Annotated in this window: 99 protein-coding genes, 1 pseudogene and 2 riboswitches; of the genes and pseudogenes, 46 read left to right on the forward strand and 54 right to left on the reverse strand. The window is 67.4% G+C overall.

The genetic code is table 11. The features are described from left to right. Positions 1-119: 119 nt before the first annotated feature. Positions 120-1,286, reverse strand: a complete 1,167-nt coding sequence (locus BLW02_RS05970) for a DUF3108 domain-containing protein (RefSeq protein ID WP_092697463.1) — start codon at positions 1,284-1,286, stop codon at positions 120-122. Between the two features lie 240 nt (positions 1,287-1,526). Here BLW02_RS05970 and BLW02_RS05975 point away from each other — a divergent pair, with 240 nt between their 5' ends. From BLW02_RS05975 to BLW02_RS05985, 3 genes are all read left to right on the forward strand, one after another. After that, positions 1,527-2,540 (forward strand): fumarylacetoacetate hydrolase family protein, encoded by a 1,014-nt coding sequence (locus BLW02_RS05975; protein ID WP_026436260.1) that lies wholly within the window; start codon positions 1,527-1,529, stop codon positions 2,538-2,540. Between the two features lie 283 nt (positions 2,541-2,823). Beyond that, entirely contained in the window at positions 2,824-3,984 is a 1,161-nt protein-coding gene (locus BLW02_RS05980) for an iron-containing alcohol dehydrogenase (protein ID WP_092697464.1), read from the forward strand. A gap of 108 nt (positions 3,985-4,092) precedes the next feature. Beyond that, positions 4,093-4,183, forward strand: a riboswitch (glycine riboswitch). A 7-nt stretch (positions 4,184-4,190) separates the two neighbouring features. Then, positions 4,191-4,283: riboswitch (glycine riboswitch) on the forward strand. Between the two features lie 24 nt (positions 4,284-4,307). After that, positions 4,308-6,683, forward strand: coding sequence for a penicillin-binding protein 1A (locus tag BLW02_RS05985; RefSeq protein ID WP_244273631.1), 2,376 nt, complete (start codon positions 4,308-4,310; stop codon positions 6,681-6,683). Positions 6,684-6,765: 82 nt separating this feature from the next. Here the strand turns inward: BLW02_RS05985 and BLW02_RS05990 are convergent, their stop codons facing one another. Further along, positions 6,766-8,850, reverse strand: coding sequence for a molybdopterin-containing oxidoreductase family protein (locus tag BLW02_RS05990; RefSeq protein WP_092697466.1), 2,085 nt, complete (start codon positions 8,848-8,850; stop codon positions 6,766-6,768). Positions 8,851-8,980: 130 nt separating this feature from the next. Here BLW02_RS05990 and BLW02_RS05995 point away from each other — a divergent pair, with 130 nt between their 5' ends. Next, positions 8,981-10,129 carry an ABC transporter substrate-binding protein gene (locus BLW02_RS05995; protein ID WP_092697467.1) on the forward strand — a complete coding sequence of 383 codons (1,149 nt, stop codon included), beginning with the start codon at positions 8,981-8,983 and terminating at the stop codon, positions 10,127-10,129. Positions 10,130-10,179: 50 nt separating this feature from the next. Here BLW02_RS05995 and argE read toward each other — a convergent pair whose 3' ends face one another. After that, positions 10,180-11,352 (reverse strand): acetylornithine deacetylase, encoded by a 1,173-nt coding sequence (gene argE, locus BLW02_RS06000; RefSeq protein WP_092697468.1) that lies wholly within the window; start codon positions 11,350-11,352, stop codon positions 10,180-10,182. A 77-nt stretch (positions 11,353-11,429) separates the two neighbouring features. Here argE and BLW02_RS06005 point away from each other — a divergent pair, with 77 nt between their 5' ends. From BLW02_RS06005 to BLW02_RS06015, 3 genes are all read left to right on the forward strand, one after another. Then, positions 11,430-12,635 carry a M20 aminoacylase family protein gene (locus BLW02_RS06005; protein ID WP_092697469.1) on the forward strand — a complete coding sequence of 402 codons (1,206 nt, stop codon included), beginning with the start codon at positions 11,430-11,432 and terminating at the stop codon, positions 12,633-12,635. A 108-nt stretch (positions 12,636-12,743) separates the two neighbouring features. Further along, entirely contained in the window at positions 12,744-13,844 is a 1,101-nt protein-coding gene (locus BLW02_RS06010; protein ID WP_092697470.1) for a M14 family metallopeptidase, read from the forward strand. Between the two features lie 65 nt (positions 13,845-13,909). Beyond that, a complete protein-coding gene (locus BLW02_RS06015) occupies positions 13,910-14,164 on the forward strand; it encodes an acyl-CoA-binding protein (protein WP_092697471.1) in 255 nt (84 codons plus the stop codon). A gap of 75 nt (positions 14,165-14,239) precedes the next feature. Here the strand turns inward: BLW02_RS06015 and BLW02_RS06020 are convergent, their stop codons facing one another. The 3 genes from BLW02_RS06020 to BLW02_RS06030 are packed head-to-tail and all read right to left on the reverse strand — an operon-like array spanning position 14,240 to position 16,467. Next, positions 14,240-14,959, reverse strand: a complete 720-nt coding sequence (locus tag BLW02_RS06020; RefSeq protein ID WP_092697472.1) for a nitroreductase — start codon at positions 14,957-14,959, stop codon at positions 14,240-14,242. Between the two features lies 1 nt (position 14,960). Beyond that, positions 14,961-15,323, reverse strand: a complete 363-nt coding sequence (locus BLW02_RS06025) for a polyhydroxyalkanoic acid system family protein (protein ID WP_092697473.1) — start codon at positions 15,321-15,323, stop codon at positions 14,961-14,963. Continuing rightward, positions 15,316-16,467: an aminopeptidase gene (locus BLW02_RS06030; protein ID WP_092697474.1), complete on the reverse strand. Its 1,152-nt coding sequence runs from the start codon at positions 16,465-16,467 to the stop codon at positions 15,316-15,318. Before BLW02_RS06030 ends, BLW02_RS06025 begins: the two co-directional genes overlap by 8 nt. Positions 16,468-16,616: 149 nt before the next feature. Here BLW02_RS06030 and BLW02_RS06035 point away from each other — a divergent pair. Continuing rightward, a pseudogene (locus tag BLW02_RS06035) lies at positions 16,617-17,249 on the forward strand (DNA-3-methyladenine glycosylase I). Between the two features lie 27 nt (positions 17,250-17,276). On the opposite strand, the gene arsC reads toward BLW02_RS06035, so the two are convergent. The 4 genes from arsC to phnF all read right to left on the reverse strand — a co-directional run bounded on the left by arsC (position 17,277) and on the right by phnF (position 19,802). Beyond that, positions 17,277-17,699 (reverse strand): arsenate reductase (glutaredoxin), encoded by a 423-nt coding sequence (gene arsC / locus BLW02_RS06040; RefSeq protein WP_092697475.1) that lies wholly within the window; start codon positions 17,697-17,699, stop codon positions 17,277-17,279. 66 nt (positions 17,700-17,765) lie between these two features. Further along, positions 17,766-18,329, reverse strand: a complete 564-nt coding sequence (gene phnN, locus BLW02_RS06045) for a phosphonate metabolism protein/1,5-bisphosphokinase (PRPP-forming) PhnN (protein ID WP_092697476.1) — start codon at positions 18,327-18,329, stop codon at positions 17,766-17,768. Then, positions 18,326-19,048 (reverse strand): DUF1045 domain-containing protein, encoded by a 723-nt coding sequence (locus BLW02_RS06050; protein WP_092697477.1) that lies wholly within the window; start codon positions 19,046-19,048, stop codon positions 18,326-18,328. The genes phnN and BLW02_RS06050 overlap by 4 nt, the downstream gene beginning before the upstream one ends. Continuing rightward, positions 19,038-19,802: a phosphonate metabolism transcriptional regulator PhnF gene (phnF, locus tag BLW02_RS06055; protein WP_092697478.1), complete on the reverse strand. Its 765-nt coding sequence runs from the start codon at positions 19,800-19,802 to the stop codon at positions 19,038-19,040. The genes BLW02_RS06050 and phnF overlap by 11 nt, the downstream gene beginning before the upstream one ends. Positions 19,803-19,877: 75 nt before the next feature. Here phnF and phnG point away from each other — a divergent pair, with 75 nt between their 5' ends. From phnG to BLW02_RS06125, 14 genes are all read left to right on the forward strand, one after another. Beyond that, entirely contained in the window at positions 19,878-20,384 is a 507-nt protein-coding gene (gene phnG, locus BLW02_RS06060) for a phosphonate C-P lyase system protein PhnG (RefSeq protein ID WP_026436242.1), read from the forward strand. After that, positions 20,381-21,007, forward strand: a complete 627-nt coding sequence (gene phnH, locus BLW02_RS06065; RefSeq protein WP_092697479.1) for a phosphonate C-P lyase system protein PhnH — start codon at positions 20,381-20,383, stop codon at positions 21,005-21,007. The genes phnG and phnH overlap by 4 nt, the downstream gene beginning before the upstream one ends. A gap of 2 nt (positions 21,008-21,009) precedes the next feature. Beyond that, on the forward strand, positions 21,010-22,122 hold the full coding sequence (locus tag BLW02_RS06070) for a carbon-phosphorus lyase complex subunit (RefSeq protein ID WP_092697480.1): 1,113 nt from the start codon (positions 21,010-21,012) through the stop codon (positions 22,120-22,122). Beyond that, the gene (locus BLW02_RS06075; RefSeq protein ID WP_425285647.1) at positions 22,119-23,051 is read left to right on the forward strand and encodes an alpha-D-ribose 1-methylphosphonate 5-phosphate C-P-lyase PhnJ; all 933 of its coding nucleotides are present in this window, start codon (positions 22,119-22,121) and stop codon (positions 23,049-23,051) included. The genes BLW02_RS06070 and BLW02_RS06075 overlap by 4 nt, the downstream gene beginning before the upstream one ends. Continuing rightward, positions 23,048-23,509, forward strand: coding sequence for a GNAT family N-acetyltransferase (locus tag BLW02_RS06080; RefSeq protein WP_092697482.1), 462 nt, complete (start codon positions 23,048-23,050; stop codon positions 23,507-23,509). Before BLW02_RS06075 ends, BLW02_RS06080 begins: the two co-directional genes overlap by 4 nt. Beyond that, complete coding sequence (gene phnK, locus BLW02_RS06085) at positions 23,506-24,294, forward strand: phosphonate C-P lyase system protein PhnK (RefSeq protein WP_026436237.1); 789 nt, start codon at positions 23,506-23,508, stop codon at positions 24,292-24,294. Before BLW02_RS06080 ends, phnK begins: the two co-directional genes overlap by 4 nt. Then, a complete protein-coding gene (gene phnL / locus BLW02_RS06090; RefSeq protein ID WP_092697483.1) occupies positions 24,291-25,010 on the forward strand; it encodes a phosphonate C-P lyase system protein PhnL in 720 nt (239 codons plus the stop codon). The genes phnK and phnL overlap by 4 nt, the downstream gene beginning before the upstream one ends. Continuing rightward, the gene (locus BLW02_RS06095) at positions 25,007-26,161 is read left to right on the forward strand and encodes an alpha-D-ribose 1-methylphosphonate 5-triphosphate diphosphatase (RefSeq protein WP_092697484.1); all 1,155 of its coding nucleotides are present in this window, start codon (positions 25,007-25,009) and stop codon (positions 26,159-26,161) included. The genes phnL and BLW02_RS06095 overlap by 4 nt, the downstream gene beginning before the upstream one ends. A gap of 95 nt (positions 26,162-26,256) precedes the next feature. Continuing rightward, the gene (phnC, locus tag BLW02_RS06100; protein ID WP_092697485.1) at positions 26,257-27,117 is read left to right on the forward strand and encodes a phosphonate ABC transporter ATP-binding protein; all 861 of its coding nucleotides are present in this window, start codon (positions 26,257-26,259) and stop codon (positions 27,115-27,117) included. A gap of 37 nt (positions 27,118-27,154) precedes the next feature. Further along, entirely contained in the window at positions 27,155-28,099 is a 945-nt protein-coding gene (phnD, locus tag BLW02_RS06105; RefSeq protein WP_092697486.1) for a phosphonate ABC transporter substrate-binding protein, read from the forward strand. Positions 28,100-28,176: 77 nt separating this feature from the next. Then, the gene (gene phnE / locus BLW02_RS06110; RefSeq protein ID WP_092697487.1) at positions 28,177-28,983 is read left to right on the forward strand and encodes a phosphonate ABC transporter, permease protein PhnE; all 807 of its coding nucleotides are present in this window, start codon (positions 28,177-28,179) and stop codon (positions 28,981-28,983) included. Positions 28,984-29,002: 19 nt separating this feature from the next. Next, entirely contained in the window at positions 29,003-29,590 is a 588-nt protein-coding gene (locus BLW02_RS06115; protein WP_092697488.1) for a phosphonate degradation HD-domain oxygenase, read from the forward strand. 279 nt (positions 29,591-29,869) lie between these two features. After that, positions 29,870-31,186 carry a class I SAM-dependent methyltransferase gene (locus tag BLW02_RS06120; RefSeq protein WP_092697489.1) on the forward strand — a complete coding sequence of 439 codons (1,317 nt, stop codon included), beginning with the start codon at positions 29,870-29,872 and terminating at the stop codon, positions 31,184-31,186. Next, positions 31,147-31,464 (forward strand): DUF1840 domain-containing protein, encoded by a 318-nt coding sequence (locus tag BLW02_RS06125; RefSeq protein WP_092697490.1) that lies wholly within the window; start codon positions 31,147-31,149, stop codon positions 31,462-31,464. Before BLW02_RS06120 ends, BLW02_RS06125 begins: the two co-directional genes overlap by 40 nt. 34 nt (positions 31,465-31,498) lie before the next feature. On the opposite strand, the gene BLW02_RS06130 is transcribed toward BLW02_RS06125, so the two are convergent. The 9 genes from BLW02_RS06130 to BLW02_RS06170 all read right to left on the reverse strand — a co-directional run bounded on the left by BLW02_RS06130 (position 31,499) and on the right by BLW02_RS06170 (position 42,675). Further along, positions 31,499-32,524, reverse strand: coding sequence for a Bug family tripartite tricarboxylate transporter substrate binding protein (locus BLW02_RS06130; RefSeq protein ID WP_092697491.1), 1,026 nt, complete (start codon positions 32,522-32,524; stop codon positions 31,499-31,501). A gap of 178 nt (positions 32,525-32,702) precedes the next feature. Then, entirely contained in the window at positions 32,703-33,689 is a 987-nt protein-coding gene (locus tag BLW02_RS06135; protein ID WP_092697492.1) for a tripartite tricarboxylate transporter substrate-binding protein, read from the reverse strand. A 232-nt stretch (positions 33,690-33,921) separates the two neighbouring features. After that, complete coding sequence (locus BLW02_RS06140) at positions 33,922-35,169, reverse strand: phenylacetate--CoA ligase family protein (protein ID WP_092697493.1); 1,248 nt, start codon at positions 35,167-35,169, stop codon at positions 33,922-33,924. A 225-nt stretch (positions 35,170-35,394) separates the two neighbouring features. Next, complete coding sequence (locus BLW02_RS06145; RefSeq protein WP_092697551.1) at positions 35,395-36,204, reverse strand: ABC transporter ATP-binding protein; 810 nt, start codon at positions 36,202-36,204, stop codon at positions 35,395-35,397. Positions 36,205-36,429: 225 nt separating this feature from the next. Beyond that, positions 36,430-37,758, reverse strand: coding sequence for an ABC transporter substrate-binding protein (locus BLW02_RS06150; RefSeq protein WP_026436225.1), 1,329 nt, complete (start codon positions 37,756-37,758; stop codon positions 36,430-36,432). Positions 37,759-37,884: 126 nt separating this feature from the next. Further along, positions 37,885-38,961: a branched-chain amino acid ABC transporter permease gene (locus BLW02_RS06155; RefSeq protein WP_092697494.1), complete on the reverse strand. Its 1,077-nt coding sequence runs from the start codon at positions 38,959-38,961 to the stop codon at positions 37,885-37,887. A gap of 29 nt (positions 38,962-38,990) precedes the next feature. After that, entirely contained in the window at positions 38,991-39,920 is a 930-nt protein-coding gene (locus tag BLW02_RS06160; RefSeq protein WP_092697495.1) for a branched-chain amino acid ABC transporter permease, read from the reverse strand. A gap of 16 nt (positions 39,921-39,936) precedes the next feature. Further along, positions 39,937-40,722, reverse strand: a complete 786-nt coding sequence (locus BLW02_RS06165; RefSeq protein ID WP_092697496.1) for an ABC transporter ATP-binding protein — start codon at positions 40,720-40,722, stop codon at positions 39,937-39,939. Positions 40,723-40,740: 18 nt separating this feature from the next. Further along, positions 40,741-42,675: an AMP-dependent synthetase/ligase gene (locus BLW02_RS06170; RefSeq protein ID WP_092697497.1), complete on the reverse strand. Its 1,935-nt coding sequence runs from the start codon at positions 42,673-42,675 to the stop codon at positions 40,741-40,743. Between the two features lie 206 nt (positions 42,676-42,881). On the opposite strand from BLW02_RS06170, the gene BLW02_RS06175 reads away from it, so the two are divergent. Continuing rightward, positions 42,882-43,607, forward strand: coding sequence for a Crp/Fnr family transcriptional regulator (locus tag BLW02_RS06175; RefSeq protein ID WP_092697498.1), 726 nt, complete (start codon positions 42,882-42,884; stop codon positions 43,605-43,607). A 416-nt stretch (positions 43,608-44,023) separates the two neighbouring features. Then, complete coding sequence (locus tag BLW02_RS06180; RefSeq protein ID WP_425285648.1) at positions 44,024-44,824, forward strand: pseudouridine synthase; 801 nt, start codon at positions 44,024-44,026, stop codon at positions 44,822-44,824. A gap of 84 nt (positions 44,825-44,908) precedes the next feature. Here the strand turns inward: BLW02_RS06180 and BLW02_RS06185 are convergent, their stop codons facing one another. From BLW02_RS06185 to aqpZ, 3 genes are read right to left on the reverse strand one after another with little or no spacing between them, the layout of a single operon-like run. Beyond that, complete coding sequence (locus tag BLW02_RS06185) at positions 44,909-45,412, reverse strand: SRPBCC family protein (protein ID WP_092697499.1); 504 nt, start codon at positions 45,410-45,412, stop codon at positions 44,909-44,911. 13 nt (positions 45,413-45,425) lie between these two features. Then, positions 45,426-46,010 carry a hypothetical protein gene (locus BLW02_RS06190; RefSeq protein ID WP_092697500.1) on the reverse strand — a complete coding sequence of 195 codons (585 nt, stop codon included), beginning with the start codon at positions 46,008-46,010 and terminating at the stop codon, positions 45,426-45,428. A gap of 42 nt (positions 46,011-46,052) precedes the next feature. Continuing rightward, entirely contained in the window at positions 46,053-46,757 is a 705-nt protein-coding gene (gene aqpZ / locus BLW02_RS06195) for an aquaporin Z (RefSeq protein WP_092697501.1), read from the reverse strand. Between the two features lie 278 nt (positions 46,758-47,035). On the opposite strand from aqpZ, the gene htpG reads away from it, so the two are divergent. The 3 genes from htpG to BLW02_RS06210 all read left to right on the forward strand — a co-directional run bounded on the left by htpG (position 47,036) and on the right by BLW02_RS06210 (position 50,549). Beyond that, on the forward strand, positions 47,036-49,009 hold the full coding sequence (gene htpG / locus BLW02_RS06200; protein WP_092697553.1) for a molecular chaperone HtpG: 1,974 nt from the start codon (positions 47,036-47,038) through the stop codon (positions 49,007-49,009). A gap of 23 nt (positions 49,010-49,032) precedes the next feature. Beyond that, positions 49,033-49,467: a hypothetical protein gene (locus tag BLW02_RS06205; protein WP_092697502.1), complete on the forward strand. Its 435-nt coding sequence runs from the start codon at positions 49,033-49,035 to the stop codon at positions 49,465-49,467. A gap of 89 nt (positions 49,468-49,556) precedes the next feature. Then, positions 49,557-50,549, forward strand: a complete 993-nt coding sequence (locus tag BLW02_RS06210) for a Bug family tripartite tricarboxylate transporter substrate binding protein (RefSeq protein ID WP_092697503.1) — start codon at positions 49,557-49,559, stop codon at positions 50,547-50,549. An 80-nt stretch (positions 50,550-50,629) separates the two neighbouring features. On the opposite strand, the gene BLW02_RS06215 is transcribed toward BLW02_RS06210, so the two are convergent. The 6 genes from BLW02_RS06215 to BLW02_RS06240 all read right to left on the reverse strand — a co-directional run bounded on the left by BLW02_RS06215 (position 50,630) and on the right by BLW02_RS06240 (position 56,077). Then, positions 50,630-51,670 (reverse strand): serine/threonine protein kinase, encoded by a 1,041-nt coding sequence (locus tag BLW02_RS06215; RefSeq protein ID WP_092697554.1) that lies wholly within the window; start codon positions 51,668-51,670, stop codon positions 50,630-50,632. A 162-nt stretch (positions 51,671-51,832) separates the two neighbouring features. After that, positions 51,833-53,269 carry a bifunctional serine/threonine-protein kinase/universal stress protein gene (locus BLW02_RS06220; RefSeq protein WP_092697504.1) on the reverse strand — a complete coding sequence of 479 codons (1,437 nt, stop codon included), beginning with the start codon at positions 53,267-53,269 and terminating at the stop codon, positions 51,833-51,835. Next, positions 53,266-54,033 (reverse strand): metallophosphoesterase family protein, encoded by a 768-nt coding sequence (locus BLW02_RS06225; protein ID WP_092697505.1) that lies wholly within the window; start codon positions 54,031-54,033, stop codon positions 53,266-53,268. The genes BLW02_RS06220 and BLW02_RS06225 overlap by 4 nt, the downstream gene beginning before the upstream one ends. 107 nt (positions 54,034-54,140) lie before the next feature. Then, positions 54,141-54,557, reverse strand: coding sequence for an organic hydroperoxide resistance protein (locus BLW02_RS06230; protein WP_092697506.1), 417 nt, complete (start codon positions 54,555-54,557; stop codon positions 54,141-54,143). A gap of 67 nt (positions 54,558-54,624) precedes the next feature. Beyond that, the gene (locus BLW02_RS06235) at positions 54,625-55,086 is read right to left on the reverse strand and encodes a MarR family winged helix-turn-helix transcriptional regulator (protein WP_092697507.1); all 462 of its coding nucleotides are present in this window, start codon (positions 55,084-55,086) and stop codon (positions 54,625-54,627) included. Between the two features lie 142 nt (positions 55,087-55,228). After that, positions 55,229-56,077: a 3-hydroxybutyryl-CoA dehydrogenase gene (locus BLW02_RS06240; RefSeq protein ID WP_092697508.1), complete on the reverse strand. Its 849-nt coding sequence runs from the start codon at positions 56,075-56,077 to the stop codon at positions 55,229-55,231. Positions 56,078-56,192: 115 nt separating this feature from the next. On the opposite strand from BLW02_RS06240, the gene BLW02_RS06245 reads away from it, so the two are divergent. Continuing rightward, positions 56,193-57,782, forward strand: coding sequence for a GMC family oxidoreductase (locus BLW02_RS06245; protein ID WP_092697509.1), 1,590 nt, complete (start codon positions 56,193-56,195; stop codon positions 57,780-57,782). Between the two features lie 73 nt (positions 57,783-57,855). On the opposite strand, the gene BLW02_RS06250 is transcribed toward BLW02_RS06245, so the two are convergent. The 4 genes from BLW02_RS06250 to BLW02_RS06265 form a co-directional block, all read right to left on the reverse strand. Then, on the reverse strand, positions 57,856-58,692 hold the full coding sequence (locus BLW02_RS06250; RefSeq protein WP_092697510.1) for an ABC transporter permease: 837 nt from the start codon (positions 58,690-58,692) through the stop codon (positions 57,856-57,858). 279 nt (positions 58,693-58,971) lie between these two features. Continuing rightward, positions 58,972-60,009 (reverse strand): PDDEXK nuclease domain-containing protein, encoded by a 1,038-nt coding sequence (locus BLW02_RS06255; protein WP_092697511.1) that lies wholly within the window; start codon positions 60,007-60,009, stop codon positions 58,972-58,974. 274 nt (positions 60,010-60,283) lie between these two features. Further along, positions 60,284-61,225, reverse strand: coding sequence for an ATP-binding cassette domain-containing protein (locus BLW02_RS06260; RefSeq protein WP_092697512.1), 942 nt, complete (start codon positions 61,223-61,225; stop codon positions 60,284-60,286). Positions 61,226-61,383: 158 nt separating this feature from the next. Next, positions 61,384-62,865 carry an AMP nucleosidase gene (locus tag BLW02_RS06265; RefSeq protein WP_092697513.1) on the reverse strand — a complete coding sequence of 494 codons (1,482 nt, stop codon included), beginning with the start codon at positions 62,863-62,865 and terminating at the stop codon, positions 61,384-61,386. Between the two features lie 213 nt (positions 62,866-63,078). Here BLW02_RS06265 and BLW02_RS06270 point away from each other — a divergent pair, with 213 nt between their 5' ends. From BLW02_RS06270 to mgtA, 5 genes are all read left to right on the forward strand, one after another. After that, positions 63,079-64,356, forward strand: coding sequence for an MgtC/SapB family protein (locus BLW02_RS06270; RefSeq protein WP_092697514.1), 1,278 nt, complete (start codon positions 63,079-63,081; stop codon positions 64,354-64,356). 56 nt (positions 64,357-64,412) lie between these two features. After that, positions 64,413-65,822, forward strand: coding sequence for an ATP-dependent RNA helicase DbpA (gene dbpA / locus BLW02_RS06275; RefSeq protein WP_092697515.1), 1,410 nt, complete (start codon positions 64,413-64,415; stop codon positions 65,820-65,822). Further along, the gene (gene dtd, locus BLW02_RS06280; RefSeq protein ID WP_092697516.1) at positions 65,819-66,286 is read left to right on the forward strand and encodes a D-aminoacyl-tRNA deacylase; all 468 of its coding nucleotides are present in this window, start codon (positions 65,819-65,821) and stop codon (positions 66,284-66,286) included. The genes dbpA and dtd overlap by 4 nt, the downstream gene beginning before the upstream one ends. A gap of 77 nt (positions 66,287-66,363) precedes the next feature. Further along, positions 66,364-66,810, forward strand: a complete 447-nt coding sequence (locus BLW02_RS06285) for a universal stress protein (RefSeq protein WP_092697517.1) — start codon at positions 66,364-66,366, stop codon at positions 66,808-66,810. 29 nt (positions 66,811-66,839) lie between these two features. Further along, complete coding sequence (gene mgtA, locus BLW02_RS06290) at positions 66,840-69,401, forward strand: magnesium-translocating P-type ATPase (RefSeq protein ID WP_092697518.1); 2,562 nt, start codon at positions 66,840-66,842, stop codon at positions 69,399-69,401. A 10-nt stretch (positions 69,402-69,411) separates the two neighbouring features. Here mgtA and BLW02_RS06295 read toward each other — a convergent pair whose 3' ends face one another. The 3 genes from BLW02_RS06295 to BLW02_RS06305 form a co-directional block, all read right to left on the reverse strand. Further along, positions 69,412-70,152 (reverse strand): sulfite exporter TauE/SafE family protein, encoded by a 741-nt coding sequence (locus BLW02_RS06295; protein ID WP_092697519.1) that lies wholly within the window; start codon positions 70,150-70,152, stop codon positions 69,412-69,414. Between the two features lie 123 nt (positions 70,153-70,275). Continuing rightward, the gene (gene ybeY, locus BLW02_RS06300; RefSeq protein WP_092697520.1) at positions 70,276-70,734 is read right to left on the reverse strand and encodes an rRNA maturation RNase YbeY; all 459 of its coding nucleotides are present in this window, start codon (positions 70,732-70,734) and stop codon (positions 70,276-70,278) included. A 64-nt stretch (positions 70,735-70,798) separates the two neighbouring features. After that, positions 70,799-71,758 carry a PhoH family protein gene (locus BLW02_RS06305; RefSeq protein ID WP_092697521.1) on the reverse strand — a complete coding sequence of 320 codons (960 nt, stop codon included), beginning with the start codon at positions 71,756-71,758 and terminating at the stop codon, positions 70,799-70,801. Between the two features lie 82 nt (positions 71,759-71,840). Here BLW02_RS06305 and ruvA point away from each other — a divergent pair, with 82 nt between their 5' ends. The 6 genes from ruvA to BLW02_RS06340 all read left to right on the forward strand — a co-directional run bounded on the left by ruvA (position 71,841) and on the right by BLW02_RS06340 (position 78,457). Beyond that, positions 71,841-72,416 (forward strand): Holliday junction branch migration protein RuvA, encoded by a 576-nt coding sequence (gene ruvA / locus BLW02_RS06310; RefSeq protein ID WP_092697522.1) that lies wholly within the window; start codon positions 71,841-71,843, stop codon positions 72,414-72,416. Between the two features lie 32 nt (positions 72,417-72,448). Continuing rightward, entirely contained in the window at positions 72,449-73,909 is a 1,461-nt protein-coding gene (locus BLW02_RS06315) for a trypsin-like serine peptidase (protein WP_244273632.1), read from the forward strand. Positions 73,910-73,946: 37 nt separating this feature from the next. Continuing rightward, positions 73,947-75,005 carry a Holliday junction branch migration DNA helicase RuvB gene (gene ruvB, locus BLW02_RS06320; protein WP_092697523.1) on the forward strand — a complete coding sequence of 353 codons (1,059 nt, stop codon included), beginning with the start codon at positions 73,947-73,949 and terminating at the stop codon, positions 75,003-75,005. A gap of 33 nt (positions 75,006-75,038) precedes the next feature. After that, positions 75,039-76,337: an efflux RND transporter periplasmic adaptor subunit gene (locus BLW02_RS06325; protein ID WP_092697556.1), complete on the forward strand. Its 1,299-nt coding sequence runs from the start codon at positions 75,039-75,041 to the stop codon at positions 76,335-76,337. A gap of 10 nt (positions 76,338-76,347) precedes the next feature. Then, positions 76,348-77,574 carry an ABC transporter permease gene (locus BLW02_RS06330; protein WP_092697524.1) on the forward strand — a complete coding sequence of 409 codons (1,227 nt, stop codon included), beginning with the start codon at positions 76,348-76,350 and terminating at the stop codon, positions 77,572-77,574. A 175-nt stretch (positions 77,575-77,749) separates the two neighbouring features. Further along, entirely contained in the window at positions 77,750-78,457 is a 708-nt protein-coding gene (locus tag BLW02_RS06340) for an ABC transporter ATP-binding protein (protein ID WP_092697526.1), read from the forward strand. A 218-nt stretch (positions 78,458-78,675) separates the two neighbouring features. Here the strand turns inward: BLW02_RS06340 and BLW02_RS06345 are convergent, their stop codons facing one another. The 7 genes from BLW02_RS06345 to BLW02_RS06380 all read right to left on the reverse strand — a co-directional run bounded on the left by BLW02_RS06345 (position 78,676) and on the right by BLW02_RS06380 (position 85,345). Further along, entirely contained in the window at positions 78,676-80,346 is a 1,671-nt protein-coding gene (locus BLW02_RS06345) for a nitrite reductase (protein ID WP_092697527.1), read from the reverse strand. After that, positions 80,339-81,598, reverse strand: coding sequence for a heme d1 biosynthesis radical SAM protein NirJ (nirJ, locus tag BLW02_RS06350; RefSeq protein ID WP_092697528.1), 1,260 nt, complete (start codon positions 81,596-81,598; stop codon positions 80,339-80,341). The genes BLW02_RS06345 and nirJ overlap by 8 nt, the downstream gene beginning before the upstream one ends. A 2-nt stretch (positions 81,599-81,600) precedes the next feature. Next, on the reverse strand, positions 81,601-82,083 hold the full coding sequence (ahbB, locus tag BLW02_RS06355) for a siroheme decarboxylase subunit beta (RefSeq protein WP_092697529.1): 483 nt from the start codon (positions 82,081-82,083) through the stop codon (positions 81,601-81,603). Further along, a complete protein-coding gene (locus BLW02_RS06360; protein ID WP_026436182.1) occupies positions 82,070-82,543 on the reverse strand; it encodes an Lrp/AsnC family transcriptional regulator in 474 nt (157 codons plus the stop codon). The genes ahbB (BLW02_RS06355) and BLW02_RS06360 overlap by 14 nt, the downstream gene beginning before the upstream one ends. Next, the gene (ahbB, locus tag BLW02_RS06365) at positions 82,527-83,543 is read right to left on the reverse strand and encodes a siroheme decarboxylase subunit beta (RefSeq protein ID WP_092697557.1); all 1,017 of its coding nucleotides are present in this window, start codon (positions 83,541-83,543) and stop codon (positions 82,527-82,529) included. The genes BLW02_RS06360 and ahbB (BLW02_RS06365) overlap by 17 nt, the downstream gene beginning before the upstream one ends. Positions 83,544-83,717: 174 nt before the next feature. Then, positions 83,718-84,926: a cytochrome D1 domain-containing protein gene (locus tag BLW02_RS06375; protein WP_092697531.1), complete on the reverse strand. Its 1,209-nt coding sequence runs from the start codon at positions 84,924-84,926 to the stop codon at positions 83,718-83,720. Beyond that, positions 84,923-85,345 (reverse strand): c-type cytochrome, encoded by a 423-nt coding sequence (locus tag BLW02_RS06380; protein ID WP_092697532.1) that lies wholly within the window; start codon positions 85,343-85,345, stop codon positions 84,923-84,925. Before BLW02_RS06380 ends, BLW02_RS06375 begins: the two co-directional genes overlap by 4 nt. A gap of 109 nt (positions 85,346-85,454) precedes the next feature. On the opposite strand from BLW02_RS06380, the gene cobA reads away from it, so the two are divergent. Beyond that, on the forward strand, positions 85,455-86,372 hold the full coding sequence (gene cobA / locus BLW02_RS06385) for a uroporphyrinogen-III C-methyltransferase (protein WP_244273633.1): 918 nt from the start codon (positions 85,455-85,457) through the stop codon (positions 86,370-86,372). Here the strand turns inward: cobA and BLW02_RS06390 are convergent, their stop codons facing one another. The 7 genes from BLW02_RS06390 to BLW02_RS06420 are packed head-to-tail and all read right to left on the reverse strand — an operon-like array spanning position 86,373 to position 92,795. Continuing rightward, a complete protein-coding gene (locus tag BLW02_RS06390; RefSeq protein WP_092697533.1) occupies positions 86,373-88,205 on the reverse strand; it encodes a lysoplasmalogenase family protein in 1,833 nt (610 codons plus the stop codon). Between the two features lie 21 nt (positions 88,206-88,226). Then, the gene (locus BLW02_RS06395) at positions 88,227-89,396 is read right to left on the reverse strand and encodes a DSD1 family PLP-dependent enzyme (protein ID WP_092697534.1); all 1,170 of its coding nucleotides are present in this window, start codon (positions 89,394-89,396) and stop codon (positions 88,227-88,229) included. Continuing rightward, complete coding sequence (locus BLW02_RS06400; protein ID WP_026436176.1) at positions 89,380-90,018, reverse strand: histidine phosphatase family protein; 639 nt, start codon at positions 90,016-90,018, stop codon at positions 89,380-89,382. Before BLW02_RS06400 ends, BLW02_RS06395 begins: the two co-directional genes overlap by 17 nt. A 14-nt stretch (positions 90,019-90,032) precedes the next feature. Continuing rightward, positions 90,033-90,611 (reverse strand): DUF4136 domain-containing protein, encoded by a 579-nt coding sequence (locus BLW02_RS06405; RefSeq protein WP_026436175.1) that lies wholly within the window; start codon positions 90,609-90,611, stop codon positions 90,033-90,035. A gap of 42 nt (positions 90,612-90,653) precedes the next feature. After that, positions 90,654-91,610, reverse strand: a complete 957-nt coding sequence (ttcA, locus tag BLW02_RS06410; protein ID WP_244273634.1) for a tRNA 2-thiocytidine(32) synthetase TtcA — start codon at positions 91,608-91,610, stop codon at positions 90,654-90,656. A gap of 5 nt (positions 91,611-91,615) precedes the next feature. Then, positions 91,616-91,987 carry a dihydroneopterin aldolase gene (locus BLW02_RS06415; RefSeq protein WP_026436173.1) on the reverse strand — a complete coding sequence of 124 codons (372 nt, stop codon included), beginning with the start codon at positions 91,985-91,987 and terminating at the stop codon, positions 91,616-91,618. A 22-nt stretch (positions 91,988-92,009) separates the two neighbouring features. After that, the gene (locus tag BLW02_RS06420; protein WP_092697535.1) at positions 92,010-92,795 is read right to left on the reverse strand and encodes an SDR family oxidoreductase; all 786 of its coding nucleotides are present in this window, start codon (positions 92,793-92,795) and stop codon (positions 92,010-92,012) included. 10 nt (positions 92,796-92,805) lie between these two features. Between BLW02_RS06420 and BLW02_RS06425 the strand changes: the two genes are divergently transcribed. From BLW02_RS06425 to trxC, 3 genes are all read left to right on the forward strand, one after another. After that, positions 92,806-93,924 (forward strand): class I SAM-dependent methyltransferase, encoded by a 1,119-nt coding sequence (locus BLW02_RS06425; protein ID WP_092697536.1) that lies wholly within the window; start codon positions 92,806-92,808, stop codon positions 93,922-93,924. 13 nt (positions 93,925-93,937) lie between these two features. After that, on the forward strand, positions 93,938-94,132 hold the full coding sequence (locus tag BLW02_RS06430; RefSeq protein WP_092697537.1) for a DUF2905 domain-containing protein: 195 nt from the start codon (positions 93,938-93,940) through the stop codon (positions 94,130-94,132). 76 nt (positions 94,133-94,208) lie between these two features. Then, positions 94,209-94,646 (forward strand): thioredoxin TrxC, encoded by a 438-nt coding sequence (trxC, locus tag BLW02_RS06435; RefSeq protein ID WP_092697538.1) that lies wholly within the window; start codon positions 94,209-94,211, stop codon positions 94,644-94,646. Here trxC and BLW02_RS06440 read toward each other — a convergent pair whose 3' ends face one another. After that, complete coding sequence (locus BLW02_RS06440; RefSeq protein ID WP_092697539.1) at positions 94,647-95,903, reverse strand: multifunctional CCA addition/repair protein; 1,257 nt, start codon at positions 95,901-95,903, stop codon at positions 94,647-94,649. A gap of 45 nt (positions 95,904-95,948) precedes the next feature. Between BLW02_RS06440 and BLW02_RS06445 the strand changes: the two genes are divergently transcribed. After that, entirely contained in the window at positions 95,949-96,404 is a 456-nt protein-coding gene (locus BLW02_RS06445; RefSeq protein ID WP_092697540.1) for a hypothetical protein, read from the forward strand. Positions 96,405-96,412: 8 nt separating this feature from the next. On the opposite strand, the gene BLW02_RS06450 is transcribed toward BLW02_RS06445, so the two are convergent. Both BLW02_RS06450 and BLW02_RS06455 read right to left on the reverse strand, forming a co-directional pair. After that, positions 96,413-97,096, reverse strand: coding sequence for a glutathione S-transferase family protein (locus BLW02_RS06450; protein WP_092697541.1), 684 nt, complete (start codon positions 97,094-97,096; stop codon positions 96,413-96,415). Between the two features lie 78 nt (positions 97,097-97,174). Then, a complete protein-coding gene (locus BLW02_RS06455) occupies positions 97,175-97,747 on the reverse strand; it encodes a 5-formyltetrahydrofolate cyclo-ligase (protein WP_026436165.1) in 573 nt (190 codons plus the stop codon). A gap of 14 nt (positions 97,748-97,761) precedes the next feature. On the opposite strand from BLW02_RS06455, the gene BLW02_RS06460 reads away from it, so the two are divergent. Then, positions 97,762-99,747 carry a lytic transglycosylase domain-containing protein gene (locus BLW02_RS06460; RefSeq protein WP_092697542.1) on the forward strand — a complete coding sequence of 662 codons (1,986 nt, stop codon included), beginning with the start codon at positions 97,762-97,764 and terminating at the stop codon, positions 99,745-99,747. Between the two features lie 807 nt (positions 99,748-100,554). Here BLW02_RS06460 and BLW02_RS06470 read toward each other — a convergent pair. Further along, positions 100,555-101,481, reverse strand: a complete 927-nt coding sequence (locus tag BLW02_RS06470; protein WP_092697543.1) for an MBL fold metallo-hydrolase — start codon at positions 101,479-101,481, stop codon at positions 100,555-100,557. 59 nt (positions 101,482-101,540) lie between these two features. Further along, the gene (locus BLW02_RS06475) at positions 101,541-103,226 is read right to left on the reverse strand and encodes an AMP-binding protein (protein WP_092697544.1); all 1,686 of its coding nucleotides are present in this window, start codon (positions 103,224-103,226) and stop codon (positions 101,541-101,543) included. Positions 103,227-103,619: 393 nt separating this feature from the next. Here BLW02_RS06475 and BLW02_RS06480 point away from each other — a divergent pair, with 393 nt between their 5' ends. Further along, the gene (locus BLW02_RS06480) at positions 103,620-104,546 is read left to right on the forward strand and encodes an esterase/lipase family protein (protein ID WP_092697545.1); all 927 of its coding nucleotides are present in this window, start codon (positions 103,620-103,622) and stop codon (positions 104,544-104,546) included. Positions 104,547-104,778 lie beyond the last annotated feature (232 nt).

Raw genomic sequence — 104,778 nt, forward strand, 5'->3', positions numbered from 1 at the left:
GAGTTCAAGTCCCAAGGTTCCCAGTACCTGATGCTTTGCAGTATTTCACGAAAAACGGCCTGCGCCGGGTTGGCGGGGATTCATCGCCACCGTGGCACCAGCCAGCAACACCCGGGCGATCAGGGTGGGCTGCTGTTGCGCAGGCGCAGGTCGGCAAAGTCGCCGTTGGCCTGGGTCAGGCGGATGCGCGCGGGCATGTAGCCCAGGTCGGGGGCCAGCCACAGTTCGGCCTTCTGGTCGTAGTCGCGGCGCGGCAGGCGCTGCAGCTTCCAGGCCAGCAGGGGGCCGGCGGGCAGGTCCAGCGTTTCCTGCCCCTCGATCGAGAAGGTCCAGCGGTCGGCGCTGCGGGCGCTGGCGGTGGTCAGGGTGACCTGGGTGCCCGGCACAAACCGCCCCGGCTCGGCTGCCAGCATGGCGCCAAGCTGGATGAAGACACTCAGGCGGTCCTGCGCGCCGGGCCCCACGGCCGCCGGCGGGGTGTTGGCGCTGAAGGTGATGCGGCCTTGGGCATGGTCAAAATGGGCGGCCTGCTCGCTGCGCGAACGGTCGGCAAAGCGCTCGGGCTGCAGCCCCTGGGCGGTGATCTGGCCCACGCTGCCCTGGGAGCGGGTGCCCAGCAGAAAGGCGCTGATCTCCTGGCGGGCTTCGTAGCGGTTGCCGTCGTGCCGCCACAACAGCTCGGCGCTGGCGCTGTAGTTGAATTTTTTGGCCTGCCCGCTGACATCAAAGGCCAGGCGCACCGGCACGGGCAGGCGCACGGCGAAACTGGCGGCGTCGGCCGCCGGGCCTGTGGCGCCGCCGGGAGGGCGGATGTCCACGCCAGCGCCCAGGGGGTTGTCCGGGTCCGTGGGCGATGGAGTGGCCGGCGCACTGGCGTCGGGCGCAGGGGCGATGGCCACGGCATCGGCATCGGGCTTCCCGGGCATTTCGGCGGCCGGCGTGCCCGCGGTGTCCACCGCCGCGTCGGGCGGTGGGGCTTCGCCCGGGTTATCGGGCGGCGCTGACGGCATGGGGGGTGGTGCGGTGGCTGCCTTCGCTGCATGCTGCGTCGCCGGTGGTGCAGCGGGTTTCTTGCGTGCCGTCGCAGGGCGGGCAGGCGCGGGAGGCGCAGGCGGTGCGGGGGGCACCGCTGCCGGTGGCGTGGGGGCAATGCTGCGCGTGCTGAAGACCTGTGCAGCGGGGGGCGTGGACGGGCTGCTGTCCCAGGCCATGGGCATGCCCTGCAGCACCAGCCAGTGCAGTGCCAGCACCAGGGCGGTCAATACAAAGAGTGGCCGGCGTGGCATGGCGGGGCTCCGGCAGGCGTCAGGCGCGGACCGCACCCAGGTGCTGCGGCAGCTGGGCGGTCTGGGGCCGCGCTTCCTGCCGCGGGAAACGGACCTCTGCGGGCCGGGTGCCTGCACGTTCTTTGTTCATTCACGCCAAAAAATTGCGAATTTTGTTCAGTCGAATCCATTGAACCCGGCGTAATCTCGTGGTTTGCGCGTCATTGACGCCATTTTGATTGAGATGAAGGTGCTTTCCCCATGAAACTCGCTACCTACAAAGACGGGTCACGCGACGGCCAATTGGTTGTCGTCTCCCGTGACCTGGGCACGGCCCATTATGCGACCGGCATTGCCAGCAAGCTGCAGCAGGTGCTGGACGACTGGGGCTTCCTGTCGCCCCAGTTGCAGGACCTGTACGACCAGCTCAACGCAGGCCGCGCGCGCCACGCTTTTCCCTTCGACCCGGCCCAGTGCATGGCTCCGCTGCCGCGCGCCTACCAGTGGGCGGATGGCTCGGCCTACATCAACCACGTCGAACTGGTTCGAAAAGCCCGCAACTCCGAGGTTCCCGAGAGCTTCTACACCGATCCGCTGATGTACCAGGGCGGCAGCGATGATTTCATGGGGCCCTGCGACGACGTGGTGGTGCCCAGCGAGGCCATGGGCATCGATTTCGAGGCCGAGATCGCCGTCATCACGGGCGACGTGAAGATGGGCAGCAACGCCGACCAGGCGCTGGACGGTATCCGCCTGGTGATGATTGCCAACGACGTAAGCCTGCGCAACCTGATCCCGGCCGAGCTGGCCAAGGGTTTTGGCTTTTTCCAGGCGAAGCCCGCCACCGCCTTCGGCCCCGTGGCCGTGACGCTGGACGAGCTGGGCGACGCCTGGGACCACGGCCGCGTGCACCTCACCGTGCAATCCACCTGGAACGGTCGCAAGGTCGGCATGTGCGACGCCGGCCCCGAGATGACCTTCCACTTCGGCCAGCTCATCGCGCACATCGCCAAGACGCGCAATGTGCGCGCGGGCTCCATCGTGGGCAGTGGCACCGTCAGCAACAAGGGCGTGGAGCAGAACGGCCGCACCGAATGGCCCAAGGGCTACAGCTGCATCGCCGAAAAGCGCTGCATCGAGACCATCCAGGACGGCAAGCCCAGCACCGAATTCATGAAGTTCGGCGACACCATCCGCATCGAGGCCAAGGGCAAGGACGGTGCGAGCATCTTCGGCGCCATCGACCAGACCATTGCATCGCCTGCGGGTGGATGAGTGGTGGCGCCATTTTGAGGGAAAATGGCTGTGGCGCTTGTTTGAAAAGCGCTTGCAGCTATTTTTCCAGGCGCCCACTGTCGGGCCACGCCGCAGGGCAGGCCGGCGGACGCAAGGGTTTTGTCCTGGGCGACAGGGGTGCAGGCGGCTTCGCGCGGACAATGACCAGTCCGTCCACCGGGCTTGCTTGCCTGGTGGTTTTTTCCCTCACTGCCCTGCGTTCCTGCCGCTTGCCGGGCCATCCGGCGCGGCAAGGGGCGCGGTGCGCCAACATTCCATTGCCATGCTGAATTTCGACTTCCACAACCCCACCCACATCGTTTTCGGCCAGGGCCGCATCGCCGACCTGGCCAAGCTGGTGCCCGCAGCGGCCAAGGTGCTGATCCTGGTGGGCGGCGCCAGTGCCGAAAAGACCGGCACGCTGGCCGAAGTGCGCACCGCGCTGGGCGAGCGCCCGCACGCCACCTTCAGCGGCATCGAACCCAACCCGAGCTTCGAAACCTCGATGAAGGCCGTCGAGCAGATCCGTGCCGGCGGCTTCGACTTTCTGCTGGCCGTGGGCGGTGGCTCGGTGATCGATGCCACCAAGTTCATCGCCGCCGCCGTGCACTTTGAGGGCGATGCCTGGTCCATCCTGGAAAAGCGCGGCCGCAACATCACCCAGGCCGTGCCCTTTGGCGCCGTGCTCACGCTGCCTGCCACGGGCTCGGAGATGAACAACGGCGGCGTCATCACGCACCGCGCCAAGGGTGCCAAGCTGGCCTTCAGCAGCGTGCACAGCTACCCGAAGTTCTCGGTGCTCGATCCCACCAAGACCTACACGCTGCCGCCGCAGCAACTGGCCAATGGCGTGGTCGATGCGTTCGTGCACACGGTCGAGCAGTACCTGACCTACCCGGTCAACGCGCCCGTGCAGGACCGCTTTGCCGAAGGCCTCTTGCAGACGCTGATCGAGGTGGGCCCGCGCCTGCTGACGGCGCAGGAGCCCGTGTACGACGACCGCGCCAACCTGATGTGGGCCGCCACCATGGCGCTCAACGGCCTGATCGGCGCCGGCGTGCCGCAGGACTGGGCCACGCACATGATCGGCCACGAGCTCACCGCGCTGCACGGCATCGACCATGCGCGCACCTTGGCCATCGTGCTGCCCGCGCTGCTGAATGAGCGCCGGGGCCCGAAGCGCGCCAAGCTGCTGCAGTACGGCGAGCGCGTGTGGGGCATCACCACCGGCACGGAGGATGAGCGCATCACCGCCGCCATCGAGCGCACGCGCGCCTTCTTTGAAAGCATGGGTATCGCCACGCGCCTGTCGGGCCATGGCCTGGGCGCGGAGGTGGTGGACACCGTGGTGGCCCAGCTCGAAGCGCATGGCATGATGCAGCTGGGCGAGCAGCGCGAGATCACGCCCGCCGTGAGCCGCCGTATCCTGGAAGCCGCGCTGTAAGAGCCTGTTTGCGATCCCCTGGGAGATCGTAAACAGGCTCTAACCGGCCGGGGGCGGGATATTGACCTTTTGAGCAGGGCAGGTTTTGGCGGGTGATTTAAAGTGAGCGCCTATCTTGCGGGAGAGAGGGGCGCAACCCGCCTCCGCCGAAGGCGCAAACTCCCATCATCGCTCAGGCAAGCCGGACCGCAGGAGACCATCGCCGACTGGAGAGAGGCCGCAGCCCTGCGCAATGCAGGCGGGGGTCCACCGAAGGGGCAGGCTGCCCAGGCAGCCGAAACTCTCAGGTAAAAGGACAGGGGGAGCGGCGCCGCAGGCCCGTCATGGCACGGGCCCTGCTCTCGCCAGAGTTCCCCCTGATGCCCCCATCGTCGTCTGTTGCCGCGCCTGCCCCTTCGCACCAAAAGCACCCGATCCTGAAATTTCTCGCGGGTTTTTTCCTGGGGCTGGCCGTGGCGGGCAGTGCGGGCGGGGCCTATGTGCTGCACATGGTGTGGCAGCAGCTGCCGGAGGTGGACCACCTGGCCGACTACGATCCCATGCTGCCGATGCGCATCTATGCCAGGGACGGCACGCTGCTGGCGGAATATGGCGAGGAGCGCCGGGAATTCGTGCCGATAGGGCAGATCCCGCTGCAGATGCGCCAGGCGCTGCTGGCCATCGAAGATGCCCGCTTTTATGAGCATGGCGCGGTGGACTTCACCGGGCTGGCACGCGCTGCGCTGCGCAATGTGGTATCGGGGGAGCATGCCCAGGGGGCCAGCACCATCACGATGCAGGTGGCGCGGGTGTTCTTTCTGAGCCGCGTCAAAACCTACAGCCGCAAGCTCATGGAAGTCTTGCTGGCCTACAAACTCGAAGCCACCTACAGCAAGGACAAGATCCTGGAGCTGTACATGAACCAGATCTATCTGGGCGAGCGTGCCTACGGCTTTGCTGCCGCGGCGTCGGTGTACTTCGACAAGACACTGGGCGAGCTGACGGTGGCCGAAGCCGCCGTGCTGGCCGGGCTGCCCAAGGCGCCGTCGGCCTACAACCCCGTTGTGAACCGCGAGCGCGCCATCATCCGCCAGCAGTACATTCTGCAGCGCATGCACGAACTGGGCTATCTGGATGCGCCCGCCTACCAGGAGGCGCGGACACAGGCGCTGACGCTGCGAACGCAATACCGTTCCATCGAGCCGGCAGCCGCCTTTGCCGTGGAACAGGCCCGCAAGATGGTGCTGGAGCAGTACGGTGAAGAGGCGTATGCGCTGGGCCTGGATGTCGTCACCACCCTCAGCGTTCCCGCGCAGCGCGCGGCCACGCGTGCGCTGCGCGCGGGCATTCTGGGCGCGCAGGATGCCCGCGGCTATGCCGGCCCCGAGGGGCGCATCCAGGGCGCTGTGCCGTCCGACGAACCCAAAGCCCTGCGCGCCGCGCTGGCGCCCTACCGCGACAGCGGGGAACTGCGTGCCGCCCTGGTGCACGCGGCGTCCGAGGCCGAGGGCATTGCCGCGTGGCTGCGCGATGGCACGCAGGTGCGGATACCGCGCAGCCGGCTCAGCGCCAGCGCGCGTGCCGCCCTCAAGCCCGATGCGCCAGCGCGGCGGCGCATTGCGCCGGGCGCGGTGATTCGCGTCGTGGCCGACGTCCGCGAACGATGGAATTTAGGCCAGTTGCCGGGCATGGAGGGCGCGCTGGTCTCCATGGACACGGAAACCGGCGACATCCTGGCGCTCACGGGGGGCTTCGACTACGCCTTCAACCAGTTCGACCATGCCGTGCAGGCCTATCGCCAGCCGGGCTCGACCTTCAAGCCGTTCATCTTTTCGGCGGCGCTGGAAAAGGGCTATGCCCCGGGCACCTTGATCGACGATACGCAGCGTGTCGTAACCCCTGCCGCCCGCGGCCGCCCCGCCTGGAGCCCGCGCAACTACGGCGGCAACTACGAGGGTTTCATCACCGCGCGGCGCGGCCTGGTGCGCTCCAAGAACCTGGTGGCCGTCAACCTGATGGACGCGGCCGGGGTTCAGTACGTGCAGGAGTTCGCCACCCGCTTCGGCTTCTTGCCGGAACGCAATCCACCCCGGCTGCCGCTGGCCCTGGGGGCGGGCGCCATCACGCCGCTGCAGCTGACGCAGGCCTATGCCGTGTTTGCCAACGGCGGTACCCTGGTGCAGCCCCGGCTGATCCACCAGGTGAGCGAGCGCGGCGGCGCGGTGCTGTACGCAGCGAACGCGCCATCGCCCCGCGCTACCGTGGTGTCCGAGCGCAATGCCTTCGTGCTGGACAGCATGCTGCGCGACGTGGTGCAGCATGGCACGGGCCGGCGCGCGAAGGCGCTGGGCCGCCCCGATGTGGCCGGCAAGACCGGCACCTCCAACGATGCGCGCGATGTGTGGTTCGCCGGCTATTCGTCGGGCGTGGCCTCTGTCGTGTGGATGGGCTACGACCAGCCGCGCAGCCTGGGCCGGCACACTGGCGGAACCCTGGCCCTGCCCGTGTGGACCGAGTACATGGCCGAGGCGGTGCAGGGGCGCACGCCGGTATCGCGCACCCTGCCGCTGGACCTGATGCGCTTTGGCGAGGACTACGTGTACCCGGAATATGTCTTCGGGACTTGCGTGGATGACCGCAAGGCCTTTGTCCAAAGCCCCTTCGAGTGCGGCCCGGACGGGCGCCGACCAAGGGCAGGAAATTCTGCCGACATGGGGTAAGAATGGCCGATGGCGCTTGATATGTAAGCACCAAGAGCTATAAATACAGGAGTCATTTTAAGGCAAAAAAGCCACCACACCGTCAGGCCGGCACAGCGCAGGCCTCCACCTCCACCAGGCAGTCATAAAACGTCGGCGCCCGCCCCAGGTCGGTCAGGGCCTGGCTGGTGACCTCGTTCACATTCGTCCCATCCAGCCCCAGCTTGCGCCACCACACGCCCAGGCCATTGACCACGCCGGGCCGCGCGCGGCGTGAGACGGTGGCGTGGCACTGGTAGCTGCCGCGGTCGTTGAACACGCGCACCACGGCGCCATCGGCAATGCCGCGTGCGGCGGCGTCGTCGGGGTGCATTTCCAGCACGGGGCGGCCTTCGATGGCCCGCAGGCTTTGCACGTTGACGAAGGTGGAGTTCAAAAAATTGCGCGCCGGCGGCGAGATCATGGCCAGCGGGTAGCGGGCGTCGGTGCCCTGCAGCTCGTGGTTGGGCAGGTGGTCGGGTAGGCCGTCCAGGCCCTGCGCGGCCAGGCGGGCGCTGAAGAATTCGCACTTTCCGCTGGGCGTGGGAAAGCCGCCTTCGGAAAACGGCGCATCGGGCAGCGCCAGCGTGGCAAAGCCCTGGGTTTCGAGCAGCGCGTAGTCCACGGCGTCGCCAAAGGCCTGGCGGCACAGGGCCTCGTCGCTGTCGGCAAAGCAGGGCTCGGTGAAGCCCATGCGCGCGGCCAGGTCCCGGAAGATCTGCGCGTTGCTGCGCGCCTGGCCCACGGGTGCAATGGCCGGGCGGTTGAGCAGCACATCGGTGTGCCCGTAGGCCAGATGCACGTCCCGGTGCTCCAGCTGCGTGGTGGCGGGCAGGATGTAGTCCGCGTAGTCGGCCGTGTCGGTGCGAAAGTGCTCCAGCACCACGGTGAACAGGTCTTCGCGGGCAAAGCCGCGCACCACCTTGCCGGATTCGGGCGCCACGGCCACGGGGTTGCTGTTGTAGACCACCAGGGCCTCGACGCGGGGGCCAAAGCCGGGCGCGGTGTCGCGCAGCAGATCGTCGCCAATCTGCACCATGTTGAGCGTGCGCGGTGTGCGCTCCGGCATCAGGTCGGGGCGCTGCAGCACGCCGCGCTGCACTGGAAACTGGCCCGAGCTCGACAGCAGCATGCCGCCCGCACGGTGGCGCCAGGCACCCGTCAGCGCGGGCAGGCAGGCCACGGCGCGCACCGCGTTGCCGCCGCCGCGCACGCGCTGCATGCCGTAGTTCAGGCGGATGGCAGCGGGCTGGGTGGTGCCGTAGTCCTTGGCGAGCTGGCGGATCTGCTCCACGGGCACCCCGCAAATTTCGGCCGCGCGCTCGGGCGGCCATTGCAGGGCGCGCTCGCGCAGCTGCTCCCAGCCCAGGGTGTATTGGGTGATGTAGTCGGGGTCCAGCCAGTCGTTCTGGATCAGCTCGTGCATCAGCGCCAGGGCCAGCGCGGCGTCGGTGCCGGGGCGGAGCTGGATGTGCTCATGGCATTTGTCGGCGGTCTCGGTCTTGCGCGGGTCGATGCACACCAGCCGGGCGCCATTGCGCTTGGCCTGCTGGGCGTAGCGCCAGAAATGCAGGTTGCTGCCAATCGAGTTGCTGCCCCAGATGAGGATGAGCCTGGATTCTGCGAAAAACTCCACCTTCATGCCCAGCTTGCCGCCCAGGGTCTGCACCAGCGCTTCGGCACCGGCCGAGGCGCAGATGGTGCGGTCGAGCTGCGAGGCGCCCAGGCGGTGAAAGAAGCGCCGATCCATGCTCTCGCCCTGCACCAGGCCCATGGTGCCGGCGTAGCTGTAGGGCAGGATGGCTTCGGGGGCGCGTGCCGCAATGCTTTGCAGGCGCTGCGCGATGTCGGCCAGTGCCTCGTCCCAGCCCACCGGGGCAAACTGCCCGCTGCCCTTGGGGCCGGTGCGCTTGAGCGGGGTGAGGATGCGCTCGGGGTGGTAGCTGCGCTCGGTGTATTTCGACACCTTGGCGCACAGCACGCCGTCGGTATGCGGGTGCTCGGGGTTGCCCTGCACGCGGGTGGCCACGCCGTTTTCCACGGTGGTGATCAGGGCGCAGGTATCGGGGCAGTCGTGTGGGCAGGCCCCGCGCACCTGCGCCTGTATCGGCGCAGGCTGTGGGGTATTTGCGATAGAAGACGGGGGCATACGGTGGGTGGTCGTTAAACTGGCAGAAGAGGGTGATCGAAGCGTGCATATCTTGCGCCAGATCCAGGGAGACTGCGTGCCGGCAGCGCAGGGGGGATCGCCCTCGATTCACAAGAAAAGAGATTTCACCATGAACCAATCCGTCATCGGGCGCAGACAATTTTCGGTGGGCCTGGGCGCAGCAGCGCTGGGTGGTTTCAATCTGGCCCGGGCGCAGGGCGAGGGCCGCATCGTGCTGGGGCAATCGGCCGCCTTCACGGGCCCCGCGGCACAGCTGGGTATCCAGTTCAACCTGGGCGCAAAGCTCTTTTTCGACCGGCTCAACGCCCAGGGCGGCGTGGGCCGGCGCATGGTGGAAATTCGCACCATGGACGACGGCTATGAGCCCGACCGCTGCGCCGAAAACACCCGAAAGCTCATTGCCGACGATGTGTTCGCGCTGTTTGGCTACATCGGCACGCCCACCAGCCTAGCGGCGCTGCCGATTTTCACCCAGGCCAAGGTGCCGTTTTTTGGCCCCTTCACGGGCGCTGAGGCCCTGCGCCAGCCCTTCAATCGCCTGATTTTTCATGTGCGCGCGTCGTACTACGACGAAACCGCGCTCATCGTGCGCCAGCTCACCAACCTGGGGCTCAAGAAGATCGCGGTGTTCTACCAGAACGACGCCTACGGCAAGGCCGGGCTCGATGGCGTGGCCCGGGCCCTGGCCGACCTCAAGCTGGCCCCGGTGGCCACGGCCACGGTGGAGCGCAATTCCTCCGATGTGAGGGCTGCGGTGGACAAACTGGTGCCCGCCATGCCCGACGCAGTGGTGCAGATTTCGGCCTATGGTGCCAGCGCGGCTTTTGTGCGCGCTGCGCGCAAGGCGGGCTTTGGCGGCACCTTCTACAACGTGTCGTTTGTGGGCACTCAGGCGCTGGCCGATGAGCTGGGCAAGGATGGCGCGGGCGTGGTGGTGTCGCAGGTCGTGCCATCGCCCTACCAGCCCTCGCGTCCGATCACGCGCGAGTTTCTGGACGCCATCAAGAAGGGCGGCGACAAGGTGCAGGCCAACTACTCCAGCCTTGAAGGGTATCTGGCGGCCCGCATTTTCACCGAGGGCCTGCGCCATGGACTGGCCGGCGGCAAGCTCAGCCAGGACAGCTTCATCGCAGGCCTCGAATCCCTGGGTTCGCAGGTGATTTCCGGGTTTCCGGTCTCCTTCAGCGCATCGGACCACACGGCATCGCATTTTGTGGAAATGTCGATGCTGACCGGCGACGGGCGCGTGCGGACCTGACACGACGTCGCGGTCCGTCGCGCCGTGCGCGCTTGCGGGCTGCGGTGTCTCTAGGCCAGCGTGCTGGTGCGCGCGAGGCCTTGCATGAACGCCTCGCAGCGCGCCAGTTGCGCGAGGCTCACGTATTCATCCGGCTGGTGCGCCTGCTGGATGCTGCCGGGCCCGCACACCACGGTAGAGATGCCGGCGTTCTTGAACAGCCCGGCCTCGGTGCCAAAGGCCACGAGCGCCGTGCCTTTCTCGCCGGTCAGTTCCTGCGCCAGGCGTGTCACCGGGTCGTCCTGGCTGCCCAGAAAGCTGGGGATCTCGCAGATGGTCTCGAACGCGATGCCTGCCGTGGGCGCCACTTTCTTCATGGCCGGCTCCAGCGACCTGGCATAGGCCACCACCTCGGCCTGCATCTGCGCGGCATTGGCGGTGGGCAGGTCGCGAAACTCGTAGCGGAACTCGGCATCGCGCGGTACCACGTTGTCGGCGATGCCGCCGTGAAACTGGCCCACGCTGGCCGTGGAGAAGGGCACGTCAAAGCCTTCGAAGCGGGGCTCGTTGCGCTCGAACCCCTCGGCCATGTCGCGCACGCGACCCACCACGCGCGCTGCCATCTCGATGGCGTTGACCGAATGCGGCGTGAGCGATGAATGCGCCTCCTTGCCGCGCACGCAGCACCGGTAGCGGTACACGCCCTTGTGGGCGATGGCGGGGACCATGCGGGTGGGTTCGCCCACGATGCAGGCCAGCGGGCGGATGCCGGCGTCGCGCAGGTCGGCAATCAGCTCTTTGACGCCAAAGCAGCCGATCTCTTCCTCGTAGCTGAACGCCAGATGGATGGCAAACGGCGCATTGCTGTTCAGAAAATGTTCGGCCTGCGACAGGGCAATGCCGATGAAGGACTTCATGTCGGCACTGCCGCGGCCGTAGAGGCTGGCGCCCTCGGGGCCGTCTTGCACCACGGCGCCCAGCGGGTCCACGCTCCAGTCCTGGCCGTCCCAGGGCACGGTGTCGGTGTGGCCCGACAGGATCACCCCGGCAGGCTTGCCTTCGCCCAGCGTGGCAAACAGGTTGGCCTTGGTCTTGTCGGCGTTGAAGGTGAGGCGGCTTGTGACGCCCAGCCGGGCCAGATGGTCACGGATGAAGTGGATCAGCTCCAGGTTGGAGTGGTGGCTGACGGTGTTCATGCGCACCAGGGTCTGCGCAAGTTCGAGGGCGTGGGCGGATGGCGTCATGTGGCGGTGCAGATAAACCCCCTGTGGCGAAGACCGTGGAGCGGGGCTAGACTGTCTTGATCGCAAGGATACACATCATGAACGTTATCGATTCCATCGTCACCCAGGCCGCCAGCATTGCCGCCGTGCGCCGGGACATCCACGCCCATCCCGAGCTGTGTTTTGAAGAGGTGCGCACCGCCGATGTGGTGGCGCAAAAGCTCACCGAATGGGGCATTCCCATCCACCGCGGGCTGGGCAAGACCGGCGTGGTCGGCATCGTGAAGGGGCGCGATGGCGGCGCCAGCGGCCAGGCCATCGGCCTGCGCGCCGACATGGACGCCTTGCCCATGCAGGAGTTCAACACCTTCGCACATGCCAGCCAGCACCCCGGCAAGATGCACGCCTGCGGCCACGATGGCCACACGGCCATGCTGCTGGCGGCGGCGCAGCACTTTGCCACGCACCGCAACTTTGACGGCACCGTGTACCTGATCTTTCAGCCGGCCGAGGAGGGCGGTGGCGGCGCGCGCGTGATGATCGAAGACGGCCTGTTCGCGCAGTTTCCCATGCAGGCCGTGTTCGGCATGCACAACTGGCCCGGCATGCCTGCCGGCACCATGGCCGTAAGTTCCGGGCCGGTGATGGCGTCCAGCAACGAGTTCAAGATCACCATCCGTGGCAAGGGCGGCCATGCGGCGCTGCCGCACACCGGCATCGATCCCGTGCCCATTGCCTGCCAGATGGTGCAGGGCTTCCAGACCATCATCAGCCGCAACAAGAAGCCCGTGGATGCCGGCGTGATCTCGGTCACCATGATCCATGCAGGCGAGGCCACCAATGTGGTGCCCGACCACTGCGAACTGCAGGGCACGGTGCGCACCTTCCGGCACGAGGTGCTGGACCTGATCGAGGCGCGCATGCAGCAGGTGGCCGAGCACACCTGCGCCGCGCACGAGGCCACCTGTGAGTTCGAGTTTGTGCGCAACTACCCGGCCACCGTGAACTCGCCTGCCGAGGCCGAATTCGCCCGCAAGGTCATGGTTGGCATCGTGGGTGAAGAACGTGTGGTCGCCCAGGAGCCCACCATGGGCGCCGAGGACTTTGCCTACATGCTGCAGGCAAAGCCCGGGGCGTATTGCTTCATCGCCAACGGCGATGGCGCGCACCGCGAGATGGGCCATGGCGGCGGGCCCTGCACGCTGCACAACCCGAGCTACGACTTCAATGACGACCTGATCCCGCTGGGCGCCACCTACTGGGTACGGCTGGCCGAGGAGTGGCTGGCAGCGGCCCGCAGCTGATGGTCGCGAGGCAGCCGGTGCTCCCGGGTTCTGCCGCGGAAAGTGCGCGCGTGTTCTCCCGGCGACCGCACCGTCACCCTTCCTGTTGTCACCTGTTCAGGACATCCCATGATCGGTATCGCCCAGGCATTTGCGCCCACCTACGCGCGTGCACGCACGCAGTTCCTGGAGGCCGCCGCCGCGGCCAGCCTGCCCATCGAATCGCACCGCCATCCGCTGCCGGGACGCGAGGGCGAAGACCTGGCGATGGATGTGGTGCGCGACGGCCCGCCAGACGCCGACAAGCTGCTCATTGTCAGCAGCGGCTGCCACGGCGTGGAGGGTTATTGCGGCAGCGGCGTGCAGGTGTTTGCGCTGCACGACCAGGAGTGGCGCGACCTGGCGCGTGCGCAGGGCGTGGCCGTGCTCTACATCCACGCGCTCAACCCCCATGGGTTCTCGCATATCCGCCGCGCCACGCACGAAAACGTCGACCTGAACCGCAATTTCCACGACTTCAGCCAGCCCCTGCCGGTCAATACGGCCTACCGCGAAGTGGCGCCGCTGCTGCTGCCCGATGCGTGGCCGCCCCAGGCGAACAACGTGAGGGACGTGCAGGCCTGGATTGCCGGGCATGGCGCGGCCGCCTGGCAGGCCGCCATCACGCGTGGGCAGCATGAGTTTGCCGGCGGCCTGTTTTATGGCGGCACCGCGCCGACCTGGAGCAACCGCACGCTGCGCGCGGTGCTGCGCCAGCATGGCAGCCGGGCCGCGCGCGTGGGCTGGATCGATCTGCACACGGGCCTGGGGCCCAGCGGCCTGGGTGAGCGCATCCACTGCGGTCCCGACGATGCCGCCGCCGTGCAGCGGGCGCGGCAGTGGTGGGCGGGCGGTGGCGCCACGCCTGTCACATCGCTGCATGACGGTTCCTCCAGCTCGGCCTTCCTCACGGGGCTGATGTGGACCGCCATCGAGGACGAATGCCCCCAGGCAGAATTCACCGGCATGACCCTGGAATACGGCACACAGCCCCTGGAGGACGTGCTGCAGGCCCTGCGCGCCGAGCATTGGCTCCACCTCCACCCCGAGGCGCCCGCCGCCCAGGCCGCGCAGATCAAGGCCCAGATGCTGGCCGCGTTCTACACCGATACAGACGCCTGGAAAGGCCAGGTCATCAGCCAGGCGCGGCAGTCGATGTTCCAGGCGGTGCAGGGGCTGAACAAGTCCTAAGATACGCGCCTGCACATCGTTGCCCACCCTTTACTCTTCCCACTTTTCCTTCAAGGACAAACGACATGGCTGACCTGAACGCCACTTTCGAGGCCGCAGTGGCCAACTCCAAGAACCTCAGTGAGCGCCCCGACAACGTCACGCTGCTGAAGATCTATGCGCTGTACAAGCAGGCCACGGCGGGTGACAACTCCGAAAAGAAGCCCGGCTTTTCCGATGTGGTGGCCCGCGCCAAGTGGGATGCCTGGGAAAAGCTCAAGGGCACCGGTCTCGATACCGCCAAGCAGCAGTACATCGACCTGATTGAGTCGCTGAGCTGAAGCGGTGTCTGCCCATGAAAAAACGGCTTCGGGCCGTTTTTTCATGGGCGCCACAGGGTGGCGGCGGGCGGTGCCTCAGTCGCGCCAGGTCACGCTGTCGCCCACAGCAGCGCGCTGTGTGCGGAAAAGGTTCGCCGGATGCGCAGGATCGGCCAGTCCGAACGAGATGCCGCAGACGATGCTGCGGTCTGGGGCAATGCCCAGCACCTCGCGCAGCACGCCGGGGTAGGCGGCCAGCGCGGCCTGCGCAATGGATGCCACGCCCAGGCTGTGGGCGGCCAGCAGAAAATTTCCCACATAGGCGCCGCAATCCACCGCACCATACAAACCCAGGGCCTCGTCGCTGCTGACGATGGCCACATGCGGGGCGCCAAACATGGTGAAGTTTTCCGCCGCCTGCCGGGCAGAGGCCTCGCGGTCACCCTTGGCGATGCCCAGGGCCTCGTACAGACCCCAGCCGCATTGGCGCCGGCGCTCCTGGTAGACGCCCCGGTATTCGCGTGGCCAGGGCAGGTCGGGCGCCGGGGCCTGGGCCGCCACATGGGCCTGCAGGGCGCTGCGCAGGCGGGCCAGGGTCGCGCCGCTGGCGATGGTGAGCTGCCAGGGCTGCGCGTTGCACCACGAGGCCGTGCGCTGCGCGGTTGCCAGGATGCGTTCGATGGTGGCGCGCTCCAGCGCCTGCGGCAGGAAGGCGCGGCAGCTGTAGCGGGTGTGCAGCAGGGTGGACAGTGTTTCGTAGGCGGGCGTTGTTCCGGCAGGCGCTGCTGTGGGCCGCGGTGTGTTCGGTGTGGCCATCTCAGGCTTTCGGGGCCGCCGCCGTGGCGGGGGCCTGCTTTTTGGCCGACGCTGCCTTGCCTGCGCCGGGGCGGGGGGCGTTGAGCAGCGCATCGAGCTGCTCGCCGATCTCGGCTTCGATGCGCGCCTTGAAGGCGCCCAACAGGAAGCCGAGCTCGGCCTTCATTTCAAACTGGATGGCATCCACCAGCAGCGTGCCGTTGATGCCGGCACGGCTGAAGTGCAGGGTGTCCTGCGTGTCGCCTTCTTCGTAGGTGCAGTCCATGGCAAACTTTTCTTCCGCCTTTTCGGCCCAGGCGCAACCGATTTTTCGGGCTTCCTCGAAGCCCAGGTGGTGTTCGCGGTGGATGTGGATGTCAGGCACCGGGGGTCTCCTTGTGGTGGGGTTGTAGTGCGCGCAGGCTCTGGTGGCGTTGCGCCGGGGGCTGCTGCGCCAGTTGTCTGACGGCATCATAAAACCGGGGCCACTGGCGGCCCTCGCGCTCGAACAGGGCTTCGAACGCGGGCACCAGTTCGTCATAGGCGGCCTGGGCGGCAAAGCTGGCGTTGTTGGCCTGGGCCACCCAGCGGTCGTAACCTGCCAGCTGAGCGGTATTCAGGGCGGCGGGCCGTCCGTGCGGGGCCGCCAGCCAGCCGGTGCGCAGCGCAGCGTAGCCGGTGCGAAAGTCCTGCATTGCTTCTGTTTTCATGGTTGCCAGCGCTTTCTCATCCAGCGCCAGAGCCTCTTTTTGTTCATAAATGGCCGCCAGCCGCGCCCTGGTGGCGCGCGTCAGGGCGCGGAAGGCGCTGCGCCGCCCGTTGCTTTCGGCAAAGGCCGCGCGGGCCTGCGGGCTGGCCTGCGTGGCCAGCCACTGCGCGCTGCCCAGCCGCTCCACCGACGTGGCAAACGATTCGTTGAACAGCGTGTCGTCCGGCACATAGACCACCTGGTGCGCCAGTTCGTGGAACAGCAGGCGCACGAATTCGCCCTCGGGCCAGGCGACGAAGGTGGAGAGCAGCGGGTCGCCGCCGGCCCAGTTCATGTAACCCAGGGTGGAGTAGGCGGGCACGCCATACACCTCGACCTCCAGGCCTTGCTGCGCCAGCTGGGCGGCTTCGGCCTGGGCGTCGGCTTCGGTGAAATAACCGCGGTAGCCGATGCAGCCTGCGACCGGAAAGCACCAGCGGTGCAGCGTGAGTGCAAAGGGCGGCGCGGCCACCACGTTCCACACGGCATAGGGGCGCTTCAGGTCGGCATAGCGGCGGTAGCTGGCGTTGTCGGGCAGGGCCAGTTCCGTCACCGCAAAGGCGCGGGCGCGCTGGGCCAGCTGCAGGCGTTCGCGCAGTGCGGGGGCCGTGTCGGTTCGTGCCACCCAGCGGTCGATGGGCTCGGCGGCCTGCATGATCTGCAGATGCCCCCGCACCGACTGCCAGTAGTAGCCCAGCGTGCTGCCCTGGCTGGCGCAGCCCGGCAGTGCCAGGAGCAGAAGGCTGAACAGTGCGCCGCGTGGCAGAAACGAAAAGGGCATGCCGGCAAGGAGAGCAGGGGATGGCACGCAGTGTAGACACAAGGGGCGCAAGGCCGGCCGCTTGCGGTCTGCAGGGCCTGCCAGGAGCCTGGCGCGCGCCGTTTCTAGAATGCGCCATGACCCTTGCTGCCCCGGAACCTGCCACGCCCATGTCTGCGGGCCTGTTTGCCGACGAGGCTGGCTGCCCGCGCTGCAGCTGGTGCCAGGCCACACCGCTGTACCGCCACTACCACGACCATGAATGGGGATTCCCGGTGGTGGATGACCGGCGGCTGTTCGAAAAGCTCTGCCTGGAAGGCTTCCAGGCGGGCCTGAGCTGGCTCACCATCCTGAACCGGCGCGAGGGCTTCCGGGCTGCGTTCGCCCGGTTCGACGCCGAAGCCATTGCCGCATTCGATGCGCAGGACGTGGAACGCCTGGTGCAGGACGCCGCCATCGTGCGCCACCGCGGCAAGATCGAATCGACCATCCACAATGCCCGGCGGGTGCTGGCGCTGCGGCGCGAGTTTGGCTCGCTGGCGCACTATGTGTAGCGCTTCGAGCCGGCTGCCGCGGATCGCCCGCAGCGCATCACCCGTGAAGTGGCGCGCACCCTGGTCACCTCGCCCGCATCCGTGGCCCTGTCGAAAGACCTCAAACAACGCGGCTGGAGCTTTGTGGGCCCCACCACCATGTACGCCTTCATGCAGGCCATGGGGCTGGTGAACGACCACCTGGAGGGGTGCCACGTCCGCGCCGCCGCGCTGGATGCGCGGCAGGCGCTGGGCATGCCGCGCGCCTGAAAACCGGGTGCTGCGGGGGCTGGTGCGTCAGGCGCGCTGGCCTTTGGCATCGATGACCACTTCGCCGTCTTCCTTGGTGAAGGCGCCCTGCTGTGGCTGGGGCAGGATGTCCAGCACAGCCTCTGATGGGCGGCACAGGCGTGTGCCCCGCGGCGTGACCACGATGGGACGGTTGATGAGGATGGGGTGGGCCAGCATGGCATCGATGAGCTGGTCGTCCGTTACGCCGGGGGCGCCCAGGTTCAGTTCAGTGAACAGCGTCTCCTTGGAGCGCACTGCGTTGATCACCGGCTGGCCGGTGGCCGCAATCAGGGATACCAGGGTTTCGCGGCTGGGCGGTGTCTTGAGGTATTCAATGACCTCTGGCTCCACACCGCTGTTGCGGATCATGGCCAGGGTGTTGCGGGAAGTGCCGCATTTCGGGTTGTGATAGATGGTGACGGTGGACATGGGTGGGAAGTGTCTCAGATCGTGAACAAGTTCCCAGGACGCCATGGCCGTTGCAATGGGCAGGGTTCAGGCGGGCCAGCCAGGCAGTTGCCGCAGCGCGTGCAGCAGGGTGCTGCCTGCGCGGTCCAGGGTGGTGTCGTTGTGCACCTGCACGGCGGCGGCAAGGGGCGTGGGCTGGAAGGCCGTAGCCCGCCGGACCCGTGCTTCGATCTGCTCTGCGCTTTCGCGGCCACGGGCGGTCAGGCGCTGGCGCAGCACGTCGGGGCTGGCGGTGATGTGCACGGCAACCAGCTGCGGGTAGTGCTGCAGTGCCTGGGGCAGATAGGCGCGTGAGCCGTTGACCAGCACCCATGTGTGCCAGGCCAGCGGTGCGAGCTCTGCATGCCGCACCCCATAGTGCAGGCCGTTGGCCTCCCAGTGCAGGGCAAAGGCCTGGGCGTCGCGCAGCTGTCTGAAGGTGCTTTCATCCACGCTTTCGTGTGCTTCGCCGCCGGCGGGCGTGGCGCGGCTGATGGTGCGCCGCGCCCAGCGCACGCGGCTGGATTCGGGCAGGTGCTGGCGCAGCCAGTCGAACAGCGAATCCTTGCCCGCGCCCGAGGGGCCCATGCAATAGACCAGCCGCCCGGTCATGCCCCCATCTCCAGGTGGTCCAGCAACACGAAATCGGCGCCCGGGGTGGGTTCGGCGAACAGGGCCAGGCTGTTGAAGCTCAGGGGGGGCAGATCGGCGAAGAACTGTTCCGCCGCATCCTGCACCAGGGCCTGGGTGCTGGCGGCCACGGTGTCGAGCGGGCCGGTCAGCGACAGGTGAAAGCGAAACTCTTCCAGCACGAACGGATAGCCCCAGCGCAGCAGCAGCGCGTCCTGCCGGGGCGTCAGCCCGCCCGCCCGTCGGCGTGCCAGCTCGAATGGCGGCAAGGGCGCCGCCAGCGGCTGCAGCTGCGTCACGCAGGCGGCGGCGGCTTCGTGGAGGGCGGCTTGTGTGGCGGGCGCTGCCATCGGCACCAGCGCCAGAAAATCGTCGAGGCGTTCGACCTGCAGGGGCGGCAGGGTGAAGGGCTGCAGTTGGCGGGCTACGGCTTGTGTGGCCTGGTGCAGCGTCAGCCAGTCCACGCCGGGCGCCAGCATGAAGGGCGCTTTCAGCGTGGCGTGCCAGCCGTAACGCCGGGGCGCTGCCGTCAGGCGGTACAGGTCTTCCCGGGCTACGCCCACGATGTCCAGCTGGGGCAGGGGTTGCAGCTGCGCTGCGCAGCGGCCCAGCCAGTGGCTGCCGGCCAGCCAGCCCAGGGTGCCGGGGGCCGGGGCGAAATACACCGCGTAGCGGTGCGCGGGGGCGGTTTCAGTGCTCATCGTGTGCAATGGTCAGTTTGACGCGGTCGCCCGCGAACCAGGCGCGGGCCCATTCGATGGGGACGCCGGCGGGGTCCACGTTCAGGCTCTCCACCTGCAGCACGGGGCGGCTGGCGGGCTGGCGCAGTGCGGTGGCCACCTGCGTCTCCGGCAGCTCGGCGGTGATGCGGCTTTCGCGGCGGGTGTAGTCGGCCACGCCATGGGCGGCGAAGCCTGCCGTGATGGAGCCGGTCTCCCGCACCACGGCGGCCAGCCCGTCGAAGCGGGGCAGCGGGAAATAGCGCTCGCTCACATGCAGCGGCTGGCCTTCGGCGTTGCCCATCACGCGCAGCACCAGCACCTTGCTGCGCACCGGCACCTGCAGGGCCCTGGCCAGTGCCGCCGTGGCCGGCGCCACCTGTTCGTGCAGCACCTCCAGGCTGCCGCGCAGGCCGGCCTGCGCCAGGCCTTGCTGGTGCCGCGTGCGCTTGCCCAGCACCAGGTCCACCGCAAAGTCTTCCACGTAAGTGCCGCTGCCTTGCGTGATGCGCACCAGCCCCTGGCTGCACAGGCTGGCGAGCGAGCGGCGGATGGTATGCCGGTTCACGCCGAACTGCTCGGCCAGCGCGTGCTCCGAGGGGAGGCGCTGGCCTGGTGGGTAAATGCCGTTGCCGATGGCCTCGGCCAGTTCGGCGGCGATGCGTGTCCAGAAGCTGTCGCGGGCCGGGCGTGGGGTCGGGGGGGATGAAACCGTGGAGGGGGTGCTGGCTGTCATGAAAACTACATGAGCGCTCTTTAAGCTGGCGCGAGTTGTTCAATTTGTCTATACAACTTTCAGGGTATCACTTTCATGTTTCAAGCCTTTGACAACCCCGGCGCCGGCAGGCCGCCCGAGCGGGCGCAATGGATGGCCTTGCTGGCCCGCGCGCCGATCGAGCTGCTGGAGCCCGCGTTGCGCGAACACGTGGGCCGGCCCGCACGCTGGCTGCGTGCCCCCGAAACCGGGCTGATGATGGTGCAGGGCCGCGCCGGTGGCACGGGCGAGCGCTTCAACCTGGGGGAGATCACGGTCACCCGCTGCGCATTGCGCGTGGAGGCCGGCGCTGGCGAAGCCGCCGTGGGCGTGGCCTATGTGCTGGGGCGTTCGCGGCGCCAGGTGCACCTGGCCGCGCTGGCCGATGCCTTGCTGCAGGACCCCGCACAGCACGCCGCCCTCGATGTCGCCCTGCTTGCGCCGGTGCGCAAGCACCTGGCGGATGCGCAGGTGCGCCGCAGTGCGCGCGCTGCCAGCACCAAGGTGGATTTCTTCACCGTGGCCCGCGAAAGCGCAAGCGCTGACGAGGAGGATTCGGAATGACCGCCCGCGTTCTGTCCGCACTGGGTGCGGGATTTTCCAGCGAAGCGCTGGGCAGCCAGAAGGTGTTCCGTGCGGTCTTGCAGGCGCTGTCGCAGCCCGGCCAGCCGGTACATCTGGACCACGACGCGGAGGTGCCTGCGGCAGGCAACGGCGCTTCGGCGGCCGCCTTGCTGGCCCTGCTCGACAGCGATTGCACGCTGTGGCTGTCGCCACGCCTGGCGGCCAGCGATGCCGGTCCTTGGCTGCGCTTTCACACGGGCTGCCAACTGGTGCTGAACCCGGGCCAGGCCCGGTTTGCCTGGGTGGCGCAGGGTGACGCACTGCCGCTCCTGTCCACTTTTGCACAGGGCAGCGACGCCTATCCCGACCAGTCGGCCACCTGCTTCGTGGATGTGGACCGGCTGGCCGTTGGCGGTGGGGGCCATGGTCTTTGGCGCCTGAGTGGACCGGGCATCCGGACTGCGCAGCATCTGCAGGTCAGTGGCTTGCCTGCCGACTTCGAACGCCAGTGGGCTGACAACCACGCCGCGTTTCCGCGCGGTGTGGACGCGCTGCTGGCCACGGCGACCCACGTTGCCGGGCTGTCCCGCACCACCCGCATCGCATCTGCCATGGAGGCCTGAGCATGTATGTAGCCGTCAAGGGCGGAGAGTCCGCCATTCTCAACAGCTACCGTTTGCTGGCCGAGCAGCGCCGGGGCGACTCGGCACTGCCTGAGCTGTCGGTGGCGCAGATCCGCCAGCAGCTCAAGCTGGCCGTGGACCGGGTGATGACCGAAGGTTCGGTATACGACCCCGAACTGGCGGCCCTGGCCATCAAGCAGGCGTCGGGTGATCTGGTCGAGGCCATCTTCCTGCTGCGGGCCTACCGTGCCACGCTGCCGCGCCTGGGCACCACCTGTCCGCTGGACACCGCCGCCATGGCGCTCGACCGCCGCATTTCCGCCACCTTCAAGGACCTGCCGGGCGGGCAAGTGCTGGGCCCGACCTATGACTACACCCAGCGGCTGCTCGATTTCACCTTGTTGGCCCAGGGGCCGGCGGCCGATGGCCATGCACTGTCGGCGCCGACGGCGGTGCAAGCCGAGCCCAGCCCCCGCGTGGTGGACCTGCTCAACCAGGAGGGCCTCATCGAAACCCGCACCGCCCCTCCAGGGGATCCGACGCCCGGCGATCTCACACGCGAGCCCCTGCGTTTTCCGGCCGACCGCGCCACGCGGCTGCAGAACCTGGCGCGTGGTGACGAAGGCTTTCTGCTGGCCATGGCCTATTCCACCCAGCGCGGCTATGCGCACTCCCACCCCTTTGTGGGCGAGGTGCGCCTGGGCACGGTGGCCGTGGAGGTCGAACCCGAGGAGCTGGGCTTTGCCATCGACATTGGCGACATCGAGCTCACCGAGTGCGAAATGGTGAACCAGTTCGCCGGCAGCAAGAGCCAGCCGCCGCAGTTCACGCGCGGCTACGGGCTGGCATTCGGCCACAGCGAACGCAAGGCCATGGCGATGAGCCTGGTGGACCGCGCGCTGCGGGCCGACGAGCTGGGCGAGGCCATCAACTCGCCCGCGCAGATGCAGGAATTCGTGCTCTCGCACAGCGACAGCCTGGAGGCCTCGGGCTTCGTGCAGCACCTGAAGCTGCCGCACTACGTGGATTTCCAGGCAGAGCTGGAGCTGGTGCGCAAGATGCGCGCCGCCGCCAGCGCGGCCACTGCCGATCCCTTGCCAGGAGACCATGCATGAATGCACCCCATCACCCCGACTGTATGCCCGCCGTGATGGGCCTGCCCGCGGACGCTGCGCCGGTGGACGGCCACTTCAACTTCGCCTACCTGGACGAGCGCACCAAGCGCATGATCCGCCGCGCCATCCTGAAGGCGGTCGCCATCCCGGGCTACCAGGTGCCGTTTGGTTCGCGCGAAATGCCGCTGCCCTATGGCTGGGGCACGGGCGGCATCCAGGTCACCGCATCCATCATCGGCCCGCAGGATCGCCTCAAGGTCATCGACCAGGGCTCGGACGACACGGTGAACGCCGTCAACATCCGTCGGTTCTTCGAGCGCACCACGGGGGTGGCCACCACCACGCGCACCGCCGAGGCCACGCTGATCCAGACGCGCCACCGCATTCCGGAGACTCCGCTGACCCAAGGCCAGGTGCTCGTCTACCAGGTGCCCGTGCCCGAGCCCATGCAGCGGCTGGAACCGCGCGAAACCGAAACCCGTACCCTGCATGGCCTGGCCGAGTACGGCCTGATGCACGTGAAGCTCTACGAGGACATCGCGCGCCACGGGCATATCGCGACCACCTACGACTACCCGGTGCTGGTGAATGGCCGCTACGTGATGTCGCCCTCGCCGATCCCGAAGTTCGACAACCCCAAGCTGCACATGAGCCCGGCCCTGCAGCTGTTCGGGGCCGGCCGCGAAAAGCGCATCTACGCCGTGCCGCCCTACACGCCGGTGGAAAGCCTGGGCTTTGACGACCACCCCTTCGAGGTGCAGCGCTGGGATGCGGCCTGCGCGCTGTGCGGTGCCACCGACAGCTTTCTGGACGAGGTGATCACCGACGATCGGGGCACCCGCATGCATGTGTGTTCCGACTCGGACTACTGCCAGGAGCGCCAGGCACAGCCGACCGATTCCGCGCAGGCGCAAGGCGGTGCAGCATGAGCAGCGTGCACCTTCGCGAAGCCCAGCGTGCCGACCTGGAGAACGTGCTGGCCCTGTATGCCGCCATTGAAGACAGCCCCGCTGACGTGCTGACCCTGGAAGAAGCCCAGGCCGTATGGGCCCAGTTTGCCCGCTACCCCAGCTATCGCCTGTGGGTGGCCTGCGATGCGGCGGCGCACGGCGCGGTGGTGGGCACGTATGCGCTGCTCATCATGCACAACCTTGCGCACCGGGGGGCGCCCTCGGCCATCGTCGAGGACGTGGTCGTGGCACAGGACCAGCAGGGCCGTGGCATTGGCCGCCAGATGATGGCCCACGCCATGCAGCAGGCGCGCGATGCGGGCTGCTACAAGCTCGCGCTCTCGTCCAACGCCCGCCGCGCGGGCGCCCATGCCTTTTATGAATCCCTGGGCTTTGCGCAGCACGGCCTGAGCTTTGTTGTCGAGACCCTCCCATGAACCATCCCGAACCTGCTGCGCCGCTGCTGAGCGTGCGCAACGTCAGCAAGCGCTATGGCGACCGTGTGGCGCTGCAGGGCGCGTCCTTTGACCTGTGGCCTGGCGAGGTGCTCGCCGTGGTGGGCGAGTCCGGATCCGGCAAGTCCACGCTGCTCAACGCCATTGCGGCACGCAGCGCCCCGGACGAAGGCACGGTGCAGTTCCGCCAGCGCAGTGGCGAGCTGCAGGACATCTATGCCATGACCGAAGCCCAGCAGCGCCTGCTGGCCCGCACCGATTGGGGCTTCGTGCACCAGAACGCAGCGGACGGCCTGCGCATGGATGTGTCGGCCGGCGCCAACGTGGGCGAACGCCTGATGGGCCTGGGCGAGCGCCACTACGGCCGCCTGCGCAGCACCGCTGCCGACTGGCTGCAGCGCGTGGAGATCGACGCGGCGCGCATCGACGACGCGCCGCGCACCTTCTCGGGTGGCATGCGCCAGCGCCTGCAGATTGCCCGCAACCTGGTCACGCAGCCCCGCCTGGTGTTCATGGACGAGCCCACCTCGGGCCTGGATGTGTCGGTGCAGGCGCGCCTGCTGGACCTGCTGCGCCAGCTCACACGGCAGATGCAGCTGGCCGCCATCATCGTCACGCACGACCTGGCGGTGGCGCGGCTGCTGGCCCACCGCATGGTGGTGATGCAGCGCGGCCGCGTGGTCGAGTCGGGCCTCACCGACCAGGTGCTCGACGACCCGCAGCACCCCTATACCCAGCTTCTCGTCTCTTCGGTACTGCAGCCATGAACCCTCCCATTCTCCAGATGAAAGGGGTGGCCAAGCGCTTCACCCTGCACCACCGCAACGGCATTGAACTGTCCGTGCTGGACCATGTGAACCTGGCCGTCAGCCCGGGCGAGTGCGTGGTGCTCGACGGTCCCTCGGGCATGGGCAAGAGCACGCTGCTCAAGATGATCTACGCGAACTACCGCGCCAATGCTGGCAGCATCACGGTGCAGCCGCCCGGCGGCGCGGCGGTGGATGTGACGCAGGCCACGCCCCGCGCGCTGGTGCAGCTGCGCCGCGACACCATCGGGTATGTCAGCCAGTTCCTGCGCGTGATTCCCCGGGTGTCGGCGCTGGACGTGGTGGCCGAGCCGCTGGCCGAGGATGCCCACGATGACATTGCCGCGCTGGAGGCGGCGCGCGACCAGGCACGCCAGTGGCTGGAGCGCCTGCGCATTCCCGAGCGCCTGTGGCACCTGCCGCCCGCCACCTTTTCGGGCGGCGAGCAGCAGCGCGTCAACATCGCGCGCAACATGATCAAGCCCAAGCCGCTGCTGCTGCTCGATGAGCCCACGGCATCGCTGGACGCGGCCAACACCGAAACCGTGATTGCCCTGATGGGCGAGGCGGTGGCGCGCGGAGCCGCCTTGGTGGGCATCTTCCACGACGCCCATGTGGGTGCCGCCGTGGCCACGCGCCGCGTGAATGTGGGCGATTTCCGGGGGGCGGCAGCATGAGCACCATGGTCTTCAAGAACGCCCGCCTGGTGCTGCCGGGCGAGGTGGTGCACGGCGCTTTGCGGGCAGACGCGGGGCGCATCGCGTCGATGGACGCCGGAGCAAGCTCGGCATTGGAAGGTCTTGACCTGGGTGGCGACTACCTGATGCCGGGCCTGGTGGAGGTGCACACCGACAACTTCGAGCGCCACCTCATGCCCCGGCCCAAGGTGCAATGGGCCGAGATGCCTGCGCTGCTCGCGCACGACGCCGAGATCGCCGCCGCCGGCATCACCACGGTGCTGGATGCCCTGGGCGTGGGCGAGGCGGATGCGGACAGCCTGCGCGGCAGTGCCTGGAACCGCGTGCTCGACACCATAGCCACCTGCACCGAGCGCAACCTGCTGCGCGCCGACCACCACCTGCATGTGCGCTGCGAACTGCCCGCACCCAACACCATCGAGCTGTTCGAGCCCTTCCACGGGCACCCGCGCCTGTCGCTGATCTCGCTGATGGACCATACGCCAGGCCAGCGCCAGTGGGAAGACATCGAACAGGCGCGCACCTACTACACCGGCAAGAAGGGCTGGAGCGCCGAGAAGTTCGAGCGCCAGGTAGAGCATGCCGCTACGCTGCAGGCGCAATATGCCGAGCCGCACCGCGCCTACTTCGTGGATTACTGCCGCACGCACGGCATCTCGCTGGCAAGCCACGACGACACCACGGTGGCGCATGTGGCGCAGGCCCATGCCGAGGGGGCTGCGATGTCGGAGTTCCCGACCACGCTGGCCGCTGCACGCGCTGCGCATGAGCGTGGCCTGCTCACCGTGATGGGCGGCCCCAACGTGGTGCGCGGTGGCTCGCACTCGGGCAATGTGGCAGCGGCCGACCTGGCGCGCCAGGGGCTGCTGGACATTCTTTCGTCCGACTACGTGCCCGGCAGCCTGCTGAGTGCGGTGATGCGCCTGGTGCATGACGGCATCCTCACCCTGCCGCAGGCGGTGGCCACCGTCACGCGCAACCCCGCCCGCTCGGCCGGCATGACCGACCGGGGCGAACTGGCGCCGGGGCTGCGCGCGGACCTGGTCCAGGTGCACATGGCCGAACTGTCGGATGGATCGCTGCAGGCCGTGGTGCGCGGGGTGTGGCGCGAGGGCATGCGGGTGCTCTGAGGCCCTTTTCTGACACCCAAATTTCTTGCAACTGTCAAAACCATGTCATGAGGCAGCCGCACACTGGGTTGTCTAGACGACTTGAGGGCCATGTGATGTCTACAGCACTTCGCATACAGCAACTGAACAAGCATTTTGCCAATGGCAAGCACGCCTTGCGCGACATCAACCTGACCGTGCAGCGTGGCGAGATGGTGGCCTTGATCGGTGCATCCGGTTCTGGCAAATCGACCCTGCTGCGCCACGTGGCCGGGCTGGTGGTGGCCGACGGCGCCAGCGATTCGCTGATCGAGGTGGACGGCCGCTGCGTGCAGCAGGGTGGTCGCATCCACCGTGACATTCGCCAGGTGCGGGCGCAGGTGGGTTTCGTGTTCCAGCAGTTCAACCTGGTGGACCGTTTGCCGGTACTGATGAATGTGCTGGTGGGCCTGTTGCACCGCACGCCGCGCTGGCGCGGCTGGCTGCGGCTGTTCAGGCCGCACGAACGCGCGTTGGCGCTGGAGGCGCTGGCCCGTGTCGGCATTGCCGACTGCCACGCCCAGCGCGCCTCCACCCTGTCGGGCGGGCAGCAGCAGCGGGCCGCCATTGCCCGCACCCTGGTGCAGGGCGCCAAGGTGGTGCTGGCCGACGAGCCCATCGCCTCGCTCGACCCCGAGTCTTCGCGCAAGGTCATGGACATCCTGGCGCGCATCAACCGCGAAGACGGCAGCACGGTCATCGTGTCGCTGCACCAGGTGGATGTGGCCATCAAATACTGCCCCCGCGTGGTGGCACTGCACCAGGGCCGCGTGGTGTACGACGGCCCATCCGCTGCACTCACCCCCGGGCTGCTGCGTGAGCTCTATGGCGTGCAGGCCGACGAGATCCTGACGGGTGCGAATCCTTTGCCTTCGGCTGCCGCGCCTGCGGTTTCGCCGGTGGCCGGCTGGATGCCGCCCCTGGCCCAGGCGGCCTGATTCCTTTCTTTCGCTCTTTCCATTCACGGGAGTTTTCATGATCAAGAAACTGTGCGCAGCCATGGCCCTGGGCCTGGGCATGACGGGGGCCTTTGCCCAGGACATCAACTTCGGCATCATCTCCACCGAGGCCACGCAGAACCTCAAGGCCGACTGGCAGCCTCTGCTCGACGACATGGCCCAGCAGACCGGCTTCAAGATCAAGGCGTTCTTTGCGCCCGACTACGCCGGCATCATCGAAGGCATGCGTTTCAACAAGGTGCAGGTGGCCTGGCTGGGCAACAAATCGGCCATGGAAGCCGTGGACCGCGCCAACGGCGAAGTGTTTGCCCAAATGGTCAACGCCGATGGCACGCAGGGCTATTACTCGCACCTCATCGTGCACAAGGACAGCCCCCTGGCCACGCTGGATGACGTGCTCAAGAACAGCAAGTCGCTGAGCTTCGGCAACGGTGACCCCAACTCCACCTCGGGTTTCCTGGTGCCTGGCTACTACGCCTTTGCACAGAACAAGGTCGACGTGAAGACGCATTTCAAGATCGTGCGCAGCGCCAACCATGAGACCAATGCCCTGGCAGTGGCCAACAAGCAGGTCGATGTGGCCACCAACAACAGCGAAAACCTCGGCAAGATCCAGGAACGGCAGCCCGAGAAGTTCAAGGACATCAAGATCGTCTGGACCTCGCCCCTCATCGCGCTCGACCCGCTGGTGATGCACAAGGAGCTGCCCGAGGCCACCAAGACGAAGATCAAGAATTTCTTCTACAACTACGCCAAGACCGATCCCCGCGAGAAGGAGATCGTGATGAAGATCTCCAAGCTGTCGGGCTTCAAGCCGTCGAGCAATGCGCAGCTCACCCCGATCCGCCAGCTCGACCTGTTCGGCAAGCGCAACAAGATCGAAGCCGACAGCACACTGGCCGAGACCGAGAAGAAGACCCGCCTGGCCGAGATCGATCAGCAGCTGGCGTCCCTGAAGTAAAGCGTTCCACTCTTGTGCCGGCGGTGGGCTGACAACAGCAGTTGCTGCCCGCCGCCCCGGTGATTGCAGGTATATCCATGTCTTCTGCCCTGACCCCTTCGCTCACCCACCTGGCCCAGGCCACCGCACCCAAGCGCAGCCTGGGCTGGTACCTGTCCTGGGGCATTCTGCTGGTGCTGCTGGCCGCTTCATGGAAGGGTGCCGACATGCGCCCTCTGGACCTGCTGCAGGACTCGGGCAACATGGCACGGTATGCGGCAGAGTTCTTTCCTCCCAATTTTGCGCAGTGGCAGCTGTATGTGCAGGAGATGCTCGTCACCTTGCAGATCGCGCTGTGGGGCACGGCCCTGGCAGTGCTGACCGCCGTGCCTCTGGCGTTGCTGGCCTCGTCCAACATCGTGCCGTGGTGGGTGTACCAGCCGATGCGCCGCGTGCTCGATACCTTCCGTGCCATCAACGAAATGGTCTTTGCCATGCTGTTCGTGGTGGCCGTGGGCCTGGGGCCTTTCGCGGGCGTGCTGGCGCTGTGGATCCATACCTCGGGCACGCTGGCCAAGCTGTTTTCCGAGGCGGTGGAGGCCATCGATCCCCAGCCCGTGGAAGGCATCCGCTCGACCGGGGCGAGTGCCTTGCATGAAATCATCTATGGCGTGATTCCGCAGGTGATGCCGCTGTGGATTTCATTCACGCTCTACCGTTTCGAGGCCAACGTGCGTTCCGCGTCGGTGGTGGGCATGGTGGGTGCCGGGGGGATCGGCGTGGTGCTGTGGGAAATCATCCGTGGCTTTCAATATGCCGAAACCTGTGCGGTGATGCTCATCATCGTGGTGACCGTGAGTGCCATCGACCTGGTGTCTGCACGCGTTCGAAAGGCCCTGGTGTAACGCCGCCACTGGAGCCCCCATGGCGTTGACCCTGATCGATATTTCGCATGTGCTGGTGACCCGCGGCAAGGAGCAGTATGGCCGCGAAGCCGTCAGCCAGCTCGAGCACGCGTTGCAGTGCGCCCACCTGGCCGAACTGGCCGGTGAAACGCCGGAAACCGTGGCCGCGGCGCTGCTGCATGACATTGGACACCTGTTGGCGCCAGACGGTGGGGCGGCAGACCGTGCGGGCCACGATGATCTGCACCAGTATGTGGCGCTGCCTTTCCTGCGGGCCCTGCTGCCACGTGCCGTGCTGGAGCCCGTGCGGCTGCATGTCGATGCCAAGCGCTACCTCTGCACCATGGAACAAGGGTACTGGGAAGCACTGTCGCCTGCTTCCCGGCAAAGCCTGGAGTTGCAAGGGGGTGCGTACTCGGTAGAGGAGGCGGTGCAATTTGCCTCCCAGCCATTCGCCAGCGAAGCCATCCGGCTGCGCCGCTACGACGATGCCGCCAAGGTGCCCGGCCGCGCGACGCCCGCGTTCGGGCATTTCATGGGTGTGATGGCAACGGTCACCGCGCGGCATGCGCTGGCCAGTCAGGTGCCTGGCGCCGTATCTGCCTGACGAACCCGCTGCTCCGGGCGGCAGCGAGCTTCGCGCGGCGTGGGCCGATGGCGTCGGCCCACCATGGGCCATGCATCGGGGCCTGCCGTATCCCAACGGCGAAGGCCCGACGCGCGCATCGGCATCTTGGAGGGGCCTGGCGTGGAAGCAAGCCAAGGTAAAAGCATCGAACCCATGCTGCTGCCCTGGCGCGTGATCGGCCCGTGTCGGCGGCCGGCGAGCGCCGCCGGCCAGGCAAGGTGTTGACGTGCCGGCCGCCAGCTTCAAGAATGCACAACCATGAAACACTTGCTGCGCATCCTGGAGGGGCGGCTGGAGGCGCTGCCGGTCCGCATGGCGGTTCAGTTGCCGGCAGGGCAGCGGCTGGGGGCGCGCAACGCGGCCGTCACGCTCTGGTTTCGGGACCGCATGGCGCTGGTGGCGCTGGCCACGGGTGAGATCGGGAACGTCGGCGCAGCGATTGTCGAGGGCAAGGTGGCGCTGGAAGGCAGCATGCGCGAATTGATGGCAGCTGCCGCCGGGTTGCTGGCAACCAGCCCGGTGCAGGACCCGCACCAGCATTGGTGGCACCGTGTGCTGGCGCGCGCCAGATCGATGGCGGTGCACACGCTCCAGCACGATGCCCGCCATGTGCGGTTCCACTATGACCTGTCGGATGATTTCTATGCCCTGTGGCTGGATCCACGCAGGGTGTATTCGTGTGCCTATTTTTGCCACCCCGGCATGACGCTGGCGCGCGCGCAGGAGGCCAAGCTGGACCTGATCTGCCGCAAGCTGCGCCTGCAGCCGGGTGAGCGCTTTCTGGACATTGGCGCTGGCTGGGGGGCGCTGCTGCTGTGGGCGGCAGAGCACTATGGCGTGGACGCGACCGGCATCACCCTGTCGCGCAACCAGCATGTGCATGTGCAGCAACTCATCACGGCGCGCGGGCTCCAGGGGCGCGTGCGCGTGCAGTTGTGCGACTACCGTGAACTGCAGGCCGGGCAGCCCTTTGACAAGGTGGCCTCTGTCGGCATGTTTGAGCATGTGGGGCGGGCGAAGATGCACGCCTACTTTGTCGCCGTGCGCAAGCTCCTGCGCCCGGGCGGCTTGCTGCTCAACCACGGCATCACCGCCGGTGGCGTGGACAACGTCCAGCTGGGCGCCGGCATGGGCGATTTCATCGAGCAGTACATTTTCCCGGGCGGCGAGCTGCTCCATGCCAGCGCCGTGCTGCACGACCTGGCGCAGGCCGGGCTGGAGATGGTGGACACCGAGAATCTGCGGCCCCATTACGCCCGCACGCTGTGGGCCTGGTCCGATGCGCTGGAAGCCGTGCTGGAGCCCGCCCGCGAGGTGTTGCAGCAGCAGGCCACAGCCGAGCAAGCGGACAAGACGCTGCGCGCCTATCGCCTGTATCTGGCGGGTAGTGCGCTGGGGTTTGAGCGCGGCTGGATGGCATTGCACCAGATACTGGCAGTGCGCCCCGATGGCGACATGCGCTCTGGCACCATGACCGGCGCACAATCGGCGTATCCGTTCACGCGCGATTACATGTACACCAAGGACTCCGCTGTATGCTCTATAAATTCAAGTCCCGATCAGCCCCCGATCTGATCATGCTCGAACCCCAAGGGCGCCAGATCCTTCAGATCATTGGCAAGACCCCAGGCACCAGCGGCATCATCACGGCCGCACAGATCCCTGGTGCCATGGCTGCGCTGGAAGCTGCCGTTGCAGCCGACGAGGCCCTTGCCGCCGTTGCCCAGGAACAGGCCGACGAGGATGGCGCGGAGCGCCCGGACACCGTGCGCCTTCGCCAGCGTGCGGCGCCGTTTCTCGAAATGCTGCGCCGCTCGGTCGCCGAGGAGCGCGACGTGGTGTGGGGCGCCTGACGCGGTGCACGCAGGGACCCCTGCCGCGTGCAAGTCAGTCGACCTTTGCGCCAGAGGCTTTCACCACGCCCGCCCATTTGCGGTGCTCATTGTCGATATGCCGGGCAAACTCGGTGGGCGTGTTGCCGCCGGGAATGGCCCCCTGTGCCATCAAGCGCTCTTTCATGCCCGGTGATGCCAGGGCCTTGGCGACTTCCTGCTGGACACGGTTGACGATGTCGGGCGGCGTGCCTGCCGGCGCCAGCAGCCCAAACCACGAACTGGCTTCATAGCCCTTGAGCGCCGGGCCGCCGGCCTGCTCCACCGTGGGCACATCGGGAAGGGCCGCAGAGCGCTGGCTGCTGGTCACCGCCAGCGCAACCAGCTTGCCGGCCTTGATCTGCGCCATCGACGAGGGCAGGTTGTCAAACATGACATCGGCATTGCCGGCCACCATGTCCATCAGTGCCGGCCCCGAGCCGCGGTACGGCAGATGCAGCATGTAGGTGCCCGTCATGCTCTTGAAGAGCTCGCCAGCCAGATGGATGGAGGTGCCGTTGCCGCTCGATGCCATGTTCATCTTTCCCGGGCTGGCCTTGGCCGCCCGGATGAAATCCTGCACATTGTTCACCCCCAGGGCCTTGGCCTTGTCGGTGTTCATCACCATCACGTTGGGCACGGCGGCCACCAGCGTCACCGGCACAAAATCCTTGATGGGATCGTAAGGCAGCTTGGCGTAGAGCGCGCGGTTGATGCCGTGCGTACCGACGGTGCCCATCAGCAGCGTGTAGCCGTCTGCCGGGGACTTGGCCACGATTTCCGCGCCGACGTTGCCGCCCGCGCCTGCCCGGTTGTCCACGATGAACTGCTGGCCGAACGCACGGCTCAGGTCCGGTACCAGCGCGCGCGCCAGGATGTCCGTGGTGCCGCCCGGTGCGAAGGGTACGACGATGCGCACCGGCTTGGTGGGCCAGGTGCCCTGGGCATGGGCGGCCGGCAGCGCAGCGAGGGCGCAACCCAGGGAGAGCGCCACCATGGCTGCAAGGCTTTGACGGCGGGGCGGGTGGATGAACAAGGCCATGAACTTCCTTTCAGTGGGAGACCCCTGGGTTCTACGCGTCCCGGGCGCAGCCGTGCAGGTGGATAACCCCAACCATGCGGCGCGTGCAGCCGTGTACGCGTGGGTCCGCGCCAGAAAAAAGCCGCCTGGCCCCAAGGGGCAGGCGGCTGGCTGTGTCCAAGCTGAAAGCGGGACGGGCTCAGTCGGCGTAGGTACCGGCGGCCTTGATGACGGCGCCCCACTTGTCGATCTCGGCCTGCACGAATTTCTTGTGCTCAGCGGGTTCGACGCGCTTGTCGGTCACCACCACGGCGCCCAGGCCTTCCTGCTTCTTGATGAAGTCGGGGTCCTTCAAGGCCACCTTCAGGGCGTCGTTGATTTTGGTCACAACGGCGGCTGGCGTGCCCTTGGGCGCGTACAGGCCGTGCCAGATGGTCACTTCAAAATTCTTCAGCCCCGACTCAGCCAGCGTGGGCAGGTCCTTGAGTGCCGGTGTCTTCAGGCGTTTGGCGGTTGTCACGGCAAAGGCCTTGACCTTCTTGCCTTCGATCTGCGACGTGGTGTTGGTGGTCTGGTCGCACAGCAGGTCGATCTGGCCACCGATCAGGTCGGTGATGGCCGGCGCCGTGCCCTTGTAGGGCACCGTGGTCATTTCGACATGCATGGCGTTCTGGAACATCAGGCCGCACAGGTGAGAGGCCGCGCCCAGACCCGCGTTGCCCAGATTGATCTTGCCCTTGTTCTGGTCAATCCAGGCAGTGAGTTCCTTCATGTTGTTCGCCGGGATGTTGGGCCGGGCGATCAGCGTCATGGGCACATCATTGACCATGCCCAGGTACTCGAAATCGTTGGGCACGCTGAACGACAGCTTGCGGTACAGCGCAGGCATGGTGGACATGCCAATGTGGTTGAGCAGCAGCGTGTAGCCATCGGGGGTTGCGCGGGCCACGCGGGCTGCGCCGATCGAGCTGCCGGCGCCTGCCGTGTTGTCCACGACCACGTTGGCGCCCAGCGGCTTGCGCAGGGCTTCTGCGAGGTCACGGGCTACGCGGTCTGTGGGGCCGCCCGCGGTAAAGGGCACCACCAGGGTGACGGTCTTGTCCTTGGCGGGATAATCCTGGGCTTGTGCGCCCAGTGTGGCGGCTGCTGCGGTGGCGAGCAGTGCGAGTTTCAGCATCGTTTTCATGGAACGCTCCGGTAATTTGACGCGCCATGATAACGAGGCCGCCTCAAAGGGGTATTGAGGAAATCACTTAAAGCTTGTCGGATATGAATTAAATTAATAAACCTCGAAAACTAATATGTATGGAGTTTTATAGCTATGTAATTGATAGCTTTATAAGGGTAAACGCTGATGCGTTCTGTGTCCTGCGCTCGCCTGCGCAACCCGCATTCGGGGGGGGGCGCGGGCATGTTTTTCAGCGATAGCTGCGCGCGTCTTCAATGACGCGGCCATCGTTGGGCAGGGAGCCCGGGGCCACCATCTGCACCTCGCTGCGCAGCTTGGTCACCTCGCGTACAACGTCGGCGAGCTGGCGTGCAAAGCCCTCGGCGGTTTCGTGCGTTTCGACCTGCAGCACCATCTGGTCGCTGGCCATCTCGCCGCTCACCACCAGCCGGGCCCGCAGCACCTGCGGAAACCGGCGCGCGATGGCGGCGACCTGCGCTGGGTGCACGAACATGCCGCGCACCTTGGTGGTCTGATCGGCGCGCCCCATCCAGCCCTTGATGCGGGTGCTGGTGCGGCCGGTGGGGCAAAAGCCGGGCAACACGGCGGAGAGATCGCCGGTGCCAAAACGGACCAGCGGATAGTCGGGGTTCAGGGTGGTCACCACGATTTCGCCCACCTCGCCCTCGGGCACCGGGTCTCCCGTGCCGGGGCGCACGATCTCGACGATCACGCCTTCGTCCAGCACCAGGCCTTCGCGCGCCGCGGTTTCGTAGGCAATCAGGCCCAGGTCGGCCGTGCCGTAGCACTGGTAACCAGCGATGCCGCGTTCGGCGAACCAGTCGCGCAGCGACGGCGGAAAGGCTTCTGCCGACAGCAGGGCCTTGGTCACGCTGGGCAGGGGCTGCTGGAGTTCGGCGGCTTTTTCAAGGATCAGCTTGAGAAAGCTCGGTGTGCCGATGTAGCCCGCCGGGCGCAGCTCGGCCATGGCCTGCACCTGCTGCTCGGTCTGGCCGGTACCGCCCGGAAACACCGTGCAGCCCAGTGCATGGGCGCCGTTTTCCATCATCGAGCCGGCTGGCACGAAGTGGTAGCTGAAGCAGTTGTGGGCCAGCTCGCCGGCGCGAAAACCGGCGGCGTACAGCGCGCGCGCCATGCGCCAGTAGTCGCGGCGAGTGCTCTCGGGCTCGTAGAGCGGGCCGGGGCTGGAGAAAACGCGCGGCATGGCAGCGCCGAAACCAATGGTGGCAAATCCGCCAAAAACGTTGTCGGCGCGCCCGGCCTGCTGGCGCTCCTGAAGCTCGTGCTTGCGCGTGACCGGCAGCAGCGCCAGTGCAGCGCGGCTGGTGACGCTGGCCGCATCCACGCCTTGCAGGATCTGGCCCAAGGCGGCCGAATGGCGCTGCGCATGGGCGATCTGCGCAGGCAGGGTCGCCATCAGTTGGGCTTCGCGTTGTGCCGGGTCGCGGGTTTCCAGGGCGTCGTAGAACGTGTTCATGCAAAGGGTTCCAGTGCAATAGATTTGAATGAAATTGACCGCTAGCGCTCATCTATAAAACGCAATTAGCTATGAATTTAGGAGTTTTCGGTATGGCGTTGATTGCGGACTCGGCGTCTCAAACTGGCGCTGCGCTCATCCCAGCGCACCCGTGGAACTGGCTTTGCCAGGCCACCGGGTGCGTCCCCCTGAGGGGGAAGGCGCGACAGCGCCTCAGGGGGCACGTCAAGCAAGCCAGCGCTTGCGGCGCTTGTAGCTCTTGACGTCCTTGAAGCTCTTGCGCTCGCCGCCGCCCACGCCCAGGTAGAACTCCTTGACGTCCTCGTTGTTGGCCAGATCGGTGGCAGCGCCGTCCATCACCACGCGGCCGCTTTCCATGATGTAGCCGTAGTCGGCATATTGGAGTGCCATGTTGGTGTTCTGCTCGGCCAGCAGGAAGGTCACCTTCTCCTTGGCATTGAGGTCTTTCACGATGTTGAACACCTCCTCCACGATCTGCGGCGCCAGCCCCATCGAGGGTTCGTCGAGCAGCACCACGCTGGGGTTGGCCATGAGCGCGCGGCCGATGGCGCACATCTGCTGCTCGCCGCCCGAGGTGTAGGCGGCCTGCGAGGTGCGGCGCGTCTTCAGGCGCGGAAAGTAGTTGTAGACCTTCTCCAGGTTGGCCGCGACCTCGGCCTTGCTGGTGCGGGTGTACGAGCCCGTCATCAGGTTCTCTTCGATGGTCAGGTGGGCGAAACAGTGGCGGCCTTCCATGACCTGCACCACACCGCGTTTGACCAGATCCGCGGGCGAGAGGTTTTCAATGCGCTCACCGCGCAGCTCGATCGTGCCCTTGGTGACCTCGCCGCGCTCGCCCTTGAGCAGGTTGGAGATGGCGCGCAGCGTGGTGGTCTTGCCGGCGCCGTTGCCCCCCAGAATCGCCACAATGGCGCCCTCGGGCACCTGCAGCGAGACGCCCTTGAGTACCAGGATCACGTGGTTGTAGATGACCTCGATGCCGTTGACGTTGAGAACGATTTTTTGAGAGTCCATGGTGTTGCCTTCGCTGTGCCAATCGGGAGGGCTGTGCTTGCAACCCTTTCGATTGGCGGCTGCCCGCAGGAGCAACCGCTGATCACTGGCCGTAAAAACTGTCGCTGCCCAGGCCAGGAACGCCGCGCAAGGGCCGCCCCGCCGCGCTGGCGTTGTCCCCCTTCCCGCAGCGCGAAGCGCTAAGAGAGAAGGGGGAAGGCGCGTCAGCGCCTCAGGGGGATGTCCTCAAGATTGGCAATCCCCCGCATCCCGGCGCGTCATCTTCTTGTCCGCCAGGTACTTGTCGGCACCCGCCTTGACCATGGGCTTCAGGATCTGCTCGTCGGCCTGGTACCAGTCGGACGAGAAGTTGAACTTCTTGCCATCCCAGGTGTGCACCCGTGCCCAGGTGGAACCCATGTGGTCGGCGCAGCTGGTGGACAGCGGACGCATCAGGTCCTTGAAGCCCAGCGCATCCAGCTTCTTCTGGTCGAGGGACAGGTTCTCCATGCCCCAGCGCACTTGTTCGCCGGTCATGACCTTGCCCTTGCCGAAGCGCTCCTGCGCGCGGCGCACGGCCTCGACGGCCAGCATCTGGATGATCACGCCGCGGGTGTACAGCACCGAGCCCACTTCATCCTTGGGTCCCGTGCCCTGGCCCTTGTCGTGCACGTTCTTGAGGATGTCCTGGATGACCTTGGACTGCGTGCCATAGCCGTTGAGCGCCAGCGCGTTGTAGCCCTTGGCGCCTTCGCCCACATCGCGCACGTCGGGTTCGGCACCGGCCCACCACACGCCGTACATCTTGTCGCGCGGGTAGCCCGTGGCCTGGGCTTCCTTCAGTGCGGTGGAGTTCATGACGCCCCAGCCCCACAGCAGCACGTAGTCGGGACGGCTCTGGCGCACCTGCAGCCAGGTGGCTTTCTGTTCCACGCCGGGTGCGGTCACGGGCAGCATCTGCAGCTCGAAGCCATGCATCTTGGCGCGTTCCTGCAGCAGCGGGATCGGTTCTTTGCCGAACGGGCTGTCGTGGTACACGAGGGCGATCTTCTTGCCCTTGAGCTTGTCCAGCCCGCCGTTGGCCTTGCCCAGGTGCTGGATCAGGATGTCGGCACCCGTCCAGTAACTGCCCATGTAGGGGAAGTTCCATTTGAACGCCTGGCCGTCCTGCGCCACCGACAGGCCGTAGCCCAGCGTCATCAGCGGGATCTTGTCCACGGGGGCTTTTTCGGTCAGTGCAAACGTGATGCCGGTGGCCTGGGGGTCGAACAGCGAGACGCCGGGCTTGCTCTTGAGGCGTTCGTAGCATTCCACGCCGCGGTCGGTGGCATAGCCGGTTTCACACTCTTCAAAGGTGAGCTTGACGCCGTTGATGCCGCCGTCGCGCGCGTTGATCATCTTGATGTAGTCCTGCTTGCCGTTGGCCCATGGCACGCCGTTGGGTGCATAGGGGCCGGTACGGTAGGACAGCAGCGGGAAGAACTGCTCCTTGGCTTGCGCGAAGGCACTGGTCGTGACGGACGACGCGCCTGCGGCGACCACTGCGGCAGCGATCACGAGTTTCGAAAGCTTCATGGATGTCTCCTTTGGATGAATGTGTTGAAGCACGGGGGAAAACCAGATGGACAGACAGTTAACGCGGCAATGCAGGCAGTCCGTATCGGGAATTGCGTGTAAGGGGTTTCCTCATGGGCTGCACGCTCAGTGGGGGAACGGCCACAGGCGCAGCTTCTGCTTGGCGGTGGACCACAGCTTGGCCAGGCCGTGCGGCTCCACGATGAGGAACCAGACGATGAGGGCGCCAAAAATCATCAGTTCAGCGTGCGAGACCCCGGCGGTGGAGATTTCGATGCCAAAAACACCGAGGAGTGCGGGCAGGAACTGGTTGAGCACGATGGGCAACACCACGATGAAGGCCGCGCCGAAAAAGCCACCCATGATGGAACCCAGGCCGCCAATGATCACCATGAACAGCAGCCGGAACGAAATTTCCACCGAGAACGCGGCCGGCTCCCAGGCACCCAGGTGCACAAAGGCCCACAGCGCGCCGGCCATGCCGATGATGAAAGAGCTCACGGCAAACGCGCTGAGCTTGGCGTACATGGGGCGGATGCCGATCACGGCAGCGGCCACGTCCATGTCGCGGATGGCCATCCATTCGCGTCCGATCGCGCCGCGCACGAGGTTCTTGGCCAGCAGGGCCACGATCACCAGCAGGGCCAGGCAGAACAGGTATTTGCTGGTGGCGCTCTCGATGGGCAGGCCCAGCACCTGCAGGCTGCTCACCGACACCGAGCCCGAGTCGGAGTTGTTGGTGAACCACTTGATGCGCAGGAACATCCAGTCGCTGAAGAACTGCGCGGCCAGCGTGGCCACGGCCAGGTACAGCCCCTTCACGCGCAGGCTGGGCAGGCCGAACAGGATGCCGAAGAACGTGGCGCACAGCCCGCCCAGGATCAGCGCCGGAATCAGCGGCATGCCCGGGAAGCGCACGAAGAAGTTGTAGGCGCCATAGGCGCCAACGGCCATGAAGGCGCCCGAGCCCAGCGAGATCTGGCCGCAGTAGCCGACCAGGATGTTTACCCCCAAAGCCGCCAGCGACATGATCACGAAGGGGATCAGGATGGCGCGGAAGATGTAGTCGCTGGCCAGCATGGGCACGGCGATGAAGGCAATGGCCAGAAGGATGCCGATGGCAAGGCGGTCCTGCGCGATCGGGAAGATCTGCTGGTCGGCGCGGTAGCTGGTCTTGAACTGGCCGTTTTCGCGGTAGAGCATGGTGTGTCTCCTGTTGTTCTTGTGATGGCTTACACGCGATCAATAATTTTTTCTCCAAAGAGCCCTTGAGGCCTGAAGAGAAGAAACACCAGCGCCAGCACATACGCAAACCAGATCTCGATGCCACCGCCCACATAGGGGCCCAGGTACACCTCGGAGAGCTTCTCGCCCACGCCGATGATCAGCCCGCCGATGATGGCGCCGGGCACCGAGGTGAGGCCACCCAGGATCACCACCGGCAGCGCGCGCAGCGCCACGGTGGTCAGCGAGAACTGCACGCCGAGCTTGCTGCCCCAGATCATCCCGGCCACCAGGGCCACGACACCGGCCACGCACCACACGATCACCCAGATGCGGTTGAGCGGGATGCCGATGGACTGGGCGGCCTGGTGGTCGTCGGCCACGGCGCGCAGGGCGCGGCCGGTGGAGGTCTTCTGGAAGAACACCGACAGCAGGGCCACCAGCGCCGCGGCGATGGCGGCGGCGATCACGTCTTCCTTGTTCACCAGGATGCCGCCCTGGAACATGCTTTCCAGCATGAAGATCGGGTCCTTGGGCATGCCCACGTCGATCTTGTAGATGTCGCTGCCGAACAGCGTCTGGCCCAGGCCTTCCATGAAGTAGGTAATGCCCAGCGTGGCCATGAGCAGCGTGGCGCCCTCCTGGTTCACCAGGTGGCGCAGCACCAGCCGCTCGATCACCCAGGCCACCACGAACATGATGGCGCCCGCGATCACGAAGGCCGCGAGATTCGCCACGATGGGATTGTCGATGCCGGTCCACTTCGGAATCCATTCGGCAAAGCGCGCCATGGCCAGCGCCGCGAACAGCACCATCGCGCCCTGTGCAAAGTTGAACACGCCCGAGGCCTTGTAGATCAGCACGAAGCCCAGCGCCACCAGGGAATACAGCATGCCGGCCATGAGGCCGCCAATGAGGGTTTCAAGAAAGAATGCCATGTGTGTTCTCCGGCCTTCAGTGGCTGGTGCCCAGGTAGGCACTGATCACGTCTTCGTTGTTGCGCACTTCATCGGGGGTGCCGTCCCCGATCTTCTTGCCGTAGTCGAGCACGACCACGCGGTCCGAGATGTCCATCACCACGCCCATGTCGTGTTCGATCAAAACGATGGTGGTGCCAAACTCGGCGCTCACGTCCAGGATGAAGCGGCACATGTCCTGCTTTTCCTCGACGTTCATGCCCGCCATGGGCTCATCGAGCAGCAGCACCTGCGGCTCCATGGCCAGCGCCCGGCCCAGGTCCACGCGCTTTTGCAGGCCGTAGGGCAGCTGGCCCACGGGGGTCTTGCGGTGCGCCTGGATTTCGAGAAAGTCGATGATGTGCTCGACGAACTCGCGGTGGCGGATTTCCTCGCGCTCGGCCGGGCCGATGCGCAGCGCCTGCAGCAGCAGATTGCTTTTGATCTTGAGGTTGCGGCCGGTCATGATGTTGTCGATCACGCTCATGCCCTTGAACAGCGCCAGGTTCTGGAACGTGCGCGCCACGCCCATCTCGGCCACCTGGCGCGAGTTCATGTGGGCAAAGGTCTTGCCCCGGAAGGTGATGGAGCCTTCGGACGGCGTGTACACGCCGTTGATGCAGTTGAGCATGGAGCTCTTGCCGGCACCGTTGGGGCCGATGATGGCGCGGATCTCGTGCTCGCGCACGTTGAACGAGATGTCGGTCAGCGCCTTCACGCCGCCGAAGCGCAGGCTGATGTTCTTGACGTCCAGGATGACGTCGCCAATCTTTTTCTGGTTCATGGGCTGCTTTCCGGTGTCTCAGGCGGCGGCCTTGGCAGGCGCATGGGTCTTGGCGTCGAGAATCTTGAGCGTGGCGCTCACGCTGCCGGTGCGGCCATCCTCGAACTTGACCTGGGTTTCGATGAACTGCTCGGCCTTGCCCGTGTAGAGCGCGTCCACCAGCACGGCGTATTTCTCGGCAATGAAATTGCGGCGCACCTTGCGGGTGCGGGTGAGCTCGTCGTCGTCTGGGTCCAGTTCCTTGTGCAGCACCAGGAAGCGCGCCACCTGGGTGTCGGCCATGCCGGCCTCGGCGGCCAGATCGGCGTTGACCTGGGCAATGCAGTCCGCAATCAGCTGCAGCACCTGCGGCTTGGAGGCCAGGTCCACGTAGCCGCCGTAGGGCAGGCCCTGGCGCTCGGCCCAGTTGCCCACGGCTTCGTAGTCGATGTTGATGAAGGCGCACACCTGGTCGCGGTGGTGGCCGAAGCACACCACCTCCTTGATCTGCGGGAAGAACTTGAGCTTGTTCTCGATGTAGTTGGGCGCGAACATGGCGCCGCCATGGAGCTTGCCCACGTCCTTGGCGCGGTCGATGATGCGCAGGTGTCCGTCTTCATCGAGCACGCCGGCATCGCCGGTGTGGAAGTAGCCGTCGGCGTCGATCACCTCGGCGGTGGCGTCCGGGCGCTTGTAGTACTCCTTGAGCACCGACACGCCCCTGACCAGCACCTCGCCGTTGTCGGCGATCTTGAGCTCGATGCCCGGTGCGGCCTGGCCCACGGTGTTGAGCTTGACCTGGCGGTTCTTCTGGATGCACACGTAGGCGCAGGTCTCGGTCTGGCCGTAAAGCTGCTTGAGGTTGATGCCGATCGAGCGGAAGAAGCGGAACAGGTCGGGGCCGATGGCAGCGCCGGCGGTGTACGCCACGCGCAGGCGCGACAGGCCCAGCACATTGCGCAGCGGCCCATAGATGGCGATGTCGCCCAGGCGGTAGAGGATGCGGTCCGACAGCGCCACGGGCTTGCCGTCCAGGATGTCGGAACCCACGCGGCGGGCCAGGTTCATGCACCGGGCATAGAGCCAGCGTTTCGCGGGCGCGGCGTCTTCCATGCGGATGGAGACCGAGGTCAGCATGCCCTCGAACACGCGCGGCGGCGCGAAATAGTAGGTGGGGCCGATTTCGCGCAGGTCGATGTTGACGGTGCTGGCCGACTCGGGGCAATTGATGGTGAAGCCCGCCACCAGCCATTGCGCGAGCGAGAACAGGTGGTCGCCCACCCAGGCCGGGGGCAGGTAGGAGATGACGTTGTCGTTGGGGTTCAGTCCATCGACTTCTACCCCGCCTTGCGCCGATGCGATGAAGCTGGCGTGGGTCTGGCACACGCCCTTGGGCTTGCCGGTGGTGCCCGAGGTGTAGAGGATCACCGACACATCGTCGGGCTGGTTCCTGGCCACCATGGCATCCCAGGCGCCGGGGTGCGCGCGGTCCCATTCGGCGCCCAGGGCCAGGAGCTTTTCGGTGCTGATCAGGCCGGGCTGGTCGTAGTCGCGCAGGCCGCGCGGGTCGTCGTAAATGATGTGCGCGATGCCGGGCAGGGTCTCGCGCACTTCCAGCAGCTTGTCCACCTGCTCCTGGTTTTCGGTGAAGACAAACCGGACCTCGGCGTCTTCCATGACGAAGGCCATCTCGGATGCCACGGCATCCTGGTACAGAGGAATGGGAATACCGCCCAGGCTTTGTACGGCAATGAAGCCCATGTAGAGGTGGGGGCGGTTGTCGCCCACCAGCGCGAGGTTCTGGCCCCGCTCCAGTCCGAGGGCTGCCAGGCCGCAGGCCATGTGGCGCACGGTTTCGGCGGCCTCCTGCCAGCTCCAGGTTTGCCAGATGCCGTATTCTTTTTCGCGCAGCGCCGGGGCCGTGGGGCGCTCGGCGGCATGCTGGAGCAGCAGTTGCGGGAACGTGGTCTTCATTCCGGTTCCTAATAAGGGTGGTGTCAGCCCGGTGGCTGCCGGGCGCGCTGCAGGCTGGGGCAGTGCATTGGGTTCCATGCTAGGACGGGCTTTGACGCTGGCATGTCTTTCGGACGACAATTTGCGGGAAAGTCCTCATGGGGTTGAACCCTTGATGCCCGGTCCAACGAAAGCAACCGACTCTGCACCGCCCCGAAGACACGCGCATGACCCACGATCTGTCCCTGCACCAGCGCCGCCGTCCGCCCACCGAAGCAGAACTGGACGATATCCCGTGGCTGGCCCCGCTGCTGCCCGCAGAACGCGAGCGCGCCGTGGACTCGCTGCGGGTGGGGGACGCGAAAGCGGGCGACTTTGTCTGCCGTCTCGGGCGGCCGGTGACCTACTGGTTTGGCGTGGTAGAGGGCCTGCTCAAGATGAGCAACGACAACGCCCAGGGCCAGACCATGACCTTCACCGGCGTGCCGCCCGGCGGCTGGTTTGGCGAGGGCACCGCGCTCAAGCGCGAGCCCTACCGCTACAACATCCAGGCCCTGCGCAAGAGCGTGGTGGCGGGGCTGCCGATCGACACCTTCCACTGGCTGCTGGACCACTCCATCGGTTTCAACCGCTTCGTGATGAACCAGCTCAATGAGCGCCTGGCCCAGTTCATTGCCGCGCGCGAGATCGACCGGCTGAACAACCCCGATGTGCGGGTGGCGCGCAGCCTGGCCTCGCTGTTCAACCCCGTGCTGTATCCCGGCGTGGGCGAGGTGTTGCGCATCACGCAGCAGGAGCTGGCCTATCTGGTGGGGCTGTCGCGCCAGCGGGTCAACGAGGCCCTGGCGGCGCTGGAGCGGCAAGGGGCCATTCGCATCGAATATGGCGGGCTGCGGGTACTGGATCTGTGCGCCTTGCGGTCCAGCATCTTTCAGCGGAAAGAAGCCGGGTAGCTGTCGCATTGCGCGGCCTTTGCCGGCCGGTGATTTTTTGGCCTGGCAGGCGCGCCAGGCTCAGCGCCATGGGGCAGCCTGGCTTGGCAGGCGAAAATACGCACATGTCTTCTTCCCGCCCCCGCCCGCCTGCCGGCCCCGCTGCCGCCCCCGCCTCCGACGCGGGCGGCCCACCCGCTTCTGTGCCTGCAGCGCCCGCAGCCGCCCCCGCGCGCGCCGTGCTGCGCCGCCCCACCGTGGCGGCCAAGGCAGCGCCTGTCCGGCCTGCCCCGCCGCCCCGGCCCTCCAGGGGCCCCGCGCCCCCCAACTACCGCACGGCGTCGGGCCCGTTTGTGGCACCGGTTCGCCAGGCGCCCGTGCGGGCGGCCCCTGCAGTCGCTGCCAACGGGCTGGTCACGTCCCGCCTGAACAAACGCATGGCCGAGCTGGGCCTGTGCTCGCGCCGCGAGGCCGACGACTGGATTGCCCAGGGCTGGGTCAAGGTCAACGGCGAGGTGGCGGAGATGGGCCTGCAGGTCACGGCCGCCGACCGCATCGAGGTGGACAAGGTCGCCCAGGGTTTTCAGGAACAGCGCGTCACCATCCTGCTGCACAAGCCCATGGGTTATGTCAGCGGCCAGGCCGAGGACGGCCATACGCCCGCCGTGGCACTGATCAACCCGCGCACGCACTGGCGCGATGATCCCAGCCGCATCCGGTTTTCGCCGCCGCAGCTGCGCGGACTGGCGCCCGCCGGGCGGCTCGATATCGACTCGGTGGGCCTGCTGGTGCTGACACAGGACGGCCGCGTGGCCCGCCAGCTGATTGGCGAGGACTCCACGATCGACAAGGAATATCTGGTGCGCGTGGTTTACGAAGGGCCCGGCCAGGCCGCGCCACGGCACCCCGGCGAGCGCAGCGCACCACTGCAGGAAATCAACGAACGCGACCCCGTCAGCACCAACGTGCAGGCGGTGTTTCCGCCCGAACTGCTGGCGCGCCTGCGCCACGGCCTGAGCCTGGACGGCCAGCCGCTCAAGCCGGCCAAGGTGGAGTGGCAGAACCCCGAGCAATTGCGCTTCGTGCTCACCGAGGGCAAGAAGCGCCAGATCCGCCGCATGTGCGAGCAGGTCGGCCTCAAGGTGGTGGGACTCAAGCGCATCCGCATGGGCCGCGTGGTGCTGGGCAACCTGCCTGTTGGGCAATGGCGCTACCTGGCGCCGGGCGAGCGGTTCTGATGCGTTGAATGCTGCAAAAAAGTGAGCTGATGGCGCATGCCATTGGGCGGTTCCAGAGGGAAATTTCTCCTTCAGGTAAAAGCGTCACACGCTCTCTTTTTTGACAGTGCTGCCGGCCGCGCTGCGTGCCAGGAGGCGTTCCAGTCCCCGGCCCCCGGCCCGCATGAGCTGGTCGTGGTTCCAGCGCAGCAGCGGCCGGGTCAGCGGTGCGAGGCGGTTCAGCCAGACGCCGGTGGTGTGCACCTGCCAGTCGAAGCAGACGGTGGTCTGCCCCTGGGCATGGCCCAGGCGGCAGCGGCCCATGCCCACGAGGTCGCCACAGGCCCGCCCCTCGATCCGCTGTTGCGGGCTGATATCCGTGACCCGGGCGTTGAAGCGCAGGTGCAGGGGCAGGGCGCCGCGGCAGGTGTAGCGCCGCAGCGCGCCCAGGCCCTGGGCATCGCCGGGCTCCAGGGTCACGCAGTCCATGCCCGGCCACCAGGTCGACCAGTGCTCCGCATCGACGATGGCGTTCCATACGGCGTCCAGCGGTGCGTCAAAGCCCCAGCGCGTGGTCAGGCGGTAAACGGTGGCGGAAGGTGCGCGCATGCGGGGCGAATGCTCAGGGGGTGAAGAAATGCTCGGGAAATCGCACGTCGATTTGCGCATCGCCCATGTCCACGCTCTCCAGCAGGCCCGCGTTGGCCGCGAAGCTGTCCATCCGCAGCGGGAACAGGGTGTCGCTGGCCAGCCATACCCGATAGCGCTGCACCGTGTCCGCGCCGCCGCCGGGCGGCCCGGTGATGTCCAGGGCGGTCGCCGGCTGGCCGGCCCACGCCGCCGCGTCCGGTGGCAACATGCTGCCGCGCTGGCGCAGCGCCAGCATGTTGCCCAGCAGCACGCCCACATCCGAGCGATCGACGCGGTGGCCGTGCGGGTTGTGCAGCAGCGGATGGTCCGGCGCCAGGTCCAGCGCCGGCCAATGGCCCAGGCCGAAGGGCCACAGCCGCACGCGCCGGGTGTCCGGGGCATAGACCAGCATGGCACCCCGGTGCGGCTGCTCGAATTCCATGCGCACCCACCCCGGCTTGCGGTAGAAGTAGCGGATCACCTCCTGCACGCCCGCGCCATGGGTGGAGCGCAGCGTGACCTGGTAGCTCTGCAGTGCGCCAAAGCGGGCTTCGGCGTCGGTCAGCGGGTCGGCCATGCCATGCGCGGGCCGCGTGGTGGTCGGAGGTCGGTGCGGGGCTCAGTCTTCCTGCCCGTTCGACAGCAGGCTCCGGTAGATCAGGGCGCCAATGGCCGCACCCAGGAGGGGGGCCACCCAGAAAACCCAGAGCTGGCCCATGGCGATCTCGGGGCCGAACACGGCCACGCCGGTGGAGCGTGCGGGGTTGACGGAGGTGTTGGTCACGGGAATGGAAATCAGGTGAATCAAGGTCAGGCACAGGCCGATGGCCAGGCCGGCGAAGCCGCTCGCGGCCCGCCGCGCCGTGGCGCCCAGGATTACGATGAGGAAGATGGCCGTCAGCACCACCTCGATCACCAGCGCCGACACCAGCCCGTACCCGCCGGGCGAATGTGCGCCATAGCCGTTGGTGGCAAAGCCGCCCAGCTCGGCGCCGGGCTTGCCGGTGGCAACCGCGTACAGCACCGCCCCTGCCGCGATGGCGCCCAGCACCTGGGCAATGACATAGCCGGGCAGTTCCGACGCCTTGAAGCGCCCGCCCACCACCAGACCCAGCGAAACGGCCGGGTTGAAATGCCCGCCCGAGATCGGGCCGAGCGCGTAGGCCCCGGTAAGCACCGTCAGGCCAAAGGCCAGCGCCACGCCATGAAAGCCGATGCCAAGTTGCGGAAAGGCAGCGGCCAACACCGCGCTGCCGCAGCCGCCAAAGGTGAGCCAGAACGTGCCGATGAATTCGGCGGACCATTTCTTGACGTTGCTGTCCATGGTGATACTCCCTGGAAGAAAAGTGTGGTGGCGGTATTGGCGGCAGCCAGCTCTGCTTGCGCAGAACCGCACCACAATAACCCTAAATGTTGAAAAAGACGAGCGATGGCCTCATTTGGCAATGAATTGTCAAACGTTGCATCCATCCTGAGCCCGTGCGGCCCGGTGGGGGTGGGCTTGCTTGGCACGCCGGCCCTTGCGCGCTATGGATAATTTGCCCCGCGCCCCCAGCTACGGGCCGTTCCCCTTTTTCATTGATGGCACCAGAAACCGACACCATGAGCAAACAAACCCTGTCTTTCCAGGCCGAAGTGGCCCAGTTGCTGCACCTTGTCACCCATTCTCTGTATTCCAACCAGGAAATCTTCCTGCGCGAGCTGGTCTCCAACGCCTCCGATGCCTGCGACAAGCTGCGCTTTGAAGCGCTGAACAACAACGCCTTGTACGAAGACGCCCCCAACGTCGAAGTGCGGGTCACCTTCGACAAGGCAGCCAGGACGCTGACCATCACCGACAACGGCATCGGCATGAGCGCGCAGGAGGCCATCGACCACCTGGGCACCATTGCCAAGAGCGGCACCAAGGACTTCATGGGCAAGCTCTCGGGTGACCAGAAGCAGGATGCCCAGCTCATCGGCCAGTTCGGCGTGGGCTTCTATTCGGGCTTCATCGTGGCCGACAAGATCACCGTGGAATCGCGCCGCGCGGGCCTGAAGGCCGACGAAGGCGTGCGCTGGGTGAGCGGCGGCAGCGGCGATTTCGAGGTCGAGACCATCACCCGCCCCGCGCGCGGCACCAGCGTCATCCTGCACCTGCGCGACGATGCCGAGGAATACCTCAACGCCTGGAAGCTCAAGCAGGTCATCGCCAAATACTCCGACCACATCAGCCTGCCCATCCTGATGGAAAAGGAAGAGTGGAAAGACGGCGAGCTCATCAACCCCAATGACGAAAACGGCGGCCGCCAGCCCGGCGGCATGGTCAAGACCGGCGAGTGGGAAACCATCAACAAGGCCAGCGCCCTGTGGACGCGCCCCAAGAAGGACATCACCGACGAGCAGTACGCCGAGTTCTACAAGACCATCAGCCACGACCACGAGGCCCCGCTGACCTGGGCGCACAACCGCGTCGAGGGCAACACCGAATACACGCAGTTGCTCTACATCCCCGCCAAGGCCTCGTTCGATTTGTGGAACCGCGACAAGAAGGCCGGCGTGAAGCTGTATGTGAAGCGCGTGTTCATCATGGACGACGCCGAGGCGCTGATGCCCAGCTACCTGCGCTTCGTCAAGGGCGTGATCGACTCGGCCGACCTGCCGCTCAACGTGAGCCGCGAGCTGCTGCAGGAAAGCCGCGACGTGCGCGCCATCCGCGAGGGCAGCACCAAGCGTGTGCTGAGCATGCTGGAAGACCTGGCCAAGCACGACCGGCATGACACCACGCAGAATGCCGATGGCGTGACCGATGTGGTCGATGCCGACGACAAGGCCAAGGAAGGCAAGTACACCGCGTTCTACAGCGAGTTTGGCGCCGTGCTGAAGGAAGGCCTGGGCGAAGACTTCGGCAACCGCGAGCGCCTGGCCAAGCTGCTGCGCTTTGCCAGCACCAGCAGCGACACCCTCACTGTGGGCTTTGCCGACTACAAGGCGCGCATGAAGGAAGGCCAGGAGGCCATCTACTACATCACCGCCGACACCCTGGCGGCCGCCAAGAACAGTCCGCAGCTTGAAGTCTTCAAGAAGAAGGGCATCGAGGTGCTCTTGATGACCGACCGCGTGGACGAGTGGGCGCTGAACTACCTGCACGACTTTGACGGCACGCCGCTGCAAAGCGTGGCCAAGGGCGCGGTGGACCTGGGCAAGCTGCAGGACGAAGCCGAGAAAAAGGCCGCAGAAGAAGCCGCCGAAGCCTTCAAGCCCGTGCTGGCCAAGCTGAAAGAGGCGCTCAAGGACAAGGCCGAGGACGTGCGCGTGACCTCGCGCCTGGTGGATTCGCCCGCCTGCCTGGTGGTGCAGGACGACGGCATGAGCACCCAGCTCGCCCGCATGCTCAAGCAGGCCGGCCAGCAGGCCCCCGAAACCAAGCCGGTGCTGGAGGTGAACCCCGAGCACGCGCTGGTGAAAAAGCTCGACGGCAGCGTGCACTTCCACGACCTGGCGCACATCCTGTTCGACCAGGCCCTGCTGGCCGAAGGTGGCCTGCCCGAGGACCCGTCGGCCTACGTCAAGCGCGTCAACGCGCTGCTGGCGTAAGCCGCACCGCGCAAAGCCTGGCCATGCTGACCTTGTCGCGAGCACTGCCCTGCGTCGCACTGGTGCTGGCCGCCATGCTGTCGGGCTGCGGCTCGGTGGGCGCCGGCGTGGGCATTGGCATCCCCGTCGGCCCCGTCTCCGTGGGCGTGGGGGTGGGCAGTGGCGGGGTCAGCGCCGGCGTGGGCGCCGGCGCCGGGCCGTTGGGCGTGGGTGTCGGCGTCAACCAGCGCGGGCAGGTGGTGGGCGGCGCGGGCGTTGGTGCATCCACCGGCGTGGGCGGCGCCCGCGTTGGTGCAGGCGTGGGCACATCGACCGTGCTGCATGACCCGCAGCGGCCTGCAGCGGCCCCCGATATCCCCGCCGACGCACCCGCGCCAGCGCCCGACCTTGACCAGATCCAGTGGCGCGACTCCAGCGGCCGGATCGTGCCTGCCTGCAGGGTGCACGGGGGCTGCTGAAGCAGCCAGCGCTGCAGGTATCCCCTAATGGCATGGGGCGCCGCGTTCCCCCAACATCGTCTCCTTGATGACACAAACGGAGACGGCACATGAAGACCACAACCTTGCTGGCCACCCTGGCCCTGGCCCTGGGTGCCACCGGGCTCGCGCAGGCGCAAACCGGCGCCGCTGCCAACAACTACCCCAGCCGACCCATCACCCTGGTGGTGCCGGCTGGCGCAGGCGGCGGCACGGACGTGGTGGCGCGCGTGCTGGCGGACCAGCTGGGCAAGCGCCTGGGCCAGGCCGTGGTGGTGGACAACAAGACCGGCGCATCCGGCATGCTGGGCACCCAGGCCGTGGCCCGCGCCGCGCCCGATGGCCATACGCTGCTGGTGGCCTATTCCACGCCGGTGTTCTATGTCCACCACATGTTTGCCAAGGTGCCCTACGACATCCGCAAGGACTTCGAGTTCATCACCCAGCTGGCGTCCACCAGCCTGGTGATGATGGTCAACGCCAACGTGCCGGTAAAAAACATGAAGGAATTCATGGCCTGGGCGCAGCAAAACAAGGGCAAGGTCAACTACGGCTCCTACGGCCAGGGCTCGGCGGGCCACCTGATGAGCGCCTACCTGAGTGATTCGCGCAAGCTGGACATGACCCACGTCGCCTACAAGAGCGAGGCGCCGCACATCCAGGACCTGGCGGGCGGCGTGGTGCCCTGGGGCCTGGGAACCGTCGCGGCGGCCCAGGGCGTGATCAAGGATCAGCGCGTGCGGCCGATCGCCATCTTTGGCCCCCGGCGCCTGGCCGACATGCCGGACGTAGCCACCATGGCCGAGCAGGGCTTTCCTGACGCCGAATTCAACACCGTCGCCTGGTTCACCCTGCTGGCGCCCGCCGGCACCCCCAAGCCCATCTTGCAGCGGCTGGAAAAAGAGACGGTGGAAATCATCCATTCCACCGCCATGAAGGCGCGCTTCCAGGTCTTTGGCCTGGAGGGCGTGCCAGGCGGGTCGGCCCAGTTCCGCAAAGACTTCGACGCCGTAGACCCTGTGATCCAGAAGCTGGTGAAAATCTCCGGCGTCAAAATGGACTGATCGGGCGCGGTGTTGGTAATGGAGAGGGCAGGAAGCATGTGCAGCGGAGTCGCTCTTGGCCGCATCCCGCCTTCCATGCCTCACCCCACCAGCGGCTCCTCCTGCATCGCCTCGATCTGCTCGTGCAGCATGTCCACCTGGCCCTTCCAGTAGTCGCTGCTGCCAAACCACGGAAAGTTGATCGGGAAGATCGGGTCTTGCCAGCGCCGGGCGAGCCAGGCGCTGTAGTGGATCAGGCGCAGCGTGCGCAGCGGTTCGATAAGGGCCAGCTCGCGCCGGTCAAAGCTGCGGAACTGTTCGTAGCCATCGAGCAGGGCGCCGAGCTGGTGCGTGCGCTGGCGCCGGTCGCCCGACAGCAGCATCCACAGGTCCTGCACGGCCGGGCCCATGCGGGCGTCGTCCAGGTCCACAAAGTGCGGGCCGCCGCGCCCCCATTCATCCAAGGGCGTCCACAGGATGTTGCCGGGATGGCAGTCGCCGTGCAGGCGCAGCGGGGTGGCGTCTTGGAGGCCAAAGGGGCCTGCGGCGGTGGTATCGCCTGCGCTGCCAGCAATCAAATCAAGCGCTTTTTCGCAAGCGTCGCGCCAGGCCGATTGCACGTCGAGCGGGATCAGGTCGTGCGCCAGCAGCCAGTCGCGCGGCTCGGTGCCGAACTGGGCAAGGTTGAGCGCGGTGCGGTGGGTGAAGGGCTGCGCCGCACCCACGGTGTGGATGCGCGCCAGAAAGCGGCCAATCCATTCGAGCACCTCGAAATCGTCCAGCTCGGGCTGGCGGCCGCCGCGCCAGGGGCTGACCGAGAACATGAAGCCGCCGTGCGGGTGCAGCGTGCGCCCGTCCAGCACCAGCGGCCCCACGGCGGGCACCTCGGCGGCCATGAGGTCGGCGGCGAAGGCATGTTCTTCGAGGATCTGCGCCTCGCTCCAGCGGCCGGGGCGGTAGAACTTGGCGACCACGCGTTCGCCGTCTTCCAGCGTGACCTGGTAGACGCGGTTTTCGTAGGATGACAGCGCCATCAGCCGGCCATCGCCATACAGGCCCACGCTGGCCAGCGCGTCGAGCACGGCGTCGGGGGTCAGGGTGGCAAAGGGGTGCGCACCAGGCGCTTCGGGGGAAATGTGCATCGGGCCATTGTCGCCCGGCCGCAGTGGCCCCACCGCGGGCATGGCAGGGCGCCTGGCATGACCAGAATCTTGGATAAATGGGCTCTGCCACCCGATGGCATTGCGCAAGAAGCTCTATTTTTAATAGGAAAAGACGGGTGGATACAGCCGCCCCGTTGGGGCTTACTCGCTGTATTCGCGTGCCAGCTGGGCAAAGGGCAGGGCCTGCTTGACCAGGATGACGGTGCAGGGCGCGTCGCGGGCCACGCGCATGGGCACGGTGGCGATGAAGCGCTGGGTCTGCAGCCCATGCGTGGCGGCGCCCAGGATCATCATGCTGACCTGGTTGCCCTCGGCGTAGCGCACCAGCGCCTGGGCCACGTCGCCCGCTTCGAGGACGTGGTAGCTCACGCTGTGGTCCGCCAGGTCGAGCGGTTCGGCCCATTGCCGCAGACGCGCGCGGTGCTGGCGGTGCAGCGCGGTTTCGCTGTGTTCGCTGTCGGTGCTGCTGCTGGCCGAGGGCGAGATCACGGTGACGCAGGCCAGCCGCGCACCCGGGCGGATGCCCAGCGAGCGCCCCACGGCCTGGCGCAGCGAATACAGGGTGGCATCGGTCACGTCGTCGTGCGGCACGGCCACCATGACGATGGGCACTTCTTCGATCTGGCGCGTGGGCAGCGGGCTGGGCTGGTAGTGCATGCCGGCGGCCTTGATCCAGCGCTTGAAGTGTGTGCGTGCGCCCGGGCCGCGCTGGCGCTGGCCGCGCTCGGTGACGGGCACCTGGTCGGGGTGGGCCAGGTCGAAGGCCAGGTGCGCGGCCGAGGGGTGTCGTTTGGCGGCCTCGGGTTCCAGGCAGCGCAGGATGGTTTCCTGCAGCCATTCGGGCAGGTCGGGGCGGTGCTGGCGCGGCGGCATGGGCGACATCCACAGGCGCTGGCGCAGGCCGCCTGGCGTGGTGGGCGCGCCAAAGGGCAGCTCGCCCGTGGCCAGTTCGTACAGCATGACGCCGATGGCAAAGATGTCGCTGCGCGGGTCGCCGCGCACGCCCACCACCTGCTCGGGCGCGATCCAGGCGGGCGAACCCACGGCGCGGCGCAGCTCTTCGGCCAGCAGGTCGGGGTAGTGGGCGTGGCACGACAGGCCAAAGTCGAGCAGCACGGCATGGTCGTCGTGGGTGAACAGCACGTTGCCGGGCTTGAGGTCGAGGTGGCAGACGTTCTGCTGGTGCAGGCTGTGCGCGGCACGCCCCATGGCGGCGCCCAGGCGGGCGATGGTTGCCACGTCGGGCCGCCCGGCCATGTCCAGCCAGTGCTGCAGGGTGCGGCCCGTCAGGTATTCCATGACCAGGTAGGGCAGGCGTTCCAGGTCGCCCGCGGCGACAAAGCGCGGCACATGGGGGCCGGTGAGCACGGGCAGGATCTGCAGCTCGACCTCGAAGCTGACGATGTTCTCGGCGCCGTCGCCCGCCGTCATGCGCGGGATCTTCATGGCCAGGGGAAAGCCAGGGTTGGGCGCGCCCACCGCGTATTCCACGCGGTAGATATGGGCCATGCCGCCCGAATGGATGCATTCGAGCACGGTGAAGCCATCGATTTCGGTGCCGGGTTCGAGCAGCTTCACCGGCCGGCCTCCAGCCGCAGGGCAAAGTAATCGGGCATGGCGTTTGTGGCCCGGATGGCGGCGGCAGCGGCGGCATGGTCGTAGGGCACGCGCTCGAAGCGCAGCAGCCAGGCGTCGGTGTCGAGCAGGGCGTACATGGCGCGCGGGTCACCGTCGCGCGGCTGGCCCACCGAGCCGATGGTGGCCACCCATTGCCGGCGTGGCGCCACCGGAATGGCCACGCCCGGCTGGGGCACAAAGCGCATGAGCCTCCGCCCGGTGCCACGGTAGTACAGCGTCTGCTGGTGCACATGGCCGCAGAACACATGGCGGATGCCGGGGCGCTGGGCGGCGGCGTCCAGGCACTGGCCCGCCACGGCTTCGTTGTCCACATAGCGCCAGCGCTCGGGGGCGTCGGCGCTGGCATGCACCAGCAGGACGCCGCCCACCTCGGCGACGAGGGGCAGGTTCGCAAGAAAGGCGCGCTCCGGCGGCGTGAGCTGGTCGTGGGTCCAGCCGGCCCCCTGTGCGGCCACGGTGCTGGCGGCCCGGTCACCTGGAGCCGGGGGGTGCACGGCCAGGGCGTCGTGGTTGCCGCCGATCACGCAGTGGCCCTCTGCCACCAACGCCATGGCCTGCCGCACCACATAGCCGGGGTCGGCACCATAGCCCACCAGGTCGCCCAGCCAGACAAAGTGCTGCGCGCCCTGCGCGCGGGCGTGGTCCATGCAGGCGTCGAGCGCCTGGCGGTTGGAATGAATGTCTGACAGCAGCGCCAGCTTCATCGGTGCCTCCTTGATGGCACCATCCTAGCCGAGGCCTGTCGGCATGCCACCAGAAGGCTGTGCCGGCGGGTCGCCGGAGCACCAGGCCTACCGGCGCTGCCGGTGCTTCAGACCAGTGTGAGCGTCACGTCGATGTTGCCACGCGTGGCGTTGGAGTAGGGGCAGACCTGGTGGGCGGCATCCACCAGGGCCTGCGCTGCGGCACGGTCCATGCCAGGCAGGCTGATGGCCATGCGCACGGCAATGCCATAGCCCGCGCCGAGCTTGCCCAGGTCCACGCTGGCGTCAATGGCCAGGTCCTGGGGCAGGGTGATCTTCTGCTGGCCGGCCACGGCCTTCATGGCGCCGATGAAGCAGGCCGAGTAGCCGGCCGCGAACAGTTGCTCAGGGTTGGTGCCCGTGCCGGAGGTGCCGGGGGGCGACAGCTGGATGTCCAGGCGGCCATCATCGGTGCGCGAGGCGCCGTCGCGGCCCCCGGTGGTGTGGGCGTGGGCGGTGTACAGAACTTTTTCAAGCGAGGCCATGGTGTCTTCCTTTGCAGGTAATGCCCGCAGCGCGGGACGGTGAGGGAACGTGAACGGGTGGATGCCATCAAGGCGCGCTCAGCCGGGCGCGCAGGGTCTTGAGCTGGCCGGTCAGTGCCGCCAGCTCGGGCCGCGTGCACTGGCTGCGCTGCAGCACGCAAGGCGGAATGCGTTCTGCGGCATCGCGCAGCGACCGCCCCGCGGGCGTCAGGCGGATGCGCACGCGCCGCTCGTCCTCGGCGTCGCGCAGGCGGGCAATCAGCCCCGATGTTTCGAGGCGTTTGAGCAGCGGGGTGAGCGTTCCCGAATCCAGGTACAGGCGCTCGCCCAGGGCGCTGACCGTGATGCCGTCGCCTTCCCACAGCACCAGCATCACCAGGTATTGCGGGTAGGTCAGGCCGATGGTGTCCAGCAGGGGCTTGTACAGCTTGGTCATGGCCAGTGAAGCCGAATACAGCGCAAAGCACACCTGGTTGTCCAGTTGCAGCGTGGCGGGGCTCGGTGAAAGGGGCGTGGTCTTGCGTGGCATGGCCTGTATTTTTGCTGGCAATTAAATTGTGTAAAATTTAATTGCCAAAAACCTTTATCGCGAGAAGGACTTCTGGCAACTCGCCGGGCCGAAAAAAGGCGCCCTCGGACGCCTTGTGCTGTGCCATGCGTTGCCGCAGGGCTCAGTAGCTGTAAACGCCCCGGCCGGTCTTGCGGCCCAGGCGGCCAGCGGCCACCATTTCGCGCAGCAGCGGGCAGGCGCGGTACTTGCTGTCGCCAAACTCGGCCAGGTACACGTCCATCACGGCCAGGCACACATCGAGGCCCACCATGTCGGCCAGGGCCAGCGGGCCGATGGGCTGGTTGCAGCCCAGCTTCATGCCGGCGTCGATGTCCTCGGGCGTGGCCAGGCCTTCGGCCAGCACGAAGAAGGCTTCGTTGATCATGGGCACCAGGATGCGGTTGACCACAAAGCCGGGAGCGTTTTTCACGGTGATGGGGCTCTTGCCCAGCGCCTCGGCCATGGCCTTGACGGCGTCGTGCGTGGCATCGCTGGTCTGCAGGCCACGGATGATTTCCACCAGCGCCATCATCGGCACCGGATTGAAGAAGTGCATGCCGATGAACTTGTCGGCGCGGCTGGTGGCGGCGGCCAGCTTGGTGATGGAGATCGACGAAGTGTTGGAGGCGATGATCACGTCGGGGCCGACGATGCCGTCCACCTGCTGGAGGATCTTGAGCTTGAGCGCGTAGTTCTCGGTGGCGGCCTCGATCACCAGCTGGGCGGCCCTGAGTTCGTCGTAGCTGGTGGAGACCTTGATGCGCGCCAGGGCAGCGTCCTTGTCGGCGGCGCTGATCTTTTCCTTCTTGATCAGGCGGTCCAGGCTGCCGGCCACCGTGGCCAGGCCTTTTTGCACGGCGGCGTCAGAAATATCCACCATCACCACGTTGATGCCCGACACGGCGCAGGCCTGCGCGATGCCGTTGCCCATGGTGCCGGCACCAATGATGCCAACGGTTTGAATCGTCATAGAAAAAGCCCTCTTCATAAGTGAAACAGACAGCCGAGATGGTAAAGGGAGCGCATGTCCGTTCGGTTATCGTGTCCGCAGACCGCCGCACCACAGGCGGAAGAGACAAAAATCCATGTTCGACTACATCGTGATCGGAGGCGGATCGGCCGGCGCCGTGCTGGCAGGGCGCCTGACCGAAGACCCCGGTGTGCGCGTGTGCCTGCTGGAGGCAGGGCCCGCCGACAAAAGCGTTTTCATCCATTGTCCCGCCGGGCTGGCCGTGATGGCGAAGTTCGAACTCAACAGCTGGGGGCAGAACACCACGCCGCAGTCCGCGCTCAACGGGCGCCAGGGGTACCAGCCCCGGGGCAAGGTGCTGGGGGGATCGAGTTCGATCAATGCCATGGTGTACGTGCGCGGCCAGCATGCCGATTACGACCACTGGGCAGCGCAGGGCAATCCCGGTTGGGGCTGGGACGATGTCAAGCCCTACTTTTTGCGCGCCGAAAACAACGAACGCGGCGCGGACGCATGGCATGGCCAGGGCGGCCCGCTGAATGTGGCCGATCTGCGCGCGCCCCACCGGTTCAGCCGGTTTTTCACCGAGGCCGGGGTGCAGGCCGGCTACCCGCACAACCCCGATTTCAACGGCGCCAGGCAGGAAGGCGTGGGCCTGTACCAGGTCACGCAGAAGAACGGCGAGCGCCACAGCGTGGCCAAGGGCTATCTCACCCCGCACCTGGCGCGGCCCAACCTGCAGGTCATCACCCAGGCGCATGCCACGCGGGTGCTGCTGGAGGGCCGCCGCGCCGTGGGCGTGGAATACCGCCAGGGCGGCCAGCTGCGCCAGCTGCGGGCCGTGCGTGAGGTGCTGCTGAGCGCCGGCGCGCTGCTGTCGCCGCAGCTGCTGATGCTGTCGGGCATCGGCCCGGGGACGCAACTGCAGCGCCATGGCATCGCGGTGCAGCACGACCTGCCTGGCGTGGGGGCGCACCTGCACGACCATCCGGACGTGGTGCAGATCATGGATGCGCCGGGCCTGACCGATCTGTTCGGGCTGTCGCTGCCCGGCATGGTGAACCTGGTGCGCGGCATGCTGCGGTGGCGCCACAGCCGCACCGGCATGCTCACCACTAATTTCGCCGAGGCGGGGGGCTTCATCAGGAGCGATCCGTCCGAGCCGGCGCCTGATCTGCAACTGCATTTCGTGATCGGCAAGCTGCTGGACCATGGCCGCAAGACCGTGCTGGGCCATGGCTACTCGTCCCATGTCTGCCTGCTGCAGCCCAGGAGCCGCGGCACCGTCTCGCTGGCCAGCAAGGACCCGCTGCAGCTGCCGCTGGTGGACCCCCGTTTCCTGAGCGATCCCGACGACATGGCGCGCATGGTGCGCGGTGTGCAGCGGATGCGCCGCATCCTGGGTCAACCGGCGCTGGCGCGGCTCGGCGCGAAGGAACTGGCTGCCTCGGCCGGCGCCCGCACCGATGCGCAGATCGAGCAGTTCATCCGCCAGCATGCCGACACCATCTATCACCCCGTGGGCTCCTGCCGCATGGGACCGGGCCCGCTGGATGTGGTGGATGCCCAGTTGCGTGTGCATGGCATGCAGGGGTTGCGCGTGGTGGACGCGTCCATCATGCCGCGCATCGTGAGCGGCAACACCAATGCACCCACGGTGATGATTGCCGAAAAGGCGGTGGACCTGCTGCGTGCCGCGGTGTAGGGCGGGGCGAGGATGTTGTTGGCTTGCAGCGCTGGTATGGCAAGCGCTGGCGGCTATACAAAGAATAGTTGAATCAGGCGCGAAAGCGCCGCCGCGTGAGCGCCAACGCCACCCAGAAAGCCGCCACGGTGGTGGCCACCAGCACCGCAGCGTGGCGCAGCGCGTGGTCGGGCCACTGGTCCATGAACAGCGGCCGCACCAGCTCGACGGCATTGGTCAGCGGCAGCCAGTCGGAAATGGCGCGCACGATGGGCGGCAATTGCTCGCGCGGAAAGAACACGCCCGACAGGAACATCATGGGCGTGAGCACCAGCGTGAAGTAGTAGGTGAAGAAGTCGTAGCCCTTGGCCAGCGCGTTGAAGATGAGGGCAATGCTGGAGAACATGATGCCCACCCCCAGCAGCACCGGCCAGGCCACCAGCAGTTTGGGGCTGTGGCTGATGGAGAGCGCCAGCATCACGCCCATGATGGCGGTCACGGTGAACAGCGCCTTGAAGGTGGCCCACAGCATCTCGGCCAGCACCACGTCGTCCAGGCTGATGGGCGCGTTCATGATGCCGTCCCAGGTCTTTTGCACATGCATGCGCGAGAACGCCGAATACAGCGCCTCGAAGCTGGCGGCGTTCATGGCGCTCATGCAGATCGAGCCGCTGGCCAGGAACAGGATGTAGGGCACTTTTTGCCCATTCACGCTCAGCTCGCCCACCAGCGCGCCCATGCCGTAGCCAAAGGCCACCAGCCACATCAGCGGTTCGGCGATGTTGCCCACCAGGCTGGGAATGGCCAGCTTGCGCCACACCAGCAGGTTGCGCAGGAACACCGGCCAGCAGCGGGCGGAAAGGCGGGGTACTCGCCATACCGACGCAATGGGCGGGGCGGCGGTGGTGGTTGGAGACGAGGCGGTAGGCATGGGCTGATTGTGCGATGTTGGCCGTCCAGAGGACAGCCCGGTTGTGTGCTGCGGCCATCGCTGAATGTCACCACCAACGCTTGGCCGCGGCATGGGGGTGGCCCTGGCGCGTGCGGCCGATGTGGACGCGGCGCGAAGCAACGCCAGGTTGGCCGTCAGCCAGGTCAGGCCACGCAAGACGCGATGACTTGGTTTGAGCGAAATTGGCTGCTAGTGCTTATCTATCAAGCGCTAAAAGCTATCTTTTTAGGGGTAATTTGTTTGTGGGGCGGTTTCTGCTTACTCCGCTCCGCCCAGCTCGCTTTCAATCTGCTCAATGCTAGGCAAACTGGTTTGCAACTCGGCCGGCAGGGATTCCAGCAGTTTGTATTCGGCGATACCCATAGGTTGGGTTTTATCGCCCAAGGCATATTCAGCCACAACCTTGTTTTTGCTCTTGCACAGCAACAGTCCAATGGTGGGGTTGTCGTGATCGCTTTTCACTTGGCGATCCACCGCAGTCAAATAAAAACCGAGCTGCCCCAGATGCTCGGGCTTGAATTTTCCGCCCTTGAGCTCGATCACCACATAGCAGCGCAGTTTGAGGTGGTAGAACAGCAGGTCGATGAAGAACTCATCGCCACCCACATCCAGCAGCACCTGCCGCCCCACGAACGCAAAACCCGCGCCCAGCTCCAGCAGAAATTCGGTGACGTGCTTCACCAAGGCGTGTTCGACTTCGCGCTCTTGGGCCTCGTCGGTCAAGCCCAGAAAGTCGAAACGGTAAGGGTCTTTCAGCGACTCGCGCGCCAGATCGGACTGTGGCTTGGGCAAGCTGGCTTCGAAGTTGGTGCCGGCTGAGCCACTGCGTTCCAGCAAGCGGGTTTCGATCTGCATCACCAAGACATTGCGTGACCAGTTGTGCTTGATTGCCTGCGCCGCATACCAGCGGCGGGTTTCAGGTGCAGGCAGCTTGTCCAGCAGGGCCAACTGGTGGTACCAGGGCAATTGTGCAAGCACCGCTTGCACAAATTCCGCATCCGGCCACGCCTCGGAAAAAGCACGCATGTATTTGAGATTGCGCGGCGAAAAGCCCTTCATTTCCGGGAAGGCCGTGCGCAGGTCATGCGCCAGCCGCTCAATCACCTTGGCACCCCAGCCCTGCTGCGCCTGCCGCGCCAGAATATCGCGCCCAATCTGCCAGTACAGCAGCACCAGCTCGCGGTTGACTGCCAACGCCGCACGCTGCTGGGCCGTGTGGATGCGGGTTTTCAGGTCGATCAGCCAGTCTGCATAACCTTCGGGCGTAGGTGCGAGGGAAACGGGCTGATCGATCATGTTTCGCTGTCCTTTAGCGGTAGCCACGCCGCACCAGCTGCAGGATGCATGGGATGTTGACCCGTGAGTCTTCGCTGAAAACCATCAGAACCACTCCCTTTGCATGTTCTTGGTGTTCCTGGCTCGTTGAATCTTCCTCTGAGCCACGGGCGTGTGCCGATTTGCCAAATGCGACGGAGGGTATTTTCCACCGATCAGCCTGTCTTGCCTTTTGGCTACCGCCATCGACAGATGATGTCGTTGGGGAACACCGTTTGCGCTACCCCGTGCGTTTTCAGCCGTCCTCGCGGATCTGCCGCCCCGTGAGCTTGAGGAACAGATCCTCCAGGTTGGCTGGCCGGTGCAGCGTGCGCAGATGGTCCAGCTGGCCCAGCGCCTGCAGCAGCGGCTGGGCGTTCTGGGTGTAGAAGAAAACGGTCTCGCCGCTGACCTCCACGCGCGCGGCCAGCGGGCGCAGGGCATCGTCCTGGGCCAGGGCCACGGCACCCACGCCATAGACCTCCACCACGTCGGGTTCCAGGTGCCGGGCGATCAGCTCGCGCGGACGGCCCTCGGCGATTTTTTTGCCATGGTCCAGCACCAGCAGGCGCGAGCACAGGCGTTCGGCCTCGTCCATGAAATGGGTGGTGAGCAAAATGGACTTGCCCTGTTGCAGCAGCCGTTGCAGGCGTTCCCACATCAGGTGGCGGGCCTGGGGGTCGAGGCCCGTGGTGGGCTCATCGAGCAGCAGCAGGCGCGGGTCGTTCACCAGCGCCCGGGCCAGCGACAGGCGCCGCCTCATGCCGCCCGACAGCTCGCCGGGCCTGGCATGCGCCTTGTGCGTGAGCGCCGCGAATTCGAGCAGCTGAGGCACGCGCTCGTCCATCACCGCGCCCTTGAGGCCGAAGTAGCGGCCGAACACGCGCAGGTTCTCGGCGCAGGTGAAATCCGGGTCCAGCGTGTCGAACTGGGTCACCACGCCCAGCTGGGCCTTGATGGCCAGCGCATCGCGGGGCATCCGCAGCGGGGGCGCGCCCGTCCCCGGGTCAAACTGCACGCTGCCGCCGTCGGGGGCGGTGTGCCCCAGGCACATGCGGATGGTGGTGGTCTTGCCGGCGCCATTGGGGCCGATCACGCCCAGGCATTCACCCGGGGCAATGGAGAACGAGACACCATCGACCACCATGGTGTCGCCGTAGCGCTTGTTCAGCTGCGAGGCGGTGAAGAGTTCCGTCATGGGCTGATTGTGGGCGATCTGCCGGGTGCCCGTGCCAGGAAGTTGGAGCGACCGGGTTCGCTTGAAAAGGGGCTGCAGCGGTTTCCGGGTAATTGCCAGCAGCTATTAAAAACGAAGTGGTTGACCGCCGCGTTGGCGCCCGTCGCCGACGCGCGGGCTTACTGGAACGCCACTTCGGCAAAGCTGCGCAGCTTGCGGCTGTGCAGGCGCTGCACGCCGCCCTGGCGCAGGATGTCGATGGCGCGCATGCCGATGCGCAGGTGCTGGTCCACGCGTTCGCGGTAGAAGTGGTTGGCCATGCCGGGCAGCTTGATCTCGCCGTGCAGGGGCTTGTCGCTCACGCACAGCAGGGTGCCGTAGGGCACGCGAAAGCGAAAGCCGTTGGCGGCGATGGTGGCGCTTTCCATGTCCAAGGCCACGGCGCGGCTCTGGCTGAAGCGGCGCTGGGGCAGGTTGTCGGGCAGCAGCTCCCAGTTGCGGTTGTCGGTGCTGGCCACGGTGCCGGTGCGCATGATGCGCTTGAGTTCGTCGCGGCCCATGCGCGTGACGTCGGCCACGGCCTGCTCCAGCGCCAGCTGGATCTCCGACAGCGCCGGAATGGGCACCCACAGCGGCAGTTCTTCATCGAGCACATGGTCCTCGCGCACATAGGCGTGGGCCAGCACGTAGTCGCCCAGCTGCTGGGTGTTGCGCAGGCCGGCGCAGTGGCCCAGCATCATCCAGGCGTGCGGGCGCAGCACGGCGATGTGGTCGGTGATTGTCTTGGCGTTGGCCGGGCCTACGCCGATGTTGACCATGGTGATGCCGCTGCGGTCGGCGCGCACCAGGTGGTAGGCCGGCATCTGCGGCAGGCGCGGCGGCGGCGCGCCGAGCTCGTCGCCCGCCTCGGCGGCCAGGCCCGTGCGGCGCGTGACCACGTTGCCGGGTTCGATGAAGGCGATGTATTCGCTGTCCGGATTGGCCATTTCGGCGTGGCCCAGGCGCACGAACTCGTCGATGTAGAACTGGTAGTTGGTGAACAGCACGAAGTTCTGGAACCACTCGGGCTGCGTGCCCGTGTAGTGGCGCAGGCGGTGCAGCGAATAGTCCACGCGCGGGGCCGTGAAAAGCGACAGCGGCTGCGCCTCGCCGGGGCGGTGCTGGTGTGTGCCGTTGGCGATGCCGTCGTCCATGGCGGCCAGGTCGGGCAGGTCGAACAGGTCGCGCATCAGCATGCGGCGCTCGGGGCTCAGCGTGCCCTCCACATGGTCGTGCTCGGCGAACGAGAAGTGGATGGGGATGGGGTGGGCGCTGGTGCCCACCTCCAGCGCCACGCTGTGGCTGTGGCGCAGCAGGCGGAACTGCTCGGCGTAGTAATCGGCGAACAGATCGGGGCGGGTGAGGGTGGTTTCGTAGCGACCAGGGCCTTCCACGAAGCCGTAGGCCAGCTGGCTGTCGGCCCGCGCCACAGTGGTGGTGTGCACGCGCACGAAGGGGTAGAACGCGCGCACGGCGCCGTCAGGCGTCTCGCCGGCCACGAAGCGCTGCATGGCAGCGCGCAGGTGGCCGATCTGCTGCTGGTAGATGCGCTGCACCTGGGCCAGCGCGTCGGCGGGGTCGGTGTGGCGGGTGGGGGCGATGAAGTCGGGGATCTGCGGCATGCGCCTATTGTCCACACGCAGGCGCAGCCGGTGTGACAGCGATCTGCATTCCGGCCAGCAAAGACCGCTGCGCGGCCTCTGGGAGATCGTCAAAACGTTCTTGCGTGATGCCTGCCTCGGGGCAATTGCGCAGGACGTGGAACCTGCGCCGTCGGCCCAACGGCCCGTTGTGTCACCATGAGCGATGGTTTGACAGAGAGGTGTACAAGCCCCATGCAGGATCTGGCAGGTTTTTCCACGGCACTGGCCGTGCTGGCGAGCGCGACGGGATGCGGTTTGCTCATGGGCATCGAGCGCGAGCGTCGCAAGGGCGAGGGGCCGGGCCGGGCGCCGGCCGGGGTGCGCTCGTTCACGCTGGCGTCCATTGGCGGGGCGGCGGCCGCGCTGACGGCCATGGAGGCCCTGGTGGTGGTGGGTGCCGCGTTGGTGGCCGCTTTGACCGTGGTGGCCTATGCCCGCGACCGCTCGGGCGATCCGGGGGTGACCACCGAAATCGCGCTGCTGCTGGCCTACCTGATCGGGGTGACCTGCGCGCGCGACCAGTTGCTGGCCGCCGCGCTGGCAGTGGTGGTGACGGGGCTGCTGGCGCTGCGGGATGCGTTGCACCAGTTCTCCAGCCAGTGGCTGCAGCCCGGCGAGGTGCGCAGCGGGCTCATTCTGGCGGCGCTGGCCCTGCTGGTGTATCCGCTGGCTCCCGACACGCCCTTGTGGCAGGGGGCGCTGAACCCGCGCCTGGTGGTGCGCCTGGTCATCGTGCTGCTGGTGATCCAGTCGCTGGCGCATGTGGCCAAGCGGCTGATGCAGGCGCGCCATGCGCTGGCGCTGTCGGTGCTGGCGTCGGGGTTTGTGTCGAGCACCGCCACCATTGCCAGCCTGGGCATGGAGGTGCGTGCGGGGCAGGCCACGCCGCGCGTCCATGGGGCGGCTGCCGTGCTGTCGTGTGTGGCCACCATGGTCCAGATCGTGGTGGTGGCCGCTACGGTGCAGCCCCAGTGGCTGGCACGGCTGTGGCTGCCCGCCCTGGCGGGTGGCTGTGTTGCGGCGGCCCTGGGGTGGTGGGGCGGGCGCGGTGTGGCGCACCGGCAGGTGCCCGCGCCCGCAGCCGAGGGTGAGGCGGTGGCCGGCATGTTGCCCGACACGCCCATGTTCAAGCTGCGCGACGCCTTGCTCATCGCCGCCCTGCTCACGGGCATCCAGGTGGGGGTGCACCTGCTGACGGCATGGCAAGGCGATGCGGGCATGCTGGCCGGTGCCCTGCTGGCGGCCCTGGCGGATGTGCACGCCGCCACGGCCGCGGTGCTGGTGCGGGGCGGCCCGGACAGCGTTGCGGCACCCGCCATTGCGTCTGCGCTGATGGTGGCGCTTCTGGTGCATGCCGGCAGCAAAAGCGCGGTGGCGCTGGCCAGCGGCGGCTGGCGCTATGCGCTGGCCGTGGCGCCGGGCATTCTGGCGCACACGCTGGCCTTCGTGGGGGTGCTGGCCCTGCAATAGCCTTCCGTGGGTGCCGGCGCACCCCGGCCAGAAGGAGCGCACCGGATAATCGGCCCATGACCTCCAAAGACAATCAAGCCCGCGCTGATTTCAGCACGCTGGCCCTCAGCCCCGCCATGCTGGCCAACCTGCAGCAGCTGGGCTACACGCAAATGACGCCCATCCAGGCGGCCAGCCTGCCGCCTGCGCTGCTGGGCAAGGACCTGATCGCCCAGGCCAGTACCGGCAGCGGCAAGACCGCCGCGTTTGCCCTGGCCCTGCTGGCCAAGCTCAACCCCCGTCGTTTTGCGGTGCAGGCCCTGGTGCTGTGCCCCACGCGCGAGCTGGCCGACCAGGTGACCACCGAGATCCGCCGCCTGGCGCGCGCGGAGGAAAACATCAAGGTCGTGACCCTGTGCGGCGGCGTGCCGCTGCGCGGCCAGATGCTGAGCCTGGAGCATGGCGCCCACATCGTGGTGGGCACGCCCGGACGCGTGATGGACCACCTGGAACGCCAGCACCTCACGCTGGAGGCGCTGAACACCCTGGTGCTCGACGAGGCCGACCGCATGCTCGACATGGGCTTCTTCGACGACATCGCCACCGTGGCCCGCCAGTGCCCCGCACAGCGCCAGACCCTGCTGTTCTCGGCGACCTACCCCGAAGGCATCGCCAAGCTCAGCGCCCAGTTCATGAAGTCGCCCGTGCAGATCACCGTGCAGGCCCAGCACGCCGAGGGCAAGATCGAGCAGCGCTGGTACGAGGTGAAGAACAGCGAGCGCCTGCACGCGGTGTCGCTGCTGCTCAACCACTTCCGGCCCGAATCATCGATAGCGTTCTGCAACACCAAGCAGCAGTGCCGCGACCTGGTGGCCGTGCTGCAGGCCCAGGGCTTCAGCGCGCTGGCGCTGTTTGGCGAACTGGAGCAGCGCGAGCGCGACCAGGTGCTGGTGCAGTTTGCCAACAGGAGCTGCTCGGTGCTGGTGGCCACCGACGTGGCCGCGCGCGGCCTGGACATCGCCAGCCTGGCCGCCGTGATCAACGTGGACGTGACGCCCGACCCCGAGGTGCACATCCACCGCATCGGCCGCACGGGCCGGGGCGATGCCGAAGGCCTGGCGCTCAACCTGGCCAGCCTGGACGAGATGGGCAGCGTGGGCAAGATCGAGGTGCTGCAGGGCCGCGAGTCGCGCTGGTTCCCGCTGGCGGACCTCGCGCCCACGGGCAGCGGCCCGCTGGTGCCGCCCATGGTCACCCTCCAGATCATCGGTGGCCGCAAGGAGAAGATCCGCGCGGGCGACGTGCTGGGCGCGCTGACCGGCGACATGGGCTACACCCGCGCGCAGATCGGCAAGATCAATGTGAACGACTTCTCCACCTACGTGGCGGTGGACCGCACCATCGGCGCCCAGGCCGTCCAGCGCCTGAACCAGGGCCGGGTAAAGGGCAAGACGGTGAAGGCGCGCCTGGTGACGGGCGAAGAATGATCAGCCTGTTGCAGCGCGTGCGGCAGGCGCGCGTGGAGATTGCCGGCGAGGTGGTGGGCGCCATTGGCCCCGGCCTGCTGGTGCTGGTGTGCGCCGAGCGCGGTGACACCGAGGCCGAGGCCGACAGGCTGCTGGCCAAGGTCCTCAAGCTGCGCATCTTCAGTGACGACGCGGGCAAGATGAACCGCAGCGTGCAGGACCTGGACGGCCAGGGCATGGCCGGCGGCGTGCTGCTGGTCAGCCAGTTCACTTTGGCGGCCGACACCACGGGCGGCAACCGCCCCAGCTTCACGCAGGCGGCGGCGCCGCAAGAGGGGCGCAGGCTCTATGACTACCTGGTGGCGCAGGCCCGCGCCGCCCATCCCCAGGTGGCCTCCGGCCAGTTTGCGGCCGACATGCAGGTGCATCTGGTGAACGACGGGCCGGTGACGATTCCCCTGCGCGTGGCGCCTGCCGTCAGTTAATTGCACCGGCGCCTTCACCGCTGTCATCCCACCCGGGATGGACAGGACTACCATGTATTTTTTCGCAGGAGTTTTCCATGTACGAAAAGATTCTGGTTCCCGTGGATGGCAGCGCCACCTCGCTGGCGGGGCTGCAGGAGGCGATTGCCCTGGCGCGGGTGATGGGCTCGACGATCCGGCTTTTGCATGTGGTGGACGAAATCTCGTTCATGACGAGCTTCGAGTCGAGCATGGCGCTGACCGCAGAAGTGTTCGAGTCGCTCAAGAAGGCCGGCCAGGAAGTGCTGCAGGACGCCCAGAACCGGGTGCGTGCCGCCGGGGTGCCGGTGGAAACCGAGCTGTATGAAAGCTACGCCGGGCGTGTGAGCGATCTCGTGATCACCAAGGCGCGTGAATGGGGTGCGCAGCTCATCGTGCTGGGCACCCATGGCCGGCGCGGCGTGGGCCGCATGCTGCTGGGCAGCGATGCAGAACAGGTGCTGCGCCAGTCGCCGGTGCCCGTGCTGCTGGTGCGCGGCGCCTGAACCCGGCCTGTTCCTGAAATAAGCGAACCATGGCGCATGCCCCGCAGGCTGCATCGCCGCATTTCTGGAACCTGTCCGCGCAGGCCCTGTGCGAACAGCTGCAGTGCGGCCCCGACGGCCTGAGCGACACCGAGGCACAGGCCCGGCTGGCCCGCCATGGCCCCAACGCCGATGCACCGCCGCAGGCCAGGGGATTGCTGGCGGCCATTGGCAGGCGGCTGCGCGAGCCGCTGTCGCTGATCCTGCTGGGCGCGGGCGTGGTGTCGGTGGCCACGGGCGATGGCGTGGGCGGCGGCATCATCGTGACCATCCTGGGGCTGTCGATCGGACTCGACACCGTGCAGGAAGGCCGGGCCAACCGCGCCGCCGAGATGCTGCGCCGCGCCGTGGCACTGCGGGCCGAGGTGCTGCGGGACGGCACCTTTCGCCAGGTGCCGGTGGAAGCAGTGGTGCCCGGCGATGTGATGCGCGTGCGCGCCGGTGACATCATCGCGGCCGATGCCCTGGTGCTGGACAGCGAGGCCTTCACGGCCGGCGAGGCGGCCCTGACCGGCGAGCCCTACCCCGTGGAAAAACGTCCCGGCGTGGTGACCACTTCCGCGGCGGGCGAGGCCAGCAATGCCCTGTTTCGCGGCGCGGTCGCCCAGACGGGCGAGGCGCGGGCGCTGGTGGTGGGCACCGGCCGCAACACCCTGTTTGGCGCGGCCGCCGCCGTGCTGGGCGAGGGGCAGGAAGTCTCCGCCTTCCAGCGCGACATGCATGCCTTTGGCCTGGTCACCGCCCGCCTCACGCTGGCGCTCGTGGTGGTGGTGCTGGCCACGCACATGCTGTTTGGCCGCCCGGTGCTCGAATCGCTGATGTTTGCGGTGGCACTGGCCGTGGGCCTCACGCCCGAGCTGCTGCCCATGATCACCACCGTGACGCTGTCGCGCGGCGCCTTGCGCATGGCGGGGCGCAAGGTCATCGTCAAGCGGCTGGCCGCCATTCACGACCTGGGCGCCATGACGGTGCTGTGCACCGACAAGACCGGCACCCTGACCAGCGCCGAGATCGCCCTGTCACGCAGCCTGGATGCTGCCGGGCAGAACAGCCCGCTGGCGGCCCGGCTCGGTGCCATGGCCGCCAGCCTGGGCGGCGACCGCGGGGCGCTGGATGCGGCGCTGCTGGCCAGCCACCCCGATGCGTCGCAGGGCTGGACGCTGCTGCAGCGGCATGCGTTTGATTTCAACCGGCGCCTGGGCAGCGTGTGGGCCGAGGGGCCGCACGAGCGCCTGCTCATCGTCAAGGGCGCGCCCGAGGCCGTACTGGCCCTGTGCACGCGCCACCGCCTGGGGGGCGAGGTGCAGCCCCTGGGCGATGCCGGGCGGGCCGAGGGCTTGCAAAGGGTGCACGCACTGGCCCAGGAGGGGTTGCGCGTGGTGGCGGTGGCCTCGCGCCAGCGGGCGGACGCTGCCGACAGGGCAATACCGCTGTCGTCGGCCGATGAAACGGATCTGGTCTTCGAAGGCCTGTGCGCCTTTGCCGACCCGGCCAAGCCCACGGCGGCGGCGGCCATCGCCCGGCTGTCGGCGGCCGGCGTGCGCCTGAAGATCCTGTCGGGCGACGACCCCATCGTGGTGCAGCGGCTGGCGCAGCAGGTGGGCTTGCCTGCCGACCGGGTGCTGACCGGCGCCGATGTGGCCGCCCTCACCGACGATGCGCTGGCGGTGCAGGCACAGTCGGTGGACATCTATGCCCGCCTCGCGCCCGACCAGAAGGCGCGCATTGTGCGGGCGCTCCAGTCGCGCGGCGCGGTGGCGGGCTTTCTGGGCGATGGCATCAACGATGCTCCCGCGCTCAAGGTGGCCGACATCGGGCTGTCGGTGGAAGGCGCCAGCGGCGTGGCCCAGGCGGCTGCCGACATGATCCTGCTGGCGTCCGACCTGGAAGTGGTGGCCGATGGCGTGGAGGAGGGGCGGCGCACCTTCGTCAACATCCTCAAGTATGTGCGCATGGGTGCCAGCTCCAACTTCGGCAACATGCTGTCGATGGCGGTGGCGTCGCTGTTCCTGCCGTTCCTGCCCATGCTGCCCACGCAGATCCTGCTGAACAACCTGCTCTACGACTTCTCGGAAATCGGCATTCCGCTCGACACCGTGCGCCCCGAGGCCATTGCCCGGCCGCAGGTGTGGGACATGCAGGGCCTGCTGCGCTTTGCCGGCACCATGGGGCCGCTGTCGTCGCTGTTCGATCTGGCCACCTTTGGTGGGCTGCTGTGGTTTTTCCAGGCCACCCCCGAGGAATTTCGCACGCTGTGGTTCATGGAGTCCATGGCCACGCAGATCCTGGTGATCTTCATCATCCGCACCCGCGTCCGCCCGTGGCGGGATCTACCGCACCCGGCCCTGGCGGCATCGTCGCTCATGGCCTTGCTGGTGGCCATGGTGCTGCCGTTCACGCCGGTGGGTGCCTGGTTCGGCTTCGTGGTGCCGCCGGCCGACATGCTGGCTGGCATGGGCGCGCTGGTGCTGGTCTATCTGGTCTGCGCGCAGTGGCTCAAGGCCAGGGCGCTGGCCTGGCCGGCCGGTCGTGCCACGGCGTTGACCCGATGACTGCCAGGGCTTACTGGCGCCAGAAGAACAGGGCGGCCATCACCAGCCCCGTCGCCACGATGCCCCAGCGCAACATGGGCGCCGGAATGCGCCGTGCCACGCGTGCGCCGCCGTAGCCGCCCGCAGTGGCGGCCACCATCATCATCAGCGCCTGCGGCCACAGCACCAGGCCGCCTGCGGCGTAAATGGCCACCGCAATCGCGGTGAGCAGGGCCGACACCCCGTTCTTCAGGCCGTTCATGGCGTTGAGGTTCGTCTGCCCGAGCAGCCCGAACAGCGCCAGCAGCAAGATGCCCAGGCCGCCGTTGAAATAGCCGCCGTAGGCCGCCACGGCCAGCACGCCCAGGGTGGCCTTGGCGGTCGAAGGCTGACCGCCGGCCAGCACCTTGCGCAACTGCGGTCCGAACGCAAACAGCGCCGTGGCCGCCAGCAGCAGCCAGGGCACGACGCGGCGGAAGGTGGCGTCGGGCGTGACCAGCAGCAGCGCAGCGCCCGCCGCGCCACCGATGAGCGACAGCACCACCAGCAGGCGCATCGACAAGCCGGGCGGCGGGGCCGTGTCTTCGCGAAAGCCCCAGGCGCCCGCCAGGTAGCCCGGCAGCAGGGCCACGGTGCCGGTGGCGTTGGCCACCACGGGTGGCACGCCGGTGAAGACCAGGGCGGGCAAGGTCAGAAAGCTGCCGCCTCCGGCAACGGCATTGAGGGCACCGGCCACGAAGGCGGCGGCAAGCAGCAGGGCGGTTTCCAACATGTCTTCGGGGGCGCGAACGCTGGGTTATTGCGTCGATCTTAGGTGGAGGCAAGCCGTTGTTTGCGGTTGATTGCGTGCAAAAAAGGTGGAATTGCTTTGCCGTGGGCCATCCTGCGCCCGGCGCTATGCAGCGTAAGGGTCGGCAAACCCCAGCTCCTGCAGGATGGCGGTTTCGTAGTCCTCCATCTCCTGCGCATCTGCTTCGCTGGTTTCATGGTCCCAGCCCTGGGCGTGCAGGGCGCCGTGCACCAGCAGGTGGGCGTAGTGCTCCTCCAGGCTTTTGTTCTGCTCGCGCGCCTCGCGCTCGACCACGGGGGCGCAGAGCACCAGGTCGGCCGTCACCACGGGCTCCTGCGTGTAGTCGAAGGTGAGCACATTGGTGGCGTAGTCCTTGTGCCGGTAGTCGCGGTTCAGGGCCTGGCCTTCGTCGGCATCGACGATGCGCACGGTGATTTCCGCATCGCTGGCCAGTGCGTGGCGGATCCAGCGCGTGACCTTGTGGCGCGGCAGCACGGCGCGGTGGGCGGCGGCGCCGTCAAAACGGCCAAACTGCAGCGACAGGGAGAGTTGGTGGAGAGACATTCTTGATCTTTTTTGGCCTCTAGCACTCATGCATCAAGCGCTAGCAGCGATTGAAATAGGCGTTTTAACTGGCACGGCTGCGCACGGTCGGCGCGCGGCGGGACGCGTCATAGGCGTCCACGATGCGCGCCACCAGCGGGTGGCGCACCACGTCGGCACTGGTGAAGCGCGTCACGGCGATGCCTTTTACGCGCTTGAGCACCCGCTCGGCGTCGATCAGGCCGCTCATCGCGCCCTTGGGCAAATCGATCTGGCTCACATCGCCCGTGACCACGGCCTTGGCGCCAAAGCCGATGCGGGTGAGGAACATCTTCATCTGCTCGGGCGTGGTGTTCTGGGCTTCGTCCAGGATCACGAAGGCGTTGTTCAGCGTGCGCCCGCGCATGAAGGCCAGCGGGGCGATCTCGATGGCGTTGCGCTCGAAGGCCTTTTGCACCTTGTCGTAGCCCATCAGCTCGTAGAGCGCGTCGTACAGCGGGCGCAGATACGGATCCACCTTCTGCGCCAGGTCGCCCGGCAGGAAGCCCAGGCGCTCGCCCGCCTCCACGGCGGGGCGGGTCAGCACGATGCGCTGCACGGCGCTGCGTTCCAGCGCATCCACGGCGCAGGCCACGGCCAGATAGGTCTTGCCCGTGCCGGCCGGGCCGATGCCGAAGGTGATGTCGTGCGCTGCGATGTTTTCGAGGTACAGGTTCTGCGTGGGCGTGCGCCCGCGCAGGTCGGCCCGGCGGGTGTTGAGCACGATGGCGCCCTCGGGCACTTCCACCAGCGCGGCATCGCCGGCCAGCATGAGCTGCAGGTAGTCTTCGGTGATGGGACGCTCGGCCATCTCGTACAGGGCCTGCAGCAGTTCCATGGCCTGCGTGGCCTTGGCCTTGGGGCCGTCCACCTTGAACTGCTCGTGCCGGTGCGCAATGTTCACCGACAGCGCAATCTCGATGGTGCGCAGGTGCACGTCGGCCGGTCCGCACAGGTGCGTCAGCCGGGTGTTGTTGTGGGGAGTGAAGGTGTGGCGCAGGATCACGCGGATAATTCCAGTCAGACAAAGGAAAACACGGCAAGAATGACGGCGCAGCAGTGGCTGCATTCGCCGGCAAAGGACATCCATGATAGGCAAATTGACCGGCACCCTGCTGGAGAAGAACCCGCCCGAGGTGCTGCTCGACTGCCACGGCGTGGGCTACGAGGTGCATGTGCCCATGAGCACCTTCTACAACCTGCCCGCCGTGGGCGAGCGCGTGGGCCTGCTCACGCAGTTCATCGTGCGCGAGGATGCACAGCTGCTGTATGGCTTTGCCACGGTGCCCGAGCGGCAGGCGTTCCGCGAACTCATCAAGATCAGTGGCGTGGGCCCGCGCACGGCGCTGTCCATCCTCTCGGGCATGGGCGTGGGTGATCTGGCGCAGGCCATCACGCTGCAGGAGGCGGGTCGCCTCGTCAAGGTGCCGGGCATCGGCAAGAAGACCGCAGAGCGCCTGCTGCTGGAACTCAAGGGCAAGCTGGGCGCCGACATGGGCACGGCGCACGCCCACGCCACCAGCGAGGCGCAGGCCGACATCCTGCAGGCGCTGCTGGCACTGGGCTACAACGACAAGGAGGCGGCGGCGGCCCTGAAGGCCTTGCCGCCGGATGTGGGTGTCAGTGACGGCATCAAGCTGGCGCTCAAGGCGCTGGCGAAATAACCCCCAACGTCAGATTTCAGGAAGAGATGGCAATGAGGTACCGATATTCGATGCACTGGCTGTGCGCTGCGGGTGCAGCGCTGCTGGTGGCCGCGTGCGGCGGTGGCGGTTCGCCTGCGCCAGAGGTATCGGCGGCAGACCGGATCGAGCCCTTTGACCCGAGCCTGGGCAAGGCGGCGAAGGCAGCGGCATCCCCGTTGCGCACTGCCGGGCGTGCACCGCAGGCCACGCCCGTGCGGCTGGGGCCGTTGGCGGCCGCAGCGCTGCAGCCCCTGCAGAAAAAGGCGGCGTCCATCCCGGGCAGCGGCGTGCGCCGGCAAATTGGCCTGGCCCGGGAGGTGACCGCCACGGCCACTTCATCGGGCCTGCGGGGCCAGTTGCAATGGTCCGCCACCGACCGGGACACGCAGCGTGCCGCCATCCGCTTTGTGGCAGATGGTGCGCAGGGCGTGCGCCTGGGGCTGCTGGTGCGTTCGCTGCCGGCGGGCGCCAGGCTGCGGTTTTATGCGCAGAGCGGTGATGCGGAGTTCGAGGTGTCGGGACAGGAGGTGCTGGGCACCCTGGCGCGCAACCTGCAGGCGGGAGACACGGGTGATGCGGCCCGCACCTACTGGAGCCCCGATTTCGGCGGCGCCGAGACCACGCTGGAGCTGGAGCTGCCGGCCAGCGCCGACCTGGACCAGCTCGACATCGCCGTGCCCACGCTGTCGCACTTTTTTGTGTCACCCGAGCGTGCAGCGCAAAACAGCCTGACCAAGGTGGGCGAGGCGGCCACCTGCAATATCGACGTGTCATGCCGGCCCGAATACAGCAGCGAAAGCCGTTCGGTGGCGCGCATGATTTTTGTGGACAACGGCAGCACCTTCGTCTGCACGGGCACCCTGCTCAACGATGCACAGTCGAGCGCCACCCCGTATTTTCTGAGCGCCAACCACTGCGTTTCCACGCAGACGGCGGCGTCTTCCGTGACGACCGACTGGTTCTACCGATCAGCCGCTTGCAACACCACCGAGGTCAACGCGGGCGCGCGGCGCCTGAATGGCGGCGCAACCCTGCTGTACGCGCAGGAGGCTACCGACACATCGTTCATGCGGCTCAACGCAGCACCGCCGGCTGGTGTTGTGTTTGCCGGCTCCTATTTTGGCGCCGTGGCCGTGGGCGCCGGCATGGCCGGCATCCACCACCCCCAGGGCGATCTGCAAAAGCTCAGCGAGGGGGCGGTGAAGCAGTTCAACAACTGCACCTTTGAGACCTGCCAGATCAGCACACCACAGGATGGGCGTTTTCTGGCTGTGGGCTGGAATGCCGGTACCACCGAGGGTGGCAGCAGTGGCTCCAGCCTGTTCCTGCCCATTGGCAGCAAGCGCTACGTGGCCGGGCAGCTGCTGGGCGGTGCCGCGAGTTGCCAGAATCCCGCCAGTTACGACTACTACGGCCGTTATGACCTGGCATTCCAGGCGGCCCTCAGGAACTGGCTGAAACCGACGCCATGAACCGGCACCCCAACCGCCCGCAGGGGCAGCACATGGCATGACCATCCAGACCGACGATTTCGCCCCCGCGCCGCCCAAGCGCGTGATCTCCGCTGCACCCGCATCTCCGCAGGAAGAAGCCATCGAGCGTGCCCTGCGCCCCAAGCTGCTGCAGGAATATGTGGGCCAGGCCAAGGCGCGCGAGCAGCTCGAAATCTTTATCGGCGCGGCCAAGAAGCGTGACGAGGCGCTGGACCATGTGCTGCTGTTCGGCCCGCCCGGGCTGGGCAAGACCACGCTGAGCCACATCATCGCGACCGAGCTGGGCGTGAACCTGCGCCAGACCAGCGGCCCGGTGCTCGAAAAGCCCAAGGACCTGGCGGCGCTGCTGACCAACCTGGAAAAGAACGACGTTCTCTTCATCGACGAAATCCACCGCCTGAGCCCGGTGGTCGAAGAAATCCTCTACCCCGCGCTGGAGGACTACCAGATCGACATCATGATTGGCGAGGGCCCGGCGGCGCGCTCCATCAAGCTCGACCTGCAGCCCTTCACCCTGGTGGGCGCCACCACGCGCGCGGGCATGCTGACCAACCCGCTGCGCGACCGCTTCGGCATCGTCGCGCGCCTGGAGTTCTACACGCCCGAAGAGCTGGCGCGCATCGTCACGCGCAGCGCCGGGCTGCTGGGCACGCCCATGGATGACGAAGGCGGCTTCGAGCTGGCGCGGCGCTCGCGCGGCACGCCGCGCATCGCCAACCGGCTGCTGCGCCGCGTGCGCGACTACGCCGAGGTCAAGGGCTCGGGCCGCATCACGCGCGACATCGCCAACCGCGCGCTGGCCATGCTTGACGTGGACCCGCAGGGCTTTGACGTGATGGACCGCAAGCTGCTGGAGGCACTGATCCACCGCTTTGACGGCGGCCCCGTGGGCCTGGACAACATCGCCGCCAGCATTGGCGAGGAGGCGGGCACCATCGAGGACGTGATCGAGCCCTATCTCATCCAGCAAGGCTACCTGCAGCGCACGCCGCGCGGGCGCATAGCCACGCTGGCGGCGTACCGGCATCTGGGCGTCACGCCGCCGCAGGCGGCTGGCGGACTTTTCTCCGAATGATCGAAGCGCACCCATGGCATTGAGGAATTGGCTGTGAAGCGCCGCTGGCTTGCCGTGGCATTGGGCGCCGCCGTGCTGGTGGTGGCTGCCGGCGTGGCGGCTTGGGTGCTGCGCGGCCCGCAGGTCGATGCGCTGACGGTGCAGTCGGCCCCGCTGGTGCGCACCCTGCAGTTCTCGGCCCGCGTGGCCACGCTGTCGCGCGCGGATGTGGGCAGCACGGTCACCGGCCGGGTGGCGCAGGTGCGCGTGCGCGAAGGCGCTCAGGTGCGCCAGGGCGAGGTGCTGGTGCAGCTCGAATCGGACGAGCTGCGCGCCGCGCTGGCGCAGGCGGTGGCCTCCGAGCGCCAGGCGCAGGCGCGCCTGGCGGGCCTGCGCAGCAGCGGCCGCAGGGCTGCGCAGGCCGCACGGGCCCAGGCCGATGCCACGCTGCAGGCCGCAAGCGCCAGCCTGGCGCGGGTGCAGCAGCTGGTGGCGGACGGTTTTTACAGCCCCGCGCAGCTCGACGAAGCCCGCCGCGCGGTCGATGTGGCGCGCGCGCAGCAGCGCAATGCGCAGGCGCAGATCGATGCCAACGCCGATGCAGGCACCGACGTGGCGCAGGCGCAGGCACAGCTGGCGCTGGCGCAGGCCGCCACCGTGGCGGCCCAGGCCCGCCTGGCGCAGGCCACGCTGGTGGCGCCCAGCGATGCCCGCGTGCTGGTGCGCGCGGTCGAGCCCGGGCAGATCGTGCAGCCCGGCAAGGCCTTGCTCAGCCTGGCGCTGGCCGGTCCGACCCAGCTGGTGGCCCAGGTGGACGAGCGCTTTCTGGACCAGCTGCAGCCGGGCCAGAAGGCCTCGGTGGTGGCCGATGCATTTGCCGGCCAGCGCTTCGCGGCACGCGTGCTGTCCATCGCACCGTCGGTGGATGCCCAGCGCGGCGCCATCGAGGTGAAATTTGCATTGGACGCGCAGGCGCCCGCCTATCTGCGCGAGGACATGACGCTGTCGGTCGAGGTGGAAACCGCCCGGCGCGAAACCGCCCTGGTGCTGCCCCAGGCGGCCTTGCGCGGCGCTGTGGTGGGTGACGCCGGCACCGTGCTGGTGCTGCAGGATGGCCGTGCCCAGGTGCGCAACGTGCGGCTGGGCCTGCGCACGCTCGATGCCGTGGAGGTGCTGGAAGGCCTGGCGCAGGGCGATATCGTGCTGCGCGGCGGCGTGCTGCAGGCAGGCGAGCGCGTGCGTGCCCGCACCGTGGCATGGACCGCGGGCTCTGCGGCGCCCAGGGCAGGGGCCCTGGGCCAAGGGCAGGGCGCCGACGCTGGCGCCGCGCTGACCAACGCCATGGGCCGCTGAGCGCACGGTCATGTGGATCTGGCCCGGCTTCGAGTTGCGTGTGGCGCTGCGCTTTCTGCGCGAGGGGCGCATGCAGACGGTGCTCATCATCGTGGGCGTGGCGGCGGGGGTGGCGGTGATCGCCTATATCTCGGCGCTGATCAACGGCCTGCAATCGAACACCCTGGCCAAGACGCTGGGCACCCAGGCGCACATCACCTTGCGGGCCCCTGATGATCTCGTCACTCCGGCGGCCGTGCCGGCGCCCGGCACGGCCGTCTTGACCGAAACGCAGCCGCGTGCGCAGCGCCTGCGCGCGGTGGCCAACTGGCAGGCCCTGGTGCCGCTGCTGGAGGGCTTGCCCGAAGTGGCCGGGGTCTCGCCCATGGTGTCGGGCAGCGGCCTGGCGCTGCGCGGCGAGGCATCGCAGGCCATCGCCCTGATGGGCGTCGACCTGGACCGCTATGACCGGGTGGTGGGATTGCGCTCCAAGGTGGTGAGCGGCAGCGCCCGCTTGTCGCCCGGCGAGGCCATCGTGGGGCGCGAGCTGGCGCAGGACCTGGGCGTGCGCGTGGGCGACCGTTTCACGGTGCAGACTGGGAGCGTGAGCGATTCCGTGCGCGTCACCGCCCTGGTGGACCTGGGTGTGAAGGACCTGAACCGGCGCACCGTGATCGTGCCCCTGCGCGCCGGGCAGAGCCTGCTGGCGCTGCCCGGCGGCGCCAGCCAGCTGGATCTGACCCTCAAGGATGTGTGGGTCGCCCAGGCCCTGGCACGCGCGCTGCAGTCCCGGTTCCCCTACAAGATCGAGAGCTGGCAGGAAACCAACGCCCAGCTGGTGTCGGCGCTGAATGCGCAGTCGATCAGCACGGGCATCATCCGGGGGGTGGTTCTGGCGGTTGTCGTGCTGGGCATCGCCAGCGTGCTGGTGGTGTCTGTCGTGCAAAAGAGCCGCGAGATCGGCATCCTGCGCGCCATGGGCGCCACGCGCGGGCAGGTGCTGCGCGTGTTTCTGGTGCAGGGCGCCGTGGTGGGGGCGCTGGGCTCGGTGCTGGGCCTGCTGCTGGCGGTGGCGCTGATCTGGGTGTTCACCCACTTCGTGCGCGGATCGGACGGCCTGCCGCTGTTTTCCATCACCCTGCCGCCCGCCACGGCGCTGCAGGTGGCGCTGATTGCCTCGGTCTGCGGCGTGCTGGCAGCGGTGGCACCGGCGCGGCGTGCGGCGGCGCTCGACCCGGCGCAGGCCATCCGCATGTAGTGATGAGATTCCCCCCTGTGCGGCTGCGCCGCTTCCCCCCGCTCTCGCAGTGCTGCGCACTGCGGGCAGGGGGACGCCCCCAGCGCGGCGGGGCGGCCCTTGCGCGGGGGGCGCTGGCCTTGGCTGCGCCGGTTTCTTGCGTCCCGGGCGATACGCAGCGCAATGGATTGCAAAAATGTTGATCGAACTACGCGATGTGCGCAAAAGCTACAACGTAGGTCGCGCCAGCGAGGCCGAGGTGCTGCACGGCATCCACCTGCAGGTGCGCCGTGGCGAGTTCATAGCGCTCATGGGCCCCTCGGGCTCGGGCAAGAGCACGCTGCTCAACATCCTGGGCCTGCTGGAACGCATGACGTCGGGCAGCTACCGGCTGGATGGCGAGGCGGTGCAGGGACTCGATGATGCCGCGCTCACGCTGCGCCGGCGCCGCACGCTGGGGTTCGTCTTCCAGTTCCACCACCTGCTGCCGGCTTTCTCGGCGCTGGAGAACGTGACGCTGCCAGCCCTCATGGCCGAAGGCCGGGTGAGTGCCGCGCAGCGCGAACGCGCACGCAGCCTGCTGGACGCCGTGGGCCTGGCCCAGGCCATCGACAAGCGGCCGGGCGAGCTGTCGGGCGGCATGCAGCAGCGCGTGGCGATTGCGCGCGCGCTGGTCATGGACCCGCCGCTGGTGCTGGCCGACGAGCCCACGGGCAACCTCGATACCGCCTCTTCGGCCGAGGTGTTCGCGCTGCTGCGCCGCATCCATGCCGAGCGCGGCACCAGCTTTGTGGTGGTCACGCACGACCCGCGCCTGGCCGCGCGCTGCGACCGGCTGGTGGAGCTGATCGACGGCCGCATTGCGCGCGATGAGCCCATCGCTCCATCCGAAAATTCCCAATAAAAATGGCTTGTAGCGCCCGTCAATAAAGCGCTAAAAGCGATCAAATATGTGGCAAAAGCGGTGCGGGCTGTGACCCAACCCGCCGCACAGGCGCGGCCCAGGCCAGCGGACGCCGTGCAAGGGCCGCCCCGCCGCGCTGGCGGCGTCCCCCTTCCCGCGTCGCGCAGCGAGGCGAGAGAAGGGGGAAGCGGCGCAGCCGCTCAGGGGGATGTGCTCTGTCAGTGCGAGGTGCCTTCCGAGCGCGTGATCTTGTTCCACACGTTGTATTTGCCCACGGGCTTGCTCATGGGCAGGCGCTTGACTTCCTGGAGCGTCTGCGCATCGAACACGATGATCGCGCCGTCCGTCTCCCACACGCTCACCAGCGCGTAGCGGCCGTCCTTGGTGAACTCGGTATGCGCCAGCGTGCGGCCGGGCTCGCGCAGCGTGGCCACGGGCGTGAGCGTGGCTTTATCGATCAGGGTGAGTGTGTCCTTGGCCGTGGGGCTCATCATCGAGTCGGCCCAGGCGTAGCGGGTGGCCTCATGGCTGCGCATGAAAAATCCGGGGCCCGGCGTGGCAATGGTCTTGACCGTTTTCCAGTTCTTCATGTCGATCACGTCGATGGCGCCGTCTTTCAGGTTGGGGCTGGCCAGCACGGTGGTGCCGTTCCAGACAAAGGTGATGCCCGAGCCCAGGTGCGGCATGCCGGCAATGGGCAGCTCGGCAATCTTGCGCCGCACATCGAGGTTGACCACCTGCGCTGTGGGGGCGCCGTCGGCTGCACCGGTCTTGGGCCGGGTCGAGCCGAGCACATGGCGGTAGTCCTGGTCAAAGAAGAAATCATCCAGCGGCTCGTCGAGGGGGGTGCGGCGCACCCCGTGGTAGCCCGGCTTGGCGATGGACTCGCCCATCTTGTAGTCGTGCACCAGGCCGTCATAAATGGGCGGCGCCTTGGGGTCGTAGGAAATCTCCCAGACCTCGGGAATGTCCTTGAGCGCCACCACAAAGCTCTTGCGCGGGGCCGCGTCGTACACCGCCGACACGCGCGAGGCCTCCTTGCCGTCGAGCGTGGTGGCGTCATAGCGCTGGACGAAATGCAGGTCGGCATCGAACAGCACCACGGTGCGCGGCAGGTAGTTGGCGGCCATGACCCAGCGCCCATCGCCGCTGACGGCCACGTTGCGCATGTTCAGGCCGGCGCGCACCTCGGCCACCACCGTGAGGTTCCACAGGTCGTACTTGGTGATCCAGCCGTCGCGCGAGCCAAAGAACACAAAGCGCCCATCGGGGGTGAACTTGGGGCCGCCATGCAGCGCGTAGCGGCTGGCGAAGCGGTGGATGACCTCGAAGCGGTCGCCATCGACCAGCGAGACATGGTGGTCGCCGCCCTCCACCACCACGAACAGGTTCATGGGGTCGGCCTTCCAGGCGGGGCGGCCCGGCAGGTCCCTGGCGCCTGCGGTTTCGACGCGCGAGGCGCGCACATCGGCGTCGCTCCAGGCCGGCGTGGGGGTGACGGGCTGGTAGATCCAGTCGGTCAGGGCCGCAATGTCGGCGGGTGCCAGCGTGCCGGCGAAACCCGCCATCTGCGTGGCGGCGCGGCCCTCCTGGATGACCTTCAGCGCTTCGGGGCGGCGCAGGCGCGCCAGGCTCTCGGGCAGCAGCGCCGGGCCCATGCCGCCGGTGCGCTGGGCTCCGTGGCAGCTGGCGCAGTGTTCGCGGTACAGCGCGGCGGCAGATGCGGTGGTCGCGGTGGTGGGCGGTGCAGCCTGGGTGGCCACCGTGCCGGCCGCCGCTGCGGTGCCGTGGGGCTGCGCCTGGGCGAGGCTGTGGCCCATCCAGAGCAGGCCCGCGCTCAGGGCCAGGTGCGCGGCACCTGCAGCAAGGTGGCGCAGGGTGTCACGCATGTTCGTTCTCCGGTTGGATGGCTATGATGCGGCGGCCCCTGCTGAACGGGGTGACCGCCACGCGCTGCGCATCGCTGCCCGCTTCGAGGCCGATCTCGTCGTCGCGCAGGTAGCAGCCGGGGTCTTCGGCCCAGGCATCGCCGGTGAGCTGCTGGGCACGCACGCGGGTGTTGCCACCGCACACGGCAAAGTAGTGGCACTGTGCGCAGCGCCCGCCCACGGGGCGCGGGTGCGCCTTGAGGCCGGCCATCAGCGGCTCGGAGGCGTCGGACCAGATGGCCGAGAACGGGCGCTGGCGCACGTTGCCCAGGTCGTGGTGCCACCACATGGTGTCGGGGTGCACGGTGCCCAGGTTGTCGATATTGGCCACGTTCACGCCACTCGAATTGCCGCCCCAGGCCACCAGGCGCTCGCGCAGCGGGGCCTCCCACTGCGGCAGGCGCGCGCGCACCCACTGCAGCAGGTAGGGGCCGTCGGCGTCGTTGTTGCCGGTCACGTAGTCTTCGTCGCGGCCCTCCAGCGCGGACTGCCAGGCGCGCTCGTACAGCAGGTCGAGCGCGTCGCGCGTGGCCTGGAACTGCGCGTCCTTGCCACGGTGGATGTTGCCGCGCCCGGCGTAGTTGAGGTGCGAGAAATAGAACTTGTCCACCGCCTCGGTGCGCATCAGCTCCAGCAGTGCCGGCAGGTCGTGCGCGTTCATGGCCGTCATGGTGAAGCGCAGCCCCACCTTGACGCCGCGCGCGTGCAGGTGGCGCACGGCGGCCAGGCTGCGCTCGAAGGCGCCTTCCAGGCGACGGAAATGGTCGTGCGTCTCGCGCAGACCATCGAGGCTGATGCCCACATAGTCGAAGCCCGTGGCGGCCACGCGGTCGGCCATGGCCTCGTCGATCAGCGTGCCGTTGGTCGAGAGGCCCGTGTAGAACTTCATGGCCTTGGCGCGCTCGGCGATCTCGAAAATGTCGGGCCGCATCAAGGGCTCGCCACCCGAGAGGATGAGCACCGGCACCCGGTAGGCCTTGAGATCGTCCATCACGCCAAACACTTCGTTGGTGGACAGCTCGCCCTCGTAGTCGTGGTCGGCCGACAGCGCGTAGCAGTGCTTGCAGGTCAGGTTGCAGCGGCGGATCAGGTTCCAGATGACGACCGGGCCTGGGGCCCCGCCGCTGCCGCGGCGCGCGAGCACGGTCTCGGGGTACTGGCCGGTTTTTTCTGCGTGCGCGAGCTCGCGCATGTAGTGGCTGATGCGGAACATGTTTAGTTTTCCTTGAGGCGCAATCCGGTCTTCTTCAGGATGGCGGTGGAGTAAAGAATGTCGTGGCCCGTGCAGGCCGAGCCCAGCAGCTCGCGTACTTGCAGGGCCTGCTGCTCGACTTCGGCACGCGTGCGGCCATGCAGCATGGCGAACAGGTTGTAGGGCCAGGCTGGCAGTCGGCGCGGTCGGCGGTAGCAGTGGCTCACGCCGGGCAGCTGGCCGATGCGCTCGCCTAAAGCGTCCACCAGCGCATCGTCCACGTTCCACACGCTCATGCCGTTGGCGGTGAAGCCCAGGCGGTAGTGGTTGGGAACGGCGCCAATGCGGCGCACGAGCCCGCTCTCCAGCATTTGCGCCAGGCGCTCGCGCACCTGCTGGCCCGACACGCCCAGGCGTTCGCCCACGGCGTCGTAGGGGCGCGGCACCAGCGGCAGGCCGCCCTGGGTGGCGGCAATCAGGGCGCGGTCGAAATCATCCAGCGCCATGGGCTGCTCCGCTCGTGAGGGGGAGCTTGAGTTCGACGAAGAACTCGCGCTCCTTGGGGAAGGCCAGCACGGGCAAGCCGGTCTCGGCCTCGATGCGCTCAATGGCGGCCGCGCACCGCGCCGGTGTTTCGGTGCCGAGCACGAACCACATGTTCAGCGCATGGTCGCGCCGGTAGTTGTGCGCGATCTCGGGGTGGGCGTTGACCTGCGCCGTGACGGCATCAAAGCGCTCCTCGGGCACGGCCATGGCGGCGAGCACGAACAGGCCGCCGGCGCGCTCGATCTGGAACAGCGGGCCGAAGCGCGTGAGCATGCCGCTCTCCAGCAGTGCAGCAAGCCGACCGATCACGTAGGCCTCGGTCCAGCCGAACTCGGCGGCCACGTCGGCAAACGGCCGCTCGGTCAGCGGCAGTTCGCCGTGCAGGCGTTCCAGCAGGCGGGCATCATCCGGCGAGAGCATCGAGCACCTCCGGGGCGGTGGCTGCGGGCAGGGCACGAAAGCGCCGCGGGCCGGTCTGCTTGAAGCGCCGGCACGAGAACAGCACCTCGTGCGGGTACGGCGCCAGGCCTACGTCGGCAATGGCGCGCGCGATCACTTCGTGCACGGCGGCACGGTCGCGGCCATGCACCATGCAGTACAGGTTGTAGGGCCAGCCCTCGGCGCGTTCGCGCCGGTAGGCCAGCGTCACGCCGGGCTCGCGTGCCAGTGCCTCGCCAAAGGCATCGACCTGCGCGTCGGGGAGGTTGAACACGGTCATGGCGTTGGCGTCGAAACCCAGTTCGTGGTGGCGCACGATGGCGCCGATGCGCCGCAGCGTGCCTTCGTCCAGCCACTGCTGCAACGTCTGCAGCACGGATTCGGGCGTGCGGCCCAGCGCCTGCGCCCAGGTGTCGTAGGGGCGCGCCGTGAGCGGCAGGCCGTCTTCGAGCAGGGCCGCCAGCGGGCGGTCGGCCTCGGCCACCGGCTGGGCCGCGCGTGCGGCCGCCATGGGGGCCGGGGCGGTGCGTTCACGCAGATCAAAGCCCAGGTCGATGCGGTAGGCGCGCAGCATGCGCAACTGCAGCGCGATCAATCCCGTGGTTTCTTCGAGCGATTGCATGGCCGCGCGCACGGCGGCGTCGTCCTGCCCGGTCATCACGAACCAGAGGTTGTAGTGGTGCTCGCGCTGGTAGTTGTGGTTCACGCCCGGGTGGCTGGAAACCACGGCGGCCACGGCATCGAGCCGCTCGGGCGGCACGGCCATGGCGGCCAGCAGCGCGGCACCACCGGCGTTGCCCGCGAACACGCCGCCAATGCGGCTCAGGGCCCCCTCGCCCTGCAGCCGGGCGTAGCCCGCCAGGACTTCATCGGGGGCCATGCCCAGGCTGGTGGCAATGTGCGCGAAGGGCTCGCGCACCAGCGGAAAATCGCGCTGCCAGGGGTTGAGCAGGGCCAGGCGCAGGTCAGTATTCAGAAGCATGCCGTCCATCCGCTGTGTTGCGCTTTGCCCGCCGGCCATGAAACTGGCGCGGCCCAGGCCAGCGGACGCCGCGCAAGGGCCGCCCCGCCGCGCTGGCGGCGTCCCCCTTCCCGCGTCGCGCAGCGAGGCGAGAGAAGGGGGAAGCGGCGCAGCCGCTCAGGGGGTTGGGCCATGTCAAAACCCCAGCCGCGCGGCGCGCGAGGTGAAGAAGATGCCGCTCGGTGAATCGATCGACAGGGTGGCCTGGGTAGCAAAGCTCTGTGTGTCGATCACGCTCACGCGGTGGTCGTCGCGCGAGCTGATCCAGACCGATTCGCCACGCGGCGTGAATTCCATGTGCAGCACGGCCTTGCCGGGCTCCAGGGTGCGCACGATGGACTGCGTGGTGGTGTCGATGACCTGCACGCGGTGGTAGTCGGGCACCGAGAAGTTGACCCACACCTGGCGGCCGTCGGGCCGGGCCATCACGAACACGGGCTGGCCTGCCACCGGGATGCGGCCCACCTCCTGCCAGGTGTCGGTGTCCACCACCAGCACCTCGTGGCGGCCGATGGCCGGCAGGTAGGCGCGGCGCCCGGCCACGGCCCAGCCGCGCAGGTGCGGCATCTTGTAGACCGGCAGCGGCTCCTGGCCCCGGCCGTAGCCGGCCAGGATGCGGCGCGCGCGGGGCTTCTCTTCCCACAGATCCACCATGGCCAGGCCGTCCTCGCCGAACAGGCCCGCGATGTAGTGGCGGCCATTGGGCGTGACCAGCGCATCGTAGGGCTGGCGGCCGATGTTCGGCAGCTGGGTCGTGACGGGGCGCGCCGGGTCGGACAGGTCGGTGATCCAGATCGCGTTGGCGTCGAACAGGCTGTAGGCAAAGCGCCGGCCCGGCAGATCGACCAGGCCGACCACGCGCGAGAGCTGGCCGTTCTCGTACGCGGCCGGAATGTCGGCCACCAGCTCCAGCGTGGCGGCGTTGAAGGCCTTGATGCCGCCGGGCGTGTAGTTCTGCGCCACCACCAGGCTGCCGTCGGCGCTGATGGCGCCGCCAATCGAGTTGCCCGCCTGCATCACCCGCGCCGTGATGCGCCGCGTCAGCAAGTCGACCTTGGTGAGCGCACCGTCGCGCCCGAAAACATAGGCGTAGCGGCCGTCGCGCGAGAACACCACCGAGGCGTGCGAGAGGTCGCCCAGGCCGGTCACCTGGGCCAGCAGCGTGCGCTGGCTGGTGTCGACGATGGCCAGGGTGCCGGTGGCGCGCGCCACCACCACACCCAGGTCGCCCGTGCCGCGCAATGGCAGGTCGGCGGGGGCGCCGGAAGCCCCGGCAACGCTGGCGCAGCCGCTCAGCAGCAGCGGGGTGGTGCCCAGAAGGCTCAGGCAGTGGCGGCGTTTCATGGACGGTCTTTCACAGATTCGGGGAACCCGGCGAACAGTTGCTGGGCAATCCACAGGGCATCGGCTTCGCTGAGCATGGCTTTCCAGGGCGCCATGGGCGTGCCGGGGCGGCCGTGGTAGATGGTCGCGACGATGGAGTCGAACGGCTTGTCGGCCAGGGCTTCGCGGGTGAGTGCGGGGCCCAGGCCACCGGTCAGGCGCAGGCCGTGGCACGAGCCGCAGTCCTGGCGCACCATGCGCACCAGCTCTTGCTGGCGTGGCGCGGTGGGTGGGACGGGTTGGGCATGGAGTCCGGCGGTACCGGCCAGCAAGGCCAGCCAGATACCGAGCCGGGGCAGGCCCCGCAGGGAGCTGCCGGCCTTGGGTGAGGTGCCCGCCTGTGCAAGGCGGTGCGACTGCGGCGCGTTCTTGTCGTGCATGGCCCAATATCGCTGGATTTGCCGCCATCGTCCTTGATGTTTATCAAGGACGGCAGACCCTGGCGTTTTGACAATCGAGCCATTGCCTTACAACCGTGCCCCGTTCCACATGGAAACCCCGATGGATACCGCCTGCCCCACTTCGCTGCCCTCCCACGACAGCACTCCCGCCGCCCTTTCGGGTGGTCCTTCCAACCGGCTGGCGTCTTCCGAGTGGGGGCGGGTGACCCTGGTGGGCGCCGGGCCCGGCGATGCCGAACTGCTCACGCTCAAGGCGGCCCGCGTGCTCGCCAGCGCCGACCTGGTGCTGTATGACCACCTCGTGTCCGATGACGTGCTGCAGCATGTGGCCCCCGGCGCCGAGCGGATCTACGTGGGCAAGCAAAGCCGCAACCACACCCTGCCGCAGGAGGGCATCATCGATCTGATGGTGCGGCTGGCGCAAAGCGGCCGGTCGCTCGTGCGGCTCAAGGGGGGTGACCCCTACATCTTCGGGCGCGGCGGCGAGGAGGCCCAGGCGCTGGCCGCTATGGGCATTGCCTGCGAGACCGTGCCCGGCATCAGCGCGGCCCAGGGTGCCGCAGCGGCCACGGGTATCCCCCTCACGCACCGCGACCATTCCGCCATGCTGGTGTTTGCCACGGGCCACCTGCAGGGCGAAGAGGGCGAGCGCACCGTTGCGCTCGACTGGGCTGCACTGGCGCGGCCCCGCCAGACCGTGGTGATCTACATGGGCGTGGGCACCCTGCCCACCATCTGTGCCCAGCTCATCGCCCATGGCTTGCCCGCCAGCACACCGGCGGCGATGGTCGAGCGTGCGACATTGCCCGGCCAGCGCAGCATCGTGGGCACGCTGCAAACACTGCCCGCGCTGAGTGTGGCCCACGGCGTGCATCCGCCTGCGCTGATCATGATTGGTGAAACGGTGGCGCTGCAGGCGCAAATCGGATCGCCCATCGGGGTGTTCACCGGCTTGCCGGGGTCCCCCGACGCTGCGCCCGCACCGGCACGGGCCTGCACCGCCTGATCAGCCTGCGCGGGTCGCCACGGCGCGGGGATGGTCGAGCGCCGCTGGGATTGCCGCTGCGCACTCGGGTGCGCCAGCCCCTGGGGTGGCGTCTGCCTGCAGGGGCGAGGGGTTCCGCAGCCAGCCCCAGACGATCAGCATCTGCGCGGCGTAGTAGGTGGACAGCACCCAGAACTGCGCCATGGGCAAGGCCTGCACAAAGCGGTGGGTGGCCAGCAGTGAATCGCTCAGCATGAAAAAGCAGGCGCCCGCCGCCACCTTGCGCGCCGCGCTGCTGCCCAGCACCTGGGCGCGCCCCAGGGCCTGCGCGGCCATCAGGGCGATCACCAGCACATAGGCCGCCACCGGGCCGCGCAATGCGGCGGGCAGGCCACCGGCCCATAAAAAGGCGTACATGGCGGCGCCCACGGCCAGCGTGCCTGCCATTGCGCCGCGGTGGGCAAACCACGGCACCCCCCGGCGGAACAGGGCGATATAGGCCAGGTGCGCGCCCAGAAAGCTCACCAGGCCGGGAATGAAAAATCCGTTCCGCATCAGGAACACATCACCGGCCAGAGACAGCACCAGCGCCAGCACCATCGTGGCCCAGGGTTTTGCATCGAATTGGCTTTTGTCGCCTATGGATAAAGCATTAAATGCTATTAATATAATAGCAATGACCATCGCCAGGGGTTTGAAAAACCAGTGCCACTCGGTCCAGCCCACGGCACTGGTGGCGGTGGCCAGGGCGCCCGCTTCGATCATCAGCGCCAACAGCATGCCGATGCGCCCCTGCACCACGGCGCCCAGGGCCCATTGCACGGCCAGCAGCGCCGCGAACCAGGCCAGGTTGTGCGCCAGCGGGGCGCTGTCGGCGTGCCACAGAAATACCGAAATACCCGCGAGCAACAGCGCAAACTGCACGCAGGCAAACCAGCGCGTGGCCGGCGCCATGGCCGGGTTGAAGCGCGGCATCTGCGCGATGTCGAAGGCCGGCTTGGGAAAGCGCTCGGCCACATCGGCCGGCCGCCAGCCTGGCGGCTTGAGCCACACCCTGAGCTTGTCGCCCCAGCGGCGCGCGTGCCAGCTGTCGTGCGCCAGCCCCGCATACACCTGGGCATTGGCCCACACCGGGTCCCAGCTATCGAGCCGGCCGCGCGTGCCGTATACACATTTTTCCTGCGCGTCCTCGTCCTTGAAGGTGCCAAACAGGCGGTCCCACAGGATGAGGATGCCGCCGTAGTTCTTGTCGAGGTAGGCGTCGTTGACGGCGTGGTGCACGCGGTGGTTGCTGGGGCTGCAGAACCAGCGGTCAAACCAGCCCAGGCGCCCCACCTGTTCGGTATGCACCCAGAACTGGTAGAGCAGGTCGATGAGCGCCACCACGCCAAACACCAGCGGCGGCACGCCGGCCAGCGCCATGGGCACGTAAAAGACCCAGCCCAGCAGCGCGCCCGAGCTGGTCTGGCGCAGCGCGGTGCCGAGGTTGTAGTCCTGGCTCTGGTGGTGCACGGCGTGCGCGGCCCACAGCACGGCCGATTCGTGCCCCATGCGGTGCAGCCAGTAATAGCAGAAATCGTAGAACACCAGCGCCAGCAGCCAGCCGGGCAGGCTGGTCCAGAATGCATCGTTGCGCCACAGCGCCACCTGCTCGAACAGCGCGGTGTAGATGCCGATGCGCAGCAGCCGGGTGAACACCGCGCTGGTCTGGCTCAGAGCCCCAAGGCTGATGCTGCTCACCGCGTCGGCCAGGTGGTAGGTGTTGCGCTGGCGCCGGATGCCGACGGCCAGCTCGATGGCGATCAGTGCCAAGAATACGGGCGTGGCGAGAACGATGATCTGGCTGGGGCTCATGCCGCCGGATTCTTGCCCCAATCAGGTCAAGGCGCCTCTGGCATCAACCCTGATGATGCGTTCCACCACGCCCGTGGCCAGCCCGCCGCGTACGCCGATCAAAAAATCATGCAGGTTCACCGTGGGGTCGCAGTGCCCCGGCACCAGCCACAGCATCTGGCCCAGCGCGGGCAGCCGGGCCTGGGGGCTGTCGGCATACAGCAGGCCGTGCTCGTCGCCGCCGTTGGCATAGCGCAGGGCGCGCCCGGGCGGCAGCAGGGCCACGGTGGGCAGACCCGAGTCGATGGCGTGGCTTTTGTGCCCCGCGTCGCACACGGCATGGCTGTCACACGCCGAGATGACCTGTGTTTTCACGAAAAGCGCCTGCTCGAATGCGGGCTGGGCCGGCTCGCGCTCGTTGCGCGCGTAGTCGGCGTCCATGAACAGGAACGAGCCCGCCTGCAGTTCGCCATACACGCCACTGGCCGCTTCGTGCACCAGTGTGCCGGTGCCCGAGCCGGTGACCAGCGGCACCGGCAGCCCGGCGGCGGTGAGGAGGTCGCGCGTGTGGCGCGCGGCCTGCACGGCCGCCGCGATGGCATCGCGCCGCTCGGCCGCGCCGTGCAGGTGCTGGGCGCGGCCGTGGTAGGCATGCAGGCCGGCGAAGCGCAGCTGCGTGAGCCGCGCCACGGCCTGGGCCAGCGCCAGGGCCGGCTCGCCCGGTGGTACGCCGCAGCGGCCCTGGCCGACGTCGATCTCGACCAGCACGTCGATGCGCGCCTGCGGCGCTGCCTGGGCCATGGCCTCGGCCAGCCGCTGGATGCCCTCGGCGCTGTCCACCGCCAGCGCCAGGCGCCCGCCCTGGGCCTGCAGGCGTGCGGCCAGCCGCGCCACGCGCAGCAGCTTGGGGTGGGCGATGACCTGGTTGGTGATGGTGATGTCGCGCACGCCGCCTGCGGCCAGCGCCTCGGCCTCGGCGGTCTTTTGCACGCAGGCGCCCACGGCACCGGCGCGCTGCAGCTGCAGGGCGATCTCGGCGCTCTTGTGCATCTTGGCGTGCGGGCGCCACAGCACGCGGTGCTTGCGGGCAAAGTCGGCCATGCGCGCGATGTTGCGCTCCATGGCGTCCAGGTCCACCACCAGCGCGGGCGTGTCGAGCTGGTTTACGCGCAGGCCGATGCGGGCCTCCAGCGTCTCAGGCAGTGGCTTCATCGCGGGCGGCGTGGTCGAGGTGCTGGGTGTCGGCCCAGCCGACCAGGCTCAGGCCCTGGGGCGTCCACAGCAGGCGGTTGATGGCGGCGTTGGCCAGCTGCCAGGTGCGGGGCGCCTGGATTTCCTGGCCGGTGGCCAGGCGGTACAGCACGTCGAGCACGCCGCCGTGCGCCACCAGCACCACCTGCTCGCCGGGGTGGCGTGCGGCCAGGCGGTGCACCGTGGCGTTGATGCGCTCGCGCAGCGCGGTCAGCGATTCGCCGCCTTCGGGCGCAAAGTGCGGGTCGCGCTTGCGCCAGCGCAAGGCCTGCTCGGGCAGCGCGGTCTCGATCTCGGCAAAGGTGCGCCCCTGCAGCGCGCCAAAGCTGCGTTCGCGCAGGGCGGTCTCGGGCGTGAGTGGCGCGCCCGTGGCATCTGCCACGGCCTGGGCCGTGGCCTGCGCACGCTGCAGATCGCTGGTGTAGATGGCGGCCAGGGGCTCGTCGGCCAGGGCCCGCGCCAGCTGCCGCGCCTGCCACAAGCCGGTGTCGTTGAGGGGGATGTCGAGATGCCCCTGGATGCGGGTGTCCACGTTCCAGGCGGTTTCGCCGTGGCGAACAGCAATGATGCGGGTGGCGTTCATGGGTGCAGAGCGCCTCAGCGCGGTATTTCCAGGACGATGCGGCGCGGCCCGGCGGGTGGGGTGGGAAAGCCGTTCAGGGCCGCGTCGAACATGGCGGCGAACACGGCCGGGTTGTCGCTCCACACGCCCTCGTGCACGGCACGGGTTTCATACACCACGGTGCCGCTGGCCGCCTCGCGCAGGACCAGGCCGACCTCGCGCCGGTACAGCGTGGGAGGTGGAAAGCGCATCGACAGGCCGCCATGAAAACCGCGGCCACCGCCCCAGCCGCCCCAGCCCCAGCCGGGGCCATCCCAGTAGTCCGGATAGGCCTGGAGGTTGGTGCGGGCATGGACCTGCACGCGCAGGAACGGGGCGGCGCTGTCCTGGCGCAGGCCCACCTTGGCCAACGCCAGCCGGGCCTGTTCTTCCACGGCGTCCTGCTGGGCGCCCTGGGCCTGCTGCGACGGCAGGCGCTCGAACTGGTAGGTGGGCCGCGCCGGCGCGCGGGCGAGCTGCGAGAACGACTGCACATCGCTGTCCACCAGGCGGCTGCTGGCGCAGCCGGTCAGCCACAGCGCCGCGCACAGCAGGGGCAAAGTGATCCATTTCATGGCAGCTCCTTGAAAAAAGCGCCGGCAGCGCTGCTCCGACCTTTACTGGATGCGCAGCACCTGCAAACCGGGCAGGGCCGATGGCGCGGGGAATTCCTCGGCGTCAAACGCCTTGTCGCCATTCTCGTCGGCCACGCCCGTGGCGCGTGCGCCCTTGAAATCGTACAGTGCGCCGTCGAGCAGGTGGCTGGGCACCACGTTCTGCAGCGCGTTGAACATGTTCTCCACGCGGCCGGGGAAGCGCTTTTCCCAATCGCGCAGCATCTCGCCCACCTGCTTGCGCTGCAGGTTCTCCTGGCTGCCGCACAGGTTGCACGGGATGATGGGGAAGTTGCGGTGCTGCGCCCAGCGTGCCGTGTCCTTCTCGGCCACGAAGGCCAGCGGGCGGATCACCACATGGCGGCCGTCGTCGCTGACCAGCTTCGGCGGCATGCTCTTCATCTTGCCGCCGAAGAACATGTTGAGCAGCAGCGTCTGCAGGATGTCGTCGCGGTGGTGGCCCAGGGCGATCTTGGTGCAGCCCAGTTCGTCGGCCACGCGGTACAGAATGCCCCGGCGCAGGCGGCTGCACAGGCTGCAGGTGGTCTTGCCCTCGGGGATCAGGCGCTTGACGATGCTGTAGGTGTCCTCGTTCTCGATGTGAAACGGCATGCCGGTGCTCTTCAGATAATCGGGCAGCACATGCTCGGGAAAGCCGGGCTGCTTCTGGTCGAGGTTGACGGCGACCAGGTCGAAATGGATGGGCGCGCGGGCCTTGAGCTTGAGCAGGATGTCGAGCAGCGCATAGCTGTCCTTGCCGCCCGACATGCAGACCATGACCTTGTCGCCCTCTTCGATCATGTTGTAGTGCACGATGGCCTTGCCCACTTCGCGGCACAGGCGTTTTTCGAGCTTGTGCGTTTCGCGCTCGATCTTGAAGTCGGCCGGCGCGCGGGCCGGTTCCGCCACCGCCGTTGCGGCTTCCTCGCCCGTCCAGGCGTTGCTGTCGATTGCATTCATTGCGTTCACCACTGTCCTGTTTCCATGCGGATCGCCACTTCGCAGTCGTCAAAAATTTCGAGCTTGGCGATTTTCACGCGCACGCCGCACACGCCGGGCAGCTGCATCAGCCGCTGGGCCAGCTTGCCGATCAGGCTCTCCAGCAGGTTCACATGCTCGGCCGTGCACTCGTCGATGATGATCTGGCGCACCTTGCGGTAGTCGAGCACATGCGCGATGTCGTCGTCGTGCGGCGCCAGCGGCTGCGCGCCCAGGCTCAGCTCGGCATCGACCTGGATGGGCTGGGGCGCGTTTTTCTCGTGCGCGAGGATGCCCAGGTTGGCATCGAAGCGCAGCCCGGTGAGGGTCAGGGTCTGGAGACCGGTGGCTTGGTTCATGGTATTGGGGCTGAGCATGCGCTCACATCAGGGAAAAGTCGCGCTCGAACTTCATCAGGTGCTGGCCACCGTCGACCAGCAGCGTGGTACCGGTGATCGACCGGTTTTCCAGCGCAAACCGCACGGTGGCGGCCACATCGTCGGCGGTGGACGAGCGGCCCAGCGGGCTCAGCGCGTGCAGACGGGCAAACTTCTCGTCGCTCAGCATGTGGCTGGTGAGCGTAAGGCCAGGCGCCACGCCCACCACCCGCACGCGCGGCGCCAGCGCCAGCGCCAGCATGGTGCCGGCGGCTTCGAGCGCGGCCTTGGAGAGCGTATAGCTCAGGAAATCGGGGTTCTGGTTCCAGAGCTTCTGGTCCAGCAGGTTGACCACGGCGCCGTGCGCGTCGGCCTCGCCCGCAGCGGCGCGGTCCTGCAGATGCCGGTGCAGGGCCTGGGCCAGCACGATGGGCGCGCCGGTGTTGCTGCGCAGGTGCTGCTCCAGCGCGGCAAAACCGAAGGTCTGGGCATCGTCGTGCTCGAACAGCGAGGCACTGTTGACCACTGCATCCACGCTGCCAAAGTGGTTGATCACCCGGGGCAGCAGGGCGCGCACCGCGGCCTCGTCAGAGAAATCCGCATCAAAATGGGCGCTGGTACCTGCCAGTTCTGCGCAAGCAGCTGCGGTATCGATAGCGTCCTGGGCCGACGCGCGGTAGTGCACCGCCACCTGCCAGCCGCCAGCCGCCAGCGCCAGCGCAATGCTGCGGCCCAGGCGCCGGGCGGCGCCCGTCACCAGAACCGTGCGCGGTCGGGGAGAAATGGACATGTGGGGGACAATGCGGGCCGTGACAAAAACACCCGACAGTTTAACGACCGCCCTGCAAACCCACATCGCCCAGGCCATTGCCGCCGCGGGCGGCTGGATCGGGTTCGACCGCTTCATGGCGCTGGCCCTCTACACCCCCGGCCTGGGCTATTACGCCAACGATTCCACCAAATTCGGCGCCATGCCCGGGTCGGGCAGCGACTTCGTGACCGCACCCGAGATGACGCCGCTGTTCGGCCAGACGCTGGCCGTGCAGGTGGGCGAGGCCCTGGCGCACACTGGCACCCACGAGGTCTGGGAGTTCGGCGCGGGTTCGGGCGCACTGGCGCTGCAGCTGCTCGACACGCTGGGCGACCAGGTGCAGCGCTACACCATCGTCGACCTGTCGGGCAGCCTGCGCGCGCGCCAGCAGGCCAAACTGGTGGCCCATGCGCACAAGCTGCGCTGGGTGGATGCGCTGCCCGAACAATTCAGCGGCGTGGTGGTGGGCAACGAGGTGCTCGACGCCATGCCCGTGCAATTGCTGGCCCGCCACGGCGGACAAGAGAGCGGGCGGTGGCACGAGCGCGGCGTGGTGGTGGCCGAGGACGGCAGTTTTGCCTGGGCCGACCGCCCCACCGACCTGCGCCCGCCCATAGCCATCGAAGGCCCGCAGGACTACCTGACCGAGATCCACGCCCAGGGCGAAGCCTTCATCCGCACCCTGGCCGACCGGCTGGAGCGCGGCGCCATCTTCCTGCTGGACTATGGTTTTGGCGAGGGCGAGTACTACCACCCCCAGCGCCACATGGGCACCGTGATGTGCCACCAGGGCCATCTGGCCGACTGCGACCCGCTGGTGGCCGTGGGCCTGAAGGACATCACTGCCCATGTCAATTTCACCGCCATGGCGCTGGCGGCGCAGGAGGCAGGGCTCGACGTGCTGGGCTACACCACGCAGGCGCACTTTCTGATCAACTGCGGTTTGCTGCCGAAAATGGAGCTTTTGCCGCAATCAGAACGTGCACTGGCGGCCAAATTGATCATGGAACACGAGATGGGCGAGCTGTTCAAGGTGCTGGCGCTCGGCAAGGGCGAGCCGTGGGAGCCGCTGGGCTTTGCGCGCGGCGACCGCTCGCACAGGCTATGAAGCAGGCCTTGCCATGATCCGCTGGCTTATCGTTGTCTTCCTGGCGCTGGTGTTCATCAACGGCCTCTCGCCCTGGCTACAGCGCATGGGGCTGGGCCGGCTGCCGGGCGATTTTCGCTTCCGGCTGTTCGGGCGCGACTGGTTCATTCCGCTGGCCAGCACGGTGCTGCTGAGTTTTGTGCTCAGCCTGGCGGTGAAGTGGCTTTGAAGCGCAACTTTGCTGCGCCTTGAATTTCGCGGCCTGTGGCCCGATGTCCCAAAGACACTGCCCTGAAAGCCCCGCCATGACCGAAGCACTGCACATCGTCTGCCCCCATTGCCACACCACCAACCGCGTTCAGCAGGCCCAACTGGCCAGCGCGCCCGATTGCGGCAGTTGCCACCAGCCGCTGTTCACGGGTGCGCCGCTGGCGCTCGATGCGGCCAGCTTTGCCAAGCATGTGCAGCGCAGCCATATCCCGGTGCTGGTCGATTTCTGGGCGCCCTGGTGCGGCCCCTGCCGCCAGATGGCTCCGGCGTTTGCCCAGGCCACCCGCGAGCTGGAACCCCAGGTGCGCCTGGCCAAGCTCGACACCGAGGCGCATCCGCAGGTGGCCGCGCCCTACAACATCCGCAGCATTCCGACCATGGTGCTGTTCCAGGGCGGGCGCGAGCTGGCGCGCATTTCGGGCGCGCTGGGCGCGGCCGACATCGTGCGCTGGGTGCGTTCGGTGCAGGCCTGATCAGGCGCTGGGCACCGGCACCAGCCCTGGCCAGGCCGCCACGGCCTGCACGCGTGCAGCGTGGATCATTTCACCCACTTTTTGCCCTGTAACGCCCGATTCTGCAGCGCGGGCCGCTACCACACTGGTAGCAACCGACTGCACCGCAAGCAGCGCCTCGCGCAGCCGCTGGCGCTGCGGGTAGGGCGCTTCTTCAAACCCCAGGCGCCCGCGCGCATCGCATTCGCAGGCCAGCAGGATGTCGTCAAAGCGGGCCGGCTTGCGGATGCCGTCGCAGCGCTCGATCAGGCGCACCAGGGCGGCCGCACCCAGGTCCCCGCTGCGGTGGATGTTGCCGTGCTCACGCGCCACCACGTCGGCCGTTTCGCGGCATTCGGTGGGTACGCGCAGGCGCTCGCACAGGCCTTGGAGGAGTTTTGCGCTGCGCTGCTCGTGGCCGATGTGGCGCGGCAGCATGTCGGCCGGCGTGGTGCCCTTGCCCAGGTCGTGCACCAGGCAGGCAAAGCGCACGGTGAGCGGCGCCTGCAGCCGCGCCGCCATGTCCAGCACCATCATCAGGTGCACGCCGGTGTCCACCTCGGGGTGGTATTCGGCCCGCTGGGGAACGCCCCACAGGCGGTCCACCTCGGGCAGCACCACGGCGAGGGCGCCGCAGGCGCGCAGCACCTCGAACATGCGCGAGGGCTGTTCTTCCGTCAGCCCGCGCGAGAGCTCCTGCCAAACGCGCTCGGCCACCAGGTGGTCTGCCTCGCCGTGCGCCACCATGGAGCGCATCAACGCCATGGTTTCGGGCGCCACGGAAAAATCGGTGAAGCGGGCCGCGAAGCGCGCCACGCGCAGGATGCGCACCGGGTCGTCGTGGAAGGCGTCGGTCACATGGCGCAGCACGCGCTGTTCCAGGTCGCGGGCGCCCCCATAGGGATCAAACAGCGCTTCAGCGCTTGAGCCATCTGTGCTGCTCGCGATCGCATTGATCGTGAGGTCGCGGCGCGAGAGGTCTTCCTCCAGCGTCACATCGGGCGAGCTTTGCACCACGAAGCCGCGGTAGCCGCGCCCGCTCTTGCGCTCGGTGCGCGCCAGCGCGTATTCCTCGCGCGTCTCGGGGTGCAGGAAGACGGGGAAGTCGCGCCCCACGGGCAGGTAGCCCAGGTCGATCATCTGCCGGGGCGTGGCGCCCACCACCACCCAGTCGTGGTCGTTCACGGGCCGGCCCAGCAGCTTGTCGCGGACGGCACCGCCCACCATGTAGATTTGCATCGGCGTAGTTTAGGACCTGCCCCCGGCCGTATATTCCAGCCCACCATGTCCCTTGCGTCCGACCTCACCATTGCCCAGCTCAACCCCGACGGCAGCGTGCCCGTGCCCGCTGCGCCCGATGCCGCCGCCAACGCGGCCGCCGCCGCCCTGCAGCGCGAGGCGCAGTTCGAAACCCTCAAGGCCAAGGTGGACGACCTGCAGGAGATCCTGGCCAAGCCGCTCAGCGAAATCCTGGCCGACCGTGACAAGTTCAAGGAGGCCGCGGCCGCCTGGGACGCCTTCGGTGCCATGTGGATGCTGTCGCAGCGCGCCATGAAGCGCGTGGCGCTGGACCTGGCCGCGCAGCAGGGCGTGGGCGAAGAGGAAGTGGTGGCGCGCGCGCTGGCCTGTGCCAACGCGGTGCTCAACGCGGAAGAGGAAGACCTGGGCGGCACGATGGCCCCGGCCCAGCTGGCGCACATCGCGCGGCACAGGCTGTTTTTGCGCAAGCAGTTCCGATAACGGGCCCGTCAGCGCCGCAACCGGTAGGGTTCTTCAAAATCCAGAAAGTCCTTCTCGGCCAGGGCCTCGTCAATCCACACCTTCACGCCGGGCAACTCGCGCACCCGTTGCACATAGGCGGCGATGTGCGGCGGCACCGGCAGGCCGTAGGTGGCCAGGCGCATGCACACCGGGGCGTAGAAAGCGTCGGCGATGGTGAACTGGCCGAACAGCATCGGCCCGCCATATTGCGCGAGCAGGCCGGTCCACATCTCGACCAGGCGCTGCACGTCGGCGCGCACGGCCGCCTTGTCGCGCCAGAGCAGGGCGCCGGTGTCGGGCAAGCTGGCCTCGATGTTCATCGGGCAGGCGCCGCGCAGGGCGGTGAAGCCGCTGTGCATCTCGGCGCAGACGCTGCGGGCGCGGGCGCGGGCCGCCTTGTCCTGGGGCCAGAGCTGCTTTTCGGGGTAGGTTTCGGCCAGGTACTCGGCAATGGCCAGCGTGTCCCACACCACCAGATCGCCATCGACCAGCACCGGCACCTTGCCGGTGGGGCTGACAGTGCCGACGGTGCGCTTGAACTCCGAGCCGGCCTCGAAGCTGTCGAAGCGCACGCGCACTTCCTCGAACACAATGCCCGCCTGGCGCAGCAGCACCCAGGGGCGCATGGACCAGGACGAGTAGTTCTTGTTGCCGATGTAGAGCTGGATCATGGTGCACCTTTCTTTTGAAACTGAAGCGCCGTCACCTGTCAGAAGGCCGCAGAGCAGGCCACATCAGGGATGTGTTCCTCATACCGGCCAGACCACGCCGTTGTCGTTCAGGATGGCATCGAGCGGCAGGTCGAACGCGTCGGGCTCGAAGTCGTCGAGGTAGCCGTGGGTGAAGCCCAGGCCCACGGTGAATGGCCTGGGTTGCAGCGTGGCCAGGGTGCGGTCGTAAAAGCCGCCGCCATAGCCCAGCCGGTAGCCGCCCGGCGCATAACCCACGCAGGGCACGAACAGCAGCGTGGGCACGATCATCTCGGTGTCCTTGGGCTTGGGAATGCCGTAGGCGTCTTCTTCCATGGGGCAGCCGGGGTGCCAGGCGTGGAAGGTGAGCGTCTTGTGCTGCTTGTTCACCACCGGCAGGCCGATGCGCCGGCGCAGGGGCTCGTCCAGCAGCTCGCCGTCTTCCTTCCAGCGGTGCAGGGCGGGCAGGGGGTCGAACTCGCCCTTGATGGGCCAGTAGGCGCCGATCACGGTGTCGGGCCGGTTCACCAGCCAGATGCGCATGACTTGCTGCAACAGGTCGGATCGCTGTAGGCGGTCGGGCAAATTGAGGCGTTCTTGTATCAATGCGCGCCGAAGGGCTGCTTTGTCCATCAGATAATTCCCCCATGCATTTACTCAGAGCCATTCTGACACCCCTTGTGGCCGCTGCCGTGCTGGCCACTGCTGCGCCCCTGGTCCAGGCGCAAAACCGTGGCGACGACACCCTGCTGGAGATGCAGCAGGCCTTCCGCAAGGGCGACCGCAAGAAGCTCGAACAGCTGCTGCCCGCCGCGCGCGGCCATGCGCTGGAACCCTGGGCTGCCTATTGGACGCTGAAGGCGCGTCTGGACGAGGCCGCACCGCAGGAGGTGCAGGCCTTTTTGCAGCGCTATGCCGGCAGCTACCAGGAAGACCGCCTGCGCAATGACTGGCTGCTGCTGCTGGGCCAGCGGCGCGACTGGTCGCAGTTTGCCGAGCACCATCCGCAATACCGCATGTCGGACGACCGCGAGGTGCGCTGCTACGCCCTGCTGATCGACCAGATCAAGGGCACGGCACCCGCCAGTGCTGCCGATGATGTGCGCCGCACCTGGTATTCGCTGCGCGATGCGGACGACGGCTGCACCCACGCGGCCAGCGAGTTATACAGCGACAAGAAGCTCAGTGCGCTGGATGTGTGGCGCAAGGCGCGCCTGGGCATAGAGGCCAACCGCATGCGCGTGGTGCGCAATGCCGTGGAAATTGTCGCGCCCGATGCCCTGCCCCAGCTGCGCGATGTGTTCGACTCGCCCACCAAATACCTGCTCGGCCGCGCCACCGTGCGCGGCAAGATGCACCAGGAGCTGGTGGTGCTGGCCCTGGTCAAGCTGGCCACCGGCGACCCGCAGGCCGCCGCCAACCTGCTGGACGCCAAATGGGGTGTGCAGCTGTCGGCCGAAGAGCGCAACTGGGTCTGGGGCGTGATCGGCAAGCAGGCCGCGCAAAAGCTCTCGCCCGATGCCATGGCGTATTTCGCCAACGTGGCCCGCGACAGCGACCTGAACGACGATACCCTGGGCTGGAAGGCGCGCGCCGCCTTGCGTGCCGGCCAATGGAAGGTGGTGCGCAAGACCATCGACGCCATGGGCGACGACACCCGCCAGGAAAGCACCTGGGTGTACTGGAAAGCCCGCGCCCTGCTGGCCGCCAGGCCCAGCGAAGCCGAGCGCGCCGAAGCACGGCAATTGCTGGAGGGCATTGCCGGCACTCGCGGTTTTTATGAGCAGCTGGCCCTGGAAGAGCTGGGCCAGCGCATTGCCACGCCGCCCGCGCCGGCGCCGCTCACCGCCGAGGAAAAAGCCGCTGCGCGCGCCAACCCGGGGCTTAACCGGGGCCTGTACGCCATCTTGTTGGGCCTGCGCAGCGAAGGCGTGCGCGAGTGGAACTACACCACCAACCTGCACACCCCCGGCGGCATGGCCGACCGCGAACTGTTGGCCGCAGCCGACTTTGCCTGCCAGCGCGAGGTGTGGGACCGCTGCATCAACACCAGCGAGCGCACCAAGGCCGTGACCGATGCGGCGCAGCGCTTTCCCACGCCGTTTCGCAACACCGTGGTGGAGCGCGCCCAGGGCATAGGTCTCGACCCGGCCTATGTCTACGGCCTTATCCGCCAGGAAAGCCGCTTCGTGATGGATGCCCGCTCGGGCGTGGGCGCCTCGGGCCTGATGCAGGTGATGCCCGCCACCGCGCGCTGGACGGCCAGGAAGATCGGCCTTGCCAACTTCACGCCCGACCAGATCTCCGATCGCGACACCAACATCACCATCGGCACGGCCTACCTCAAGCTGGCACTCGACGACTTCGCCGGCTCCATGCCCATGGCCGCCGCCGCCTACAACGCCGGCCCCGGCCGCCCGCGCAGCTGGCGCAACGGCCCGGTGCTCGATGCCGCCATCTGGGCCGAAAACGTGCCTTTTGCCGAGACGCGCGATTACGTCAAGAAGGTGCTGGCCAACACCACCAACTACGCGGCCTTGCTGACGGGGCAGCCGCAGTCGCTCAAGAGCCGGCTGGGCACGGTGGGGCCGCGGGAGAGTGCGGAGCCGGAGGCGAACAAGGAGCTTCCTTGAGGTCTTTTTAGGCTCTGGTGCTTGTTTATCAGGCGCTGGTTGCTATTGTTTTGATGGTTTGTAGTGTGCCTTGGTTGAGGGCGGAGGCCGGGTTTCGGCCCGGCGGCCGCCTCACTTTTCTTTGCTTCGCCAAAGAAAAGTAAGCAAAAGAAAGGCGACCCACAGCCTGCGACCCCTTCGGGGCAGACCTGCGTCGGTGCGGTTGCGGGGTGCGCCGTGGAACTCGCTACGCGCTGGCGCGCTGCGCTCGGACAGCCACGGCGAGTCAGATAACGAGGCATGGGCGCTTCGACGCCCATGCTCACCCCGCAACCGCCCCGCCGCAGGCGCAGCCAGATGGGGGTGAACAACCCAACAGCCCCACGGGCCATCGCTGCGCTTGGCCCCAATCTCGCGGGCGCAAGCGCCTCGCGCCTCACGCTGCACAGGCTGGGCCGAGCGCAGCGATGGCCCGAAGGGATGTTTGCTCCGGTTCCCTTCAGGCTGCGCCGAGGAGCGCAGCGGCCAGCGGATCAGGGCTCGCGATTGTCTGAGCGCAGCGAGTTCGAGCGAGACCCCGCTGAACGCGAGCACCGCAGGTTGCCCGCAGCGAAGCGAAGGGACGCAGCCTGTAGGGTCGCCTTTTCTTTGGTGGCTTTCTTTTGGCGAAGTAAAAGAAAGCCACTGCGCCGCCGGGCGCACACCCCGGCCCCCGCCCCATGCAAAGGCATAGCACCAACTATCAAAACAATAGCAACCAGCGCCTGATAAATAAGCACCGAAGCCCAAAAGCCAGACCAGCAGGCAGGCCAACCGAACCCACCACCCTCAAAGATTCACCAACCACTCCCCCTCCCGCCGCGCTGCCCCCGACCGCACCAGCTCATCCATCAACCCCTCCAGCCACTCGCCTTGGCCGCGATCATTGAAATGCCGCTGGTGCATGGCGCCGAAGTAGGGCGTGGCGTCCGTCCAGGCGCGCAGTTCGGACACGGGGATGCGCTGCCACTCCAGCAGCTTGTATTTCAGCAGTACCTTGGCGGCATAGAGCGCGTGCTTGCCAGGGTTGCTGGCAAAGCCGTCAAGCCGCTTGCGCGCCACGGCGAGTGCGCGGGGCGCGTCGGCAAACACCGGTCCATGGCCCGGAATCACGGTGCGCGGCGCCAGGCGCTCGATGAGGTCCAGCGTGGCGGCCACGTCGGCAAAGGCGCTGTCGCCCTCCAGCTCGGGAAAGACCACGCCGAAGCCGTTTTCCCACAGCGCGTCGGCCGAGATCAGGAGGCGGTCTTGCGGCTCGAACAGCACCACCGAATGCGTATCGTGCCCCGGCGCGGCATGCACCTGCCAGGGTTTGTCGCCCAGCAGCGTGGTGGTGCCTGGCTGCAGCACGCTGTCGTAGCGAAAGGGCGGGCATTCCTGGCCGGTGGGGGTGTAGCTCAGCGCATAGGCGTCCCAGTCGCGCACATGGGCGGCCTGCCCGGGCGGGATGGATGTCTCCACCCACGGCCAGGCCTGCTGCAGCGCGGCGTTGCCGCCGCAGTGGTCGCTGTGCAGGTGGGTGTTGAGGATGCGGTCGAGCGCACGGTTGCCCAGCGCGCCCTGCACCAGCGCCACCATCTGGTCGGCGTGGCTGCAGTAGCCGGTGTCCACCAGTGCAGTGTCGCGCTGACCGATGAACAGGATGTTGTTGGCCGACAGCCAGCCGCGCTCGAACACCGTTATTTCGACTGGCAGCGCAGGTGGAGTAGGCGTCATAAGCTGTGAAAATCAAATATTTTGGCGGGTGCGACCGGGGACGGTGGTCGCCCCGCCGCTCAGGAGGTGGTCCTCAGCTCGCGCCGCAGTATCTTGCCCACATTGCTTTTGGGCAGCTCGTCGCGGAACTCGATGTACTTGGGGCGTTTGTACCCGGTCAGGTTGGCGTGGCAGAAATTGGCCACCTGGTCCTCGGTCAGAGCGGGGTCGTTCTTGATCACGAAGATCTTGATGGACTCGCCCTGCATGGCGTCGGGAATGCCGATGGCAGCGCATTCCACCACGCCGGGGCACAGGCTGATGACCTGCTCCAGTTCGTTCGGAAACACGTTGAAGCCGCTCACCAGGATCATGTCCTTCTTGCGGTCGATGATGCGCGTGTAGCCCTGCGCGTCCATGGTGCCGATGTCGCCCGTGCGCATGAAGCCGTCGGCCGTGAAGGCCAGGGCGTTCTCCTCGGGCTGGTTGTAGTAGCCCGTCATCACGTTGGGGCCGCGGATGCAGATCTCGCCCGACTCACCCTGCGCCAGGCTGTTGCCGGCGTCGTCCTTGATGGCGATGTCGATGCCGGGCAGGGGCAGGCCGATGGTGCCGCTGAACGCGGTGTTGGTCACGGGGTTGTTGGTGCCGATGGCGCAGGTCTCGCTCATGCCCCAGCCTTCGATCATGGTGCTGCCGGTGACCTGCTGCCACTGCCTGGCCGTGCCTTCACTTGCGGCCATGCCGCCGGCCTGCGAAACGCACAGGTGCGAAAAGTCGACCGACTTGAACTGCGGGTTCTGCAGCAGTGCGTTGAACAGCGTGTTCACGGCGGGCAGCATGTGGAAGGGGCGCTTCTTGAGCACCTCGACGAATTTGGGAATGTCGCGCGGGTTGGGGATCAGCGTGAGGCTGGAGCCTTGGCGTATGGCCAGCAGGCACAGCGTGAGCGCGAAGATGTGGTACAGCGGCAGCGCCGCGATGCTGTTGGCGCGGCTGACGTCGCCCACCTTCGACAAGGCGGGTGTGAACCAGGCCTCGGCCTGCAGCGTGGCGGCCACGATATTGCGGTGGGTCAGCACCGCGCCCTTGGACAGGCCCGTGGTGCCGCCCGTGTACTGCAGGAAGGCGATCGAGTCGAGCGTTGCCTGGCTGGGCGCCAGCGTGCGGCGCTCGCCCAGCGCCAGTGCCTTCCTGAAGCTGACGACCTTGCGGCCATTGGAAAGCGGCAGTTCGTAGGCGGGCACCATCTTGGCGAGATGCCGCACGGCAAAGGTGATCCAGGGGCCGTAGACCGCGCCCAGCAGATCACCCATGGACGCCATCACCACCTGCTGCACGGCGGTGTGCTCGACGATTTCGCTCAGAGTGTGGGCGAAGTTCTCCAGGATCACGATGGCCGTGGCGCCCGAATCCTTGAGCTGGTGCTCCAGCTCGCGGGCGGTGTAGAGCGGGTTCACGTTGACGCAGGTGTAGCCGGCGCGCAGCACGGCGGCCATGGTCACGCCAAACTGCGGCACGTTGGGCAGCATGATGGCCACGCGCGCGCCGGGCTCCAGCCCCAGGCCCTGCAGGTAGGCACCCAGGGCCGCCGAGAGGCGGTCGAGTTCGCCGTAGGACATCCACTGGTCCATGCAGACCGAAAAAGGGCTCGACGCGTGCTTGCGAAAGGATTCTTCCAGCAGGTGCGCCACCGAGCGGTATTGCTCTGGCTGCACATCGTGGGGAACCCCGGGGGGGTAGCTTTTGAGCCAGATCTTTTCCATGCGGTGTCCTCGGGTGCTCCGGTAGGGAAGGCTAGTACTGCAACCCGGAAGTGGCGGAACACAATGAAATCGATGCATTCGCTCGCAGGGCAAGGCGCAAACCACAGCCATAGCCGTAGCTATGGCGAGGATTTGCAACGCCGCCATGCGGGCGAAGGCGCGATTTCATGTTTCGAAACTTCCGGGTTGCCGTACTAAATTGTGGGAGCGGGGCAGGGGCCCGGCTACCGGGCTTGTCCTAGGGTGCGTGCCAGCTCCGTCCCGCAGGCGACAGGGCCGTGGCATGGGCGCTGCAGTGGCGCTGCATCGGCGGAAAGTGCGTGCCGCACCCAGCGCAAGCCTTCCCGGGGCAGGCAGCACAATGCGTGCTCCTTCCTTGCAACCCCCGAATCCATGAACGCACGCTGGCAGCAAGCCGTGGTTTTCTTCAACACCTTGGCCACGATCGCCTGGCTGGCATGGCAGTGGCCCCGCTCGCCGCTGACCGCACTGGCGGGCGTTGCCGCCGCACTGGCCTTGTTCGGGCTGGTGCTGGGGCTGCAGTTCGCGACCATGCTGCGCGTGAACCGCTCGGACCCCGTGCCACGGCCGTCATGGGGGCAGCTGGTCACGGCCTGGTGGGCCGAGGCGCGCCTGGCGCTGGCGGTGTTTGGCTGGCGCCAGCCCTTTCGCCACAGCGCCGTTCCCGACTGGCTGCCGCCCCTGGCACCCAACCAGCGGGCCGCGCGCCGGGGCGTGGTGCTGGTGCACGGCTTCCTGTGCAACCGGGGTTTCTGGCTGCCGTGGATGGCGGCGCTGCGCGAGCGCGGCCATGCTTTTGTGGCGGTGACGCTGGAGCCGGCCTTTGGCTCGATCGACGACTACGCGGCCACCATCGACGCTGCCGTGCGGCGCGTGCAAGAGGCCACCGGCATGGCGCCTGTGGTAGTGGGCCACAGCATGGGCGGGCTGGCGGCCCGCGCCTGGTTGCGCTCACTGGCGGCAGGCAGCGCCACCGCGCGCGTGCACCGGGTCATCACGCTGGGCACACCGCATGGTGGCACCTGGGCGGGGCGTTTCAGCAGTTCGGTCAACGGCCAGCAGATGGCGCTGGGCGGTGCATGGGTGCAGCAGCTGCAGCAGGGCGAGCCGGCTGCCCGTGCAGCCTTGTTCACCTGCTGGTATTCGAACTGCGACAACATCGTTTTTCCGGCGGGTACGGCCATGTTGGCGGGGGCGGACAACCGGTTGGTGCAGGGGGTGGCGCATATGCAGATGGCGTTTCACCCTTTGGTCATGCGGGCTTGCCTGGAGGAGATGGGGCGGGGTGATTTGGGGTAATTTGCGGCTCTGAAGCTTGTTTATAAATCGCTGACGGCTATTGTTTTAGTAGTTGATGTTGTGCTTTTTCTGGGGGCGGGGGCCGGGTCTCGCCCCGGCGGGCGCCTCACTTTCTTTTGCTTCGCCAAAAGAAAGTAAGCAAAGAAAAGGCGACCCTGCTGTCTGCGACGGGTTTTTGGGGTCAGAGCCCCAATTCACCGAGCCTATGGCTCGCCCCGAAGGGGTGCGGTGC

The sequence above is a fragment of the Acidovorax soli genome, from assembly GCF_900107605.1.
Classification (GTDB): Bacteria; Pseudomonadota; Gammaproteobacteria; order Burkholderiales; family Burkholderiaceae_C; genus Acidovorax; species Acidovorax soli.

Excerpts from the sequence above, each read along its gene's own strand:
- BLW02_RS05970 (WP_092697463.1), bottom strand. The coding sequence starts at position 1,286 with ATGCCACGCCGGCCACTCTTTGTATTGACCGCCCTGGTGCTGGCACTG.
- BLW02_RS05975 (WP_026436260.1), top strand. The coding sequence starts at position 1,527 with ATGAAACTCGCTACCTACAAAGACGGGTCACGCGACGGCCAATTGGTT.
- BLW02_RS05980 (WP_092697464.1), top strand. The coding sequence starts at position 2,824 with ATGCTGAATTTCGACTTCCACAACCCCACCCACATCGTTTTCGGCCAG.
- BLW02_RS05985 (WP_244273631.1), top strand. The coding sequence starts at position 4,308 with ATGGCACGGGCCCTGCTCTCGCCAGAGTTCCCCCTGATGCCCCCATCG.
- BLW02_RS05990 (WP_092697466.1), bottom strand. The coding sequence starts at position 8,850 with ATGCCCCCGTCTTCTATCGCAAATACCCCACAGCCTGCGCCGATACAG.
- BLW02_RS05995 (WP_092697467.1), top strand. The coding sequence starts at position 8,981 with ATGAACCAATCCGTCATCGGGCGCAGACAATTTTCGGTGGGCCTGGGC.
- argE (WP_092697468.1), bottom strand. The coding sequence starts at position 11,352 with ATGACGCCATCCGCCCACGCCCTCGAACTTGCGCAGACCCTGGTGCGC.
- BLW02_RS06005 (WP_092697469.1), top strand. The coding sequence starts at position 11,430 with ATGAACGTTATCGATTCCATCGTCACCCAGGCCGCCAGCATTGCCGCC.
- BLW02_RS06010 (WP_092697470.1), top strand. The coding sequence starts at position 12,744 with ATGATCGGTATCGCCCAGGCATTTGCGCCCACCTACGCGCGTGCACGC.
- BLW02_RS06015 (WP_092697471.1), top strand. The coding sequence starts at position 13,910 with ATGGCTGACCTGAACGCCACTTTCGAGGCCGCAGTGGCCAACTCCAAG.
- BLW02_RS06020 (WP_092697472.1), bottom strand. The coding sequence starts at position 14,959 with ATGGCCACACCGAACACACCGCGGCCCACAGCAGCGCCTGCCGGAACA.
- BLW02_RS06030 (WP_092697474.1), bottom strand. The coding sequence starts at position 16,467 with ATGCCCTTTTCGTTTCTGCCACGCGGCGCACTGTTCAGCCTTCTGCTC.
- arsC (WP_092697475.1), bottom strand. The coding sequence starts at position 17,699 with ATGTCCACCGTCACCATCTATCACAACCCGAAATGCGGCACTTCCCGC.
- phnN (WP_092697476.1), bottom strand. The coding sequence starts at position 18,329 with ATGACCGGGCGGCTGGTCTATTGCATGGGCCCCTCGGGCGCGGGCAAG.
- BLW02_RS06050 (WP_092697477.1), bottom strand. The coding sequence starts at position 19,048 with ATGAGCACTGAAACCGCCCCCGCGCACCGCTACGCGGTGTATTTCGCC.
- phnF (WP_092697478.1), bottom strand. The coding sequence starts at position 19,802 with ATGACAGCCAGCACCCCCTCCACGGTTTCATCCCCCCCGACCCCACGC.
- phnG (WP_026436242.1), top strand. The coding sequence starts at position 19,878 with ATGTTTCAAGCCTTTGACAACCCCGGCGCCGGCAGGCCGCCCGAGCGG.
- phnH (WP_092697479.1), top strand. The coding sequence starts at position 20,381 with ATGACCGCCCGCGTTCTGTCCGCACTGGGTGCGGGATTTTCCAGCGAA.
- BLW02_RS06070 (WP_092697480.1), top strand. The coding sequence starts at position 21,010 with ATGTATGTAGCCGTCAAGGGCGGAGAGTCCGCCATTCTCAACAGCTAC.
- BLW02_RS06075 (WP_425285647.1), top strand. The coding sequence starts at position 22,119 with ATGAATGCACCCCATCACCCCGACTGTATGCCCGCCGTGATGGGCCTG.
- BLW02_RS06080 (WP_092697482.1), top strand. The coding sequence starts at position 23,048 with ATGAGCAGCGTGCACCTTCGCGAAGCCCAGCGTGCCGACCTGGAGAAC.
- phnK (WP_026436237.1), top strand. The coding sequence starts at position 23,506 with ATGAACCATCCCGAACCTGCTGCGCCGCTGCTGAGCGTGCGCAACGTC.
- phnL (WP_092697483.1), top strand. The coding sequence starts at position 24,291 with ATGAACCCTCCCATTCTCCAGATGAAAGGGGTGGCCAAGCGCTTCACC.
- BLW02_RS06095 (WP_092697484.1), top strand. The coding sequence starts at position 25,007 with ATGAGCACCATGGTCTTCAAGAACGCCCGCCTGGTGCTGCCGGGCGAG.
- phnC (WP_092697485.1), top strand. The coding sequence starts at position 26,257 with ATGTCTACAGCACTTCGCATACAGCAACTGAACAAGCATTTTGCCAAT.
- phnD (WP_092697486.1), top strand. The coding sequence starts at position 27,155 with ATGATCAAGAAACTGTGCGCAGCCATGGCCCTGGGCCTGGGCATGACG.
- phnE (WP_092697487.1), top strand. The coding sequence starts at position 28,177 with ATGTCTTCTGCCCTGACCCCTTCGCTCACCCACCTGGCCCAGGCCACC.
- BLW02_RS06115 (WP_092697488.1), top strand. The coding sequence starts at position 29,003 with ATGGCGTTGACCCTGATCGATATTTCGCATGTGCTGGTGACCCGCGGC.
- BLW02_RS06120 (WP_092697489.1), top strand. The coding sequence starts at position 29,870 with ATGAAACACTTGCTGCGCATCCTGGAGGGGCGGCTGGAGGCGCTGCCG.
- BLW02_RS06125 (WP_092697490.1), top strand. The coding sequence starts at position 31,147 with ATGCTCTATAAATTCAAGTCCCGATCAGCCCCCGATCTGATCATGCTC.
- BLW02_RS06130 (WP_092697491.1), bottom strand. The coding sequence starts at position 32,524 with ATGGCCTTGTTCATCCACCCGCCCCGCCGTCAAAGCCTTGCAGCCATG.
- BLW02_RS06135 (WP_092697492.1), bottom strand. The coding sequence starts at position 33,689 with ATGAAAACGATGCTGAAACTCGCACTGCTCGCCACCGCAGCAGCCGCC.
- BLW02_RS06140 (WP_092697493.1), bottom strand. The coding sequence starts at position 35,169 with ATGAACACGTTCTACGACGCCCTGGAAACCCGCGACCCGGCACAACGC.
- BLW02_RS06145 (WP_092697551.1), bottom strand. The coding sequence starts at position 36,204 with ATGGACTCTCAAAAAATCGTTCTCAACGTCAACGGCATCGAGGTCATC.
- BLW02_RS06150 (WP_026436225.1), bottom strand. The coding sequence starts at position 37,758 with ATGAAGCTTTCGAAACTCGTGATCGCTGCCGCAGTGGTCGCCGCAGGC.
- BLW02_RS06155 (WP_092697494.1), bottom strand. The coding sequence starts at position 38,961 with ATGCTCTACCGCGAAAACGGCCAGTTCAAGACCAGCTACCGCGCCGAC.
- BLW02_RS06160 (WP_092697495.1), bottom strand. The coding sequence starts at position 39,920 with ATGGCATTCTTTCTTGAAACCCTCATTGGCGGCCTCATGGCCGGCATG.
- BLW02_RS06165 (WP_092697496.1), bottom strand. The coding sequence starts at position 40,722 with ATGAACCAGAAAAAGATTGGCGACGTCATCCTGGACGTCAAGAACATC.
- BLW02_RS06170 (WP_092697497.1), bottom strand. The coding sequence starts at position 42,675 with ATGAAGACCACGTTCCCGCAACTGCTGCTCCAGCATGCCGCCGAGCGC.
- BLW02_RS06175 (WP_092697498.1), top strand. The coding sequence starts at position 42,882 with ATGACCCACGATCTGTCCCTGCACCAGCGCCGCCGTCCGCCCACCGAA.
- BLW02_RS06180 (WP_425285648.1), top strand. The coding sequence starts at position 44,024 with ATGGCCGAGCTGGGCCTGTGCTCGCGCCGCGAGGCCGACGACTGGATT.
- BLW02_RS06185 (WP_092697499.1), bottom strand. The coding sequence starts at position 45,412 with ATGCGCGCACCTTCCGCCACCGTTTACCGCCTGACCACGCGCTGGGGC.
- BLW02_RS06190 (WP_092697500.1), bottom strand. The coding sequence starts at position 46,010 with ATGGCCGACCCGCTGACCGACGCCGAAGCCCGCTTTGGCGCACTGCAG.
- aqpZ (WP_092697501.1), bottom strand. The coding sequence starts at position 46,757 with ATGGACAGCAACGTCAAGAAATGGTCCGCCGAATTCATCGGCACGTTC.
- htpG (WP_092697553.1), top strand. The coding sequence starts at position 47,036 with ATGAGCAAACAAACCCTGTCTTTCCAGGCCGAAGTGGCCCAGTTGCTG.
- BLW02_RS06205 (WP_092697502.1), top strand. The coding sequence starts at position 49,033 with ATGCTGACCTTGTCGCGAGCACTGCCCTGCGTCGCACTGGTGCTGGCC.
- BLW02_RS06210 (WP_092697503.1), top strand. The coding sequence starts at position 49,557 with ATGAAGACCACAACCTTGCTGGCCACCCTGGCCCTGGCCCTGGGTGCC.
- BLW02_RS06215 (WP_092697554.1), bottom strand. The coding sequence starts at position 51,670 with ATGCACATTTCCCCCGAAGCGCCTGGTGCGCACCCCTTTGCCACCCTG.
- BLW02_RS06225 (WP_092697505.1), bottom strand. The coding sequence starts at position 54,033 with ATGAAGCTGGCGCTGCTGTCAGACATTCATTCCAACCGCCAGGCGCTC.
- BLW02_RS06230 (WP_092697506.1), bottom strand. The coding sequence starts at position 54,557 with ATGGCCTCGCTTGAAAAAGTTCTGTACACCGCCCACGCCCACACCACC.
- BLW02_RS06235 (WP_092697507.1), bottom strand. The coding sequence starts at position 55,086 with ATGCCACGCAAGACCACGCCCCTTTCACCGAGCCCCGCCACGCTGCAA.
- BLW02_RS06240 (WP_092697508.1), bottom strand. The coding sequence starts at position 56,077 with ATGACGATTCAAACCGTTGGCATCATTGGTGCCGGCACCATGGGCAAC.
- BLW02_RS06245 (WP_092697509.1), top strand. The coding sequence starts at position 56,193 with ATGTTCGACTACATCGTGATCGGAGGCGGATCGGCCGGCGCCGTGCTG.
- BLW02_RS06250 (WP_092697510.1), bottom strand. The coding sequence starts at position 58,692 with ATGCCTACCGCCTCGTCTCCAACCACCACCGCCGCCCCGCCCATTGCG.
- BLW02_RS06255 (WP_092697511.1), bottom strand. The coding sequence starts at position 60,009 with ATGATCGATCAGCCCGTTTCCCTCGCACCTACGCCCGAAGGTTATGCA.
- BLW02_RS06260 (WP_092697512.1), bottom strand. The coding sequence starts at position 61,225 with ATGACGGAACTCTTCACCGCCTCGCAGCTGAACAAGCGCTACGGCGAC.
- BLW02_RS06265 (WP_092697513.1), bottom strand. The coding sequence starts at position 62,865 with ATGCCGCAGATCCCCGACTTCATCGCCCCCACCCGCCACACCGACCCC.
- BLW02_RS06270 (WP_092697514.1), top strand. The coding sequence starts at position 63,079 with ATGCAGGATCTGGCAGGTTTTTCCACGGCACTGGCCGTGCTGGCGAGC.
- dbpA (WP_092697515.1), top strand. The coding sequence starts at position 64,413 with ATGACCTCCAAAGACAATCAAGCCCGCGCTGATTTCAGCACGCTGGCC.
- dtd (WP_092697516.1), top strand. The coding sequence starts at position 65,819 with ATGATCAGCCTGTTGCAGCGCGTGCGGCAGGCGCGCGTGGAGATTGCC.
- BLW02_RS06285 (WP_092697517.1), top strand. The coding sequence starts at position 66,364 with ATGTACGAAAAGATTCTGGTTCCCGTGGATGGCAGCGCCACCTCGCTG.
- mgtA (WP_092697518.1), top strand. The coding sequence starts at position 66,840 with ATGGCGCATGCCCCGCAGGCTGCATCGCCGCATTTCTGGAACCTGTCC.
- BLW02_RS06295 (WP_092697519.1), bottom strand. The coding sequence starts at position 70,152 with ATGTTGGAAACCGCCCTGCTGCTTGCCGCCGCCTTCGTGGCCGGTGCC.
- ybeY (WP_092697520.1), bottom strand. The coding sequence starts at position 70,734 with ATGTCTCTCCACCAACTCTCCCTGTCGCTGCAGTTTGGCCGTTTTGAC.
- ruvA (WP_092697522.1), top strand. The coding sequence starts at position 71,841 with ATGATAGGCAAATTGACCGGCACCCTGCTGGAGAAGAACCCGCCCGAG.
- BLW02_RS06315 (WP_244273632.1), top strand. The coding sequence starts at position 72,449 with ATGAGGTACCGATATTCGATGCACTGGCTGTGCGCTGCGGGTGCAGCG.
- ruvB (WP_092697523.1), top strand. The coding sequence starts at position 73,947 with ATGACCATCCAGACCGACGATTTCGCCCCCGCGCCGCCCAAGCGCGTG.
- BLW02_RS06330 (WP_092697524.1), top strand. The coding sequence starts at position 76,348 with ATGTGGATCTGGCCCGGCTTCGAGTTGCGTGTGGCGCTGCGCTTTCTG.
- BLW02_RS06340 (WP_092697526.1), top strand. The coding sequence starts at position 77,750 with ATGTTGATCGAACTACGCGATGTGCGCAAAAGCTACAACGTAGGTCGC.
- BLW02_RS06345 (WP_092697527.1), bottom strand. The coding sequence starts at position 80,346 with ATGCGTGACACCCTGCGCCACCTTGCTGCAGGTGCCGCGCACCTGGCC.
- nirJ (WP_092697528.1), bottom strand. The coding sequence starts at position 81,598 with ATGTTCCGCATCAGCCACTACATGCGCGAGCTCGCGCACGCAGAAAAA.
- ahbB (WP_092697529.1), bottom strand. The coding sequence starts at position 82,083 with ATGGCGCTGGATGATTTCGACCGCGCCCTGATTGCCGCCACCCAGGGC.
- BLW02_RS06360 (WP_026436182.1), bottom strand. The coding sequence starts at position 82,543 with ATGCTCTCGCCGGATGATGCCCGCCTGCTGGAACGCCTGCACGGCGAA.
- ahbB (WP_092697557.1), bottom strand. The coding sequence starts at position 83,543 with ATGCTTCTGAATACTGACCTGCGCCTGGCCCTGCTCAACCCCTGGCAG.
- BLW02_RS06375 (WP_092697531.1), bottom strand. The coding sequence starts at position 84,926 with ATGAAACGCCGCCACTGCCTGAGCCTTCTGGGCACCACCCCGCTGCTG.
- BLW02_RS06380 (WP_092697532.1), bottom strand. The coding sequence starts at position 85,345 with ATGCACGACAAGAACGCGCCGCAGTCGCACCGCCTTGCACAGGCGGGC.
- cobA (WP_244273633.1), top strand. The coding sequence starts at position 85,455 with ATGGAAACCCCGATGGATACCGCCTGCCCCACTTCGCTGCCCTCCCAC.
- BLW02_RS06390 (WP_092697533.1), bottom strand. The coding sequence starts at position 88,205 with ATGAGCCCCAGCCAGATCATCGTTCTCGCCACGCCCGTATTCTTGGCA.
- BLW02_RS06395 (WP_092697534.1), bottom strand. The coding sequence starts at position 89,396 with ATGAAGCCACTGCCTGAGACGCTGGAGGCCCGCATCGGCCTGCGCGTA.
- BLW02_RS06400 (WP_026436176.1), bottom strand. The coding sequence starts at position 90,018 with ATGAACGCCACCCGCATCATTGCTGTTCGCCACGGCGAAACCGCCTGG.
- BLW02_RS06405 (WP_026436175.1), bottom strand. The coding sequence starts at position 90,611 with ATGAAATGGATCACTTTGCCCCTGCTGTGCGCGGCGCTGTGGCTGACC.
- ttcA (WP_244273634.1), bottom strand. The coding sequence starts at position 91,610 with ATGAATGCAATCGACAGCAACGCCTGGACGGGCGAGGAAGCCGCAACG.
- BLW02_RS06415 (WP_026436173.1), bottom strand. The coding sequence starts at position 91,987 with ATGAACCAAGCCACCGGTCTCCAGACCCTGACCCTCACCGGGCTGCGC.
- BLW02_RS06420 (WP_092697535.1), bottom strand. The coding sequence starts at position 92,795 with ATGTCCATTTCTCCCCGACCGCGCACGGTTCTGGTGACGGGCGCCGCC.
- BLW02_RS06425 (WP_092697536.1), top strand. The coding sequence starts at position 92,806 with ATGCGGGCCGTGACAAAAACACCCGACAGTTTAACGACCGCCCTGCAA.
- BLW02_RS06430 (WP_092697537.1), top strand. The coding sequence starts at position 93,938 with ATGATCCGCTGGCTTATCGTTGTCTTCCTGGCGCTGGTGTTCATCAAC.
- trxC (WP_092697538.1), top strand. The coding sequence starts at position 94,209 with ATGACCGAAGCACTGCACATCGTCTGCCCCCATTGCCACACCACCAAC.
- BLW02_RS06440 (WP_092697539.1), bottom strand. The coding sequence starts at position 95,903 with ATGCAAATCTACATGGTGGGCGGTGCCGTCCGCGACAAGCTGCTGGGC.
- BLW02_RS06445 (WP_092697540.1), top strand. The coding sequence starts at position 95,949 with ATGTCCCTTGCGTCCGACCTCACCATTGCCCAGCTCAACCCCGACGGC.
- BLW02_RS06450 (WP_092697541.1), bottom strand. The coding sequence starts at position 97,096 with ATGATCCAGCTCTACATCGGCAACAAGAACTACTCGTCCTGGTCCATG.
- BLW02_RS06455 (WP_026436165.1), bottom strand. The coding sequence starts at position 97,747 with ATGGACAAAGCAGCCCTTCGGCGCGCATTGATACAAGAACGCCTCAAT.
- BLW02_RS06460 (WP_092697542.1), top strand. The coding sequence starts at position 97,762 with ATGCATTTACTCAGAGCCATTCTGACACCCCTTGTGGCCGCTGCCGTG.
- BLW02_RS06470 (WP_092697543.1), bottom strand. The coding sequence starts at position 101,481 with ATGACGCCTACTCCACCTGCGCTGCCAGTCGAAATAACGGTGTTCGAG.
- BLW02_RS06475 (WP_092697544.1), bottom strand. The coding sequence starts at position 103,226 with ATGGAAAAGATCTGGCTCAAAAGCTACCCCCCCGGGGTTCCCCACGAT.
- BLW02_RS06480 (WP_092697545.1), top strand. The coding sequence starts at position 103,620 with ATGAACGCACGCTGGCAGCAAGCCGTGGTTTTCTTCAACACCTTGGCC.